We start from the raw sequence: 115,343 nt of genomic DNA on the forward strand, positions 1-115,343 counted from the left end.
GATTCCAGTGTTCTTCTCGAAACAGCCGCTTGGCGGTGTTACACGGACAGCCGCAGACTAAAAAGGCGCCCTCGGGGCGCCTCTCCAGTACTCGAAAGCTTAGCGCAGAAAATCAGTGGTGATGGCCACCTTCGCCATGGACGTGGCCATGAGCGATTTCTTCCTGGCTGGCGTCACGGATGTCAATGATCTTGACCTGGAAATTCAGGCGCTGACCAGCCAACGGGTGGTTACCGTCAACGGTAACGTCGTCGCCGTCCAGATCACGAATGGTCACGATTTGCATCTGGCCGTCCGGAGCGGAAGCGTGGAACTGCATGCCCACTTCCAGCTCGTCAACGCCTTCGAACATGCTGCGGCTCAGGGTGCTGACCAGTTCGGCAGCGTACTCGCCGTAAGCATCTTCAGGTTCAACGGCTACGGTCAGCTCGTCGCCGACAGCTTTGCCTTCCAGCGCCTTTTCCAGGCCCGGGATGATGTTGCCTGCGCCTTGCAGGTAGACCAGCGGCGCGCCGCCGGCGGAGCTGTCGATGACCTCACCAGCGTCGTTGGTCAGGGTATAGTCGATGGAGACAGCCTTATTGGCGGCGATCAGCATGGGGCGAGACCTTTTGCATAAGAATATTGAAAGACCCAGTTTAGCGAAGCAATCGCCTGAAAGCGAACACAACCCGGACAAACGGGATTCGACCATAACCGGGTTTCATCAGGATGAGGACGGCCATTGGGTGGCCGAGCTTTCCTGCGGCCACACCCAGCACCTGCGCCACCAGCCGCCGTGGCAATCACGGGCGTGGGTCATGGACCCGGTGCAACGCCTTGAAAAAATAGGCCAGCCCTTTGCTTGCGGTTGGTGCGCACAGGGCTCGGTTAGCGATAACCTTGGCGACTGAATTTCGGTAGATCGTCAGACATAGATGATCACCTTTGCCATGCTCCTCCAGAGAATCCGCATGCAAACTTTTTTTATCGCGCCCACCGATTTTGGAGTGGGTCTGACCTCCATCAGCCTCGGGCTGGTGCGTACCCTTGAGCGCGCCGGGCTCAAGGTCGGCTTTTTCAAACCGATTGCCCAGCCGCACCCGGGCGACACGGGACCTGAACGCTCCACCGAACTGGTGGCCCGCACCCACGGTTTGAAGCCGCCTCAGCCGTTGGGCCTGGCCCACGTCGAGCGCATGCTCGGCGACGGTCAGCTCGATGAGCTGCTCGAAGAAATCATCACCCTTTATCAGCAGGCCGCTATCGGCAAGGACGTGCTGATCGTCGAAGGCATGGTCCCGACCCGCAGCGCCAGTTACGCCGCGCGGGTCAACCTGCATTTGGCCAAGAGCCTCGACGCTGAAGTGATCCTGGTCTCGGCACCGGAAAACGAAGTGCTGACCGAACTCTCCGGCCGTGTTGAGTTGCAGGCGCAATTGTTTGGCGGCCCGAAAGACCCGAAAGTCCTTGGCGTGATCCTCAACAAGGTCAAGACCGACGAAAGCATGGAGGCCTTCGCCTCACGCCTGAAGGAACATTCACCGCTGTTGCGCAGCGGCGATTTCCGCCTGCTGGGCTGTATCCCGTTTCAGCCGGAGCTGAACGCGCCGCGCACCCGTGACGTTGCTGATCTGATGGGCGCCCAAGTGCTCAACGCCGGCGACTACGAAACACGGCGCATGACCAAAATCATCATCTGCGCCCGCACCATGCGCAACACGGTGGAATTGCTCAAGCCCGGCGTGCTCGTGGTGACGCCAGGCGATCGCGACGACATCATCCTCGCTGTCAGCCTCGCGGCCATGAATGGCGTGCCGCTGGCCGGCCTGTTGCTGACCAGCGATACCCTGCCCGACCCGCGCATCATGGACTTGTGCCGGGGCGCGTTGCAGGCGGGCTTGCCGGTGTTGTCGGTGAGTACCGGTTCCTACGACACCGCCAACCAGTTGAACGGGCTGAACAAGGAAATCCCGATCGACGACCGCGAGCGCGCCGAAATCATCACCGATTTCGTTGCCAGCCATCTGGATGCCAAATGGCTGCACCAGCGCTGCGGCACGCCCCGGGAAATGCGCTTGTCGCCGGCGGTGTTCCGTTATCAGCTGATCCAGCGTGCGCAGAGCGCTAACAAGCGCATCGTGTTGCCCGAAGGCAGTGAACCGTTGACCGTGCAAGCGGCCGCGATCTGCCAGGCCCGAGGCATCGCCCGTTGCGTGTTGCTGGCCAAGCCCGAAGACGTGCAGGCCGTTGCCCGCGCCCAAGGGATCGAGTTGCCGCCGGGGCTGGAAATTCTTGATCCGGACCTGATCCGCGAACGCTACGTCGAGCCGATGGTTTCGCTGCGCAAGAGCAAAAGCCTCAACGCGCCGATGGCCGAGCAGCAACTGGAAGACACCGTGGTGATCGGCACCATGATGCTGGCGCTGGATGAGGTCGATGGGCTGGTTTCGGGTGTGATTCACTCCACCGCCAATACCATTCGCCCGGCCCTTCAACTGATTAAAACCGCGCCGGGTTGCACACTGGTGTCCTCGGTGTTCTTCATGCTGTTTCCAGAGGAAGTGCTGGTCTACGGCGACTGCGTGATGAACCCGCACCCGAGCGCCAGCGAGCTGGCCGAGATTGCGCTGCAAAGTGCGGATTCGGCAGCGGCGTTCGGCATCACTCCGCGCGTGGCGATGATCAGCTACTCCAGCGGTGAATCGGCCAGCGGCGAAGAAGTCGAGAAGGTCCGTGAAGCCACCCTGCTCGCCCACGAACAGCAACATTCATTGCTGATCGACGGCCCGTTGCAGTACGACGCCGCCGCCAACGAAACCGTGGCCCGGCAATTGGCGCCGAACAGTCAGGTGGCCGGTCGCGCCACCGTGTTCGTGTTCCCCGACCTCAACACTGGCAACACCACTCACAAAGCGGTGCAACGCAGCGCCGACTGCGTCAGCCTCGGGCCGATGCTGCAAGGCCTGCGCAAACCGGTGAATGATTTGCCGCGAGGCGCGCAAGTCGACGACATCGTCTACACCATCGCGTTGACCGCGATCCAGGCAGCCAACCGACCTATGGATGTTTAAATGCTGGATTTCCTACCTGCTCCGCTGCGGGGCGTGATTGCCGCACTGTTGTTGGCGTTGAACACAATTCTGCTCTGCTCGTTTCTGTTCTGCGTAGCGCTCGTCAAGGCCTTGCCGTTTGCCCTCACTCAGCGTCTCGCGGGCTGGCTGATGAGCCACACCCACGAAGCCTGGATCAGCCTAAACAAGGGCTGGATGAACCTGGTGCGCCGCACACGCTGGCACATCAGCGGCCTGCAAGGCCTCGACTATCAGCACTCGTACCTGATCACCAGCAACCACCAGAGCTGGGTCGACATTCTGGTACTGCAATACGTGCTCAACCGTCGTATCCAGCCGCTGAAGTTTTTCCTCAAACAGGAACTGATCTGGGTGCCGGTGATCGGGCTGGCATGGTGGGCGCTGGGCTTTCCGTTCATGAAGCGTTACTCCAAGGCGTACCTGGAAAAACACCCGGAGAAGAAAGGCAAAGATCTGGAAACCACCCGCAAGACCTGCGCCAAATTTCGCAATAACCCAGTGGGCATTTTCAATTTCGTCGAGGGCACGCGCTTCACCGAGGGCAAGCACAAGCAACAGCAATCGCCGTTTCGTTATTTGCTAAAACCCAAGGCTGGCGGTATTGCGTTCGTGCTGGATGCGATGGGTGAACAACTGGAGTCGATCGTCAACGTGACCATCCACTACCCGGCCGGCCGCCCGGGCTTCTGGGACTTGCTGTGCGGGAATGTGGCGGACGTGGTGGTGCACTTTGAAGAGCTGAAGATTCCGCCGCAGTTCATCGGCAAGAACTATGACCAGGACGGTGAATACCGCCTGCAATTCCAGGGCTGGATCAATCAGTTGTGGCTGGACAAGGATGCGTTGCTGGAACAGCTGCACCGCGAGTATCCAAAGCAGTAAATTCAAAAGATCGCAGCCTTCGGCAGCTCCTACGTTGGTTCGGCGTTCATCCCGTAGGAGCTGCCGAAGGCTGCGATCTTTTGACGATCTGATAGAAACAAAAAAACCCGCCGGATGATCACTCATCGGCGGGTTTTTCATTAACGGCTAAGCCTTAGATCGCGCCACGCTTGCGCAGCAGATCCAGCACTTGCTTGACGCCTTCTTCCAGCGTAACGGCCTGGGTGTCGATCACCAGATCGGCATCGAGCGGCACGTCGTACGGGAAGGACTCGCCCGGGATGTTATCCCCGGCTGCCGCGTACAGGCCTTGTGGATCACGCTCGGCGCAGACAGTCGGCGAGGCCTGGACGTAAACCGTCAGCAGACGCTCCTTGCCGATCAGGTCCTTGGCCTGTTCACGACCTTCAGCACTCGGCGCAACGAACGCTGCCAGAGTCAGCAGACCCGCTTCGTTGAACTGACGCGCAACGTGCGCCGCACGACGCCAGTTCTCGGTACGTCCGGCGCGATCCTGTGGCAGACCTTTGTTCAGGTCGTGACGCAGGTTCTGGCCATCGAGTACAAACACGGCACGACCCAGGTCGAACAACTTGCGCTCAACCGCGTACGCCAGCGTACTTTTGCCAGCGCCCGACAAGCCGCTGAACAACACGGTGGCCGGCTGCTGGCCGAAGCGCTGGGCGCGTTCTTCGGTGGCAACGTGGGCCAGTTTGCCATGGTGGGTGCTGGTGCCATGGGCCAACGGCTGGGCGACGATCATGCCGGCGCCAACGGTGCCGTTGGTCAGGCGGTCGATGATGATGAACGCGCCGGTGGTGCGGTTGCTGTCGTAACCGTCGAGGGCAATCGGCGCATCGAGCGCGATCTTGACCTTGCCGATTTCGTTCAGCTGCAACGCGCTGGCCGGGCCTTCTTCAAGCGTGTTGACGTCGACCTTGTTGACGATGCTGGCGATGGAGCCCGGCACGTAACTGGTGGCGCGCTTGATGTCGTATTTCTTGCCCGGCAGCATCGGCTCTTCAGCCATCCACACCAGCATCGCTTCGAAGCTGTCGGTCACCGGTGGCACGTTGTCGGCATGCACCAACAGGTCGCCACGGGAGATGTCGATCTCGTCTTCCATGGTCAGCGTGACAGCCTGACCAGGACCGGCGTGCTCCAGCTCACCTTCGAAGGTGACGATGGATTTCACACGGCTGCTCTTGCCCGACGGCAGGACCACAACCTCGTCGCCTTTCTTGACGATGCCGCTGGCCAAAGTGCCGGCGAAACCACGGAAGTTCAGGTTCGGACGGTTGACGTACTGCACCGGGAACCGCAAGTCGGTGAAGTTGCGATCGCCCGCCACTTCCACGGTCTCGAGAATTTCCATCAGCGACTGCCCGGTGTACCACGGCGAGCGCTCGGACTTGTTCACCACGTTGTCGCCTTTCAGGGCAGACATCGGCACGAAGTGCATGCTGGTCGGCTTCAACTTCAAGCCTTCGGCGAACTTCAGGTAGTCGGCCTTGATCGACTCGAACACGCCCTGGTCAAAGTCCTTGAGGTCCATCTTGTTGATGGCGACGACGATGTGCTTGATGCCCAGCAACGAGGCGATGAAGCTGTGGCGACGGGTCTGGGTCTGCACGCCGTAACGGGCGTCGACCAGGATGATCGCCAGGTCACAGGTGGAGGCACCGGTGGCCATGTTGCGGGTGTACTGCTCATGGCCGGGGGTATCGGCGATGATGAATTTACGCTTGGCGGTAGAGAAATAGCGGTACGCGACATCGATGGTGATGCCTTGTTCACGCTCGGCCTGCAAGCCATCAACCAGCAACGCCAGGTCGATGTCTTCACCGGTGGTGCCGACTTTTTTCGAGTCGCGGGTAATCGCTTCCAGGTGATCTTCGTAGATCATCTTGGAGTCGTGCAGCAGGCGCCCGATCAGGGTGCTCTTGCCGTCATCGACGTTACCGCAGGTCAAAAAGCGCAGCAGTTCTTTACGTTCGTGCTGGCCCAGATAGGCGAGGATGTCCTCGCTGATCAAATCAGATTGGTGCGACATGACAACCCCTTAGAAATAACCCTGACGTTTTTTGTCTTCCATGGAGCCGGCGCCATCGTGGTCGATGACACGGCCCTGGCGCTCGGAAGTTCGCGTCAGGAGCATTTCCTGAATGATGTCCGTTAGGCTTTCGGCCTCGGACTCCACCGCGCCCGTCAACGGGTAGCAGCCAAGGGTACGGAAACGCACTTTCTTTTTGACGATGCGGGCTTTGTCTTCATCGCTCAGGTGTTCGAGGATGCGCTCGTCGTCGATCATGATCAGCGTGCCGTTTTTCTCGATGACTTCACGCTCGGCGGCGAAGTACAGCGGGACGATCGGGATGCCTTCCAGATAGATGTACTGCCAGATGTCCAGTTCGGTCCAGTTCGACAGCGGGAACACACGAATGGATTCGCCTTTGTTGACCTTGCCGTTGTAGACGTTCCACAGTTCAGGACGCTGGTTTTTCGGGTCCCAGCGGTGCTTGCTGTCGCGGAACGAGTACACGCGCTCTTTGGCGCGGGATTTCTCTTCATCGCGACGGGCGCCGCCGAATGCTGCGTCGAAACCATGCTTGTCGAGTGCCTGCTTCAGGCCTTCGGTTTTCATGATGTCGGTGTGCTTGGCGCTGCCGTGGGTGAACGGGTTGATGTTCTGCGCCACGCCGTCCGGGTTAATGTGGGTGATCAGGTCCAGGCCCAGCTCGGCAACCATCTTGTCGCGGAAGCTGTACATCTCCTGGAATTTCCAGCGCGTGTCGACGTGCATCACCGGGAATGGCAGTTTGCCGGGGAAAAATGCCTTGCGTGCCAGGTGCAGCATCACGGCGGAGTCTTTACCGATGGAGTACAGCATCACCGGGTTATCGAACTCGGCGGCCACCTCGCGGATGATGTGGATGCTTTCCGCCTCCAGCTGTTTCAGATGCGTCAGTTTGTCGACCATGGCTACTCACGAAATCTTTCTTATGAACGGCCAGCGGGCCGTGTTCGAGCGGGGAATCCTAGCACAGCGACCTCTTCTAATCAGGACGCCAACTAGATCGAAAGAGCATATGAATATGCCCGCTCGTTTGGGCTGCCCACCCTGCGTAGGAGCTGCCGAAGGCTGCGATCTTTTGACGTTGATTATTCAAGATCAAAAGATCGCAGCCTTCGGCAGCTCCTACGGAAGCGATCACATTGCGGGCGGAGTCAGATCGGGTTCGGGCAATCGATGAAGATGTGCTCAAGGGCAAACCGCTTCGCCAGGTAATCGCCCAGTGCCTGAACGCCATAGCGCTCGGTCGCGTGGTGACCGGCGGCGATGAAGCTGATGTCGTTTTCCCGGGCGCTGTGGAAGGTTTGCTCCGACGCTTCACCGCTGAGGTACAGGTCGACACCCGCCAACACCGCTTGATCGATATAGCCCTGGCCACCGCCGGTGCACCAGCCCACGCGGCGGATCATGTTGCTGCCTTCAATCAGCAGCGGTTCACGCCCCATGACTTCCTGCACACGGCGGGCAAAGTCGCGAGGGGTCACCGGTTCGTTCAGCGAGCCAACCAGGCCGACGATTTTCAGGTTGTCGGGGTCCAGCGGGCCTTCGACAGTAATGTCGAGCTGACGCGCCAACTGCACGTTGTTGCCGACGTCCGGGTGCAGGTCCAGCGGCAAGTGATAAGACAACAGACTGATGTCGTGCTTGAGCAAGGTCTTCAAGCGCCGTTGTTTCATGCCGGTGATGCAAGGGTTTTCGCCCTTCCAGAAGTAACCGTGATGCACCAGCACCAGATCGGCATTGGCCTCGACGGCGGCATCGAGCAAGGCCTGACTGGCCGTGACCCCACTGACGATGCGCATCACCTGCGGCCGGCCCTCGACCTGCAAACCATTGGGGCAATAATCGGCAATTTTCGAACTGCCAAGGTAACGGTCGGCTTCTTCGACCAGGGTGCTCAGGGCGACGGCCATAAAAGACTCCTAAATATCCCGTTCAGAGGCACGCGCGGCCTCGTATAATGCGCGTCATTATGAGCGGTATCATTCCGCCTGCAACTCTCTCAGGACGTGCTTAATGCTCAAGGCGCTGCGTTTTTCCGGCTGGCCGCTGTTGGCCGGCGTGCTTGTCGCACTGTTAATCATCCAGCGTTACCCGCAGTGGGTCGGGCTTCCAAGCCTCGACGTCAACCTGCAACAAGCGCCGCAAACCACCAGCATGAAGGAAGGTCCGGTCTCCTACTCCGACGCGGTCACCACTGCCGCGCCATCGGTGGTGAACCTGTACACCACCAAAGTCATCAACAAACCCAGCCATCCGCTGTTCGAGGATCCGCAGTTCCGCCGTTTCTTCGGCGACAACTCGCCCAAGCAGAAACGCATGGAATCGAGCCTCGGTTCCGGCGTGATCATGAGCCCGGAAGGTTACATCCTGACCAACAACCACGTGACCAGCGGCGCCGACCAGATCGTGGTGGCGCTCAAGGACGGTCGTGAAACCCTGGCCCGCGTGATCGGCAGCGACCCGGAAACCGACCTCGCGGTGCTGAAAATCGATTTGAAGAACCTGCCGTCGATCACCGTGGGCCGTTCCGACAACATCCGCATCGGCGACGTCGCGCTGGCCATCGGCAACCCGTTCGGCGTCGGCCAGACCGTGACCATGGGCATCATCAGTGCCACCGGGCGCAATCAACTGGGCCTGAACAACTACGAAGACTTCATCCAGACCGATGCCGCGATCAACCCCGGCAACTCCGGCGGTGCGCTGGTGGACGCCACCGGCAATCTGACCGGCATCAACACGGCGATTTTCTCCAAGTCCGGCGGCTCCCAGGGCATCGGTTTTGCGATCCCGGTAAAGCTGGCGATGGAAGTGATGAAGTCGATCATCGAGCACGGCCAGGTGATTCGTGGCTGGTTGGGCATCGAAGTGCAGCCGTTGACCCAGGAACTGGCGGAATCCTTCGGGCTGTCGGGGCGTCCAGGCATCGTTGTGGCCGGGATTTTCCGTGACGGCCCGGCACAGAAGGCCGGCCTGCAACTGGGCGACGTGATACTCGCCATCGACGGCGAACCGGCCGGTGACGGGCGGCGCTCGATGAACCAGGTCGCGCGGATCAAACCGACCGACAAGGTCACGATTCAGGTCATGCGCAACGGCAAAGAGATCAAGCTCACGGCGGAAATCGGGCTCCGTCCACCGCCAGCGCCGGTCAAGGAAAAAGAAGAAGACTGACTGTAGGGGCTGCCGCAGGCTGCGATCTTTTAGCGGCATCGGCAGCTTCTCAAAACTAAAATCGTTAACAGCAGACATTCTCATTAGGCATGTTATATTGTTTCAATTCTAGCAATTGGAACAACATAACATGTCGTCTCGAATAAAGGCCTCCGTGGCAAGTCTTGCCCTTGGGTTGTTGGGCGAACCGGCCATTGCCGAAGAATCCCAAGCGCTGCAACTGGACGCCATCAGCGTCACTTCCGATTACGAATCCCCCACCGGCCCGGTCGATGGCTACCGCGCTACCCGCTCCGCCAGCGCGACCAAAACCGACACTGCCATTCGTGACATCCCGCAATCGATCAGCGTGATCCCCGTCAGCGTGCTCAACGATCTGGGGAGCACCAGCGTCGAGCGTGCGCTGGACTTTGCCGGCGGCGTTTCGAAACAGAACAACTTCGGTGGCCTGACGCTTTACGAATACAGCGTGCGTGGCTTCACCACTTCGGAATTCTACAAGGACGGTTTCAGCGCCAACCGTGGTTACCCGAGCACGCCGGACGTGTCGAACATCGAGCGAATCGAAGTCCTCAAAGGCCCCGCCGCCAGCCTTTATGGCCGAGGTGATCCGGGCGGCACGGTGAACATCGTCACCAAGAAGCCGCAGCCAGAAGCCTTCGCGACCTTGCAGACCAGTGCGGGCAGTTGGGATCGCTACCGCACCGCGCTGGACGTCAACACACCGCTGGATGACGACGGCAACGTGCTGTCGCGGGTCAACCTCGCCGTCGAGGACAACCACAGCTTCCGCGATCACGTCGACAGCCAGCGAGTCTTCGTTGCGCCCTCCTTCAGCTGGCAACTGAACCCGGACACCAGCCTGCTGGTGGAAAGCGAGTTCGTTCGCCACAGCTCGACGTTCGATCGCGGCATCGTCGCCCCCAATAACACCTGGAGCGGCGTCTCCCGTTCGACGTTCCTCGGCGAACCTGACGATGGCGACATCGACAACCACAACAATATGCTGCAAGCCGCGCTTGAACATCAGCTCAACGACACCTGGAAAGTGCGCCTGGCCAGCCATTACAAGGAAGGCAAATTGTGGGGATTCGCTTCCGAGTCACGCCCGCTGAATGCCGATGGCCATACCGTCAACCGTCGTTACCGCGAGCGTGACAACGATTGGCACGACAGCATTACCCAACTCGAACTGCGAGGCTTTTTCGACACTGGCACCTGGCAACACGAACTGCTGGTTGGCAGCGAATACGAGAACTACCGCAAGAACGAACGGGTCACGACCATTGCCGGCAGCCCCTACCCCATCGACATATACCAACCGGTCTACGGCCAGCCAAAACCCAACGGCGCGCGCTCCGGTACGGACTTCTTTGAACATGTTGAAAGCCATGCGCTGAATCTGCAGGACCAGATCATCTTCACCGACAAGCTGCGGGGCATGCTCGGTGTCCGCTTCGAACACTTCGAGCAACACATCGATGATCACACCCGCGACGCCACCGCTCGCCAGCGTCACGACGCCCTGACCCAGCGCGCCGGTTTGCTGTATCAACTGACGCCGCAAGTCGGCGTGTTCGCCAATGCCTCGACCTCGTTCAAACCGAACAATGGCCTGGACGCGGCCGGTAAATCCTTCGACCCGGAAGAAGGCGTTGGCTATGAAATCGGGATCAAGAGCGAACTGTTTGATGATCGCTTGAGCAGCACCCTCGCCGCTTTCCATATCGAAAAGGAAAACGTCCTCGCCCTCGACCCGGGTACCGACACCAGCCGCGCCATGGGCAAGGCGCGCAGCCAGGGTTTCGATCTGCAAGTCACCGGGCAAGTCACCGACGCGGTTCGCGTGATCGGCGCCTTCGCCTATATCGACGCCGAAGTGACACAAGGCGACAAGGTCATTCCCACCGGCAGCCGCATTCTCGGCGTGGCCAAACGCAGTGGCAGCCTGCTGGGGGTTTATGAATTTCAGGACGGCCGACTGCGCGGCTCGGACGTGGGCGCCGCGTTCACCTATGTCGGTGATCGCTCAGGCGAATCCGGCAGTGACTTTGAGTTATCCGCGTACCACACCGTCGATTTGCTGGCCCATTACAAGGCCAGCGACAACGTCACCGTGGGCCTGAACCTGAACAACCTTTTCGACGAGAAATACTTCGAGCGCTCCTACAGCAACTACTGGGTCAACCCCGGCGAGCCGCGAAACTTCACAGTCAGCCTGACACTCACTCTGTAAAAGGACGTCCCCATGCACCCTCTCAAACCCCTGGCATTGCTCGGCTTGCTGTTTGCCACCGAGGTCTCGGCCCATGGCCTGTGGACCGAGCAACGACGCGGCAACATCGAAGTGATCTATGGCCACGGTGCCGAAGACAACGCGTTCAAGGCACAAAAAATCAGCGGCGCCTGGGCCTATGACGCCAACGGCAAAATGATCCCGGTCACGGTGCAGCGCCTGGCTGATCACGCGCGCCTGAAACCGTTGAAGTCGCCTGCGGTGCTCGCGGTCGCTCTGGACAACGGCATGTGGTCGCAGACTGCCGACAAGAAGTGGATCAACGAAGGACGCAGCAAGGTGCCGGGTGCCATCGAGGCGACCCAGACCTTCAAATACAGCCTGGCGATTTACCAGCCGGGCGCAAAGTTGCCCAAGCTGGATCAAATAAAGTTGCTGATTCTACCGGAGGTCGATCCGCTGACCGTAGGGCCGGGCGAGTCGCTACCCGTCCAGGTGTTGCTCGATGGCAAACCGGCGGCGGGCGTGAAGCTGGTGGGTGACTATCGGAATGCACCGAATACCCTGAGCACCGAAACCGATGCCAATGGCCGCGCAAAAGTGCTGGTGCGCAATGAAGGGTTGAATGTGATTTCGGCGCAGGTGGAAGTGCCGGTGGAGGACAGCGCTGATGTAAACAGTCGCGGGTTGTTCAGCTCGCTGACATTCCTCGGCGAGCCGCATCACGAGTAAGCCACGCCACAAAACACTGTAGGAGCCGGCTTGCCGGCGCCTACAGTGTCAGCGGTGGTTTAGAGATCGCCGAGGCCGTCGATCAGCGCCTGATTCTGCTCTGGCGTGCCGATGGAAATCCTCAGGAACTGCGCAATTCGCTCCTGCTTGAAGTGCCGAACGATCACGCCTTGTTCACGCAACTTCGCCGCCAGGCCCGCCGCATCGTGCCGGGGGTGACGGGCAAAAATGAAGTTCGCCGCCGATGGCAGCACTTCAAAACCCTTCTCTTGCAGCTGTGCAACGACCTTCTCACGATTGTCGATCACCAGGCGGCAAGTCTTGTCGAAATACTCACGATCCTCGAACGCCGCAGCAGCGCCGGCATTCGCCATGCGATCCAGCGGATAGGAGTTGAAGCTGTTCTTGATCCGCTCCAGCGCCTCGATCAGGTCCGGATGGCCCACCGCAAAGCCAACCCGCAGGCCCGCCAGGGAACGCGACTTGGACAGGGTCTGGGTCACCAGCAGGTTTGGATAACGGTCCACCAGCGCAATTGCGGTTTCACCGCCGAAGTCGATGTAAGCCTCGTCGACCACCACCACCGAATTCGGGTTCGCCTTGAGAATCTGCTCGACCGCTTCCAGTGCCAGCAGGCAACCAGTCGGTGCGTTCGGGTTAGGGAAGATGATCCCGCCGTTCGGCTTGGCGTAGTCCGCCGGGTTGATCTGGAACTGCTCGTCCAGCGGCACCGCGTCGAACTTGATGCCGTACAACCCACAGTAGACCGGGTAGAAGCTGTAGCTGATGTCCGGGAACAGCAGCGGCTGATCGTGTTGCAGCAAACCGTGGAAGATGTGCGCCAGCACTTCATCCGAACCGTTGCCGAGGAACACCTGGTTGCTCTGCACGCCGAAGTACTTGGCGACCGCGTTCTTCAGCAAATCGCTGTTCGGATCGGGGTACAGGCGCAGGTTGTCATTGAGTTCGGCCTGCATCGCAGCCAAGGCTTTTGGCGATGGACCGTACGGGTTTTCGTTGGTGTTGAGCTTCACCAGTTTTGCCAGTTTCGGCTGTTCGCCCGGTACGTAAGGCACCAGATTCTTGACGAACGGGCTCCAGAATTTACTCATGTTCAGTTTCCCTTTTGTTCGTCGACGATACGGTATTCAGCGCTGCGAGCGTGAGCGGTCAGCGACTCGCCACGGGCCAGCACGGAAGCGGTCTTGCCCAGCACGGACGCCCCCTGTTCGGAACAGAAAATGATCGACGAGCGTTTCTGGAAGTCGTACACACCCAACGGCGAAGAGAAACGCGCGGTGCCGGAAGTCGGCAACACGTGGTTCGGGCCGGCGCAGTAGTCGCCCAGCGCTTCGGACGTGTGACGGCCCATGAAAATTGCACCGGCGTGGCGGATCTGCGGCAGCCACGCTTGCGGATCGGCAACCGACAACTCCAGGTGCTCCGGCGCGATGCGGTTGGCCACTTCGATGGCTTGGTCCATGTCGCGCACCTTGATCAACGCGCCACGGCCATTGATCGAGGTTTCGATGATCGCGGCGCGTTCCATGGTCGGCATCAGCTTGGCGATGCTGGCGGCTACCTTGTCGAGGAATTCGGCGTCCGGGCTGACCAGAATCGCCTGGGCATCTTCGTCGTGTTCGGCTTGGGAGAACAGGTCCATGGCGATCCAGTCCGGATCGGTCTGGCCGTCGCACACCACGAGAATTTCCGATGGACCGGCAATCATGTCGATACCCACCTGGCCAAACACGTGGCGCTTGGCGGTGGCGACATAGATGTTGCCCGGGCCGACGACTTTATCGACCTTGGGTACGCTTTCGGTACCGTAGGCCAGCGCCGCAACGGCCTGAGCACCACCGATGGTGAACACGCGGTCGACGCCGGCGATGCAGGCAGCGGCCAACACCAGTTCGTTGATTTCACCGCGCGGGGTCGGCACCACCATGACCACTTCGGTCACGCCGGCCACCTTGGCCGGAATCGCGTTCATCAGCACCGAGGACGGATACGACGCCTTGCCGCCCGGTACGTACAGGCCGGCACGGTCCAGCGGCGTAACTTTCTGGCCCAGCACGGTGCCGTCGGCCTCGGTGTAGCTCCAGGAATCCTGCTTCTGTTTTTCGTGGTAGCTGCGCACTCGGGCAGCGGCGACTTCCAGCGCTTCACGTTGCGCAACGGAAATGCGGGTCAGCGCCAGTTCCAGACGTTCGCGTGGCAGGATCAGGTCGGCCATGGACTTCACGTCCAGTCCGTCGAACTGGCGGGTGAAATCCACCAGCGCCGCGTCGCCACGCTCACGTACAGCCTTGATGATGTCCAGCACCCGCTGATTGACCGAGTCGTCAGACACACTTTCCCAGCTCAGCAGATGATCCAGATGATGCGCGAAATCCGGGTCAGCAGCGTTGAGTCGGCGAATTGCAGTCGGTGCGGTCATAGCGAGAGCCTCATAGGATTGGCAAAAAACTCAGGCGCCCTAACTTAGCAGTCGTTTCCGCTTGGGCACCTGAGAATTCTGGCTATGAGGCGGATAGACGGGCGCGCCTTATGGGCGCGCAGGTGAATCAGCCGCGGTGTCGAGACTCCACTGCCTTGCGCAGGGTGTCGATCAACGCCTGGATACGGGCGTGCTGCATTTTCATCGAAGCTTTGTTGACGATCAGCCGGGAGCTGATGGCAGCAATGAAATCCTGTGGCTCCAGGCCGTTGGCCCGCAGCGTGTTGCCGGTGTCGACCACGTCGATGATTTTGTCGGCCAGACCGATCAGCGGTGCCAGCTCCATCGAGCCGTACAGCTTGATGATGTCGACCTGACGACCTTGTTCGGCGTAGTAACGCTTGGCAACGTTGACGAATTTGGTGGCGATGCGCAGGCGGCCCTTGGGCTCGACCGCGCCGACTTTGCCAGCGGTCATCAGCTTGCACTGGGCAATTTGCAGGTCCAGCGGCTCGTACAAGCCCTGGCCGCCGTATTCCATCAGCACGTCTTTACCGGCGACACCGAGGTCGGCGGCACCATGCTCGACATAGGTCGGCACGTCGGTGGCACGCACGATCAGCAGGCGTACATCTTCCTGGGTCGTGGGAATGATCAGCTTGCGGCTCTTGTCCGGATTCTCGGTCGGCACGATGCCCGCTTCAGCCAGAAGCGGCAGGGTGTCGTCAAGGATGCGGCCCTTGGACAGTGCGATGGTCAACATGGGAAACGTCAGTCCTTATCAAGGTACTCATGCCCGGTCGCAAATGGCGCCGGACACACATCGAGCCGGAAACCGGCTCGACTTCAACAATTCAACGGGCATGTCCTTATGCCCATGCAGCAGACACTAGCCCGGAACGCGACGGATCTTGGCGCCCAGCATCTGCAACTTCTCTTCGATGCACTCGTAACCACGGTCGATGTGGTAGATGCGGTCGATGAGGGTGTCGCCTTCGGCGATCAATGCCGAAATGACCAGGCTGGCCGAAGCACGCAAGTCGGTCGCCATGACTGGCGCGCCCTTGAGTTTTTCGGTGCCGGTGACGATGGCGGTGTTGCCTTCGACCTGGATCTTGGCACCCATGCGGTGCAGTTCGTAAACGTGCATGAAGCGGTTTTCGAAGATCGTCTCGATCACGGCGCCCGTGCCTTCGGCAATGGCGTTGAGGGAGATGAACTGCGCCTGCATGTCAGTCGGGAACGCCGGGTACGGAGCGGTGCGCACGTTGACGGCTTTTGGCCGTTTGCCGTGCATGTTCAGCTCGATCCAGTCGTCGCCGCAGGTGATTTCAGCACCGGCTTCACGAAGCTTTTCCAACACGGCTTCGAGGATGGTCGGATCAGTGTCCTTGACCTTCACACGTCCGCCGGTCACGGCAGCGGCCACCAGATAGGTACCGGTTTCGATACGGTCCGGCATCACCTTGTAAGTGGTGGTGTGCAGACGCTCGACGCCATCGATGGTGATGGTGTCGGTACCCGCGCCGGAAACCTTGGCGCCCATGGCGTTCAGGAAGTTCGCCAGGTCGACCACTTCAGGTTCGCGAGCGGCGTTGGCCAGAACGCTGCGGCCCTTGGCCAGGGCAGCGGCCATCATGATGTTCTCGGTACCGGTTACGCTGACAGTATCGAAGAAGAAGTGCGCACCGCGCAGGCCGCCTTCAGGCGCCTTGGCCTTGATGTAGCCGCCTTCAACGTCGATGACCGCGCCCATGGCTTCCAGGCCACGGATGTGCAGGTCAACCGGACGCGAGCCGATGGCGCAACCGCCAGGCAGGGCAACTTCGGCTTCACCGAAGCGGGCAACCATTGGGCCCAGTACCAGGATCGACGCACGCATGGTCTTGACCAGTTCGTACGGAGCGATCAGGGTCTTGATGGTGCGCGGGTCGATTTCAACGGCCAACTTCTCGTCGATCACCGGCTCGATGCCCATGCGACCGAACAGCTCGATCATGGTGGTGATGTCGTGCAGGTGCGGCAGGTTGGCAACGGTGACCGGGCCATCGCACAGCAGCGTGGCTGCCAGGATCGGCAAGGCAGAGTTCTTTGCCCCGGAGATGCGGATTTCGCCATCAAGACGAGCACCGCCAGTAATAATCAATTTATCCATAAGAATCTCGACGCCCTTGGGCTCAGGTGCGCTCGGCCCAGGCCGCGCTGCTGAAAAATTTCATAGTGACCGCATGGATGCTGCCATCGGTGATCCATGGGTTCAAATGGGCATAGATCTGCTGCTGACGCTTCACCGGGCTCAACGCCGCCAGTTCATCGCTAATCACGTTCAGCTGGAAATTGCAGCCTTCGCCCTCAACTTCTACCAACGTTCCGGGCAGCTTTCCTTCTAGGAAGCTCTTCACTTCTACGGCCTGCATGCTCAACCTCAATCGGCGCCCTGTGCGCGCGGGTCGGACATCATACAAAAAAGCCCCGCGCCTGCGAACCCCGCGGAGCAGGACTCTGACGGGGGGCTTCTTTATAGATGCGAGTTAGGGATGCGCCAACAACTCGGTCAGCTCACTGACCTGAGCGATTTCACGCATGTCTTCCGGCATTGCGCGGATGCTCAGCGCCTTGCCGGCGGCTTGTGCATCGCGCATGAAGCACAGCAGCAACGACAAACCGACGCTGCTGGACTTCTCTACCGCCGAACAATCGACGACCACGGCCGCCGCCTTGCTGGCGTTGATCAGCGCCTGACCCTGCTTGCGCAGGCCAGGGCCGGTGCGGTAGTCCAGCACGCCGCTGAGCCGCAGCTCGCCGGTTTCGTCCATCCGGACTGCCGTCTCACTCATTGAGCTTGCTTCTCAGGAGATTGCTCAGCGGTTTCCTTGGCCTTGGCGACTTCCCCGGCCCAACCATTGATGGTCTTGTCCAGGTCGTTGCCATTGCGCTGCATTGCATCAGCGAACTGATCACGGAACAGCTTGCCGATGTTGATACCGTTGATGATGACGTTGCGTAGTTTCCACTCACCATTGATCTTTTCAAGCGTGTAGGACACAGGATAGATCGCGCCACTGCTGCCCTTGACGGTCATGCCGACGCTGGTGCGGTCGCCCGACTCGTCCTTGGCCGGCTCAACGGTAATGCCCTGGTTGTTGTATTCGAGCAAGGCGTTGCCATAGAACTGGAACAGACCCCTCTTGAAGTTCTCTTCAAAGGTTTTCATCTGCGCCGGGGTGGCTTTGCGCGAGTACTTGACCGTCATGATGCTCTTGGAGATGCCCTCGGCATCAACGACCGGCCCGACGATGCTATTCAGCGCGGCATAAAAGTCAGCCGGGTCTTGTTTGTACTTTTCTTTATTGGCTGCCAGATCGGCCAGCATCCGGTTGGTGGTGTCCTGTACCAGTTCGTGCGCGGAAGTAGGCGCCGCCACGGCGTTAGCCATCAACGGCAAGGCCGCGAGTAATACCAACAGGCCACGTCGCAAGGTAGAGATCATTTACAAATTCCTCATTTGGCGTCTTTGCTAACGGTGTTGAGTAGGAACTTACCGATCAGGTCCTCGAGCACCAGCGACGACTGGGTGTCATGGATGGTCCCGCCATCCTTGAGCAGGGCTTCTTCCCCGCCCACGCTGATACCGATGTACTTCTCGCCCAACAGGCCAGCAGTCAGGATAGATGCAGTGGAGTCAGCCGGCAGGTTATCTACGCGCTTTTCCAGCTGCATGGTCACTCGACCGGTGAAACTGTCGCGGTCCAGATCAATCGCTGTGACCTTGCCGATGGTCACACCGGCCATGGTCACTTTAGCTCTGACCGTCAAACCGGCGATATTGTCGAAATACGCATAAAGTTTATAGGTGTCGGTGCTCGGGCTCGGGGACAGGCCACTGACCCGCAGTGCCAGCAGCAACAAAGCCAGGATGCCAGCCAGCAAGAAAAGGCCGACACCGATTTCCAGGGTGCGGTTTTGCATCAGAAATCTCCAAACATCAAGGCGGTCAGAATAAAGTCCAGGCCGAGCACTGCCAAAGAGGCATACACCACGGTCTTGGTAGTGGCACGACTGATCCCCTCGGAAGTGGGCTCGCAGTCATAGCCTTGGAATACGGCGATCCAGGTCACAACGAAGGCAAAGACGATGCTTTTGATGATGCCGTTGAGCACATCGTCGGCGAAGGTCACGCTGTTTTGCATGTTCGACCAGTAGGAGCCTTCATAGACCCCGAGCCAGTCGACAGCCACCCACGAACCGCCCCAGATACCGACCACGCTGAAAATCATCGCCAGCACTGGCAGGGAAATGAAGCCGGCCCAAAGGCGCGGGGCAATGATGTATTTGAGCGGGTCGACACCAATCATTTCCAGGCTGGAAAGCTGTTCGGTGGACTTCATGTTGCCGATTTCGGCGGTCAGCGCCGAACCGGCACGTCCGGCAAACAGCAATGCCGTCACCACAGGACCCAGTTCACGCAACAGTGTCAGCGCGACCATCTGCCCGACCGCCTGCTCCGAGCCGTAGCTGGACAGGATGTTGAAGCCTTGCAGCGCCAGCACCATACCGATGAATACCCCGGAGACCACAATGATCACCAGGGACATCACGCCCACCGAATGCAGCTGCTTGACCAGCAAACCGAAGCCACCGCCGATACCGCCGCGGCCCAACAATGCGTGAAACAGGAACAGCGTCGAACGCCCGAACACCGCCAGCACATCGATGCCGGCGTGGCCGAACCGGCGCACTCGTTCTAATAGTGAAATCTTGCGCATCAGCGCTTCCCCAGAAGATCTGCGCGGTAATCCGTCGCTGGAAAGTGGTACGCGACCGGGCCATCGGGTTCGCCGGTCATGAATTGACGGATGCGCGGCTCGTCCGAGTTCATCAGCTCGTCCGGCGTGCCCTGCCCCAACACCTGCCCGTCGCCCACCACATAGATGTAGTCGGCAATGCTCGCGGTTTCGGCCAGGTCGTGGGACACCACGATACTGGTGATCCCCAAGGCATCGTTGAGCAGGCGGATCAGGCGCACCAATACGCCCATGGCGATCGGGTCCTGGCCCACGAAGGGCTCGTCATACATGAGAATTTGCGGATCAAGCGCAATCGCCCGCGCCAGCGCGACACGACGCTTCATGCCACCGGACAGTTCGTCGGGCATCAGGTCGATGGCGCCGCGCAAACCCACGGCCTGTAATTTGAGCAGGACGATATCCCGGATCATTTCTTCCGGCAGCTCGGTGTGAACGCGCAGTGGAAAAGCCACGTTCTCGAACACGTCGAGATCGGTAAACAGTGCGCCACTCTGGAACAGCACGCCCATGTGCTTGCGGGCATCGAACAGATCGCTGCGCGACAGCTTCGGCAGGTTCTGCCCGTTGACCCAGACTTCGCCGCTGGAAGGCCGCAACTGGGCGCCCATCAATCGCAACAGCGTAGTCTTGCCACACCCGGAAGGTCCCATGATGCCGGTGACCTTGCCGCGGGGAATACGGATATCGACGTTATTGAAAATGCTGCGCGCACCGCGCTTGAAGGTCAGTCCCTTCAGCTCGACCGCGTAGGCGTTATCGGCACTCATCTAAACTCCTTGCGATGCAGCCTCTCACTCGGACGCCTGACTTCCTGACGAAAGCACATGCCTCCCGGGCGGGCCGAACTGGCGGCGAACTATATCACTGCATTGGCCACGCGCCCAAGGCCAATGCCGGGCCATATTCGGTCACATGCCGGCCATAAAGCGTCATTTGGAGGGATTAAGTAACAAGGAATGACAATGCGCGACGAACTTGCGTGAGGGTTTCGATCATAACCGCTATAATCGCCGCCTTTTCATCAGGCTAAACGATTTCTGACATGAGCCAATCCAGCGACCTGATTCAATCCGCCCAACGCACCATCCGCCTCGAAGTGGAAGCCGTACAAGGCTTGCTGCCACAAATCGACGCGGATTTCGTACGCGCCTGCGAGATGATTCTGGCCAGCAAGGGCCGCGTAGTCGTGGTCGGCATGGGCAAGTCGGGGCACATCGGCAACAAGATCGCCGCCACCCTGGCCAGCACCGGCACCACGGCATTTTTCGTCCACCCCGCTGAAGCCAGCCACGGCGACATGGGCATGATCACCCGCGACGACATCATCCTGGCGCTGTCGAACTCCGGCTCCACCAATGAAATCGTCACCCTGCTACCCCTGATCAAGCGCCTGGGTATCCAGTTGATCAGCGTGACCGGCAACCCTGACTCGCCGCTGGCCAAGGCCGCCGAGGTCAACCTGAACGTTCACGTTGAACACGAAGCCTGCCCATTGAACCTGGCGCCAACGTCGTCGACGACCGCCGCACTGGTCATGGGTGATGCCCTGGCCGTCGCACTGCTGGAAGCCCGCGGTTTTACCGCTGAAGATTTCGCGTTTTCCCACCCGGGCGGCGCCCTGGGCCGACGCTTGCTGCTGAAAGTGGAAAACGTCATGCACGCCGGGCAGGAACTGCCGCAGGTTCAGCGCGGCACCCTGCTCAAGGATGCGCTGATGGAAATGACCCGCAAGGGCCTGGGCATGACGGTGGTGCTCGAAACCGATGGCAAACTCGCCGGGATCTTTACCGACGGTGATTTGCGTCGCACCCTGGACCGCAGCATCGACATCCACAGCGTCACGATCGACCAGGTCATGACCGCCCACGGCAAGACAGCCCGCGCCGAGATGCTCGCGGCCGAGGCCCTGAAAATCATGGAAGATCACAAGATCAACGCATTGGTCGTGGTCGACAGCGAAGACCGCCCGGTCGGCGCCTTGAACATGCACGACCTGTTGCGTGCGGGGGTAATGTAATGAGCAATGACCTGCTGGAACGCGGCAAAGCAATCAAACTGGCGGTGTTCGACGTCGACGGCGTCCTCACCGACGGTCGCCTGTATTTCCTTGAAGACGGCAGCGAATTCAAGACATTCAACACCCTCGACGGTCAGGGCATCAAAATGCTGATGAACGCAGGCGTCCAGACTGCCATTATCAGCGGTCGCAAGACCCCGGTGGTCGAGCGTCGGGCGAAAAACCTCGGCATCCCTCACCTGTTTCAAGGGCGCGAAGACAAATTGGTGGTTCTCGACGGTCTTCTGGAGCAACTAGGCTTAAGCTATGACCAGGTCGCCTACCTCGGTGACGACCTGCCGGACCTGCCGGTGATTCGCCGCGTAGGGCTGGGCATGGCGGTGGCCAATGCCGCCAGTTTTGTACGCGAACACGCCCACGGCATCACCCAGGCCCGTGGTGGCGAAGGTGCCGCCCGCGAATTCTGCGAACTGATCCTGCGCGCCCAGGGCCGCCTCGATGCAGCCAACGCTGCGTACCTGTGAGCCAAACATGCTAAGCAAAAAGATTCGCAACATACTGCTGTTCGGTTGCATCGCAGCGATTTTCGCGGCGGTCGGCTACTGGAACATCAGCCCGGAACGCTTCCTCGACAAGCCGGTTGTGCAGGTCGACAACAGCGCGATCGACTACTACGCGATCAACGCCCACAGCGTGCAGTACCTGCCCGACGGCAAGTTGCAGTATGAAATGACCTCGGACAAGGTCGAGCACCTGAAAGCCACCGAAGTGACGCTGCTGACCAACCCCGACCTGAACATGTTCCGTGGGACCGAGTTTCCGTGGCACGTCCAGAGCGAAAAGGGCGAAGTCAATCCTGACGGCACCCAGGTCGAACTGATCGATTCGGTGCGCATTACCCGTTTCGACGAGAAAAACCGCAGAACCCTGATCACCACTACTCGCATGACAGTGTTCCCCCAGCAGCAATATGCGCAGACCGAGCAACCCGTTAGAATCGACGGCGCTGGCGGTGTATCGACTGGCAAGGGAATGAAAGCGTATTTGAAAGAAAGCAGGATACACCTGCTATCGAACGTAAGAGGACAGTATGAGGCTCGTTAAAACCCTCCCTATTTTGCTCGGTCTGGGCGCAGCACTGGGAAGCGTGAGCGCCTGGGCTCTGCCGACCGATCAGCAGCAGCCTATCCGCATTCAGGCCGACGACGCCCAACTGGACGACAAGAACGGTATTGCCACCTACACGGGCGACGTGATCATCACCCAAGGGTCGATGAAAGTGACCGGCAACAAAGTCACCATGACCCGCGCGCCGAATGGCGATATCGACGTGGTGACTTCGGTAGGCAACCTGGCTTACTTCGAGCAGCTGCAAACCGCAGGCGATACAAAGCCGGTGCAGGGCTACGGCGTCACCATCCAGTACCACGCCACGCAAGACCGCGTCGTGCTGATCGACCGCGCCAAGGTCATCGACAAGGACGGCAACGTGACCCAGGGCGAGAAAATCGTCTATGACACCAACAAGAAGCTCGCCAGCGCCGGCCGCGCGACAGGCACCAACGTGACCGAGTCGCGTCCGCGCATCGACATGGTGATCCAGCCGAAAAAGAAAACCGACGAGCAAAAGGCCCAGTAATGGCAACTCTGAAAGCTCAGCATCTGGCCAAGAGCTACAAGAGCCGCCAGGTCGTGCGCGACGTCAGCCTGTCCATCGACAGCGGTCAGATCGTTGGCCTGCTCGGCCCCAACGGCGCCGGCAAGACCACCTGCTTCTACATGATCGTCGGGCTGGTACAGGCTGATCAGGGTCGCGTATTGATCGACGACCTCGACGTCAGCCACCAGCCAATGCACGGTCGCGCGAAGGCCGGCATCGGCTATCTTCCGCAAGAAGCGTCGATCTTCCGCAAACTTTCGGTAGCCGATAACATCATGGCGATCCTCGAGACCCGCAAGGAACTCGACAAGGCCGGTCGCCGCAAAGAGCTGGAAAGCCTGCTGCAGGAATTCCACATCAGCCACATCCGCGACAACCTCGGCATGAGCCTGTCCGGCGGTGAGCGCCGTCGGGTAGAAATCGCCCGTGCGCTGGCCACCAACCCGAAATTCATCCTCCTCGACGAACCATTCGCCGGTGTGGACCCGATTTCGGTGGGCGACATCAAGCAGATCATCCATCACCTCAAGGCCAAGGGCATTGGCGTGCTGATCACCGACCACAACGTCCGTGAAACGCTGGATATCTGTGAAACCGCTTACATCGTCAACGATGGCCAGCTGATCGCCGAAGGCGACTCCGAGACCATCCTGGCCAACGATCTGGTCAAGGAAGTGTATCTGGGCCATGAGTTCCGCCTGTAAGCGCTGAAGTCGTACGGGTGGCACGGTTCGCGACAAACCGTAAAAATCAACAGGTTTTTATTGTTACAGCGGTCTAGGCAAACACTTCAGTTTCAGGCATATAATTTGCTTATGTTTGGCGCTTCGGCGCCCTGTAGTGGATGGCGCATGTGCGCCGGCGAATAAGGTGTTAAGCCCCTGCCATGAAACCATCGCTAGTCTTGAGAATGGGCCAGCAGCTGACGATGACACCGCAGCTGCAACAGGCCATCCGCCTGCTCCAATTGTCGACCCTGGACCTGCAACAGGAAATCCAGGAGGCCCTGGAGTCCAATCCGATGCTCGAACGCCAGGAAGAAGGCGAGGATTTCGACAATTCCGACCCTCTGGCCGACAACGCCGAACAAAAACCCAACGTAGAGATCCAGGAACCCTCTTACCAGGAAAGCGCCCCGACGGTAGATAACCTCGAGGAAGGCGACTGGAACGAGCGTATCCCCAATGAACTGCCGGTCGATACCGCGTGGGAAGACGTCTACCAGACCAGCGCCAGCAGCCTGCCAAGCAACGATGACGACGAGTGGGATTTCACCACCCGCACATCGGCCGGCGAGAGCCTGCAAAGCCACCTGCTGTGGCAATTGAACCTGGCGCCGATGTCCGACACCGATCGCCTGATCGCCGTGACCCTGATCGACTGCATCAACAATCAGGGTTACCTGGACGAGACGCTCGAGGAAATCCTTGAGGCGTTCGATCCGGAACTGGACATCGAACTGGACGAAATCGAAGCCGTCCTGCACCGCATCCAGCAATTCGAACCCGCCGGCATCGGCGCTCGCAACCTGGGCGAATGCCTGCTGCTCCAGTTGCGCCAGCTGCCTGCCAAGACCCCTTGGCTGGCCGAAGCCAAGCGCCTGGTCACCGACTACATCGACATGCTCGGCAGCCGCGACTACAGCCAGCTGATGCGCCGGATGAAGCTCAAGGAAGACGAACTGCGTCAGGTCATCGAACTGGTCCAGAGCCTCAACCCGCGTCCGGGTTCGCAAATCGAATCCACCGAAGCCGAGTACGTCGTACCTGACGTCATCGTGCGCAAGGACAACGAGCGCTGGCTGGTAGAGCTCAATCAGGAATCGGTGCCACGGTTGCGCGTCAACGCCCAGTACGCCGGTTTTGTGCGGCGTGCCGACACCAGTGCCGACAACACCTTCATGCGCAATCAGTTGCAGGAAGCCCGCTGGTTCATCAAGAGCCTGCAGAGCCGCAATGAAACACTGATGAAAGTAGCCACCCAGATCGTCGAGCATCAGCGCGGCTTTCTGGAGTACGGCGACGAAGCCATGAAACCCCTGGTGTTGCATGACATTGCCGAAGCGGTCGGCATGCACGAGTCGACCATCTCCCGGGTGACCACGCAAAAATTCATGCATACCCCTCGGGGCATATATGAGTTGAAATACTTTTTCTCCAGCCACGTCAGCACCTCCGAAGGCGGCGAATGCTCGTCTACGGCGATCCGCGCGATCATCAAAAAACTGGTTGCCGCTGAAAATCAGAAAAAGCCGTTGAGTGACAGCAAGATCGCTGGTTTACTGGAGGCACAAGGCATTCAGGTGGCTCGCCGCACCGTCGCCAAGTACCGCGAATCCCTAGGGATCGCGCCTTCGAGCGAACGCAAGCGGTTGATGTAGAGCCACGCCACAGCGTTCCAGTGGCAGATCATCTGATCTGCCGCTTTATGCACTGGCAACGAAGGAGAAGCTGTATGCAAGTCAACATCAGTGGACACCAACTGGAAGTGACCGAACCTCTTCGCACCTACATCGGCGAAAAACTCGAACGATTAGAGAGGCATTTCGACAAGATCACCAACGTGCAGGTCACGATGACGGTCGAAAAGCTCAAGCAGAAAATCGAAGCCACGCTGCATATTCCCGGCAATGAAGTGGTCGCCAACGCGGAACATACCGATATGTACGCGGCGATTGACGCCTTGACCGACAAGCTGGATAAACAACTCAAAAAGCATAAGGAAAAGACCCAGAGCCTCCTCCAGGGCGCTACCGGTCGTTAACACTCCCTACCCATGATCCGACTTGAAAGCATCCTGACCCCCGGCCGTTCCCTGGTGAACGTGCCGGGCGGCAGTAAAAAGAAAGCCCTCGAGCAAATTGCCAACCTCATCCATCGCGAAGTGCCGGATCTGGCCATGCAGGATGTCTTCGAGAGCCTGGTCGCCCGTGAAAAACTCGGTTCAACCGGTTTTGGCAACGGTATCGCCATTCCCCACTGCCGCCTCAAGGGCTGTGTTTCGCCCATCAGTGCCTTGATGCACCTTGACGCACCTATCGATTTCGATGCCATCGACGGCGCACCGGTTGACCTGCTGTTCGTTCTACTGGTCCCGGAAGCGGCTACCGATGCGCACCTTGAACTGTTACGCCAGATCGCCAGCATGCTCGACCGCAAGGAAGTGCGTGAAAAACTGCGCAGCGCGCCGAGTAACGAAGCCTTGTATCAGGTTGTCCTGGACGAGCAAAACGGTCATTAACCATGCGCTTGATCATCGTCAGCGGTCGCTCCGGCTCGGGTAAAAGTACTGCCCTCGATGTACTTGAGGACAACGGTTATTACTGCATCGACAACCTGCCTGCCGGGTTGCTTCCAGAGCTGGCCGAACGCGCATTGATCCACACCGAACTGGCACAACCGCTGGTTGCCGTGTCCATCGATGCGCGTAACCTGCCGAGTCACCTGTCGCGGTTTCCGGAGCTGCTTGAAGAGGTTCGCAGCCGGCATATCCAGTGTGATGTCTTGTATCTGGACGCCGACGAAGAAACCCTGCTCAAACGCTTTTCGGAAACCCGCCGCCGTCACCCATTGAGCAGCGCCAATCGCTCGCTGGCTGAGGCGATCAACGATGAGTCCAGCCTGCTCGGACCGATTGCCGACCTTGCCGATCTCAAAGTTAACACCACCAATCTGAACCTGTATCAGCTGCGCGATACGATCAAATTGCGCCTGTTGAACCAGCCGGAACCCGGCACTGCATTCCTGGTGGAGTCTTTCGGTTTCAAGCGTGGGATGCCGGTGGACGCCGATCTGGTGTTCGACGTGCGATGCCTGCCTAACCCTTATTGGAAGCCGGAACTGCGCGAGCAGTCCGGTCTTGATCAACCGGTGGCCGAGTACCTGGCGGCACAACCGGATGTCGAGGAGATGTTCCAGGACATTTCCACGTACCTGCTCAAATGGTTACCTCGCTTTGCCGCCAGTAACCGCGCTTACGTCACAATTGCCATCGGTTGCACCGGCGGGCATCACCGCTCCGTCTACCTGACCGAACGCTTGGGCAAGACCCTGCAGCAATCCCTGAAGAACGTCCAGGTTCGCCACCGCGACCTCAGCTAAAGGATTCACATCGCGATGCCTGCTCTGGAAATCGAAATCATCAACAAGCTGGGCCTGCACGCCCGGGCTTCGGCAAAATTCGTTGGCGTTGCCGGACAGTTCAAGGACTGCACGATCAGGGTAGGTCGCACACCGGAAACCACCGTCGACGGCAAAAGCATCATGGCCATGATGATGCTCGCAGCCGGCAAGGGCACCAAGATCCATCTGAGCACCGAAGGCGAGCAGGAACAGGAAGCGCTGAACGCACTGGTCGCACTGATCAACAACTTCTTCGACGAAGGCGAGTAATCCCGCAGCCCTGTAGCAGCTGGCGCAGCCTGCGGCTACAAAATTCTGCGAATCAGCCTAGGGCGGTATCCATCACCATCATCAAACAGAACCCGATCAGCAACCCAAGGCTGGCGAGTTTCTCGTGACCGTGACGACGTGATTCGGGAATGACTTCGTGGGTGACCACCAGCAACATCGCCCCTGCCGCCAAGGCCAGCCCCAGTGGCAAAAGCAATTCAGCCAGGCTCACCAGCCACGCGCACAGCAGCGCGAACACCGGTTCGACCAATCCTGACGCCGCACCGATCAGGAATGCCTTGAACCGCGACATCCCTGCCCCGGCCAGTACCAACGCAATCACCAACCCTTCAGGCACATCCTGCAAGGCAATGCCCATCGCCAGACTGTCGGCATCCGGCATGCCCCCGCCCGCAGACACACCGACTGCCATGCCTTCGGGAATGTTATGGGCAATGATCGCAAACACGAACAGCCAGATCCGTGGCGGGATGACCGGGTGCTCAGCGGTGCCCACAAGCATTTCCGGCGAAGCCCCGGAAACCTTGCGATCGACCAGGAACAACCCGAACGCCCCGAGCATGATGCCAAAACATATCAGGCCGCTGGCCGCCCACGGGGTCATGCCAAGGTTTTCTGCCGCCGCAATGCCCGGCACGATCAGCGAAAACGCTGTCGCGGCGAGCATCACGCCAGCACCAAAGCCCAGCAAGGAATCACTGAGTGCCTGGGGCATGCGCCGGATTACCAGCACCGGCACCGCCCCAAGCGCTGTGCCGAGGGCGCAAATCGCGCCGCCCTGCAATGCCCGTGACAGTTTCGGTTCCAGGTTCAGCCATTCCAGCCCATGTGCAACCAGCAAGCTCATGCCCGCCAGCAGTAGCAGCGATCCCACCGCGTAACGAAACATTCGTCCACTTCCGATCGCCAGTGTTTCAGTGCCCATAGTCAGCCTTGGATTGTTTTTTTAGAAGACTTAAACCAGTGCGGCTTGGTAGCGCGCAGCGACTTCCGGCCAATTGATCACGTTATAGAACGCACTGATGTATTCCGGGCGGCGGTTCTGATACTGCAGGTAGTAGGCGTGTTCCCAGACGTCCAGCCCCAGAATCGGCGTGTTGCCATTCATCAACGGGCTGTCCTGATTACCGCTGCTTTCCACCACCAGCGTCTTCTGCGGGGTCACGCTCAACCATGCCCAACCACTGCCAAACCGGGTCAGCGCAGCTTTGGTGAACGCCTCTTTGAAACTGTCCAGGCCGCCGAGTTGCTCCTCGATTGCCTTGGCCAGTGGGCCTTCGGGTTTGCCGCCACCCTGGGGCGCCATGACTTCCCAGAATAGTGAATGATTGGCATGACCGCCGCCCTGGTTGATCACCGCAGCCCGCAGTTTCTCAGGCAACTCCTTCACGGCGGCCACCAGTTTCTCCACCGGCCATTCGGCGAACTCGGTGCCTTCGACAGCTGCGTTCAAGTTGTTGATATAGGTCTGGTGATGCTTGGTGTAGTGGATCTCCATGGTCTTCGCGTCAATGTGCGGTTCCAGGGCGTCGTAGGCATACGGCAAGGCAGGCAGGGTAAAAGCCATTTCAGTGGACTCCATGATGGTGAGGCGCAAAGGGCTGCGACGGCGTGGCAGCATCGATGTGCAGCAATCGATGGGTGCGAGGGTATTCGCCGTGCTCGCTGATGAAATTCAGCAATTCGACATAGGTTTTGCTGCTCTGGCGCAGCGCGGCTTCACGCAGGGCCGGCGACAGTCGCGGGTCCTGCATGGTCTGCAACAGCCGTTGGTGAATGGCGCACAGGTATTCGGCGCTCTCCTCCGGCTGATTCAGGCGTAAGTGCAGGTCCGCCAGGTTGTGATGGGAAATCACGCAAGCCGCCACCGCTTCATCGGGATCCGCCCAGCGCTCGAACAACACCTGTGCGAGCGCCAATGCCTGTAAATAAGCCTCACGAGCATCGACCAGTTCGCCCAACATGAAACAGCGATTGGCTCTTTCGATCGTGCGTTTCCAGTGCTCCATGGTGAGCCTCCAAAGCGGTAGCGGTGTGTTACACGCCGCCCGCGGTCAGTTTTTCCGGGTTGAGCAGCTCTTCCAGCTGGCTGCGCGACAGGTCGGTGTGTTCCAGCGCGACGTCAATCACCGGACGCCCTTGTTGATAAGCCTTCTTGGCGATCTCGGCGGCTTTCTGGTAGCCAATGATCGGATTGAGCGCGGTGACCAGAATCGGGTTGCGGGACAGGGCTTGCTTGATGCGGTCTTCGTTGACCTTGAAGCTGGCGATGGCCTTTTCACCCAGCAGACGGCTGGAATTGGCCAGCAATTCGATGCTGCTCAGCAGGTTCTGGGCGATGATCGGCAGCATCACGTTCAATTCGAAATTGCCCGACTGACCGGCGATGGTAATCACCGTGTCGTTGCCGATGACTTGCGCGGCGACCATCGCGGTGGCTTCCGGGATCACCGGATTGACCTTGCCAGGCATGATCGAAGAACCCGGTTGCAAGGCTTCAAGCTCGATCTCACCCAGGCCTGCCAGCGGACCGGAGTTCATCCAGCGCAGGTCGTTGGCGATTTTCATCAGCGACACGGCGGTGGCCTTGAGCTGACCGGAGACGGCAACGGCGGTGTCCTGTGAGCCGATCAGCGCAAACAGATCGACACCTGGCGTGAACTGCACCTGCGTCAGCTTGCTCAACTGCTGGCTGAAACGTGCGGCGAACTCGGGATGCGCGTTGATTCCAGTGCCGACTGCCGTGCCGCCTTGGGCCAACGATTGCAGGCTTGGCTGCAAGCCCTGCAAAAGGGTGATGTTGGCCTTGAGCTGTTGCGCCCAACCGTTGAGGACCTGGCTCATGCGCACCGGCATGGCGTCCATCAAGTGGGTGCGGCCGGTTTTGACGTGGTGATGCACTTCCCCGGCCTTGAGCTCGATCACTTGCACCAGCCCGCTCAGCGCCGGGAGCAACTGCTCGTGCAAAGCCAGCGCCGCACTGACGTGGATGGTGGTCGGAATGATGTCGTTGCTGCTTTGCCCGCAGTTGACGTGATCGTTCGGGTTCACCGGCTCTCCGAGCAGGCGGCTGGCCAGAGTGGCGATCACTTCGTTAGCGTTCATGTTGGAACTGGTGCCCGAGCCGGTCTGGAAGACATCCACCGGGAAGTGCTGCATGAAATTGCCTTCGAGCAGGCCTTGAGCCGCGTCGACGATGGCTTTGCCCTGGGCTTCGCTGATCTGCTTGAGTTCGATGTTGGCCCGGGCCGCTGCGGCCTTGGCCAGGATCAGCGCGCGGATGAACTGCTCGGGCATCGGTTTGCCGCTGATGGGGAAATTGTCCACCGCACGTTGCGTCTGTGCGCCGTAGAGGGCGTCTTCCGGGACCTGAAGTTCGCCCATGCTGTCGCGCTCAATACGTGTCTTGGTCATCTGTAAATCCTTGCACCAGTTCAGTTAGGGGAATCGAAGGCTGCAATTCGCAGGTCGCCAGTTGCCAGGTGTAGCTCTGCCAGCGCTTGAGGCGGCATTTGCACAAAGACAGGCGTTCGAGCTCGCGCAGAGGGCGCCATGCCTGGTCCAGGCAGTAGGTGCGCCAGTGCCAGGGCAGCGCGACATCGGCGGCGGTGTCGAGCAACAGGCGCAAAGAAGTTTCGGCCACGGTCCAGGGTGAGGTGGCCGTGCAACACGCCAGATATCGGCCTTCAGCCAGGTAGTGATCGATCAGGCGCGGTTCGTCGGGATTTATCGCGCAACGGATCTGGCGACTCATCCAGCGCCAGCTTTCGAGGTACGGCTGCTCGTGCAAGGCAGAACTCATGATCCGGGGCTCATTCGCTAATGAGATTTATTATTAGATGATAATGAGAACCAAAACAAGATCAAAAGATCGCAGCCTTCGGCAGCTCCAACATCGAACTCCCAATGGCTGCGATCTTTTGACCTTCAAAAAAAAACGCGCCACCCGATGGGTGGCGCGCCTTTTTTGTAGAGCCGTCGGGATTTAGCTGCCCGCCACCGTCATTCGCTCGATCAACACGGAACCGGTTCGAATGTTGCTGCGCAGCTCAAGGTCATTACCCACGGCCACGATCTGCTTGAACATGTCGCGCATGTTGCCGGCGATGGTCACTTCCTGCACCGCGAACTGGATTTCACCGTTCTCGACCCAGTAACCCGCCGCACCGCGTGAGTAATCGCCAGTCACCATGTTCAGGCCGTGGCCCATCAGCTCAGTGACCAACAAACCACGGCCCATACGCCGCAGCAAAGCCGCCTGATCTTCGTCGCCATGGGTAACGAACAGGTTATGCACGCCACCGGCATTCGCAGTGCTCGGCATACCCAGTTTGCGGCCGGAATAAGTGCCGAGGATGTAGGAGACCAGCTCGCCTTTTTCCACGAACGGCTTGGCGTAGGTTGCCAGACCATCGCCATCGAACGCTGCACTGCCCATGGCGCGCATCAAGTGCGGACGCTCATCGATGGTCAGCCATTCCGGAAACAGCTTCTGCCCCAGGGTGCCTTCGAGGAACGACGATTTGCGATACAGACTGCCGCCGGAAATAGCCGACAGGAAACTGCCGAACAGGCCGCCCGCCAACTCTGCGGAAAACAGTACCGGCACTTCGCAGGTCGGCACCGGACGCGCACCCAGACGGCTGGCCGCCCGTTGCGCAGCTTTTTGACCGATGCTCACCGGATCCGCCAGCAAATTGCCCTGGCGGTTCACGTCGTACCAGTAATCGCGCTGCATCTGGCCATCGGCCTCGGCGATCATCACGCAGCTCAGGCTGTGCCGAGTCGAAGCATAACCGCCGACAAAACCGTGGCTGTTGCCATACACACGGCAACCCTGATGCGTGCTCAGTGTGGTGCCGTCCGCGTTCTTGATTCGGCTGTCGGCTGCGAATGCTGCTGCTTCACAGGCCAGGGCCTGCTCGATCGCTTGTTCCGGGGTGATATCCCATTGGTGAAACAGGTCGAAATCCTGCACGTCACGCGCCATCAGCGCAGCATCCGCCAGGCCTGAGGCTTCGTCTTCCGAAGTGTGCTTGGCAATGGCCAATGCGGCCGCGACCGTTTCGCGAATCGCATCCGGACCGCTGGCGGAGGTGCTGGCCGAGCCCTTGCGCTGGCCGACATACAAGGTGATGCCAAAACCCTGATCACGATTGAATTCGACGGTTTCGACTTCACGCTGGCGAACCGTGGTCGACAGGCCCTGCTCCAGGGACACCGCCACCTCACAGGCACTGGCGCCCTGGCGCTTGGCTTCAGCGATGATCTGCTCGACTTGTTCCTGCAGTGCCGGCAACGCTTGTGGACCGACGCTTTCAACTGCACTCATGCTGTTCTCCACTCAAATTCTGCTTTCGGTAACGGTCATCGAGCGACCGGGCCGGACAAGCGGCCCCCGACTGGTTATCATGGCGGCGTTTCTTTGCGGACGGCCACCATGGTTGATTCTTACGACGACTCCCTCGATACGGGAGAAAAAAGCAAATCCCAGGTTAAACGCGAGCTGCATGCTCTGGTTGACCTTGGCGAGCGCCTTACAACACTCAAGCCTGACTTGCTGGCAAAACTGCCCTTGACCGACGCCTTGCGCCGGGCTTTGGCCGATGCGCCCAAGCACACCGCGAACATCGCGCGTAAACGGCACCTTCAGTTCATCGGCAAACTGATGCGCGATCAGGACACTGACGCGATTCTGGTTCTGCTCGATCAACTCGATGCCTCCACTCGCCAGTACAACGAACGCTTCCATAACCTGGAGCGCTGGCGCGATCGCCTGATCGCCGGCGACGATGCCGTCCTGGAAAAATTCGTCGTCGACTACCCGGACGCGGACCGCCAGCAATTGCGCTCCCTGATCCGTCAGGCCCAGCACGAGGTTGCACAAAACAAGCCTCCTGCTTCCAGCCGTAAAATCTTCAAGTACATCCGTGAGCTGGACGAGACTCAACGCGGTCTGCGTTAAGCCATCGCAACTCCTGTAGGAGCTGCCGCAGGCTGCGATCTTTTGATCTTCTAAAAAGCAAAAGATCGCAGCCTTCGGCAGCTCCTACAGGGGATGTATCAATCCCTATGCGCCCGTGCCACCCACGGTGATCGCATCAATCTTCAGCGTTGGCTGGCCGACACCGACCGGCACCGACTGCCCATCCTTGCCACACGTCCCCACACCGCTGTCCAGCGCCAGATCGTTGCCGACCATCGACACTTTGCTCATGGCTTCCGGACCGTTGCCGATCAGGGTCGCGCCTTTGACCGGCGCAGTGATTTTGCCGTCCTCGATCAGATACGCCTCGCTGGTGGAAAACACGAACTTGCCACTGGTGATATCCACCTGGCCACCGCCGAGGTTGGCGCAGTAGATGCCGCGTTTGACCGAGGCGATGATTTCTTCCGGATCGCTTTCACCGGCGAGCATGTAGGTGTTGGTCATGCGCGGCATCGGCAGGTGCGCGTAGGATTCGCGACGACCGTTACCCGTGCGGGCCACGCCCATCAGGCGCGCGTTGAGCTTGTCCTGCATGTAGCCTTTGAGTACGCCGTTTTCGATCAGCGTGGTGCACTCGGTCGGCGTGCCTTCGTCGTCGACGCTCAACGAACCGCGACGACCCGACAGCGTGCCGTCATCGACGATGGTGCACAGCTTGGAGGCAACCATCTCACCCATGCGCCCGCTGTAAGCCGAACTGCCCTTACGGTTGAAGTCGCCTTCCAGACCGTGGCCGACCGCTTCGTGCAACAGCACGCCGGACCAGCCGGAACCCAGCACCACCGGCAACGTACCGGCCGGCGCAGGGATCGCTTCAAGATTGACCAGCGCCTGACGCAATGCTTCACGGGCATAGCCCATGGCACGGTCTTCAGCGAGGAAATAACGGTAATCGGTGCGGCCGCCACCGCCATGACCGCCGCGCTCACGGCGACCGTTCTGCTCGACGATCACACTGACATTGAAACGCACCAGCGGCCGCACATCCGCCGCCAGGCCACCATCGGTGGAGGCCACCAGAATCCGCTCCCAGACCCCGGCCATGCTCACGGTGACCTGCTGGATACGCGGATCAAGCGCACGAGTCGCCGCATCGATGCGCTTGAGCAGATCGACTTTCTCGGCACGGCTCAGCACTTCCAGCGGATTGTCCGGCGCGTAGAGTTGCGCGACATCTTGCGAAGTGAACGCCTGCACGGTGCCGTTCTGCCCGGCGCGGGAGATCGACCGGGCGGCGCGGGCCGCTGCGCCCAAGGCCTCCAGAGTGATCGCGTTGCTGTAGGCGAAACCGGTTTTCTCACCCGATTGCGCACGCACGCCCACACCTTGGTCGAGGTTGAAGCTGCCTTCCTTGACGATGCCGTCTTCCAGCGCCCAGGACTCGGAAATCTGCCCCTGGAAATACAGGTCGGCGGCATCGATGCCCGGGCCGGCCAGGTCGCCGAGCACGCCTTGCAGGCTCTCGATCGTTACGCCGCCAGGCGCCAGGAGGTGTTCACTGACTGAGGACAACAACTCGCTCATATGCTTTACGCCTTAAATTCATCGTTCTGAGGCAGGTCGCTGGGCGCCCTGCGAGAAAAAGCGCCGGTGACTGGACACCGGCATCCGCGCCCGGATGGACGCCTGTTCGCTGCTATCGCGTTCGGCCAGCAGCACGGCCTCGCCTTGATCCTGTTGCGCCAGCACCCTGCCCCACGGATCGATGATGGCCGCATGCCCGAATGTTTCCCGCGGCCCCGGATGCGTCCCACCCTGGGCGGCCGCGAGCACATAACATTGCGTCTCGATGGCCCGTGCGCGAATCAGCACGTCCCAATGCGCCGCGCCGGTCACCGCGGTGAACGCCGAGGGGGCGGTAATCAGTTCCGCACCGGCTGCGCGCAATTCGCTGTACAGCTCCGGGAAACGCAAGTCGTAACAGACCGTCAGGCCAACACGGCCAACCGGTGTGTCCGCCACCACGACGCCACTGCCATAAGCATAGTCATCGGATTCGCGATAACGGCCACGATTGTCGGCCACGTCGACGTCGAACAGGTGCAGTTTGTCGTAGCGCGCCACTGTTTCGCCTTGATCATTCACCAACAGCGAGCAGGCATGCACCTTGGCCGCCGGTTGATCCACCGGCGGCAACGGCAAGGTGCCGGCCACTATCCATAACTTGAGGTCGCGTGCGGTCTGTTTCAACCACGGCAGGATCGGGCCTTCGCCCAGGGCTTCGGCACGACCGATGTCGGCAATGTCGCGCCGCCCCATGGCAGCGAAGTTTTCCGGCAGCACGGCAAGCTTCGCCCCGCCGGCTGCGGCCTGCTCCAGCAGGCGTCGGGCCTGGGACAGATTGGCCAGCACATCGCTCTGGCTGACCATTTGAATCACCGCTACAGACATGACCTTTCCTTACTTGAGAAGCGGGCGCCTATCTGTAGCAGCTGCCGCAGGCTGCGTCCGGCTGCGAAGCGGTCGTAAATACAAATACCGCAACCCTTCAGGCAAATCGTGTACTCCGAGCTTGCGACTGCTTCGCAGCCGGACGCAGCCTTCGGCAGCTGCTACGAGGGGATCTGCGCCGTGCCATAAAATCCGTACAACCATGCTACTCCATAGGTTTGGAGATTGGCTTCTCAAAAAGCCTTGTCGAAGGCGATTTTAGGTTCTTTCCACGGCCCCTTGACGGTGTACTTCACACTGGCAAAGCGGGCCACGCGGTCACCGATCAACTTGTCGATCAAAAACAACGCACCACCGATGGCTGGCGCACCGACGATCAGCGCGGCGATCGGCAGGTTGTTGGTCACCGGCAGGGTCACCAGCAGCTTCGCATCGATCTGATCAGCCACCATGTTCAGGGTGCCGTCGAGTTCGATGGTGCTCGACGGGCCGGTCAGGCGGATCGGTTCCTTGGTGACGTACACACCATTGGTCGCCACCAGAAGACCTTTGACCCGGTCATAGCTCAGGCCTTTGCCGAATAGATCGGAGAAGTCCAGGCGCAGGCGGCGGCCAATGGAGTTGAAGTTGAGCAGGCCAAACACGCGCAATGCCTGGGCACTGCCTTCGACTTCGACGAACTGGCCTTCGTTGAGCGAGGCATCCAGGGTGCCCGAGAAACGTTTGGTGGCCAGCCACGCTGGCGATCCCGGCCAACGCCCGTCGACATCCATATGGAAGTCCTTACTGGTGACGCTCGGCGCAAAACCCCAGCCCTTGAGCACGTCCGCGAGGTTCTTACCGCTGGCCCGGCCCTTGAAAAAGCTTGTGCTGGCGCCGGGCACGCCTTCCCAGCCACCGCTGCCCTGCAAAAGGATGCCCTTGAGGCCCATGTCCAGCGAATTGAAGGCAATGCCTTTGGCCGTCGGACGAATCTTCAATGACCAGCCGCCGACCAGGTCGTTGCCCTGGAACACTTGGTTGATGGTGATATCCAGCGCCGGAATTTTCGTCGGGTCCACTGAGGCCAATGGGTCCGGCGAATTCTCGTCAGCCAGGACCGTCGGGTCGGGCGCCGGCAAACGCACGTATTGCAGATTGATCACCAACGGCGCGGCTTTCGCATCGGGGATACTGGCGCTGCCCTTGACCTGCTGACTGTCGAGTTGCAACGCCCAGGCAGACGGTTTGCGGTTCAGTTGTACCGAGGCTTGATCCAGCGTCGTGCCGAGCGCGCTGAGCTTGCCGACCTTGAAGTCGGCGCTGCTGAGTAACTGTTTGGCACTACCGCCCGGATCTTGCCCGGCATACTTGCTCACCAGATCCTGCCATGGGCCTACGTCCAGCTCCGACAGCACGCCACGAATACGCAAGCCTTTAGCACCGGGCAATACTGCGTCGCCGTTGCCAAGGAATAACTCGCCACGGCCCTCGGCAAAGTTGCCCGTCGGTGCGGCAAAGGTGAAATTCGCCAGCTCGCCATAGTTCACCCAGTAGCGTCGCTCCGCGCCTTGCAGGGTCATGCGGAACGTCGTGTCACGCCCCACATCCGCCGTGATGCCGAACGGTGCAGGCAGATCGATGGCGACCCCTTTGAGACTGGAATTGACCATCAACTGACTGTCAGCACCATCCAGAGTCAGTTGCAGTTGATACGGGATCACGCCACTGACCGGTAATGGCTGGGTCACGCTCAGCCAGTCGGTAAGCTTCTTCACTTCAACCTGCCCCGAGGCCACGACCCGGGTATTGAGCTTGCCTTCACGGCCATCGGCAAAAATCTGCGCGTTCACAGGCTTATCGAAGGCCCGCGCAGTGATGTTCTGCCCGCTCAGCCCCTTGGTGCTGTCAAAACGAAAATCACCCTTGAGCTGAGTCAGCTCCAGAGGCGGCTCGGGAAGTTTCAGGCGCGATTTGGCGGTCTTGAAGTCCACCAGGATTTTCGGTTCTTCACCCTTGGCCAGCGGAATATCCAGTTTCAGCTTGCCTTGCAGGTCACCCTCGCCTTCCCAGCCGGCAAAGGTTTCGGCGGTACCGATGGGCGCTTGCTGAAGTATTTTCAAGCCATCGCCAAGACCACCGGCAAACCCGCCGTCGAGAAACAGGTGCGAGTTCTGGCCTTGGGGCACGTGGGGAATGTTGACGTAGATGTCACTGACCTGGGTGTCGAGCAATTGTCCCTTGCTGGCCAGGATGCGCACGCCGCTGTCTTCAACAAACACGTCACCGGTGACCTTGCTGACGTGCGGCCAACCCGGCTGGAACGCCAGTTCGGCATCGTGAACCTTGAAAAACAGGCTGATGCTGCGGTCGGTCTCGGCGGCGCCGTGATTCAGCGAACCTTGATACTGGAAGAAACCTTGATCCACCGCCCCTTTGAGAATCGCCGTGCGCAGCCATTCGTCCAGCGCCGGGCTGAGGACCGTTGGCAGGTACTTGGCGGTGTAACGACCGTCGCCGTCCACCATACCCACCCGAAGGTCCATGTAGTCTTCCCGGGTGTCATCGAAGTACAGGCGAATCAGGAAGTCGCCGGCAATCTTGCCCTCCTCGCCCAGGACCTTCAGGTACGGCGCAATGAGGGTGAAACTGTCTTTGTCGAGTTTCCAGGTCAGGCGCGCGTTGGCCTGGATGTATTGCCATGGCTTGGCGAAAATCGGGTCCAGATGCAGCATGAAATCCTTGCTGTCCATGCGCAATTCGCCATGCCCCAGGTCACCGCTGATGCTGCCCGTGACATTGCGTGCCGCCGGAGCGCCGTGATAAGCGTCGAAGCCCACCTGATCAAGATTGGCGGCGAAGCTGAACCGGCTGTCGTCCGTGGCATTGGGTTTGATGTCGAGCAGTACATTGCGCAGCCCGCCTGTGACTTTGAGCCGGTCGACCACCGTGGCAACGCCTTCCGGCAAAGGTGCCAGGGCATTGAGCAACGGGGTGAGCGGGGTCAGGTCGAGGCGGTCGGCTTGCAGGTGCCAGAGCTCTTCCGACTTGTCCGAGGCCGCGGTTTGCTTAAGCTGTAGATGCGTCTCCCAACGACTTTCGCCCAGGTTCATGGCCAGCGAGTCCAGCGTGACCAGCACGCCGTCGGCGTTGCGCTGGAAGTAGCCGTTGAGTGCCAGATTGCTGATCTTGACCGGTTTGCGTTCGGCGTAGGCGCCGTTGAGTTGCGGCGCATTCAGGCGCACCGCCGCACTCTGCAGGGTGCCCTGCCCCCAGGTAACCCACACCTCACCACCGGCCTTGATCTCGGAAAAATTCCATTGCTGCGTCAGGCGTTCCGGCAGCCATTTCGACCAATCGCTCTGCGGCAGGCTCACGTAAGCCTCGGCTTCGCCATTCTTCCACTCACTGGCACGGATGCGGGTGCGTAGGCTCATGGCCACTGGCTGCCCGTCCGGCAGGGTCAGGCGGGCATCCAGCCGCTGACGAACGGCACCGGTTTTCAGACTCAGGCCGACATATGTCAGGGTTAGCGGCGACTCGCCAAACGCCTGCAAGGTGACCTGGCTGTCGAGCACCGCCAAGCGCTGGATCATCTGCATGCGATTGAGCAATTGCTCCGGGTCAAGCGGCTGATCATCCTTGACCGGCAAGCCTTCCAGCGCCCACTGGCCGTCCTCGCCTTCCTTGAGGCTGATCTTCAGGCCATTGAGTTCCAGATGGGCGATGCGCACGTCGCGGGCCAGCAGACTGGCCCACAAGTCCGGGACCACGCGCACTTTTTCCAGGTGCAGGGCGTTGGCGCCGTCACCGACCGTCACATCGTGGGCCGACAGAATCGGCGCGAAGCCACTCCAGCTACCTTGCAGCTCGCCAACTTGCAGCGGCATGCCCAAAGCCTCGCTGGCTTTGGTTTCGACTTCGGCGCGGTATTCGGCCACCAGCGGCGTCAGTTCCCGGCCAAGACTGACGTACAACGCCATCAACACCAAAACCAACGCGCACAGGCCCAGACCCCAGCGGGTCAATGCGGCCAATATGCGTGTCAGACGCTCCATGTCAGTTGGCTCCCATGGCAAAAGTTTTGCAAAAAGCTGAGGCCAGCCATTGTGGAAAAATCAAGACGCAGCGACTCAGAGCAGCACCACGTCGTATTGTTCCTGGGAATACATGGTTTCCACCTGAAAACGAATGGTGCGCCCGATGAAGCCTTCGAGCTCGGCGACGTTCCCCGACTCTTCGTCGAGCAGACGGTCGACGACTTTCTGGTTCGCCAATACACGATAGCCTTCCGCCTGATAGGCGCGAGCCTCACGGAGAATTTCGCGGAAGATTTCGTAGCAAACGGTTTCCGGCGTCTTCAACTTGCCGCGCCCCTGGCAACTGGTGCACGGTTCGCAGAGCACTTGTTCGAGGCTTTCACGGGTGCGCTTGCGGGTCATCTGCACCAGGCCCAGCTCGGTGATGCCGATGATGTTGGTCTTGGCGTGATCACGCTCGAGCTGTTTCTCCAGCGTGCGCAGCACTTGGCGCTGGTGCTCTTCATCTTCCATGTCGATGAAGTCGATGATGATGATCCCGCCCAGGTTACGCAGGCGCAGCTGACGAGCAATGGCGGTCGCGGCTTCGAGGTTGGTCTTGAAAATGGTTTCTTCGAGATTGCGATGCCCGACGAACGCGCCCGTGTTGACGTCGATGGTGCTCATGGCTTCAGCCGGGTCGACCACCAGGTAGCCACCGGATTTGAGCGGCACTTTGCGCTCCAGGGCTTTCTGGATTTCGTCTTCGACGCCATACAAATCGAAAATCGGCCGTTCGCCCGGGTAGTGCTCCAGACGATCGGCGATCTCGGGCATCAATTCGGCGACGAACTGTGTGGTTTTCTGGAAAGTTTCCCGGGAGTCGATACGGATTTTCTCGATCTTCGGGCTCACCAGGTCACGCAGGGTGCGCAGCGCCAGGCCGAGATCTTCGTAGATCACGCTCGGTGCGCTGATGGTTTTGATCTGCTCGCTGATCTGATCCCACAGCCTGCGCAGGTAACGGATGTCCATGAGGATTTCGTCAGCCCCGGCCCCTTCGGCCGCGGTACGCAGGATGAACCCGCCCGCTTCCTTGATGCCTTCTTTGGCGACGCAATCGGTGACCACTTGTTTGAGGCGCTCGCGCTCGGCTTCGTCTTCGATTTTCAGCGAAATGCCGACATGCGCGGTGCGTGGCATGTACACCAGATAGCGCGAAGGGATCGACAATTGCGTCGTTAATCTTGCGCCTTTGGAGCCGATCGGATCTTTGGTCACCTGGACCACCAGGCTCTGGCCCTCATGCACCAGCGCGCTGATGCTCTCGACCGCCGGGCCTTCGCGCAGGGAAATTTCCGATGCATGGATGAAGGCCGCGCGATCCAGGCCGATGTCGACAAATGCCGCCTGCATGCCGGGCAATACCCGCACAACTTTGCCTTTATAGATGTTGCCGACGATCCCGCGCTTTTGCGTGCGCTCGACATGGACCTCTTGCAGGACACCGTTTTCGACCACCGCCACGCGCGATTCCATCGGCGTGATGTTGATCAGGATCTCTTCACTCATGGCAGGGTCTCGTTCAGGCATGTTCACGATAATGGCCGCATCGGGTCAGTACGACGCTTAACGCGCGTTATGGGTTTGCCAACAGGGTATGCCGAAATGGCCGAGCAGTTCTGCGGTTTCGCACAGCGGCAGTCCAACCACCGCCGAGTAACTTCCAGCGAGCCCGGCGACAAACACCGCGCCCAGCCCTTGTATACCGTAGCCGCCGGCCTTGTCCTTCGGTTCGCCGCTGGCCCAATAGGCTGCGGCTTCGTCGCGACCGATCTGGCGAAAACGAACCTGGCTGGTGATCACCCGCGACTCGCAACGCTCGCCGTCGAGCACGGCAATTGCGGTCAGCACCTGATGCTCGTTGCCGGACAACATCATCAGCATGGCGCACCCGTCAGCTTCATCAACCGGTTTGCCAAGAATTTTTCCGTCGAGCACTACGGCGGTATCGGCGCCGAGCACGCAGAACGACTCTTCAGACACGACCGAACGACGCCCGGCCTCGGCCTTGCCGCGCGCGAGGCGCTCGACATAGGCCGACGGGGTTTCGTGAGTCAAAGGGGTTTCATCGATGTCCGCGCTGATGGCGCTGAACGGTACGCCGATCTGCGTGAGCAGTTCACGCCGACGCGGCGAGCCAGAGGCGAGGTACAACCGTTTCATCAAGACCTCTCCCTGTCTAATGCTTGAGCGAATTAATTGATTTTGTAACGTCGACGCAGTCCGCGCAAACCGAAGCTGATCCAGGGCCACAGCAAGGCACTGACCAATGCCGGTAGCACCAGCGCCAGCGTTGGCTGACGGTTACCGGTCAGAGCGCTGAGCCACAACTGAACAAGTTGCGCGAGGCCGAAGATCACCAGGATCACCAAGCTTTGCTGCCACATCGGGAACATCCGCAGACGCTGCTGCAGCGCCAGTACCAGGTACGTGATGAGGGTCAGGATCAAAGCATTCTGGCCCAGCAATGTGCCGTAAAGCACGTCTTCGGCCAGGCCCAGGCACCACGCAGTGACCATTCCGACTTTTTGCGGCAGGGCTAACGCCCAGAACGCCAGCAGCAAGGCCAGCCACAGCGGACGCAGGATTTCCATGAATTGCGGCAACGGCGAAACGCTGAGCAGCAAGCCGATGGCGAAGGTCAGCCAGACGATCCAGCCATTTCGGGAGGCAGTGACACCGACCATTATTCTCGTCCCCCAGTGGTAGCCGGCGCGGAGACAGGCGGTTTGGCAGCAGGCTTCACGACGGCAGGTTGAGCTGCCGGTGGTTTGGCGGGTGCAGCAGGTGTCGCTGCCGGCGGTTTAGTGGCGACCGGGTGCGTGGCCGTTGGCTTGACCGGCGTAGAAGCAGCCGGCGCTGCCGCCGGGACTGCTGGCGCGGCCGGTGCTGCGGGAGCCGCGACGGCTGCCGGCACCAGCGCCGGTTTCGGCACAGTCGCCGGAATGATCGGCCCACCGCCCTGCGCATCCAGAGACTCCTGCGCCTGGGCGGCGTCATTGGCACGCTCTTCCGGGGTGCGGGTGTCGCTGAACACCAGCAACAGGTAGCGGCTGCGGTTCAACGCAGCGGTCGGTACGGCACGCACGATGGCGAATGGCTGGCCGGAATCGTGAATCACTTCCTTGACCGTCGCCACCGGATAACCTGCCGGGAAACGCTGGCCCAAGCCAGAGCTGACCAGCAGATCGCCTTCCTTGATGTCGGCGGTGTCAGCCACATGACGCAGCTCCAGGCGTTCCGGATTACCGGTACCGCTGGCAATCGCCCGCAGACCATTGCGATTCACCTGCACGGGAATGCTGTGGGTGGTGTCGGTGAGCAACAGGACGCGGGAGGTGTACGGCATCAACTCGACCACCTGGCCCATCAGGCCACGGGCATCGAGTACCGGCTGACCGAGGACCACACCGTCGCGCTCACCTTTATTGATGATGATGCGATGGGTAAACGGATTGGGGTCCATGCCGATCAACTCGGCCACTTCGACCTTCTCGTTGACCAGTGCCGAGGAGTTGAGCAACTCGCGCAGCCGAACGTTCTGCTCGGTCAGGGCCGCCAGCTTCTGCATGCGCCCCTGCAATAGCAGGTTTTCAGTCTTGAGTTTTTCGTTTTCGGCGACGAGTTCGGTCCGGCTGCCAAACTGGCTGGCCACACCTTGCCATAGCCGCTGCGGCAGGTCGGTGATCCAGTAAGACTGCATCAACACCAGCGACATTTGGCTACGCACTGGCTTGAGCAGTGTGAAGCGGGCATCGACCACCATCAGCGCGACCGAAAGCACGACCAGCACCAACAAGCGCACGCCCAGTGAGGGACCCTTGGTGAAAAGCGGTTTAATAAGCCGCTCCTCCCAGGCAAATATTCTCTTTATTCATACGGCAGCAAACCGGCCTGGATGCAGAGTGACAGAAGATAAACGCGAACAGGCAGCACTGCAAAGTGCCGCCTGCGCGCTCAACAGCATAGAGGCGATCCGGCGACTTACTCGCTGGAAAGCAGGTCCATGGTGTGTTTATCCATCATTTCCAATGCACGGCCACCGCCACGAGCTACGCAGGTCAGCGGATCTTCGGCAACGATCACCGGCAGACCGGTTTCCTGGGCCAGCAACTTGTCGAGGTCACGCAGCAAGGCGCCACCACCGGTCAGTACCAGACCACGCTCGGCGATGTCGGAAGCCAGTTCCGGAGGCGATTGCTCCAGGGCGCTTTTCACAGCCTGAACGATAGTGGCCAGGGACTCTTGCAGAGCTTCCAGCACTTCGTTGGAGTTCAGGGTGAATGCACGTGGAACGCCTTCGGCCAGGTTACGGCCACGAACGTCGACTTCACGCACTTCACCGCCCGGGTAGGCAGTGCCGATTTCCTGCTTGATGCGCTCTGCGGTGGATTCACCGATCAGGCTGCCGTAGTTGCGACGTACATAAGTGATGATCGCTTCGTCGAAGCGGTCGCCACCCACACGTACGGATTCGGCGTAAACCACACCGTTCAGGGAGATCAATGCGATTTCAGTGGTACCACCACCAATATCCACGACCATCGAACCGCGAGCTTCTTCTACCGGCAGGCCGGCACCGATCGCAGCAGCCATTGGCTCTTCGATCAGGAACACTTCACGGGCACCGGCACCGAGGGCCGATTCACGGATGGCACGACGCTCAACCTGGGTGGATTTGCATGGAACGCAGATCAGCACACGAGGGCTAGGCTGCAGGAAGCTGTTTTCGTGCACCTTGTTGATGAAGTACTGCAGCATCTTTTCGCAGACGCTGAAGTCGGCGATCACGCCGTCCTTCATCGGACGAATGGCAGCAATGTTGCCCGGCGTACGACCCAGCATGCGCTTGGCTTCGGTGCCGACAGCAACGACACTTTTCTGGTTACCGTGTGTCCGAATGGCCACAACCGATGGCTCATTCAGGACGATACCGCGCTCGCGCACGTAAATAAGGGTGTTGGCAGTGCCCAGGTCAATGGAAAGATCGCTGGAAAACATGCCACGCAGTTTCTTGAACATGGGAAAGGGACCCTAGGCAACGCGTGGGTAAAAAAGTGCGGCAAACTCTAACAACGACAGGGATTTTGGGCAAGGCGCCAATATGTTAAATTGGCCGCTTTTCTGTGCACCAAGCCCCACAATCGCGGCCTTATGACCGTAGAAGTGCGGTAGTGTTCCGACAATCTAACACACGGACGCCGTCCGTTTTGTTTTCCACTGGAGAATCCCAATGGCGCTAGAACGCTCCGACGTGGAAAAAATCGCTCATCTGGCCTGTCTTGGCCTCAATGATGCCGATCTTCCACACATCACTTCGGCCCTCAACAGCATTCTCGGGCTGGTCGACGAAATGCAGGCGGTCAATACCGACGGTATCGAACCGCTGGCCCACCCACTGGAAGCCAGCCAGCGCCTGCGCGCAGACGTCGTGACCGAGACCAATAACCGCGAGGCCTACCAGTCCATCGCACCAGCGGTCGAAAACGGCCTGTACCTGGTTCCGAAAGTCATCGACTAAAGGGAAAGAGCCTGCAATGCATCAATTGACTCTGGCCGAGATCGCCCGCGGACTCGCCGATAAAAAGTTTTCCTCCGAAGAGCTGACCAAAGTCCTGCTGGCGCGCATCGCGCAGCTCGATCCGCAGCTCAACAGCTTCATTAGCCTCACCGAAGACCTGGCCCTGACGCAGGCGAAAGCCGCTGACGCCCGCCGCGCTAATGGTGAGAGCGGCGCCCTGCTCGGCGCGCCGATCGCCCACAAAGACCTGTTCTGCACCCAGGGCATTCGCACCAGCTGCGGCTCGAAGATGCTCGACAACTTTAAAGCACCGTACGACGCCACCGTCGTCGCCAAGCTGGCCGCTGCCGGGGCCGTGACCCTGGGCAAGACCAACATGGACGAATTCGCCATGGGGTCGGCCAACGAGTCGAGCTATTACGGCGCAGTGAAAAACCCGTGGAACCTGGAACACGTACCGGGCGGTTCGTCGGGTGGCTCTGCCGCCGCCGTCGCCGCTCGTCTGCTGCCAGCAGCCACCGGCACCGACACGGGCGGCTCCATTCGTCAGCCCGCTGCCTTGACCAACCTCACTGGCCTGAAACCGACGTACGGTCGTGTTTCGCGCTGGGGCATGATCGCCTACGCGTCCAGCCTCGATCAGGGTGGCCCGATGGCGCGCACTGCCGAAGACTGCGCAATTATGTTGCAAGGCATGGCCGGCTTCGATCCAAACGACTCCACCAGCATCGATGAGCCCGTGCCGGACTACAGCGCCAGCCTCAATGGTTCGCTGCAAGGCCTGCGCATCGGCGTGCCGAAAGAGTATTTCAGCGCCGGTCTCGACCCGCGCATCGCCGAGCTGATCCACAACAGTGTCAAGGAACTGGAAAAGCTTGGCGCCGTGATCAAGGAAATTAGCCTGCCAAACATGCAGCACGCGATTCCTGCGTACTACGTGATCGCCCCGGCGGAAGCTTCGTCGAACCTGTCGCGTTTTGACGGCGTGCGCTTCGGCTATCGCTGCGAAGATCCGAAAAACCTCGAAGACCTGTACAAGCGCTCCCGTGGCGAAGGTTTCGGGCCGGAAGTGCAACGTCGGATCATGGTGGGTGCTTACGCACTGTCTGCCGGTTACTACGACGCTTACTACCTCAAGGCACAGAAGATCCGTCGCCTGATCAAGAACGACTTCATGGCGGCCTTCAATGAGGTCGACATCATCCTCGGCCCAACCACGCCGAACCCGGCCTGGAAGCTCGGCGCCAAGAACAGCGACCCGGTCGCTGCGTACCTGGAAGACGTCTACACCATCACCGCCAACCTCGCAGGCCTGCCAGGCCTGTCGATGCCGGCCGGTTTTGTCGACGGTCTGCCGGTTGGCGTGCAATTGCTCGCCCCGTATTTCCAGGAAGGCCGCTTGCTCAACGTTGCGCACCAGTATCAGTTGAACACTGACTGGCACACCCGCACCCCAACCGGCTTCTGAGGAGACACACATGCAATGGGAAGTCGTGATCGGGCTGGAGATTCACACCCAGCTCACCACCCGGTCGAAAATCTTTTCCGGTAGTTCCACCACGTTCGGCTCCGAGCCGAACACCCAGGCCAGCCTCGTTGACCTGGGCATGCCCGGCGTGCTGCCGGTGCTGAATCAGGAAGCGGTGCGCATGGCGGTGATGTTCGGTCTGGCGATTGACGCCGAGATCGGCCAGCACAACGTGTTCGCCCGTAAAAACTACTTCTACCCGGATTTGCCGAAGGGCTACCAGATCAGCCAGATGGAATTGCCGATCGTCGGCAAGGGCCACCTGGACATCGCGCTGGAGGACGGCACGGTCAAACGTGTCGGCATCACCCGCGCGCACCTGGAAGAAGACGCCGGCAAGAGCCTGCACGAAGAATTCAGCGGCGCCAGCGGCATCGACCTGAACCGTGCCGGCACGCCGTTGCTGGAAATCGTTTCCGAGCCGGACATGCGAAGTGCCAAGGAAGCCGTGGCCTACGTCAAGGCGATCCACGCACTGGTGCGCTACCTGGGCATCTGCGACGGCAACATGGCCGAAGGCTCGTTGCGTTGCGACTGCAACGTGTCGATCCGTCCGAAAGGCCAGATCGAGTTCGGCACTCGCTGCGAGATCAAGAACGTCAACTCGTTCCGTTTCATCGAGAAGGCGATCAACAGCGAAATCCAGCGTCAGATCGAATTGATCGAAGACGGCGGCAAAGTGATCCAGCAGACCCGCCTGTACGATCCGAACAAGGACGAAACCCGTCCGATGCGCAGCAAAGAGGAAGCCAACGACTACCGTTACTTCCCCGATCCGGACCTGCTACCGGTGGTCATCGAGAACTCGTTCCTCGACGACGTACGCGCCACCCTGCCGGAATTGCCACCGCAAAAACGTGAGCGCTTCCAGGCGCAATTCGGTCTGTCGGTCTACGACGCCAGCGTTCTGGCCACCAGCCGCGAGCAAGCCGATTACTTCGAGAAAGTCGCGAGCATCGGCGGCGACGCCAAGCTGGCGGCGAACTGGGTAATGGTCGAGTTGGGCAGCCTGCTCAACAAGCAAGGCCTGGACATCGAGCAGTCGCCGGTTTCCGCCGAGCAACTGGGCGGCATGCTGTTGCGCATCAAGGACAACACTATCTCCGGCAAAATCGCCAAGGTGGTGTTTGAAGCGATGGCCAACGGCGAAGGCAGCGCGGACGAGATCATCGACAAGCGCGGCCTCAAGCAAGTGACCGACACCGGCGCCATTTCGGCGGTGCTGGACGAAATGCTTGCAGCCAACGCCGAGCAGGTCGAGCAATACCGTGCGGCAGACGAAGCCAAGCGCGGCAAGATGTTCGGCTTCTTCGTTGGCCAGGCCATGAAAGCCTCCAAAGGCAAGGCCAACCCGCAACAGGTGAACGAATTGCTGAGAAGCAAACTCGAAGGCTGATGCAAATGGAGCCAGCCTTTAAATCTGGCTCCACTCCTTGTGGGAGCCAGCCTGCTGGCGATAGCGGTCTGACATTCAACCTATCCGTGTCTGACACTCCGCAATCGCCAGCAGGCTGGCTCCCACATTTGTTTTCGGGAACCCTTCAATGAAGCGTCTGCTCAGCCTTTTCGCCCTGCTCTCCTTATTGGCCGGTTGCGCCAGCAACGACATCGTCGACCCGCACGGCTACGACAAAACCGGCGTTGCCTCCTATTACGGCGCCAAACACCAAGGCAAACGCACCGCCAGTGGCGAGCGTTTCGACAAGAATTCCATGACCGCCGCACACCGCCAGTTGCCGTTCGGCACGCGGGTGAAGGTCACCAATCTGAATAACGACAAGTCCTGCGTGGTGCGCATCAATGACCGCGGGCCGCATACTCGTGGGCGCTTGATTGACTTGTCCCATGAAGCTGCCGAGCGCCTGGGCATGATCAGGAGCGGCACTGCGCGGGTACGCGTACAAGCCCTCGACGACTGACACTTGGAGCCCTGGCCATTTTCGGACTAGCCGACTTACCCCTGATCAACGTGATCGAACTGCTCAGCGGGCTGGTGCTGCTGATTGCCGGCGCCGAATTGATGGTGCGCGCCGCAGTGCGCCTTGCCGCGCGGCTGCACGTTCGGCCGCTGATCATCGGCTTGACCATCGTCGCCCTCGGCAGCAGCGCGCCACAGATGGCCGTCAGCCTGCAAGCCACGTTGGCGCATAACGCCGACATCGCCGTCGGCAGCGTGATCGGCAGCAGCATCTTCAACATTCTCGTCACCCTTGGGCTCTCAGCGCTGGTTATTCCGCTGCGGGTTTCAAGGCAATTCGTACGCTTGGACATTCCGCTGATGATCGGAGCCAGCCTGCTGGTGTTCGTACTGGCGTGGAATGAAGAACTGACACGCGCCGATGGTGTGATCCTGTTGGCGGCATTGCTCCTGTATCTGGCCTTGCTGCTGCGCCAGTCGCGGCATTCGGTGCGCCCGGTATCGACCCACGGCCACACCGGGGAGGCGCCATGGTTCACCAGCCTGCTGATGATCGTCGCCGGGCTGGGGATGCTGGTGTATGCCGGGCATTTGTTGCTGGGCGCGGCGGTGGCGGTGGCCACCGACCTGGGCTTGTCGGAGCGGATCATCGGCTTGACCATCGTCGCAGTCAGCACCTCCCTGCCTGAACTCGCGACTTCGTTGATTGCCGCGTTGCGCGGTGAACGAGAGATCGCCGTGGGCAACGTGATCGGCAGCAATCTGTTCAATCTTCTGGGGGTGCTCGGGGTGACGGCACTGATTGCACCATCACCGTTGTCGGTCTCACCCAATGCCCTGGAATTCGACCTGCCCGTAATGCTTGGCGTTGCCGTGCTGTGCCTGCCAGTGTTCTATTCCGGCTACCGGGTGACCCGCGCCGAAGGCCTGCTGTTTTTGGGCTTGTACCTGGCTTACGGGCTGCATGTGGTGTCATTCACCACTGGCATGCCGCTGGCGGGCAAGCTTGAACGCCTGATGCTGTTTTTCATCCTGCCGGCGCTGGTGGCGTTCTTGCTGTTTACGTCGCTGCGCGCCTGGCGGCGCCAACACCACAAGAAGGAATTGCCATGACCGAGCATAAAAAACCCGGCGTTGAAGTACGTCGCCAAGTGATGGGCGACGCTTTTGTCGACCGTGCACTGGGCAACGCCAATGAGTTCACCCAGCCGCTGCAGGATTTCGTCAACGAACACGCTTGGGGTGCGGTGTGGAACCGTGAAGGTTTGCCGCTGAAAACCCGCAGCCTGATCACCCTCGCTGCGCTGACAGCGCTGAAGTGCCCGCAGGAATTGAAAGGCCACGTACGCGGTGCGCTGAACAACGGCTGCACCGTGGATGAGATTCGCGAAGCGCTGCTGCATTGCGCCGTGTATGCCGGTGTGCCGGCAGCGATTGATGCGTTTCGGGCGGCGCAGGAAGTGATTGATACCTACCAGAAGCCTGAATAGTTTCGTTGTCTTGAAAAGATCGCCGCCTGCGGCAGCGCCTACAGTGGAATACGCTCAACTGTAGGCGCTGGCAGCGATCTTTTGATTTTCAGATCCACCCGCCCCACTGCAACAAAAAGATCCCGATATTGGTGGTCACCGCCGCCATCAACGTGGTGATCACGATGATCGCCGCCGCCAGTTCATGATTGCCATCCGCCGCCCGGGCCATGACGAAACTGGCGGCGGCAGTCGGGCTGCCGAAGTACAAAAACAGAATCCCCAGCTCCGCCCCACGAAAGCCCCAGAGCCACGCACCGAGTGTCGCCAGAATCGGCAGGCCGAGCATTTTCACCAGGCTTGAACTGAGCGCCATCGAGCCACTTTTGCGCATCGCCGCCAGCGACAGCGTGCCGCCAATGCAAATCAACGCCAGGGGCAAGGTGGTTTGCGCCAGATACTGGCCGGACGTCTCCAGCCATCCCGGCAAGCTGATTTTGAAGTAGGCAAACGGGGCGGCCGCGAACACGCTGATGATCAACGGATTGACCATGACGCTTTTGCAAATACTCCACGGATCAGACTTGATCACCGGGCTGTAGACCGCCAGCACGATGGTCGAGAGCGTGTTGTAGAACAGGATCACCAGCGCCGCGAGAATCGCCCCGAGGGAAATCCCGTAGTCACCGTACATGCTCGCCGCCAGCGCCAGGCCGATCACGCCGTTGTTACCGCGAAAGGCGCCCTGGGTGTAGATCCCGCGGTCTTCGCGCGGGCACTTGAAAATCGCCCAGCCCCAGGCAATGGCAAAGCACACCAGGGTCGCCAGGGAGAAGTAGATCAGCAGCGCCGGTTGCAGCGCGGCGTGAAGGTCGGCATGCAGGATGCCCAGGAACAGCAACGCCGGCATGGTGACGTTGAACACCAGGGACGACGCAGTGTGGATGAAGTTGTCGTTGATCCAGTCGATGCGTTTGAGCAACACCCCGAGAAACAGCATGGCGAACACCGGTGCGGTGATGTTCAGGGTTTCGAGGAAAATTGCCAGCATGCCGGGAGGACCTTGGGGTGGGCGTCGGTAGGTGGCTAATGATAAGCCACCAAGGACATCGGCGTCTGGTAGACCGTCATCGCCAGCAGGCTGGCTCCCACAGGAGGGCTTCTGTGTTGCACAAACCGTGTGAACACCGAAGATCCCTGTGGGAGCCAGCCTGCTGGCGATGAACGATAACGCGGTCTCAGGTAATCGGCGCCGGGTTGAACAAGGTGATGTCGTTATGCAGCTTGTGCTTTTCCGCCCACGTCTGTTGCTTGCCGCTGGCCACGTCCAGGTAGTAGTGGAACAACTCCCAACCGAGGTCTTCGATGGAAGCGCGCCCGGTAGCGATACGCCCGGCATCAATGTCGATCAAATCCGGCCAGCGTTGCGCCAGTTCGGTACGCGTCGAGACCTTCACCACAGGCGCCATGGCCAAACCATACGGCGTACCACGACCGGTAGTGAACACGTGCAGGTTCATCCCCGCCGCCAACTGCAACGTCCCGCAGACAAAGTCACTGGCCGGGGTCGCGCAGAAGATCAGTCCTTTTTCCTTGAAGCGCTCGCCAGGGCCGAGCACGCCGCTGATCGCGCTGCTACCGGATTTGACGATCGAACCCAACGACTTCTCGACAATGTTCGACAACCCGCCCTTCTTGTTGCCCGGCGTGGTATTGGCGCTGCGGTCCGCTTCACCCTTGGCCAGGTAACGGTCGTACCAATCCATTTCCCGCACCAGCTCCTGCGCGACTTCCTTGGTTTGCGCCCGGGAGGTCAGCAGGTAGATCGCGTCGCGCACTTCGGTGACTTCGGAAAACATCACCGTCGCGCCCGCCCGCAGCAACAAGTCCGAGGCATAGCCCAGCGCCGGGTTGGCGGTGATGCCGGAGAACGCATCACTGCCGCCGCACTGCATGCCAAGGATTAGCTCGGACGCCGGCACGGTTTCCCGACGGCGTTGATCGAGCTTCTTCAAACGGGTTTCCGCCAGCTCCATGATCTGTTCGATCATCTCGGTGAAACCGTGACTGGAATCCTGCAAGCGATACAACCACGGCTCGCTCAAATCCACGGAGCTGTCGTTCTCGTGCATCACCTGCCCGGCCTGCAATTTCTCGCAGCCCAGGCTGATCACCAGAGCCTCGCCGCCCAGGTTCGGGTTGCGCGCCAGGTTGCGCACGGTGCGAATCGGGATGTACGCATCAGTCGCGGTGATCGCCACGCCGCAGCCGTAGCTGTGAGTCAGCGCCACCACGTCATCGACGTGCGGGTACTTGGGCAGCAACTCTTTCTTGATGCGGTTGACCGCGTGATCGAGCACCCCGGTCACGCACTGCACGGTGGTGGTGATGCCGAGAATGTTGCGCGTGCCGACGGTGCCGTCGGCATTGCGATAACCCTCGAAAGTGAAGCCTTCCAGCGGAGCGGGCGCGGCCGGCACTTCGGTGGACAGCGGCAGGCTGTCCAGCGGTGGCGCGGTCGGCATGCGCAGTTGATCTTCCTTGACCCAACTGCCGCGAGGAATCGGCTGCAAGGCATAGCCAATAACCTGGCCGTAACGAATCACCTGACCACCCTCGGGAATGTTCTCCAGGGTGACCTTGTGGCTCTGTGGCACGAAGTCCACGGTCACCAGGCCATCGGCAAACTCGGTGCCCGCCGGGACGCCCTGGTCGTTGACCACGATCACTACGTTGTCCCGCTCGTGCAGGCGGATGTAGCGCGGCGAGTCGGAATGTTCAATCAACTGCATGACGCCGCTCCTCAGGAATGCGCTTGAGACAATTTGTTATGGGTTTCAGGACCGCTGACCGGTGGCTCTTTGAGCACCACACGCTTGATCGGACCGACGATCACCAGATAGCTGAACACCGCGACCAGTGCGTTGCAACCGACGAAGACCAACGCCCATTTGAACGAACCGGTGGAGCTGATGATGTAGCCAATCACGATCGGGGTGGTGATCGATGCGATGTTACCGAAGGTGTTGAACAGGCCACCGCTCAGACCGGCGATCTGTTTCGGTGAAGTGTCGGACACCACGGCCCAGCCCAGTGCGCCCACGCCTTTGCCGAAGAAGGCCAGGGCCATGAAGCCGACGACCATCCATTCAACATCGACATAGTTGCAGGCCACGATGCTGCTGGAAACCAGCAAGCCGGCAATGATCGGCGCCTTGCGGGCGAAGGTCAGCGAATGGCCTTTGCGCAGCAGGTAATCGGAAATCACCCCGCCGAGCACACCACCGATGAAGCCGCAGATGGCCGGTAACGAGGCGATGAAACCGGCCTTGAGGATGGTCATGCCGCGCTCTTGTACCAGGTACACCGGGAACCAGGTCAGGAAGAAGTAGGTGATGCCGTTGATGCAATATTGGCCCAGATACACGCCTAGCATCATGCGGTTGGTCAGCAGTTGGCGGATGTAGTCCCACTTCGGACCGTCGACTTTTTTGCCTTTGCCTTTGTCCTGGTCCATGTCGACCATACCGCCGTTGTCGGCGATGTGCTTGAACTCGGCGTCGTTGATCATCGGGTGTTGGCGCGGACTGTAGATCACTTTCAGCCAGATGCCAGAGAAGATGATGCCGATCACACCCATGACGATGAACACGTGCTGCCAGCCGAAGCTGTAGACGATCCAGCCCATCAACGGTGCGAACAACACGGTGGCAAAGTACTGCGCCGAGTTGAAGATCGCCGAGGCGGTGCCGCGTTCAGCGGTCGGGAACCAGGCTGCCACGATACGTGCGTTGCCGGGGAAGGATGGCGCTTCGGCCAGGCCCACCAAAAAGCGCAGCATGAACAGCGCAACCACGGCGGTGGACATGCCGAACTCGCCGACATAGCCCTGCAGGACGGTGAACAGCGACCAGGTGAAGATGCTCAGTGCGTAGATTTTTTTCGAACCGAAACGGTCCAGCAGCCAGCCACCAGGAATTTGCCCGGCCACGTAGGCCCAACCGAATGCGGAGAAGATATAGCCGAGGGTAACGGCGTCAATGCCGAGGTCTTTTTGCAGGCTGGAGCCAGCGATTGCGATGGTAGCCCGGTCGGCGTAGTTGATCGTGGTCACCAGAAACAGCATGAGCAGGATCAAATAGCGGACGTGAGTCGGCTTGGTCGATTGCATGTAGATGTACTCCCACAAATTATTTTTATGCGCGGGTGAATCTGTTGTTGCTCTCTGTAGGAGCTGCCGAGTGAAACGAGGCTGCGATCTTTTGATCTTTAAAAGCAAAGATCGCAGCCTTCGGCAGCTCCTACAGAGCTATCGCGTTTACGAACCGATGTAGCTGGTCTTCACGACCGTGTAGAACTCTTGCGCATAGCGACCTTGCTCACGTGATCCATAGGATGAACCTTTACGGCCACCGAACGGAACGTGGTAATCGACGCCGGCGGTCGGCAGGTTGACCATCACCATTCCGGCCTGGGAGTGGCGTTTGAAGTGATTGGCGTACTTCAGCGACGTGGTGGCGATGCCCGCCGACAGACCGAACTCGGTGTCGTTGGCCATGGCCAGGGCAGCTTCGTAATCGGCCACGCGGACGATGTTGGCCACTGGGCCAAAGATCTCTTCCTGGCTGATACGCATCGACGCTTCGCTGTCGGCAAACAGCGTTGGCGCGAGGAAGTAGCCCTCGGTATCGCAAGTCACCAGACCACCGCCGCTGACCAGACGCGCACCTTCGGACTGGCCGATATCGATGTACTTCATGTCCTGTTCAAGCTGCGCCTGGGACACCACTGGACCGATGTCGGTACCGGCCTTCAAGGCGTGGCCGACTTTGATCGACTTCATACGCTCGGCCATGGCTTCTACGAACTTGTCGTGGATGCCAGCAGTGACGATGAAGCGGCTCGACGCGGTGCAGCGCTGGCCGGTGGAGTAGAACGCGCTCTGTACCGACAGCTCGACCGCTTGCTTGAGGTCAGCGTCGTCGAGAATGACCTGCGGGTTCTTGCCGCCCATTTCCAACTGGACTTTGGCCTGACGCGACACGCAGCTGACGGCGATCTGACGACCAACGCCAACGGAACCGGTGAAGCTGATACCGTCGACTTTCGGGCTGTGCACCAGTGCATCGCCCACCACACGACCGCTGCCCATCACCAGGTTGAACACACCGGCCGGGAAGCCCGCGCGGGAGATGATTTCGGCCAACGCCCAGGCACAGCCCGGCACCAGATCAGCAGGCTTGAGCACGACGCAGTTGCCGTAGGCCAGGGCCGGGGCGATTTTCCACGACGGGATCGCAATCGGGAAATTCCACGGAGTGATCAAGCCGACCACGCCCAAAGCTTCGCGAGTCACTTCGACGTTAACGCCCGGACGCACCGACGGCAGGTAGTCGCCGGACAGACGCAGGCATTCACCGGCGAAAAACTTAAAGATGTTACCGGCGCGAGTCACTTCGCCGATGGCTTCGGGCAGGGTCTTGCCCTCTTCCCGGGCCAGCAGGGTGCCGAGCTCTTCGCGACGGGCGAGGATTTCAGTGCCGACTTTATCAAGGGAATCGTGACGCGCCTGAATGCCGGAAGTGGACCACGCCGGGAAGGCGGCACGGGCGGCATCGATGGCGGCATTGACCTGAGCCAGGTCAGCCTTGGCGTAATCGCCAATGGTGTCGCTCAGCTCAGACGGGTTGATGTTGGCCGAGTAATCGCCACCGGCGACCCATTCACCGTTGATGTAGTTATCGAAACGCTTTGCATCTGCCACTTTAAGATCTCCTCACGCAAAAGGCCGCTGATCGCTCAGCGGCCTTACTTAATCGGTTGTGTTACTGCGCACCCTGCTTGTCGATCAGCGCGGCGAGCATTTCGTACTCTTCGCCAGTCAGATCGGTCAGCGGTGCCCGCACAGGGCCTGCGTCATAGCCGGCAATTTTTGCCCCGGCCTTGACGATGCTCACGGCATAGCCAGCCTTGCGGTTGCGGATGTCCAGGTACGGCAGGAAGAAGTCGTCAATGATCTTGCCGACGGTGGCGTGATCTTCACGAGCGATCGCGTGGTAGAAGTCCATCGCGGTTTTCGGGATGAAGTTGAACACCGCCGAGGAGTAAACCGGTACGCCCAGCGCCTTGTAGGCAGCGGCGTAGACTTCAGCGGTCGGCAAACCGCCCAGGTAGCTGAAACGATCACCGAGACGGCGACGGATCGACACCATCAACTCGATATCGCCCAGGCCATCCTTGTAGCCGATCAGGTTCGGGCAGCGCTCGGCCAGACGTTCCAGCAGCGGTGCGTTCAGGCGGCAGACGTTGCGGTTGTAGACCACGACGCCGATGTTGACCGATTTGCACACGGCTTCAACGTGGGCGGCAACGCCGTCCTGGCTAGCTTCGGTCAGGTAGTGCGGCAGCAGCAACAGGCCTTTGGCGCCCAGACGTTCGGCTTCCTGTGCGTACTCAATAGCTTGACGGGTCGAACCGCCCACGCCGGCCAGGATTGGCACGCTGGTGGCGCAAGTGTCGACGGCAGTCTTGATGATTTCCGAATATTCGCTGGCCGCCAGAGAGAAGAACTCACCGGTGCCGCCTGCGGCGAACAGAGCCGAGGCGCCGTATGGGGCCAGCCATTCGAGACGCTTGATGTAGCCAGCGCGGTTGAAATCGCCCTGTGCATTGAAATCGGTAACCGGGAAAGACAGCAGACCGGAAGAGAGGATGGACTTCAGTTCTTGTGGATTCATTATTCGAACACCCTGGATTGCGACGTTGTGTGAGAAAACCTTTCAGCCTGCGCTGAAGTTGTAGGTCATCGTACAACTTAAAATACAACCGTCAACTGCATTTCATCGCGGAGGGCGAAAATTGTTCGACAAGAAAGATCGAGATGTAGATTTTTAGCGGGTTTCAGGGCAGGTATGCAGAATCGAAGCGCTCGGATGAATCAGCGCTTTGGAGATAAGTTGTCGGAAGATTGAGGACAACCACAGGTTTTGTTTCATGGCTGACGGCCCTATCGCGAGCAGGCTCACTCCTACAGGAATCTTCAGTGTGGCGAGATCCACTGTAGCAGCGAGCCTGCTCGCGATAGCGGTAGTTCGGACGATAGATGACGCAGGGCGGATTGCTTATCCGCGCTGCGCCTCAGCCTCTTCATGCGCATGACGCAACCGCTCGCGGCTGTTGGTCAGGTGCAAACGCATGGCCGCTCGCGCCGCATCGGAATCCTGACGCGCGATGGCATCGTAGATTTCTTCGTGCTCACGGCTCAGGCGATTCATGTAGTGCTGCTGATCGTCATGGGCCAGCCGCGCGGAGTTGAGACGGGTGCGTGGAATGATGCTGGTGCCCAGGTGCGTCATGATGTCGGTGAAGTAGCGGTTGCCGGTCGACAGTGCAATCTGCAAGTGGAACTGGAAGTCCGAGGCCACGGCATCGCTGGCGTGTGACACGCTTTCGTTCAGCGCATCGAGTGCCGCACGCATCAACGCCAACTGCTCGGGGCTGCGGCGTTGCGCTGCCAGCCCGGCGGACTCCACTTCGAGACTGATGCGCAACTCCAGAATGGCCAGCACGTCACGCAAGGTGACCACGGTTGCCGGATCAATGCGAAAACCGCTCGGGCTCGGGGTGTCGAGCACGAAGGTGCCGATACCGTGGCGGGTTTCCACCTGCCCTGCCGCCTGCAAACGGGAAATCGCTTCGCGCACCACCGTGCGGCTGACGCCATGGGCATCCATGATCGCCGACTCGGTGGGCAACTTGTCGCCACGTTTGAGGTGGCCATCGCGGATCTGCTCGGACAGCACCGTCACCAGTTCCTGAGCGAGGCTGCGGCGCTTGCGAGGTAGGCGTGGTGCGTCGTTCGGGTTTTCCATGGTGAACATCTGTCTCGAAAAGTTCGGCTGCTGAAAGCGCATCATAGCGCAACGCGGTTGTACGATCACCACCACCCCTGTAGGAGCTGCCGCAGGCTGCGATCTTTTGACTTTGATTATTCAAGATCAAAAGATCGCAGCCTGCGGCAGCTCCTACAGAGGCATGGGATTTATGCGGTCACCGCCTGATCCACCAGATGGCCGTTCTCGATACGCACATGCCGCGGATGGAAGCGCTTGAGACTGCTGCGATGGCCGACGCTGACAATGCTCAGCCCCGGCAACTCATCGATCAGCGCCTGGTACAGCGACGCTTCATCTTCTTCATCCATCGCCGAAGTCGCTTCGTCCATGTACAGCCATTGCGGTGCATAAAGCAGCGCACGGGCAAAGGCCAGGCGTTGCTGCTCACCCGGCGACAGCATGCGCTGCCAGTGATTGGCTTCATCCAGACGCGCCACCAGATGCGGCAAGCGACAGGTTTCCAGTACGTGCGCGTAACGCTCGTTTGAATACGTATCGCCAGACTGTGGATAACTCAACGCCTCACGCAGCGTGCCGATTGGCAAATACGGTTTTTGCGGCAGGAACAGGTAGCGCGCAGACGGCAAGCGAATACTGCCATGCCCTGCCGGCCACAGGTGCCCCATCGCCCGCAGCAGCGTCGACTTGCCACTGCCGGAACGACCGCTGAGCATCACCCGCTCGCCCTCCTGCACCGTCATGTCGGCATTGGTCAGCAAGTGACGGCCGTCAGCGAGATCCAGGCCAAGGTTGTGCATCTTCAAGGACGAACCGGTGTTCTGCACGTCAATGGCTGGTGCGCGCCCCTCATTGTCGGTCATGGCCTGACGGAAGCTGAGCAGACGATCGCAAGTAGCGCGCCATGAAGCGAGGCTTTGGTAGGCACTGATGAACCAGCTGAAGCTTTCCTGCACGTTGCCAAACGCCGAGCTGATTTGCATCAGTTCGCCGAGTTCGATCTTGCCGGAGAGGTAACGCGGCGCAGCCACGATGAACGGGAAAATAATCGCCGCCTGGCTGTAACCGGCAGTGAAGAACGTCAGGCGTTTGGACACCTTCATGATGTCCCAGAAGTTATGCCAGACCATCCCGAAGCGGCCGCTCAAGCGACGATTTTCGTTCGCCTCGCCGTTGTACAACGCGATGCTTTCAGCATTCTCGCGAATCCGCACCATGGAGAAACGCAGGTCGGCTTCGAAGCGTTGTTGTTGGTTGTTCAGGCCGATCAAGCGACGACCGATCAAATGCGTCAGCCAGCTGCCGACCACCGCGTACACCAGCACGCACCAGAACATGTAGCCGGGAATGGTGATCCCGAACACTTCAATGCTGCCCGACACGCCCCACAGAATGATCGAGAACGACACCAGGCTTACGATATTTCGCAGCAGCCCGATCCCCAGTTCCAGAGTGTTGGAGGTGAAGTTGTTGAGGTCTTCGGAAATCCGCTGGTCCGGGTTATCGGTGTAACCGCCCTGCTCCAGCTTGTAGTAATTCTTGTCACTGAGCCAACGCGAAAAATGCTTTTCGGTGAGCCAGGCCCGCCAGCGGATCGTCAGCATCTGGGTGAGGTAGAGGCGGTAAACCGCGCCGACAATCGCCACCGCCGCAATCGCGCAGAAGTACAGAATCAACCGCCAGAACGCCGCTTCGTCCTTCTGTTGCAGCGCGTTGTAGAAATCCTTGTACCAGGTGTTGAACCACACCGAGATCCCCACGCTGATCAGTGACAACGCGATCACCGCAATCAACAGTGTCCAGGCTTTAGCCTTCTCTTCACTCTGCCAATAAGGCGTGATCATCGCCCAGACTTTGCGGAAAAATTGCCCGCGCACAGCGTCGTTGACCGCGGAATATTCAGCGTTCTGATTCATGGATAAGGCTCGATAGAGAAAAGTACACGCACGAACCGATCATAGATGATCGGTTCGGTTTGTCGCGAGGAGCGGCCAGCATTCGTTCAGCGCAGGTTCAGCGGCGAACCGGGCGCTTCTGCAGTTTGCGCTGCAGCGTGCGGCGGTGCATGCCCAGGGCGCGGGCCGTGGCGGAGATGTTGCCTTCGTGCTCGGTCAACACACGCTGAATGTGTTCCCACTGCAAGCGGTCCACCGACATCGGGTTTTCCGGTACCAGGCTGTCGAGGTCGGCGTGTTCGGACAGCAACGCCGCCAGCACATCGTCGGCGTCGGCCGGTTTGCACAGGTAGTTGCAGGCGCCGCGCTTGATCGCTTCGACCGCGGTGGCAATGCTCGAATAACCGGTGAGGATCACCACGCGCATTTCCGGGTCCATTTCCAGCAACTTGGGCAGCAGCACCAGGCCGGAATCGCCGTCCATTTTCAGGTCCAGTGCGGCGTAGTCCGGCAGATCAGCCTGAGCCAGCGCCAGGCCTTCTTCGGCGGAACCGGCCGTGCTCACACGGAAACCCCGGCGGGCCATGGCGCGGGCCATGACGCGGGTGAAGGTCGCGTCGTCATCGACCAGCAGCAGATGCGGCAGTTCTTCGCCTTCGACTTGGATTTCGTCACTCATGTTCGTCTCCTCGGGCGCCAAGGGGCAGGCGCAGCTCGGTGAGCGTGCCGCCTTCCTCATGACTGTAGAGTTTCACTGAGCCGCCAGCGCGTGTCACGCTGGCTTTGCTCAAAAACAGGCCCAGGCCGAAACCTTTGCCCTTGGTGGTAAAAAACGGCTTGCCGATCTGTTCGGCGATAGCCAGCGGCACACCCGCGCCGTGGTCGCGAATGCTGATAGTGAGGTTTTCGGCGTCCCAATCCAGCGTCACTTGCAAGCCTTCAGGGCAGGCATCGGCTGCATTGTTCAGCAAATTCAGCAGCGCCTGGGTGAGGTCCGGCGGGGGCGCCATGCGCGGCACCGTGCCCTGGCCCAGGCGCTGGAAGCGGTAACTGGCCTCCGGACGCATCAGGTGCCAGCGATTGAGCGCTTCATCGAGCCAATCGGTAACGTCCTGCATCTCTACCGCCAGACGCCGATTGGCCTCGGCGGCGCGTACCAGTTGCTGCAAGGTCTCTTTGCACAGCTTGACCTGATCCTGCAGCACGCTGAGGTCATCTTGCAACATCGGGTCGTGATGATCCTGGCGCATTTCCTTGAGCAGTACGCTCATGGTCGCCAACGGCGTGCCCAGCTCATGGGCGGCGCCCGCCGCCTGGGTAGCGACAGCCAGCAATTGCTGATCGCGCAGGCCTTCTTCACGACGGATGGCGCGCAGCTCTTCCTGACGGCGCAGTTCTTCGGCCATGCGCGCGGCGAAGAACGTGATCACAGCCGCCGCGAGGGCGAAACTCAACCACATCCCGTACACCTGCAGGTTTTCCTGAGCGATCGGAAAGGTTTGCAGAGGATAGAACCGCGCCAGCAGCAAGGTGTACATCGTCAGCGCGATACCCGACAGAATCACCGAGTAACGCCACGGCAATGTCACAGCGGCGATGGTCAGCGGCACCAGGTAATAAGAGACGAAGGGGTTCGTCGAGCCACCGGAGAAGTACAGCAAGGCGCTGTGGATAAACAGGTCGCAGGCCAGTTGCACGGCGTATTCGAGCTCGGTGACCGGCCACGAGGTGCGCAGGCGAATGGCCGTGAAGGCACACAGCAGCATTGAGCAGCCCAGGGTCGCGGCCAGTTGAAACCAGGGCAGCGGCAACAATTCGAGCCAGTAGGCCAAGCCTACGGAACCGGCTTGGGCGGCCAGCACCAAAGTACGGATGAACGTCAGGCGCCAGAGATTCTGGCGAGTGGCGGAAGTGATTTGAACGGGGGCGAGCATGAGCTCTCCTGATGAGCGCTCCAGGCGGATCACCGGGAGTATAACCAAGCGCGGAGGCTGGCAGGCAAAAGTGCGGCAAACAGCCACAGCCCACATACATTCCGTGTAGCAGCTACCGCTGGCGATGATCTGTATAGAAGTTGTAACTGTGCGAACCGAGTCAATAAAGCTAGAGTCTGATGGTTTCACGCAGGCCCGGACTATCCCCTGCGCCTCATTTCAGGAGCTTTCATGCACACATTCCGCCGCAGCGCCGCCCTCCTTGCCCTGAGTATTGGCACCGTCGCCAGCCTCCCGGCCTTGGCGACCGACGAGCTTCATTACAATCAGATTTCCCTGCGCGCCGAAGTCAGCCAGGAAGTGGCTCGCGACCTGATGATCGTGACCCTCTACACCGAAGAACAGAACACCGACCCGGCCAAACTCGCCGCCGATGTCAGCACCACCATGAACAAGGCGCTGGCCCAGGCCAAGCAGGTCAAGGACATCACCCTGCGCCAGGGCAGCCGCAACAGCTACCCGATCTACGACACCAAGGGCCAGAAGATCACCGGCTGGCGTGAACGCGCCGAGCTGCGCCTGGAAAGCACTGATTTCGCCGCGCTGTCGAAGCTGACCGGCGAGCTGCTCACCGACCTGAAGATGGGCGGCATGGACTTCGCCATTGCCACGCCAACGCGCAAGGCCAGTGAAGACACCCTGCTCAAGGAAGCGGTCACCGCCTTCAAGGCACGCGCCCAACTGGCCACCGACGCGCTGGGTGGCAAAGGCTACAAAATCGTCAACCTGAACCTCAACAGCAACGGCTACCCGCAACCGTACATGCGCGCACCGATGATGATGAAAGCCGCCAGCATGGATGGCGCGGCTCCGGTGACACCTGAAGTCGAGGCCGGTACCAGCCAGGTCAGCATGACGGCCGATGGTTCGATTGAAGTGCTGATGCCTTAATCGATATCCCGCAGGCGAAAAAAGGCGATCACCCAGTGATCGCCTTTTTTTTCATCGTAGGAGCTGCCGCAGGCTGCGATCTCTTGATCTTGATCTATGCTCACAAAACCCTGTGATGGCCCGAAAGATCGCAGCCTTCGGAAGCGCCTACAGGGGTAGTTGCACTTGGTACAACTCGACCACTACCAGTGCAACGATAACCACTCTCACTAACCCCCACACACCCCTTGAGGACGGGGTATAAATAGGTAACACCCCCGCCCCACGCACGGGCAACCGAGCGCGCTAGCGCACCAAAAAAGTGCGCGAATTGCACTGCAAAAACGCCGCGCAAACGGTCAAATGCGTCAAATTTTATACATATGCGACATTAAGGTACGTTCGTGCCACCGTTTAAGACCTGTAGACGCTCAAGATCTTGCATTGGGTATGCCCCCTGCATAAGTATCCGCAGGCACGACTCACGAGGTCGTCCTCAAAATTAAAAAATGACAACAAATCATGAGGCCACCATGCTTAAACAAGCGGTCATTCCGTTTTTAGTCGGCGCTAGCTTGTTAGCCGCCGCACCGTTCGCTCAAGCTGCGACCAATCTGGTGTTCTGCTCCGAAGGGAGCCCGGCCGGTTTCGATCCAGGTCAATACACCACCGGAACCGACTTCGACGCCTCTGCAGAAACCATGTTCAACCGCCTGACCCAGTTCGAGCGCGGCGGCACCGCCGTTATTCCTGGCCTGGCAACCAGCTGGGACGTCTCCGATGACGGCCTGACGTACACCTTCCACCTGCGTGAAGGCGTCAAGTTCCACACCACGCCGTACTTCAAGCCGACTCGTGAGTTCAACGCCGACGACGTGCTGTTCACCTTTAATCGCATGATTAACAAGGATGACCCGTTCCGCAAAGCGTACCCGACTGAATTCCCGTACTTCACCGACATGGGGATGGATACCAACATCACCAAGATCGATAAGGTCGACGACAAAACCGTCAAGTTCACCCTGAAAGATGTGGACGCCGCGTTCATCCAGAACATGGCCATGAGCTTCGCCTCGATCCAGTCCGCCGAGTACGCTGCCCAGCTGCTCAAGGAAGGCAAGGCTGCCGACATCAACCAGAAGCCGGTTGGCACTGGTCCGTTTGTGTTCAAGAGCTACCAGAAAGACTCCAACATCCGTTACACCGGAAACAAGGATTACTGGAAGCCTGATGACGTGAAGATCGATAACCTGATCTTCGCCATCACCACCGACCCGTCGGTTCGTATCCAGAAGCTGAAGAAGAACGAATGCCAGGTCACCCTGTTCCCTCGTCCGGCCGACCTCAAAGCCCTGCGTGAAGACAAAACCCTGAAGCTGCCTGACCAGGCTGGTTTCAACCTCGGTTACATCGCCTACAACGTGATGGACAAGGTCAAGGGCAGCAACGAGCCAAACCCGCTGGCGCAACTGAAAGTGCGTCAGGCAATGGACATGGCCGTCAACAAGCAGCAGATCATCGACTCCGTGTACCAGGGCGCCGGCCAACTGGCTGTCAACGCCATGCCACCGACCCAATGGTCCTACGACACCACCATCAAGGATGCACCGTACAACCCTGAGAAAGCCAAAGAGCTGCTCAAGGAAGCCGGCGTGAAAGAGGGCACCGAAATCGTCCTCTGGGCGATGCCGGTACAGCGTCCTTACAACCCGAACGCCAAGCTGATGGCAGAAATGCTGCAGTCCGACTGGTCCAAGATCGGCCTCAAGGTCAAGATCCAGAGCTACGAGTGGGGCGAGTACATCAAGCGCTCCAAAGGTGGCGAGAACCAGGCGATGCTGATTGGCTGGAGCGGTGACAATGGTGATCCGGATAACTGGCTGAACGTGCTGTTCGGCTGCGACTCGCTGGAAGGCAACAACTTCTCCAAGTGGTGCGACAAGAAGTTTGACGACATCGTCAAACAAGCCAAGCGCACTTCGGATCAAGGCAAACGCACCGAACTCTACAAGCAAGCGCAACACGTCCTCAAAGACGCTGTTCCAATGACACCTATCGCTCACTCGACGGTGTTCCAACCCATGCGCGCCAATGTGCAGGACTTCAAGATCAGCCCGTTTGGCTTGAACTCCTTCTACGGCGTCAGCGTCAGCAAATAAGATCGGGTAACGGCGACGTTTTTCACGTCGCCGTTACTTCATCGACCGAGAAAGCAGGAATTCGCCTACATCCCAATCGTCTGCTAACTACAGCAGTCCGTTAGGACCTGTCGTCTTTTCCTACGAGTCTATAAGGCTCTTCGCATGTACTGCCGAACCCACGGCTTATACCGTCGGGATTCGACCAGCTTATGCGTGGGCCATCGGTTTGCTGTACGTCATGGTTTGAGATCAGTGAAGCCCCCCACGTCTACGGACGGGAATCCAGGCTCACTGCCATAACACTGAACAAGAGGGAGCGTCATGCGCCATACCTTGGTTTTATCTGCATTGCTGGGCACCGGCCTGTTGGCCGCCACCTCCATGAGCCACGCTGCCAATAACAGCCTGGTGTTCTGCTCCGAGGGCAGCCCCGCCGGTTTCGATACGGCGCAGTACACGACGGCGACTGACAACGACGCCGCCGAGCCGCTGTACAACCGTCTGGCAGAGTTTGAAAAAGGCTCGACCAACGTCGTGCCGGGTCTGGCCACGAGCTGGGATATTTCCGAGGACGGCCTCAAGTACACCTTTCACCTGCGTCCCGGAGTGAAATTCCACACCACCAAATACTTCACCCCGAGCCGCGACTTCAATGCCGATGACGTGCTGTTCACGTTCAACCGCATGCTCGATCCGCAACAGCCTTTCCGTAAGGCGTACCCGACGGAGTTCCCCTACTTCAACGGCATGAGCCTGAACAAGAACATCGCCAAGGTCGAAAAGACCGGGCCGCTGACCGTGGTCATGACGCTCAACAGCGTGGACGCCGCGTTCATCCAGAACCTCGCCATGAGCTTCGCCGCCATCCTCTCCGCCGAGTACGCCGACAAGCTGCTGGCCGAAGGCAAGCCTAGCGATATCAACCAGAAGCCGATCGGCACTGGGCCGTTCGTGTTCAAGAGCTACCAGAAAGACTCGAACATCCGTTACACCGGCAACAAGCAATACTGGGCGCCGGAGCGGGTCAAACTCGACAATCTGATTTTCGCCATCAACACCGACGCTTCGGTGCGCGTGCAGAAACTCAAGGCCGATGAGTGCCAGATCACCCTGCACCCGCGCCCGGCCGATGTCACCGCGCTGAAGAACGACCCGAAACTGCAACTGATCGAGAAGCCCGGTTTCAACCTCGGTTACATCGCCTACAACGTGCGCCACAAGCCGTTCGACCAACTCGAAGTGCGCCAGGCGCTGGACATGGCGGTGAACAAGCAAGGCATTCTCAACGCCGTCTACCAGGGCGCGGGGCAATTGGCGGTCAACGCTATGCCGCCGACCCAATGGTCCTACGACGACACGATCAAGGACGCCGCCTACAACCCGGAAAAAGCCAAGGAATTGCTCAAGGCTGCCGGCGTCAAGGAAGGCACCGAGATCACCTTGTGGGCCATGCCCGTTCAGCGTCCGTACAACCCCAACGCCAAGTTGATGGCCGAAATGCTCCAGGCTGACTGGGCGAAGATCGGCCTCAAGGTCAAGATCGTCAGCTACGAATGGGGCGAGTACATCAAGCGCACCAAGAATGGCGAACATGACGTCAGCCTGATCGGCTGGACCGGTGACAATGGTGACCCGGACAACTGGCTCGGCACCCTCTACAGCTGCGACGCCATTGGCGGCAACAACTACTCCATGTGGTGTGATCCGGCTTACGACAAGCTGATCAAGCAGGCCAAGGTCGTGACCGACCGCGACCAGCGCACCGTGCTCTACAAACAGGCGCAGCAGTACCTCAAACAGCAGGTGCCGATCACGCCAGTCGCCCACTCGACGGTCAACCAGCCGTTGAGCGCCAAAATCGAAGGGTTCAAGGTCAGCCCATTCGGTCGTAACGTCTTCTCGGGTGTCAGCATCGAAAAATAAAACCGTGTAGCTAAAACGCTGGGGGCGCATTGCGCCCTCACGCAAGCGTATTGCCGTAATTCGCCCATATGGCTGGCAGCAAACGTTTGCGATGCGTGAATGAGTTCCAAACCATAGCCGGATCACCCAAAAAAGACCGGCATAAAAAAAAAGAAAGTAAGGAGCTTTACCCATGAAACTGAGCAGCACCGCAATATTGGCCTTGGCCATCAGCAGCGTAACCGCCACGGCTTACGCTGAAACCCAGAGCCAGGCGTTCACCCCGGTTACTGTGAAAGAGAAAGCGGCACAAAGCGAAGCCACTGGCTTTGTCGACGGCCAATCGCTGACCGGGACAACGCGCAACTGGTACGCCAACGAACAGCTGAAACGTGGCGGCAAGTTCCGTTACAGCAAAGACGGCGCGTTGCCGGAAACGGATCGTCGTATCAACTGGGTACAAGGCACGATCCTCAAGTACAACTCGGGCTTCACCGAAGGCACTGTCGGCTTCAGCACTGAAGTCGCCGCCTACAACGCCATTGCGCTGGAGCGTGATCGCGAGAACCTGGCCGCCGGCAACGGTGGCGCTCCGAAGACCGGGGCTTTCTCGGGCAACAACCGTACCCTGACCGAAAAAGGCGGTGACGCCGTAGGTCAGTGGAGCAAACTGGGTCTGGCCAACGTCAAGGCACGTGTTTCCAACTCCACCCTGACTGCCGGTCGCCAGAGCTACAGCAGCCCGCAAGTCGACACCATCGGCAACCGTGCCCTGCCTTCGAGCTTCCAGGGCGTGAGCTTGAATGTCGCTGAGCTGGAAAACCTGACCTTCGATTTCGCGACCTTTGACCGCGTGTCCCCGCGTATGGAACAAAGCGAGCAAAAATTCCGTGCCGAGTACGCCAACGGCCGTGTAGAAACCGATCACATCTACACCGGTGGCATCACCTACACCCCATTCGCCAGCCTGACCACCAGCCTTTGGGCGACCCAGGCTGAAGACATCTGGAACCAATACTACTTCGGCGCCACCCACGTACTGGGTGACAGCCAGGTCCTGAGCCTGACCACCGGCCTGAACTACTACAAAACACAGGAAGACGGCAAAGCGCTGATCGGCGACATCGACAACGATACGTACTCCCTGTCGTTCGGCCTGACCCACCAGGCCCACAGCCTGACCTTCTCGTACCAGGAAGTGAACGGTAACGAGTACTTCGACTACCTGCACGAAACCAACGGCATCTACCTGGCCAACTCCCTGCTGTCGGACTTCAACGGCCCGAACGAGAAATCCTTCCAGGTGGCCTACGGCCTGAACATGGCCGAGTACGGCGTGCCAGGCCTGAAGTTCAACATCTACCAGGCTCGCGGCTGGGGCATCGACGGTACTCACTACACCGGCAACAAAGGTGTGGTCGACAAGGGCTACGACGGTATCCAGACGCAAGACGGTGAACATCATTACGAATACGGTATCGGTGCGACATACGCCGTACAAAGCGGCCCGCTCAAAGCCACCACTATTCGTGGAACCTACACCGCTCACCGCGCCAGCGATAACCAGTCTGATGGCAGCATCAACGAGTTCCGTCTCGTGACCACCATCCCGTTCAATATTCTGTAATGCAGTGGGCCGAACGGTGCGTTCAGTGATGAATTGCCGTTCGGCTTTTGTCCTTTAACCGATTGCAGAGGGTTCTTGATGAAAATGCTTCCCCTACGCGCGGCCATCGCGGCCGCCTTGCTGAGTGTCGCGGTGGGTGTCTCGGCCAAGCCGCTGGTGGTCTGTACCGAAAACAGCCCCGAAGGCTTCGACATGGTCCAGTACACGACTGCAGTCACCGCCGATGCCGTGGCTGAAACCATCTTCAATCGATTGGCGGACTTCAAGCCCGGCACCACCGATGTGATTCCGGCACTGGCCGAATCGTGGGACATCAGCGAAGACGGTTTGAGCTACACGTTCCACCTGCGCAAAGGCGTCAAGTTCCACACCACCGAATATTTCAAGCCGACCCGCGACCTGAATGCCGACGACGTGGTCTGGAGCTTCCAGCGCCAGCTGGACCCGAATCATCCGTGGCACAAACTGTCGAGCGTGGGCTTCCCGTACTTTGAAAGCATGGGCTTCAAGGAACTGCTGAAAAGCGTCGAGAAAGTCGACGACAACACGGTCAAGTTCACCCTGACCCGCCGTGAAGCGCCGTTCCTGGCTGACATTGCCATGGCGTTCTCGTCGATCTACTCCGCCGAGTACGCCGACCAGTTGCTCAAGGCCAACAAGACCGGCGACCTGAACAACAAGCCGGTCGGCACCGGCCCGTTCGTCTTCCAGCGCTACAACAAGGACGCTCAGGTTCGCTTCAAGGCCAACCCGGACTACTTCCGTGGCAAGCCACCGGCCGAAGCGCTGATCCTGGCCATCGCCACCGACAACAACGTGCGCCTGCAAAAGCTCAAGGCGAACGAGTGCCAGGTCGCGCTGTATCCGAAGCCGGACGACATCCCGAGCATCAAGAAAGACCCGAATCTGAAAGTCGATGAACTGAACGCGATGACCGTGTCGTACGTCGCCATGAACACCACCCACAAGTACATGAGCGACGTGCGGGTACGCAAAGCCATCGACATCGCGTTCGACAAGGAAGCCTACGTCAACGCCCTGTTTGGCAAAGGCAACGCCACCGTGGCGGTCAACCCGTTCCCGGACACCCTGCTGGGCTACAACCACAGCCTGAAAAACCCGGTCCGTGATCTGGACAAAGCCCGCGCGCTGCTCAAGGAAGCCGGTGTTCCAGAAGGGACCACCTTCACCCTGTTCACCCGCAACGGCGGCGGCCCGACCAACCCCAACCCGATGCTCGGTGCGCAGATGATGCAAGCCGACCTGGCCAAGGTCGGGATCAAGATCGATATACGCGTGATGGAATGGGGCGAAATGCTCAAACGCGCGAAAAACGGCGAGCACGACATGGTTTCCGCCGGATGGGCGGGCGATAACGGCGACCCGGATAACTTCCTGACGCCTATGCTCAGTTGCGAAGCGGCGAAGAACGGCGAAAACTACGCGCGCTGGTGCAATGACAAGTTCCAGGCACTGATCGACCAGGCTCGCGAAAAAACCGACCCGGCCGAGCGTGCTGCACTGTACGAACAGGCTCAGGTTATTTTTAACCAGGACCAGCCATGGATCAGCATGGCACACACTAGAATGTTCACCGCAATGCGTAACAACGTAGAGGGTTATCACATTAGCCCCCTCACCACGAATAACTTCGCCACCACCCAGGTGAAGTAAATAAGAAAACTCCCGGCAGGCCTGACCCAGGCAAGCCGGGCACGCCTAACCGGCTGATGAGGTACACCACACGATGTTTAGTTTTATTGCCCGCCGACTGGGGTTACTGATCCCCACGTTCTTCGGCATCACCTTGCTGACTTTCGCGTTGATTCGCATGATCCCTGGCGACCCCGTGGAAGTCATGATGGGAGAACGTAGGGTCGACCCCGAAATGCACGCTCAGGCAATGGAACGCCTAGGTCTGAACAAACCCCTGTATGCCCAGTACCTGGATTACATCGGCAAACTGGCCCACGGCGATCTCGGGGAATCCTTGCGGACCCGTGAGAGCGTCTGGACCGAGTTCACTTCTCTCTTCCCCGCGACCCTGGAACTGTCCATGGCCGCCCTGCTGTTCGCCGGCATCCTGGGCCTTCTGGCCGGGGTGATTGCGGCACTCAAGCGAGGATCACTGTTCGACCACGGGGTGATGGGGGTCTCCCTCGCGGGATACTCGATGCCGATCTTCTGGTGGGGCCTGATCCTGATCATGTTCTTCTCGGTGTCCCTGGGCTGGACCCCGGTGTCGGGGCGGATCGACCTGCTCTACGACATCGAGCCGCGTACCGGTTTCATGCTGATCGATACACTGCTGGCCGATGATGTCAGTGCGTTCTTCGATGCGCTGCACCACCTGATCCTGCCGGCCATCGTGCTCGGCACCATCCCGCTGGCGGTGATTGCGCGGATGACCCGCTCGTCGATGCTCGAAGTACTGCGCGAAGACTACATCCGTACCGCCCGCGCCAAAGGCCTGTCGCCGTCGCGCGTGGTGTTCGTGCACGGCCTGCGTAACGCGCTGATTCCGGTACTGACCGTGGTCGGCCTGCAAGTCGGTACCCTGCTGGCCGGTGCGGTCCTGACCGAAACCATCTTCTCCTGGCCGGGCATCGGCAAATGGCTGATCGAAGCCATTGGCGCCCGGGACTACCCGGTTGTGCAAAACGGCATCCTGTTAATCGCCTGCCTGGTGATTCTGGTCAACTTCGTAGTGGACATCCTCTACGGCTTTGCCAACCCACGCATCCGTCATCAGCGCTGAGGTCAATACCCATGAGCACTCCAACATCCTCAGTAGCCACCGCTGCCTCCGCCGTGGATCAAAGCCTGCTGTATCCGTCGCCGTACAAAGAATTCTGGCAAGCGTTCTCCAAGAACAAAGGCGCCGTCGCCGGCCTGATGTTCATGCTGCTGGTGATTTTCTGCGCCATCTTCGCCCCGTGGGTTGCCCCCCACGACCCGAGCGAGCAATACCGTGACTTCCTGCTGACCCCGCCAGCCTGGCTGGAAGGTGGGCAAATCCAGTTCCTGCTCGGCACCGATGAACTGGGTCGCGACCTGCTGTCGCGCCTGATCCAGGGTTCGCGCCTGTCGCTGCTCATTGGTCTGTCGTCGGTGGTGATGTCGCTGATCCCGGGGATCCTGCTGGGTCTGTTCGCCGGTTTCTTCCCGAAAGCGGTTGGCCCGACCATCATGCGTCTGATGGACATCATGCTGGCCCTGCCGTCCCTGCTGCTGGCCGTGGCGATTGTCGCCATCCTCGGCCCTGGCCTGATCAACACCGTGATCGCCATCGCCGTGGTGTCCCTGCCGTCCTACGTTCGTCTGACCCGCGCTGCGGTGATGGGCGAGCTGAACCGTGACTACGTGACCGCCGCGCGCCTGGCCGGTGCCGGCCTGCCACGCCTGATGTTCGTGACGGTGCTGCCTAACTGCATGGCGCCACTGATCGTTCAGGCCACCTTGAGCTTCTCCTCGGCGATTCTCGATGCCGCCGCGCTGGGCTTCCTCGGCCTTGGCGTACAACCGCCAACCCCTGAGTGGGGCACCATGCTTGCCTCGGCCCGCGACTACATCGAACGCGCCTGGTGGGTGGTGAGCCTGCCTGGTTTGACCATTTTGCTCAGCGTGCTGGCAATCAACTTGATGGGTGACGGCCTGCGCGACGCGCTGGACCCGAAACTCAAGAACGCCGCCTGAGGAGATTCCAAATGTCACTGTTAGAAATCAAGAATCTCAACGTTCGTTTCGGCGACAAGAACGCTACGCCTGTGGTCGATGGCCTCGACCTGAAAGTGGACAAAGGTGAAGTGCTGGCCATCGTTGGCGAGTCGGGTTCGGGTAAATCCGTGACCATGATGGCGCTGATGGGCCTGATCGAGCATCCCGGCATCGTCACCGCTGACTCGCTCAGTTTCGACGGCAAAGACATGCTCAAGTTGAGCAACCGTCAGCGTCGGCAAATCGTCGGCAAAGACCTGTCGATGGTTTTCCAGGACCCGATGACCGCACTGAACCCGAGCTACACCGTCGGTTTCCAGATCGAAGAAGTGCTGCGTCTGCACCTGAAAATGTCTGGCAAGGCGGCGCGCAAGCGTGCCATCGAACTGCTGGAAAAAGTTGAGATCCCGGGCGCGGCCAGCCGCATGGACGCCTACCCGCATCAACTGTCCGGCGGTATGAGCCAGCGTGTCGCGATCGCCATGGCGATTGCCGGCGAGCCGAAACTGCTGATCGCCGACGAACCGACCACGGCACTGGACGTAACGATCCAGGCGCAGATCATGGACCTGCTCCTGGCGTTGCAGAAAGAGCAGAACATGGGCCTGGTGCTGATCACCCACGACCTCGCGGTCGTGGCTGAAACCGCCCAGCGCGTGTGCGTGATGTACGCCGGTCAAGCCGTTGAAGTCGGCCAGGTGCCGCAACTGTTCGACATCCCGGCGCACCCGTACAGCGAAGCGCTGCTCAAGGCGATTCCGGAACACAGCCTGGGCGCCGAGCGTCTGTCGACCCTGCCGGGCATCGTGCCCGGTCGTTACGACCGTCCGCAGGGTTGCCTGCTGTCGCCGCGCTGCCCGTACGTGCAGGACAACTGCCGCACGCAGCGTCCGGCCCTTGACCCGAAAAGCAACAGCCTCGCCCGCTGCTTCTACCCGCTGAACCAGGAGGTGGCGTAATGGCCGTCGTACTTACCGCCCGCGACCTGACCCGTCACTACGAAGTGTCCCGTGGCATGTTCAAGGGTCACGCTACCGTACGCGCCCTAAACGGTGTGTCGTTTGAGCTGGAAGCCGGCAAGACCCTCGCCGTTGTGGGCGAATCGGGTTGCGGCAAATCAACCCTGGCCCGCGCCCTGACCCTGATCGAAGAGCCGTCTTCGGGCTCCTTGAAAATCGCCGGCCAGGAAGTCGCCGGCGCCGACAAGGCCCAGCGCAAGCAATTGCGCAAAGACGTGCAGATGGTGTTCCAGAGCCCGTACGCGTCGTTGAACCCGCGGCAGAAAATCGGTGATCAACTGGCCGAACCGCTGCTGATCAACACCAACCTGTCGGCCACTGAACGTCGCGAGAAAGTCCAGGCGATGATGAAGCAGGTCGGCTTGCGTCCTGAGCACTACCAGCGTTATCCGCACATGTTCTCCGGCGGTCAGCGCCAGCGGATCGCTCTGGCCCGCGCCATGATGCTGCAACCGAAAGTGCTGGTGGCGGACGAACCGACGTCAGCGCTGGACGTGTCGATTCAGGCGCAGGTGTTGAACCTGTTCATGGATCTGCAGCAGGAGTTCAACACCGCGTATGTGTTCATCTCGCACAACCTGGCAGTGGTGCGACACGTGGCAGACCACGTGATGGTGATGTACCTCGGCCGTCCGGTGGAAATGGGCCCGAAGGAGGACATCTATACCCGTCCTCTGCACCCTTACACCCAGGCGCTGTTGTCGGCGACGCCGACCATCCACCCGGATCCGGACAAGCCGAAAATCAAGATCGTCGGTGAACTGCCCAACCCGCTGAACCCGCCACCGGGCTGCGCTTTCCACAAGCGCTGCCCGTACGCCACCGAGCGTTGCAGCACTGAAGAGCCGGCCCTGCGCCTGCTCGACAGCCGCCAAGTGGCTTGCCACTACGCCGAGCAGTTCGTGCACGGCGCGGCGTAAAAACTGAGGGAGCCAGCCTGCTGGCGATAGCGGTATACCGGTCAACATTTCTGTTTACCGGCACACCGCAATCGCCAGCAGGCTAGCTCCCACAGGGGTTGTGTTGATCGAACCCCTTCCACTTCAAGTGGAAGGGGTTTTATTTTGTCTGCTATTTACGTCTGGCTGTCGCCTTCGTCGGCGTCATCGGAGTCCGGATCATCGGTGATCGAGTCATCGTCACCCTCAGCCCCTCCCTGCCCTTTATCACCCGGCTCCGATTCGGACCTGGCGATCATTAATTCCCCGTGCGCCCCCTGCCCACTCGAAGCCTGAGTCTCATGATCCTCACACTCAGCCCAGACCGCCGAGCTGCCGAGGGCCAGCATCATTAATACTTTCATCATCAATAAAATACGGAGCAATCTGTTCATGGCCGAATCCATCCTTCGTAGAGTGCCTGTCTGGCGCTTAGTGAAATCTAGTTCCGATTAACCGGGTTCTCCAGATAGGACGCTTTCGAATGCGGGAAAATGCCAACGCCTGGCAGATTGGTTTTGAATAATGGTTATGCCGAAAAGATCAAAAGATCGCAGCCTTCGGCAGCTCCTACATTGAACACCTGTAGGAGCTGCCGAAGGCTGCGATCTTTTGATCCTCAATAAAAAACCCCGAGGCTTTCGCAACGGGGCTTTTGACTTTGCAGCTCAACGCTTAGTGATGCTCACGCGTCGCACGGAATTTCACGTCCGGCCAGCGCTCTTCCATCAGCGCCAGGTTGACCCGCGTCGGTGCGAGGTAGGTCAGGTGACCACCGCCGTCCAGTGCCAGGTTTTCCACAGCCTTGTTGGAGAATTCCTCAAGCTTCTTCTTGTCGCTGCATTCGATCCAGCGCGCGGAATAAACGGTGATCGGCTCGTAGGAGCACTCGACCTTGTATTCCTCTTTCAGGCGGCTGGCGACCACATCGAACTGCAGCACACCGACGGCGCCGAGGATGATGTCGTTGCTGCGCTCCGGGAAGAACACCTGGGTCGCGCCTTCTTCGGCCAGCTGCTGCAGACCTTGACGCAGTTGCTTGGATTTCAGCGGATCTTTCAGGCGTACGCGGCGGAACAGTTCCGGAGCGAAGTGCGGGATACCAGTGAAGCCCAGGACTTCGCCTTCACTGAAGGTGTCGCCGATCTGGATGGTGCCGTGGTTGTGCAGGCCGATGATGTCGCCGGCAAACGCTTCTTCCAACTGCTCACGCTCGGAAGAGAAGAAGGTCAGCGCATCGCCGATCCGCACGTCCTTGCCGGTGCGCACGTGGCGCATCTTCATGCCTTTTTCGTACTTGCCGGAGCAGATACGCATGAAGGCGATACGGTCGCGGTGTTTCGGGTCCATGTTCGCCTGGATCTTGAAGATGAAGCCCGAGAACTTCTCTTCGACCGGCTCCACGGTGCGCTCGTTGGCCACGCGTGCCAGAGGACGCGGCGCCCAGTCGACAACGGCGTCGAGCACATGGTCAACACCGAAGTTGCCCAATGCCGTACCGAAGAACACCGGGGTCAGTTGACCGTCGAGGAATTCCTGCTGGTTGAACTCGTGGCAGGCACCCTGCACCAGTTCCAGCTGTTCGAGGAAGCGCTCGTATTCGTCGCCCAGATGCGCGCGCGCCTCGTCGGAATCGAGTTTCTCGATGATTTTGGTTTCGGTGCGTTCGTGTCCGTGACCGGCGGTGTAGACGATGATGTAGTCGTCGGCCAGGTGATACACGCCTTTGAAGTCGCGGTAGCAACCGATCGGCCAGGTAATCGGCGCTGCCTTGATCTTCAGGACCGCTTCGATTTCGTCGAGCAGTTCGATCGGGTCGCGGATGTCACGGTCGAGTTTGTTGATGAAGCTGACGATCGGCGTGTCACGCAGACGGCAAACGTCCATCAGGGCGATGGTCCGTGGCTCTACACCCTTACCGCCGTCGAGAACCATCAATGCCGAGTCGACCGCCGTCAGGGTGCGGTAGGTGTCTTCGGAGAAGTCTTCGTGGCCCGGGGTGTCGAGCAGGTTGATCATGTGCTCGCGATACGGGAACTGCATGACCGACGTGGTAATGGAAATACCACGCTGCTTTTCCATTTCCATCCAGTCGGAGGTGGCATGGCGGTCGGACTTACGAGATTTCACCGTGCCGGCTACCGCAATCGCCTTGCCCATCAGCAAGAGTTTTTCGGTGATGGTGGTTTTACCGGCATCGGGGTGGGAAATAATGGCGAAAGTGCGGCGTTTCGCGACTTCGGCGGCCTGTTTGGTCATGGGAAATCGCCTGGCAGGTGATTCAAAAAAGGGCGGCGAGTATAGCGCAAACCACCCTCCATGGACCACCGTTCACCCTGTAGCCGCTGCCGAGCCCGCGAGGCTCGGCAGCGGCTACGCGAGGATACAGGGTGGCCAAATAGTGTCGAACGTGGGAACCTTTTAAAGCACGGAGACGTCCATTCCCCCGTAACGACCACTCGTCGGGGGCCTGAAACACCTGCAATTCGGCCTGACGAGGCTGTGCTCATGGCTCGATTTCATGTCGTTTTACCGACATTGATAGAGCTGCTTCTCGCGAATGTCTTACCCGGCAGCCAGGAATGGCATGCCACACGGGACTGCGTTCGCCGACTGAAAAAAGGAGTCCGCCTGTGGCTATCCACTATGGCAAAGGGCTGATAGGAGGCGCGTTGGTAATCGCCCTTCTGGCCCTGCTGATCCACTGGATCGGCATCAATACGATCGAGCATTACCGCGACGATTTGTTGTTTTACCTGCAAGCTCATCTGATTCTCGTCCTCGCATCCATGTTGGCCGCCCTTGTCGTGGGCATCCCAGCCGGCATCCTCCTCAGCCGCCCGAGCATGATCGGCCGCGCCGAGCGCTTCATGCAGTTCTTCAATATCGGCAACACCGTTCCGCCGCTCGCCGTTCTCGCCATCGCCCTCGGCATCCTGGGCATCGGCAGTGGCCCGGCCATCTTCGCCCTCTTTCTTGCCTCCTTGCTGCCCATCGTGCGCAACACCTACGAAGGCCTGAAAAATGTTCAGGGCTCGCTCAAGGAAGCCGCCGTCGGTATCGGCATGACACCCGCTCAAGTGTTGTGGCGCGTCGAGTTGCCCAACGCCGTGCCCATCATCATCGGTGGCGTGCGCGTGGCATTGGCGATCAACGTCGGGACGGCGCCACTGGCGTTCCTGATCGGCGCCAACAGTCTTGGCAGCCTGATTTTCCCCGGCATCGCCCTGAACAATCAGCCGCAATTGCTGCTCGGCGCCGCGTGTACCGCGCTGCTGGCCTTGTTGCTCGATGGCCTGGTGACCCTCGCCAGCCGTCTCTGGCTCGAACGCGGCTTGCGCCCGTCTTAAGCCTCGGCAAAGGAATCGTCATGAAAACATCAAGCTTTTTACTAGGCTGCGTCCTGCTGTTCGCAGGATTTGCCCAAGCTGCGGAAAAACCCGTCATCCGCATCGGCGCCCGGGTGTTCACCGAACAGACCCTGCTGGCGGAGATCACCTCGCAGTACCTGCGCACCAAAGGTTACGAAGTGCAAGTGACCGGCGGCCTGGGCAGCAACCTGGCCCGCAGCGCCCATGAAAGCGGCCAGTTGGACATGCTCTGGGAATACACCGGCGTTTCGCTGGTGGCCTACAACCATGTCACTGAAAAACTCGACAGCGAACAGTCCTACGCACGAGTCAAAGAACTCGACGCGAAAAAAGGCCTGGTCTGGCTCACCCCGTCGAAATTCAGCAACACCTACGCCCTCGCCCTGCCGAAAAACGTTGCCGACGAATACCCGCAGATCAACACCATCAGTGAACTGAACACGGTGCTGCGCAAGGAAGCCAAGACCAACAATCTGGTGGCGCTGGATACCGAGTTCGCCAACCGTTCGGACGGTCTGGATGGCATGGTCAAGCTCTACGACATGAACCTGACCCGCAAGAATATCCGCCAGATGGATGCGGGCCTGGTGTACACCGCGCTGCGTAACGGCCAAGTGTTTGCCGGCCTGGTCTACACCACCGACGGTCGCCTGAATGCCTTCAAGCTGAAGCTGCTGGAAGACGACAAGCATTACTTCCCCGACTACACCGCCGCCCCGGTGGTGCGTCAGGCGTACCTCGATGCGCACCCGCAATTGGCCGCACAACTCAAGCCGCTGGCGGAACTGTTCGACGACAACACCATGCGCGAACTCAACGCGCGGGTCGACGTCGAGCACCAGAGTCCTTCAGCCGTTGCCGCCGATTTCCTGCGCCAGCACCCGATTAATTAAGGAGGAAAAGTCATGGAATTCCTGAACGCCTTTTCCCATCTCGACTGGCCATTGGTCTTACACCTGACGTGGCAACACATCACCCTGGTCGGCATCGCCGTGACCCTGGCGATTCTGGTCGGCGTGCCGCTTGGCATTCTGATGACCCGCTTCCCGAGTCTCGCCGGCCCCCTGCAGGCCAGTGCCACGGTGCTGCTGACCGTGCCGTCGATTGCCCTGTTCGGCCTGCTGCTGCCTTTCTATTCCAAGTTCGGCCAGGGCCTCGGGCCGATGCCGGCGATCACCGCCGTGTTCCTGTATTCACTGTTGCCGATCATGCGCAACACCTACCTGGCGCTGAGCGGTGTAGAACCGGGCATTCGTGAAGCCGCGCGCGGTATTGGCATGACCTTCGGCCAGCGCCTGCGCATGGTTGAACTGCCGATTGCGGTGCCGGTGATCCTCGCCGGTGTGCGCACCGCCGTGGTGATGAACATCGGTGTCATGACCATCGCCGCCACCATCGGCGCCGGTGGCCTGGGCGTACTCATCCTCGCTTCCATCAGCCGCAGCGACATGTCGATGCTGATCGTCGGCGCCGTGCTGGTCAGCTTGCTGGCCATCTTCGCCGACCTGCTTCTGCAATGGCTGCAACGTTCGCTGACTCCAAAAGGATTACTCAAATGATCGAACTTCAAAACCTCAGCAAGACCTTCCAAAGCAACGGCAAAGATGTCAAAGCCGTGGATTCGGTAAGCCTGACCGTCAATGAAGGCGAAATCTGCGTGTTCCTCGGGCCATCGGGTTGCGGCAAAAGCACCACGCTGAAGATGATCAACCGTCTGATCAAGCCGACCTCGGGCAAGATCCTGATCAACGGCGAAGACACCACCGGCCTCGACGAAGTGACCCTGCGTCGCAATATTGGCTACGTGATCCAGCAGATCGGTTTGTTCCCGAACATGACCATCGAAGAAAACATTGTGGTGGTGCCGAAGCTGCTCGGCTGGGACAAACAGAAATGCCACGACCGCGCCCGCGAGTTGATGAGCATGATCAAGCTCGAACCCAAGCAATACCTGCATCGTTACCCACGGGAATTGTCCGGTGGGCAGCAACAGCGGATAGGCGTGATTCGAGCACTGGCCGCCGATGCGCCACTGTTGTTGATGGATGAACCGTTCGGTGCGGTCGACCCGATCAACCGCGAGATGATCCAGAACGAGTTCTTCGAAATGCAGCGGGCGCTGAACAAGACCGTGATCATGGTCAGCCATGACATCGATGAGGCGATCAAGCTCGGCGACAAGATTGCGATCTTCCGCGCCGGCAAGTTGTTGCAGATCGATCACCCGGACACGCTGCTCGCGCACCCGGCCGATGAGTTTGTGAGCAACTTCGTCGGTCAGGACAGCACCCTCAAACGCCTGTTGTTGGTGAAAGCCGAAGACGCGGCGGACAACGCGCCCTCCGTCAGCCCGGAAACGACGGTGGCCGAAGCGCTGGAGTTGATGGACGAACACGACCGCCGTTACGTGGTGGTGACCTGCACCGAGAACAAAGCCCTGGGCTACGTGCGACGTCGTGACCTGCACCGCCAGGAGGGTACTTGTGGCCAGTACCTGCGCGAATTCAACGCCACCGCCGCGTACGACGAACATTTGCGCATCCTGTTGTCGCGCATGTACGAGTTCAATCGAGCGTGGTTGCCGGTAATGGATGCCGAGCGGGTGTTTTTGGGCGAGGTGACGCAGGAGTCGATTGCGGCTTATTTGAGCTCGGGGCGTTCGCGAGGGATGAAGACCAGCATCGTGTCACCGGCCGAATCAGTGGTCGCCTGACACCTCAAAGTCCCCGGTAAAAATGCAAAAACCTGTGGGAGCTAGCCTGCTGGCGATAGGGAAATGCCAGTCAATACTGTTTTGATGATGAAATTGTCATCGCCAGCAGGCTGGCTCTCACAGGTTCGGAGCAAAATTCGGAGACTTCGCAGGCCGGAAAAAAATATCAACAGTGTCGCCGACAAAAGCCTCCCAAAGATCACTCCTGTAATCAGCCAAACCTCATCTCAGCTCGCGTTCTCGCCCCCAACGTCGCCGAAGTTGACGCCATCGCACTTCCTAGCGACTTAGCGCACAAAAGCGTCGAACGTGCAGGTATTCTTAACACTTCGCAATTCCTCGGGAACATCCGACTGTCATCTGAGTCGGTTACAAAGAGTGATGCCCGTAACGCGCGTCAGAAGAGTGCAAAAACGCGACATTTTTTGTTGATCTCAAGCCCCTCACGCCCTAAAGTTCGCGCCGAACGTCCATGCTGGAAACGATCCATCCGGCTCAAGTACTGACGACGAGACAGCAAGGCCAAGGGAAAGCTGCACTTCCCATGGCCTTTTTGCTTTCGGCGACATGCCTTGGGAAGTAGGCGAACCAAAGTGGGGATACGGAGGACGTTCATTTGCACCCATTGATTAACGACGTTTGCCACTAGGAGTCCCAAGTATGTCGATCCAGGTCGAAGACTATTTCGCGCGTGAAACCTTTCAGAAAATGAAGGCGTTCGCCGACAAACAGGAAACCCCGTTCGTGGTGATCGACACCGCGATGATCAGCCAGGCCTATGACGACCTGCGTGCCGGTTTCGAATTCGCCAAGGTCTACTACGCGGTCAAGGCCAACCCGGCCGTGGAAATCATCGACCTGCTCAAAGAGAAAGGCTCGAGTTTCGACATCGCCTCGATCTACGAGCTGGACAAAGTGCTGAGCCGCGGCGTCAGCGCCGACCAGATCAGCTACGGCAACACCATCAAGAAATCCAAGGACATCCGCTACTTCTACGAGAAGGGCGTGCGCCTGTTCGCCACAGACTCCGAAGCCGACCTGCGCAACATCGCCAAGGCTGCACCGGGTTCGAAAGTCTACGTACGCATCCTGACCGAAGGCTCGACCACCGCCGACTGGCCTTTGTCGCGCAAATTCGGCTGCCAGACCGACATGGCCATGGACCTGCTGATCCTCGCCCGTGACCTGGGCCTGGTGCCTTACGGCATCTCGTTCCACGTCGGTTCGCAGCAGCGCGACATCAGCGTCTGGGACGCAGCGATCGCCAAGGTCAAAGTGATCTTCGAGCGCCTGAAAGAAGAAGACGGCATTCACCTGAAGCTGATCAACATGGGCGGCGGCTTCCCGGCCAACTACATCACCCGCACCAACAGCCTGGAAACCTACGCTGAAGAAATCATCCGTTTCCTCAAGGAAGACTTCGGTGACGATCTGCCCGAAATCATTCTGGAGCCGGGCCGTTCGCTGATCGCCAACGCCGGTATCCTGGTCAGCGAAGTGGTGCTGGTCGCGCGTAAATCCCGTACCGCCGTCGAGCGTTGGGTGTACACGGATGTGGGCAAATTCTCCGGCCTGATCGAAACCATGGACGAAGCCATCAAGTTCCCGATCTGGACCGAGAAGAAAGGCGAGATGGAAGAAGTCGTGATCGCCGGCCCAACCTGCGACAGCGCCGACATCATGTACGAAAACTACAAGTACGGCCTGCCGCTGAACCTGGCCATTGGTGATCGCCTGTACTGGCTGTCGACCGGTGCGTACACCACCAGCTACAGCGCAGTTGAGTTCAATGGCTTCCCGCCGCTGAAGTCGTTCTACGTGTAATCGCTACACGCTGAACGCAAAAAGCCCATGACATTTCATGGGCTTTTTTGTGCCTGCTGACTCGACCCTGTAGGAGCTGCCGCAGGCTGCGATCTTTTGATTTTGATTTGCAGAAGCAAGACCAAAAGATCGCAGCCTGCGGCAGCTCCTACAGTTCAGCGCACCGTTTGGCGTAGTCGTCTGCCATCGCCTGAATACGTGGATCAGTTGCTCCCGTAAGAGCCTGACTCGCCACCCGCAGGAAATTCAGATTGCCACCGGCCAGCGCCTTACGCAGCCAGATCAATGCACCCTCAATGTTCCCGTCGTCAGCCAGCATCGCCGCAAAGCTGAACTGACCGCGAAAATCCCCGCCCTCGGCCGAACGTCGATACCAGTCACGGGCCGCTGTCGGATCCGCCGGACAGACGCGCCCCTCTTCCAGATATCGACCCAACAGATTCATCGATTTCGCATGACCGAGTTCGGCAGCCTGGCGATACAAACTCAGTGCGCGTTGCTGATCCTCAACCACCCCGCGCCCCGTCGCCAGCAGGTTGGCATAGTTGTACATCGCCCAGTCCAGCCCGGCTTCCGCCGCCATCTGATAATGCCGTGCGGCCAACGAAGCATCCGCCTCGCAGCCCCAACCATGCTCATGACAACGGCCGAGCATATTGCGCGCCATCAAATGCCCGCGACGGGCGGCGATGTCGAACCAGCGCACGGCGAGCGGCTGATCCTGAGCGATGCCCTGCCCGTCCAGCAGAATCTGGCCGAGTAACGCCTGGGCATCGAGGATGTCTGCGCGCGCCGCCATCAGAATTGCCTGGGCGGCACGGGCCGGGCTTTCGTCAAGCATGGATTTGAGCGCGTCACCGTCGAGGATTTCTTCGCGGCGCAAATGAAAACTCATACCTCGACCCAACGGCGCAACAGGTTGTGATAGGTGCCGGTCAGGCGGATTAGCGAAGGGTGATCGGGGACATCCTGGGTCAGCTGCCGGATCGCCCCGTCCATCTCGAACAGCAGCGCCCGCTGACTGTCTTCGCGCACCAGGCTTTGCGTCCAGAAGAACGAAGCGTAGCGCGTGCCACGGGTGACGGCATTGACCTTGTGCAAACTGGTGCCGGGGTAGAGCACCATATCGCCGGCCGGCAGCTTTACGCGCTGGGTGCCGTAGGTGTCCTGGATTTCCAGTTCGCCGCCGTCGTAGTCCTCGGGCTCACTGAAGAACAGCGTGGCCGAGAGGTCGGTACGCACCCGCTCGATGCTGCCCTTGGGCTGGCGCACGGCATTATCGATGTGGAAGTCGAAACTGCCCCCCGCCGTGTAACAGTTCAGTAACGGAGGAAAGACCTTGTGCGGCAAGGCTGCCGACATGAATTGCGGATTGTTCCACAACCGCTCCAGCATGGCGGCGCCGATCTCCTTGGCCAGCGGATGACCTTCCGGCAACTGCAAATTGTGCTTGGCCTTGGCCGACTGGTAACCGGCGGTGATCTTGCCATCGGCCCAATCAGCCTGCTCCAGAGCCCCACGGATGCGCTGCACTTCTTCTTTTTCGAACAGGCCGGGAATGTGCAGCAGCATGGCGAAAACACCTGAGAAGAAAAGGGTGCCAATGGTATTGATTCTTATTGCCCGTGTAAAACCCGCTAGACGAACGAAGCAGCAAAAACCGTAAGGCTAAATTGTAAAGAATGTAAATTCAGTGCGAATAGTAATGTTTCGCAATTGATACGAATACGTGTTTACCCTATATTCCGCGACCTCAAATCCTTGGGGAGGGGAATTAAAATGTCACGTCAACAACAGTCACCGGTCAGCTCACCACGTTTGCTCGCTTCTGCAATTGGCGTGGCGATCACTGCCGGCTCCGCTGGTCCCATGGTGTTCGCGGCTGAAAAAACCGACGACAAAGCACCGGGCAACACGATTTCCCTCGGTGCCACAGCCATTACCGGTGAAGCCCAGGACGAGACGACCTACAACGTCGAAAAAGCCTCCTCTCCCAAGTACACCGCGCCGCTGGTAGACACCCCGCGCTCGGTCACGGTCATCCCGCAACAAGTCCTCAAGGACACTGGCGCCCTGAACATGCAGGACGCGCTGCGCACCGTTCCAGGCATCACCTTCGGTGCTGGTGAAGGTGGCAACCCGCAAGGCGACCGTCCGTTCATTCGCGGTTTCGATGCCCAAGGTGATACCTACCTCGACGGCGTACGCGACACCGGTTCGCAGAGCCGCGAGATCTTCGCCGTAGAATCGATCGAAGTCAGCAAAGGCCCGAACTCGGCCATCGGTGGCCGTGGCGCTGCCGGCGGCAGCATCAACCTGGTGAGCAAGAAGGCGCACCTGGGCAACTCGCTCGACGGTGGTTTCACTTGGGGCTCGGACCAGACTCAGCGCTACACCTTCGACGGTAACTACCAGTTCACCGACACCGCCGCCGGCCGTCTGAACCTGATGAGCCACGAGAGCAACGTCGCCGGTCGTGACAGCGTCGATTACGATCGCTGGGGTATCGCACCGTCGCTGGTCTTCGGCCTGGGCACTGACACTCGGGTCAATCTCGACTACTACCACCTCGAAAGCAACGACACCCCGGATTCGGGCATTCCGTACTCGATTCCAGTCGCTGGTTCCGCTGCCCGCACCAAATCCAACCCGGACAAACCGGAAGACGGCGGCGACAGCAGCAACTTCTATGGCCTCGATGGCCGTGATTTCCGCAAGGGCCGCACCGATACCGCGACCTTCGCCATCGAGCACGACCTGAACGACGCGCTCACCATCAAGAACACCCTGCGTCACGGCACCAGCATGCAGGACTACATCCTGACCCAGCCGGATGACAGCAAGGGCAACGTCAACAATGGCAGCGTGTGGCGCCGGGCCAACACCCGTGTCAGCAACACTGAAACAACCACCAACCAGACCGACCTGTTTGGTGACGTGTACATCGCGGGCTTCAAGAACAGCTTCGCCACCGGTATCGAGTTGAGCCGCGAGGAAAGTAAAAAATCCTCGTACAACGTCAACACCGACACCACGCCGGGGACTCCAACTACAACAGCGGATCCAGGCACCCAATGCACCCCGGCAAGGATCGGTGCTCCTAGCGGCTACAACTGCACCTCGCTGTCCAACCCGAACCCGAGCGACCCATGGAACGGTGCCATCTCGCGTAACTACGCCGGCACCGACACCACCGGTAAAACCTACGCGCTCTACGTGTTCGACACCCTGACGCTGTCAGACCAGTGGCTGGTGAACATGGGCCTGCGCTACGACCATTTCGACACCGACTACAAAACCTACAACGCTGCCGGCACCACCACCGCCAAGGGCGATGATGTCAGCGAGTTCGTGACCGGTCAGTTCGGCGTGGTCTACAAGCCGGCAGAAAACGGCAGCATCTATGCGTCCTACGCAACCTCGGCAACACCACCGGGCGCGACCCTTGGCGAAGGCCAGGACGGCAACCCGCTGGGCGGCACCCCGGATCGCAGCGGCAACTTGTTGAGCAGCGACCTGGAGCCGGAAACCACCAAGAACTACGAAATCGGCACCAAGTGGGATCTGTTGAATGATCGTCTGTCGCTGACGGCAGACATCTTCCGCACCGAGAAAGACAACGCTCGTGTGCAAACCAACACCACTACTTACGAGAACGTCGGTAAAACCCGCGTTCAAGGTTTCGAACTGTCGGCCACCGGCAAGCTCACCGACAAATGGCAGGTGTTCGCCGGTTACGCCTACATGGACAGCGAGCAAGTGGATGGCGGCGACTTGCCGGCAAACAAAGCCAACAATGGCAACGAACTGCCGAACACACCGAAGAACAGCGCCAGCCTGTGGACGACTTACCAAGTCACGCCGAAGCTGACCATCGGTGGCGGCGCGTTCTATGTCGACGACGTATTCGGTAGCGCAGCCAACACCACCATGGTCGATTCCTACGTTCGCTACGATGCGATGGCCGCCTACAAGCTGACCAAAAACGTCGACCTGCAATTGAACGTGCAGAACCTGACCGACGAAACCTACTACGACAAAGCGTTCTCGACCCACTTCGCCAACCAGGCGGCGGGCCGTACTGCCTTGCTGAGCACCAACTTCCACTTCTGATCGTAGGAGCTGCCGCAGGCTGCGATCTTTTGATCCTGATGTTTGGCGAAGCTGAAATCGTCACAAATCAAAAGATCGCAGGCTTCGCCAGCTCCTACTTTGGGCAAGGCCCCGCTCATCCAGGTGAGCGGGGTTTTTGCGTGTAAAAAGAATGTTTCTCGAAAACCCACGGCATCATAATGCGCGCCGTGATGACCACTTTTGAACGAACAAGGCGAGCGACGTGTTGAAGAAAACCCTGTTCCAGTTGCACTGGTTTTTTGGCATCAGCGCCGGTCTGGTCCTGGCCCTGATGGGCATCACCGGGGCGACGGTGTCGTTTCAGGATGAGATCCTGTACGCGTTGAACCCGTCTGTGTTGCAGGTGCAAAAACAGGTCGCCGGTGTGCTGCCGCCCGCTGAACTGGTGGAAAAAGTCGAAGCCGCCACGGGCCTGAAAATCGCCATGCTCTCGGTCGACATCGACAGCGACATCGCGGCAAAAGCCTTCTTCACCCCGGCACCGGGTGAGCGTCGCGGCCCCATGCGTTTCTTCGACCCCTACACCGGCGAACTGCTGGGTGACGCTAGCGGCCAGCAGTTCTTCGGCCTGATGCTGCAACTGCACCGCTTCCTCGCTATGGGCGATACCGGTCGACAAATCACCGGCGCCTGCACCTTGATCCTGGTGTTCTTCTGCCTGTCCGGCCTGTACCTGCGCTGGCCGCGCCAGTGGAAAAGCTGGCGTGCCTGGCTGACCCTCGACTGGAAGAAAAAAGGTCGCAGCTTCAACTGGGACCTGCATTCGGTCGCCGGAACCTGGTGCCTGGTGTTTTACCTCCTGTCGGCGCTGACCGGGTTATCCTGGTCCTACGAGTGGTACAACAAGGGACTGAATCAATTGCTCTCCGACTCACCGCAGAACGAACGCGTGCGCGGCGGTCGCGGCCCGGCGCCGAAAGGTCCGGCACCGTCGGCGGACTATTCGGCGATGTGGAGCAGCATCTACAGCGCGGCCGGTCCCGGTCTGAGTTTCTATAACACCCGCATGCCACCGGTGGCCGGACAACCGGCGACCGTTTTCTACCTGCTCAAAGACTCGCCCCACGACCGTGCGCTGAACCAGATCACCCTCGATCCGGTCACCGGTGTGATCAAGCGTCACGACCGCTACAGCGACAAGAGCTTCAAGGCCCAGTTGCTGACCAGCATCTACGCGCTGCACGTCGGCAGTTACTTTGGCATCGGCGGGCGAATCATCCTGACGATCACCGCGCTGACCATGCCGCTGTTTTTCATTACGGGCTGGCTGTTGTACCTCGATCGTCGACGCAAGAAACGCCAGATCAAGGACGCCCGCAAAGGTCTTGCGCAACCGGGCAGCGACGCTTCGGCATGGCTGATCGGTTTCGCCAGCCAGAGCGGTTTCGCCGAGCAACTGGCGTGGCAAACCGCCGGCCAATTGCAGGCTGCCGGCCTGCCGGTCAAGGTCCAGCCGCTGGCAGATGTGAGCGAACAGGACTTGCGTGATTCGAGCAACGCGCTGTTCGTGGTCAGCACCTTCGGCGACGGCGAAGCGCCGGACAGCGCCCGTGGTTTTGAACGCAAGGTACTGGGCCGCAGCTTGAGCCTGGAAAGCCTCAACTATGCCGTCCTCGGTCTCGGTGATCGCCAGTATCAACATTTCTGCGGCTTCGCCCGACGCCTGCACAACTGGCTCGGCGAGCACGGCGGCAAGACCCTGTTCGCCCCTGTGGAAGTCGACAGCGGCGACCCTTACGCCTTGCGTCACTGGCAGCAGCAACTGGGCCTGTTGACCGGTCAGGCGCCGGCAGACACCTGGCATGCGCCGAGCTACGACAACTGGACCCTGACCCGCCGCGATCTGCTCAACCCGGACAGCAGCGGTTCGCCTGTCTATTTGCTCGGCCTGACCGCGCCCACCACCAGCAGTTGGCTGGCCGGCGACCTGGTGGAAGTGCTGCCGCGCAACTGCCCTTGGGCGATCGAGCATTTCCTCGATGGCCTGGGGATCGATGGTCGCGCCACGATTGAACTCGATGGTCTGTCGCAGCCGCTGGAGCAAGCCCTCGCCAGCCGCCAACTGCCCGAGAATCGCAGCCACTTGGTCGGCCTGCACGCGCAAGCGTTGGTAGCGGCCCTCGTGCCGCTGGCCATGCGCGAATACTCGATTGCTTCGATTGCCGCCGACGGCATTCTGGAATTGATCGTGCGCCAGGAGCTGCATGCCGATGGCAACCTAGGCGTCGGTTCCGGTTGGCTGACAGAACATGCGCCGGTGGGCGGCAGCATCAGCCTGCGGGTCCGTCGCAACAGCGGCTTCCATCTGCCGAACGAACCGGTGCCAATGATTCTGCTCGGCAACGGCACCGGCCTGGCCGGACTGCGCAGTCTGCTCAAAGCGCGGATTGCCGATGGTCAGCAACGTCAGTGGCTGCTGTTTGGCGAGCGCAATCGCGAACACGATTACCTGTGCCGCGATGAGCTGGAGGAGTGGTTGATTTCCGGTGACCTGCAGCGTCTGGACCTGGCGTTCTCGCGCGATCAGGCCGATAAAATCTACGTGCAGGATCGCCTGCGCGAATCGGCCGCTGAACTGAAGAAATGGCTGGCGGACGGTGCGGTGATCTACATCTGCGGCAGCTTGAAGGGCATGGCCAGTGGCGTGGATCAAGTACTCAACGACGTACTTGGCAGCGCCGAAGTCGAACGCCTGATCGAGCAAGGTCGTTACCGCCGCGACGTTTACTGACAACACCACCCTCCCCCGTAGGAGCTGCCGCAGGCTGCGATCTTTTGATCTTGATCCAATAAACAAAATCAAAAGATCGCAGCCTGCAGCAGCTCCCACAGGAGGTCGGTACTGTTACACCGGCTGCAGTTTTTGCTCAAACATAGAAACCCCATCCAGATCGCGCAACACCACACTCAACTCCCCGCTCTGCCCTTCGATGTTCACCTCACCAAAAAACTGAAAACCGGCAAACGGCGATGTGTTCTGCGCGGGTGGTGCTTTCTGGAATACCACTTCAGGGCCGAAGGTTTTATCCAGCGGATTAGGCCCGTAGCTGCCGGCATTCAGCGGCCCGGCGACGAACTCCCAAAACGGTTCGAAATCCTGAAACGCGGCCCGATCCGGGTGGTAATGATGGACGGCGCAATAATGCACATCCGCCGTCAGCCAGACGAAATTGCGCACCTGTTGCGCCCGCAAAAATCCCAGCAACTCGGCTATCTCAAGCTCGCGACCCTGAGCCGGTCCCGGATCGCCGTTGGCCACCGCCTCCCAGCGCGCCACGCCGGGGCTGACTTCGCCATCAGGGACGCCGAGGCCAATGGGCATGTCGGCGGCAATGATTTTCCACTGGGCCCTGGAGGCTTTTAGCGATGCTTTCAGCCAGTCCAGTTGCTCTCGCCCAAGGAACGGTTTGGCGTCACCGAGGTTGTCATCGTTGGCTTCGCGGTAGCTGCGCATGTCGAGCACGAACACATCGAGCAGCGGCCCGTAACTGAGCTGCCGATAAATCCGCCCGCCGCCATCGGCACTCTGCAAACGCATCGGTGCGTATTCGAGCCAGGCCTGACGCGCGCGGTCCACCAGGCTGTGGATATCTTTGCTCTTGTAGCGCTCATCCAGTTGCTTGCCCGGCGACCAGTTGTTCACCACTTCATGGTCGTCCCACTGCCAGATCTGCGGCACCTCGGCGTTGAAGCGCCGGATGTTTTCGTCCATCAGGTTGTAGCGGTAATTGCCGCGATAATCGTCCAGCGTTTCGGCGACTTTGCTCTTGGCTTCGGTGGTGATATTGCGCCACACGCGACCGCTTTCGGTGGTGAGCTGGGCGGGCACGGGGCCGTCGGCGTAGATGGTGTCACCGCTGTGGATAAAAAAATCCGGCAGACGCAAACGCATGGCTTCGTAGATGCGCATGCCGCCGATATCAGGGTTGATGCCGAAGCCCTGGCCGACGGTGTCACCGCTCCAGACAAACCGGATGTCGCGGCGGGTTTGCGGCACGCTGCGCAAGTGGCCGAACCACGGTTCGCTGGCGACCCCGCTTTGAGCATCCTCAAATTGCACACGGTAGAAAATCGCCTGATCGGCGGGCAACCCGGTCAGCTCGACACGAGCGGTGAAATCAGTGCGGGCATCGGCAAGGGGCGAGACGAATCGCCGAGGGTTGGGAAACAGGCTGCGGGTGTCCCACTCCACCACCATCCGCGCCGGGCGGTCGCTGCGGCTCCAGATGATTGCCCGGTCACCGAGCAAGTCGCCGGACTGCACGCCGTCGGTGAGTTGGGGGCGATCCTTCACCGAAGCGATGACCGCGGGCGCCAGCCCCGGCAATAGCAATCCGGCGCCGACCGCTTGCATCACACGACGGCGGCCGAGGTTGAAATCGCTCATGGTGTTCTCCCTGGAAAAGGAAAAACTTAAGCATGGCCGGATGAATCGATTGTGACAGAAAAGATCGCAGCCTTCGGCAGCGCCTACATTGGCCTGGTGTGAACCAATCCTGTAGGAGCTGCAGCTGGCTGCAATCTTTTGATCTACGCCTTTACCGGCTCCAGCGCCAACTCAACGGTTTCAGGCCGTTTCACCAACGCATACACCACTGCCGTCAACAAACTCCCGGCAACAATCGCCAGCAAATACAGCAACGCATGATTGATCGCATTCGGGATCAGCAGCACGAACAAACCACCGTGGGGCGCCATCAGCTTGCAGCCGAAATACATCGACAATGCACCGGTCAGCGCACCACCGGCAATGCTCGCCGGAATCACTCGCAGCGGATCTTTCGCAGCAAACGGAATCGCCCCTTCGGAGATGAAGCACAACCCCAGCACCAACGCTGCTTTACCCGCCTCGCGTTCGGTCTGGGCGAACTTGCGCCGGGCGATAAACGTAGCGATCCCCAAGCCAATCGGCGGCACCATGCCGGCCGCCATGGTCGCGGCCATCGGTGCATAGCTCTGCGAGGCCAGTAGCCCCACCGAGAACGCATACGCGGCTTTGTTGATCGGCCCTCCGAGGTCGACGCACATCATCCCGCCCAGCAGCACACCGAGCAGAATCGCGTTGGTGGTGCCCATGCTGTCGAGGAAATGCGTGAGCCCGGCGAGCATTCCCGCCACCGGTTTGCCGACCACGTAGATCATCACCAACCCGGTGAACAAACTGGCCAGCAATGGAATGATCAGGATCGGTTTCAACGCTTCAAGGCTTTGCGGCAAACGCGCATAACGGTTGATCGCCTGCGCCGCGTAACCGGCAATGAAACCGGCGATGATCCCGCCGATAAAACCGGCGCCCAGGGTACTCGCCAACAGACCGCCAATCATCCCCGGCGCCAGGCCAGGGCGGTCGGCAATCGAGTAGGCGATGTAACCCGCCAGCAACGGCACCATCAACTTGAACGCCGTGTCACCGCCAATCTGCATCAGCGCCGCCGCCAGAGTGCCTTCTTCCTTGAACGCGGTGATGCCGAACACGAACGACAGCGCGATCATCAGACCGCCCGCCACCACCATCGGCAACATGAACGATACGCCGGTCAGCAGGTGTTTATAGACGCCGGTTTTCTCCTGTTTGGCCGGGCCTTTGGCGCCGCTCGCTGCGCTTTCCTGCGTGCCTTCGGCGAGGGCTTTGTTCAGTGTGGCTTCGGCCTGCTTGAGGGCGATGCCGGTGCCGCAACGGTAGATTTTCTTGCCGGCAAAACGCTCGGTGGCGACTTCGATGTCTGCCGCCAGCAACACCACATCGGCCTCGGCAATGGCTTGGGCACTCAGCGGATTGCGAGCGCCGACCGAGCCTTGGGTTTCCACTTGCAGCTCATAGCCCAAACGCTTGGCCGCTTGCTGCAATGCTTCGGCGGCCATGAACGTGTGCGCGACGCCGGTCGGGCACGCGGTGACGGCCACCAGGCGCGGCGCATTTTTTGCGGCCACCGCCGGTTCGGCGACAACGTCCGGCGCGCGATAAATCTGCGCCTCTTCGGCACCGCGACGCAGCACAGATTCGACATCTTGCAGGGCCTGGGCCGGGGTGCTCTGGAAGACGCGTTTGCCAATGAATCGCGTCATGTCCACCGGGGCGCTGGTAACCAGCAGGACCCACTCGGCAGCCTCAATCGTGGCCGCCGACAATTGCCGTTCGGGGTGCGCCGCATCGCTGATTTCGACGCTGGTGCTCCAACCCTGGCGCTGAGCTGCCGCATCCAGCAAACGGGCGCACAGCACACTGGTGACCATGCCGTTCGGGCAGGCAGTAACAATGGCTAACTTCATGACCAACCCTCTTATTGTTCTGTCAGGGGACGCACGCGCACACCCTGTTCGAGCTGCGCCAATTGCGCCGCATCGCTGATGCCGAAGCCGATCTGGGTCACGGCCAATGCGGCAATCGCCGTGGCCGTGCGCAAGGTTTGCTCGGGGGTGTCGGCACTGACCAAACCGTGCAGCATGCCGGCCAGCAGCGAGTCTCCCGCGCCCACCGTACTGGCAACACTGACCTTGGGCGGCGTGGCGTGCAGTGCCGAGCCGACACTGAACCAGTTCACACCTTCGGCACCGTGGGAAATCACCACATGCTCGATGCCCTGCGCGTGCAAACGGCTCGCCGCTTCAGCTTGCGCCACCAACGAAACCGCCTCGCCACCGAGCACTTCGGCCAACTCTTCACTGTTGGGTTTGATCAGCCACGGACCGGCCTTGAGCGCCGCGCGCAAGGCCGGTCCGCTGGTGTCGAGGGCGACCTTCAGACCGAGGTTTTTCAAGCGTTCGATCAGCGCTTGCAGCCACTGCGGGCTAACGCCTTGCGGCAGGCTGCCCGCCACGACGACAGCGTCATGCCCCGGCGCAATCTGATCGAGGCGATCAAGCAACGCCTGTTGTGCCTCGGCGCTTACCTGCGGCCCCGGACCATTGAGATCTGTGATACGCCCGTCGCTTTCCGCCAGTTTGATATTGCTGCGGGTCTCGCCGGGGACACGGATGAACGCATCGACAAAACCCCGTTTGGCGAACAAGGTTTCGAACGCTTGCAGATTGTCTTCACCGAGAAAGCCACTGACCGTCAGCTGATGCCCGAGGTCCGCCAGCACTTGCGCCACGTTCACACCCTTGCCGGCGGCGTGGGTGTGCATGGTTTCGCTGCGGTTGACCTGACCGGGCTCCAGCCGCGACAACTCGATGGTAAGGTCGAGCGCCGGGTTGAGGGTCAGAGTAAGAATCCGGGCCATTACAGCGCCTCCACTAATGCGCGCACTTCATTGGCGCTGCCCACGGCGAGTGCCTGTTGGGCAAGAACTTGAGTCTGGCTGAGGCTGAGTTCGCGAATCCGTGCCTTGACCTCGGCAATACTGCGGCCGCCCACACTGAGCTCATCCACACCGAGGCCGACCAACACCGGCACGGCCAGCGGATCCGCCGCCAGTTCGCCGCACACGCCCACCCACTTGCCGTGGGCATGGGCCGCACGCACGGTGATGTCGATCAGTTGCAGCACCGCCGGGTGCAAGCCATCGGCCTGAGCGGAAAGCGTTGGATGACCACGGTCGATGGCCAGGGTGTATTGCGTGAGGTCGTTGGTGCCGACGCTGAAAAAGTCGACCTCTTTAGCCAGCACAGGCGCCAGCAATGCCGCCGACGGTACTTCGATCATGATCCCCAGTTGCAGGTCCGCAACCGGGATTTCCAGGCGAAGGCGCTCAGTCATGTCCCGTGCCTGACGCCACTCATCGACGCTGCCGACCATGGGGAACATGATGCGCAACGGACGGTTGTCGGCAGCGCGCAGCAAGGCGCGCAATTGCGCTTCCATGATCTGCGGCCGTTGCAGGGTCAGGCGAATGCCACGCACGCCAAGGAACGGGTTTTCTTCCTTGGCGATGGGCCAATACGGCAGCGGTTTGTCGCCGCCGACATCGAGGGTGCGCACCACCAGCGGCCGCCCGGCGAGTCCATCGAGGACGCGGCGGTATTCAGCTTCCTGGGTCGCCTCGTCCGGCGCTTGCGAGTGGGCCATGAAAATCAGCTCGGTGCGCAACAGACCGATGCCCTCGGCGCCCTGCTCCACCGCGCCGATTACGCCAGCGCTCTCACCGATGTTGGCAAATACTTCTACCGCATGACCGTCGGTGGTGAGCGCCGGTTGATGACGTTGTTCAGCGGCGGCCTTCAAACGTTGTTCGCGGGTGTCCCGCTCTTCGGTGGCGCGCTGCAACGTTGTCGCATCGGCATCCACGTGCAGGCGACCGCGTTGGCCATCCAGCAACAACGGCGTGCCCGGCGCCAGCAGCAACACCGCAGGCCCGGCACCCACCAGTGCCGGAATGCCCAGCGCACGGGCGACAATGGCGCTGTGGGCCGTGGCGCCGCCACGGGCAGTAAGAATGCCGGCCACGCGGGTCGGATCGAGCCGCGCCACATCCGACGGGCCGACTTCATCCATCACCAGAATGTACGGTTGATCCGGCTCGCTCGGGGTTTCGATACCGCAAAGTTGCGCCAGCACGCGGCGGCCGATATCACGCAAATCGGCGGCGCGCTCGGCAAGCAAGGCATCCTGCAAGGATTCCTGCTGTTTGGCCGCGGCTTCGATCACCGACATCCATGCCGCTTCGGCGCTTTCACCTTGCTTGAGACGGGTGTCGACTTCATCGGTCAACTCCGGGTCGTCGAGCATCTCCTGATGGGTGATGAAAATCTCACGAATGGCCTTGGCCTTGCTGCGCTCGATCAGGCCCTGAATGTCGCTGCGCACTGACGCCAGCGCTTGTTTGAGGCGCTCGCGCTCGACGGCGGCGGACTCACCGCGCAGTGGGTATTCGATGGCTTGCAGGACTTGAATATGCGCCGGGCCAATGGCAATACCCGGCGCGGCGGCGATGGCCTGCACCAGACTCCCGGAAGCCGGCGCCAGCAACACTTCGGCGACCTCGACAATGTCTTCGCGAGGCTGACTCACGGGCGGCAGCGGCTCCACCTCTTCGCCCAGGCCTTCTTCGATGGCGGCCAACAACGCTGGCAAGGCATCGGCGGCAATGCTCGGTTCGGCGATGATTTCCAGCACCTGACCGCGACGGGCACCGAGGCTGAGCAGTTTGCTCAAGCTCTTTACCGACACGGCGCTGTCCTGGCTATCGACGATGCGAATGCGGATCTCGCCTTCAAAACTTTTCGCCAGTTGCGCGAGGATCTTCGCCGGGCGCGCATGCAATCCGTGGGCGTTGGCCAGTGCAATGCGTGCGCTCGGCCAATCGGCCGGCAACTCACCGCCGAGCACTTCCAGCACTGCGCGGCAACTGGTGGCGCGACCCAACTCATGACCGCGACCTTCGATCAGCAACGCGCACAAGCGTTCGAGCAAGGCTTGATGGGCCTCTCCCAAACTGGCCAGGCAGAACAATCCATTAAGTGGCTGGCCGAGGTAACGCAACGGTCTGTCCGGCGTAACGAAGGCCAGCCCCGGGCGTTTCACCGTTTGCTCGCTGTGCAGCCACCACAGACCATCGCCCAGTGGCAGCGCTTCGACCTGTTGCAGCACCGCAGAGAAACCGTTGCTCACGCAATCGGCCTGACGCAGCAAGCGTGCACCACGCCAGACCAGCTCTTCGAAATCTTCGGCGGCAACGCCCAGGCCAATCATCTGCGCATCCAGCGCCAGCTCTTGCGGCGCGCCTTGCAACAGTTTGAGCAAGGCTTCGGCAGTGCTGGCGCGGCGCAGGGCCTGCCCCAAGTCGGTTTCGCCGAGGGCACGGGTCAGCAGTTGCAACAGGCGCAGGTGTTCGTCGGATTTGGCGGCGATGCCGATGGCCAGGTAGACAGTCTGCCCGTCGCCCCAATCAACGCCTTCGGGGAACTGCATCAACCGCACGCCGGTGGTAAATACCTGATCGCGGGTTTGCGGTGTACCGTGGGGGATCGCAATACCTTGACCGAGAAAGGTCGAGCCCTGGGCTTCACGGGCTTGCAGCCCGGCCAGATAACCCTCGGCCACCAGGCCATCGGCGACCAGATGCCCGGCCAGTAACTGCAACGCTGCGGACTTATCCACAGCCGACTGGCCCATGGAAATCTGCTCTATGGTGAGCTCGAGCATGCTTTCTCCTTTTTGGCACCGTGTTGGGGCCAGGTATTGTTTTGAATGATTCAGCTTAGGCTTTTGTCATGAAACAATCTTTGGCGGTTTCGCGGCAGAACCGGCCAAAGCGCATTTAACCTAGAAAATACGCTTGCTGAAACGTTTAATCTAGAATGATTGGCACGTTACTCGATAATGTTCCATCGTTGAAGCCCAACTTGTCGGATGCGTTGTGACCATGGTCGACTGCCCGAATCGGGTAGGATTGGTGAAAATGTCGAGGCAAGCTCGAAAAAACAAGGAATTGCGGGTTGAAACTCAGTGATATAGCCCAGTTGGCCGGTGTGTCCGTTACCACCGCCAGCTACGTCATCAATGGCAAGGCCGAACAGCAACGCATCAGCAGCGCCACCGTCGAGCGCGTACGCGCAGTGGTCGAGTTGCACGGTTTTACGCCCAATCCCCAGGCCGCCGGCCTGCGTAGCCGGCATACCCGCACACTGGGTTTTATTCTGCCGGACCTGGAAAACCCCAGTTACGCGCGAATCGCCAAACTGCTGGAACAAGGCGCGCGGGCACGCGGCTATCAGTTGCTGATTGCCAGCTCCGACGATGCGCCGGACAGCGAACGGCAATTGCTCAAACTGTTCAGCGCCCGTCGCTGCGATGCGCTGATCGTTGCCAGTTGCCTGCCGCCCGGTGATGACAGTTACCGGCAATTGCAGGCCAAGGGCCTGCCGATCATCGCCATTGACCGGGTGATGGAGCCCGAGCATTTCTGTTCGGTGATCAGTGACGACCGCGAAGCCAGCCTGCACCTGACCCAAAGCCTGCTCGACCCGCTGCCCAGGCAGATCGCCTTGATTGGCGCTCGTCCCGAACTGAGCATCAGCCAGGAGCGTGCTGCCGGTTTCAAGGAGGCGTTGGCCGGGTACAACGGCGAAGTACTGATCGAACACGGCGAGTCGTTCAGCCGTGAGTGCGGCAAACTGTTGATGGAAGAAATGCTTCAACGCGTGGGGCATCTTCCCGAAGCGTTGGTCACCACTTCCTACGTTCTGCTTCAAGGCGTGTTCGATGCCTTGCACGACTTCCCGCTGAAAAACCGCCCATTGCGCCTCGGCACATTCGGCGACACTCAGTTGCTGGACTTCCTGCCGCTGCCGGTCAATGCCATGGCGCAGCAACACCAACTGATTGCCGACAAAGCCCTGGCGCTGGCCCTGGCAGCCATCGAGCAATCTGATTACCAACCGGGCGTGCAGGCCATTGCGCGGACGTTCAAACAACGTATTCGTCAGGACTAAGCCATGGACCTGATCGACACCCACACTCACCTGGACTTTCCCGATTTCGATGCGGATCGTCAGGCGTTAATGACCGAAAGCCGTGCCCTCGGGGTCCGGCAAATGGTGGTATTGGGGGTCTATCAGGGCAATTGGCAGCGGGTCTGGGAGTTGGTGCAAGCCGATCCCGATCTGCATGCCGCCTTCGGTTTGCATCCGGTGTACCTGGACGCTCATCGCCCCGAGCACCTGACGGAACTCGGCGACTGGCTGACGCGACTCGCCGGCCATCGTCAACTGTGCGCAGTGGGCGAAATCGGCCTCGACTACTTCATCGAAACCCTCGACCGCGAACGTCAACAAGCGTTGTTCGACGCACAACTGCAACTGGCGGTGGACTTCAATCTGCCAGCGCTGATTCATGTGCGACGCAGCCACGCGGCGGTGATCGCCACGCTAAAACGCTTCAAGTTGAAACGTACCGGGATCATCCACGCCTTCGCCGGCAGCAAGGAAGAGGCGCGCGAATACATCAAGCTGGGTTTCAAACTGGGTCTTGGCGGCGCCGCGACCTGGCCCCAGGCACTGCGCATGCACCGAGTACTCGCCGAGCTGCCGCTCGACTCGGTGGTGTTGGAAACCGACTCCCCGGACATGGCGCCCGCTATGTTCCCCGGCCAACGCAACAGCCCGGCGCACTTGCCGGCGATCTGTGCGGCGTTGGCTGAAATTATGGCCATCACACCCGAACAGCTGGCGACCGCGAGTACGGCCAATGCATGCGCGCTATTCAACTGGCCCTGACTGACCACAGAAAATACTTGTGGGAGCGAGCCTGCTCGCGATAGCGGTGTAACAGTCAACGTGGATGTTGAATGTGAAATCGCATCGCGAGCAGGCTCGCTCCTACAGGGTTACGGCGCGTCAGTTAAACCCGGAACGCGCTGATCAGCTGTTTCAGCTCCACCACCTGCGCCGACAACGCGCGGCTGGCGTCCTCGGTCTGGTGCGCGCCCTCGGCGGTACGCTCGCCGGCGCGGTTGATCTCGACGATGTTCTGATCGATGTCATGCGCCACGGCAGTCTGTTGCTCAACGGCGGCGGCGATTTGCTGGTTCTGGTCGACGATCATGCCGACCGCGCCGAGGATATTTTCCAGTGCAAGCTGGACCTTTTCCGACTGCCCCACGGTGCCATTCGCCATCTCATGGCTGACACCCATCGCCTTGACCGCCGCGCCGACACCACCGTGCAACTTGGCGATCATCTGCTCGATTTCCTCGGTCGATTGCTGCGTGCGTTTGGCCAGGGTCCGGACTTCGTCCGCCACGACGGCAAACCCGCGTCCCTGTTCACCGGCCCGGGCCGCTTCGATCGCAGCGTTCAGCGCCAGCAGGTTGGTCTGCTCGGCAATGCTCTTGATCACTTCCAGTACGCGACTGATGGATTGGCTGTCACTGGCCAACTGATTGATCACCAGCACCGACTGATCGATCTCGCTGGCCAACGCTGCAATGCTGCCTTGCTGGGACTGCACCAATCCGCGTCCGCTGATGGTTTCATCGTTGACGCTGTGGGCGCTGCTGACCGCCGCAGCGGCACTGCGCGCCACTTCCAGGGATGTCGCCGACATCTGGTTCATCGCCGTCGCGACCTGCTCAATTTGTGTACGTTGTCCGGCCACAGCCTGGTTGCTTTGCGCCGAAACATTTTCCACTTGCCCGGCCTGACGCTCGACCTCACTGACGGTCTGCCCGACGCGCTCGATCAGGTCATGGATTTTCTTCACCGTACTGTTGAACACTTCGCCTAGCTCGCCCAGCTCATCGCGGCTGTTGGCACTGAAGGTCACCGTCATGTCGCCCGCCGCGACTTTGTCCATGACCCCACCCAGACGCTTGAGAGTGGTGCGGGTGGATGCGTAGAAACCGCCGTAGAGATAGAAGATCAAGATAAACACCACCGACAACGCTACGGCCTGCAAGATCATGTGCGTGCGGTTCTGGTCCAGGCGTTGCTGCAACTGGGTGCCCAGGAACTTCAGGGTGTCTTCGTTGAGTTGGTAGGTCTTGTCCATCAGGCCGGTGACCTGATCGTAAAAAGCCTGCCACGGCGCATCCAGCGTGTCAGCCATGACCACCTGTTCTTCGAACAGCTCACTGGCCTTCTTCAACGACGCTCGGCTGCTGTCTGCCTGGGTGGCCAGGGTTTGCGCCGCCGCTTTGCTGGAGCCCGTTGCGTCCTGCAATTTCAAGCCGTATTCGGCCTGAAGTTTTTCGATCTGCCCCAGCAGCTCATCAAAGCGATTGCTCGACGCCGAATTGAGAAAGCCTTGCCCCAGCGAAGACGCGCCAGTGGCCCGACCTTCACCCAGAATCTGGGTGATGCGCGGCGTGACGTTGGTCACCAGTTCAGTGAGTTGACGCATGTCGCTTTGATTGTCGCGGCTCAAACCGGCCTGACTGGCGATGAGCTGGCTGAAAATCTGCGCATTGCCGACCAGTTTGCCGGTCAGCGCACTTTTGCTTTGCAGGGATTTTTCCGTTTGCTGCGCCTTGAACGCGGCGATCATTTCATCGCGTTTGCCATCGAACACCGCGATTTGCTCGGGATCGGTGCTCATCGCCGTCAGCCCTTGCAGTCGAGACAGCACGCTTTGTTCCAGGCTACTGATCTGCGACTCGACATTGGCGGCCTTGCCCGACTGGCCGAGAGCAACGTTGATCTGCACCAGATTGTTCAGGGTTTCCAGGTCACGACGCAGCGTCAGGCTGCTGCCCAACAAGTCGAGGCTTTGCAGTTCAATCCGGGTGCCCTGGAATTCGCGATAGGAATCACGCACCAGATAGAAATTGGTCACCAGCATCGGTACCAGGAACAGAACACTGATCAGGCTGAACTTCATGCCGAAGCTCAGGCGATTCATTAGCGCGACGGCGGGATAGAGCAAGCTCTTCACTGGAAGTCTCCCTTGGATTTCTTATTTTTATTGGCAGGCGCAGCGAGGCAGCAGATAGCCACTATCCAGCGCTATCTCTGTATAGCTTAAATCGGCAGGTGGTTTTGTAACTTAAGGTTAACGGGGGTTGTATTCGTTTTGACGGTAAATCAAAAGATCGCAGCCTGCGGAAGCTCCTACGGATGTACGCGATCCCTGTAGGAGTTGCCGCAGGCTGCGAACTTTTAGCTCTTCAAGAAGAACTCAGGGGAGAACGGTCCACAATGCGAAACCGGCATACCAGAGCACCGCCGCCCGCAGCAGCAGTTCCCAGAGCCGGTCCAGATTATTGATGCCGTCAGGGCCGGCGACCGGCGCAGGGATTTCAGCGGCCACCCTTCCGGCCTTCTCGATCAACTGAGCGGCGCTGATGTTCCAGTTCAGCAGTTCATGCAACATCATCCGGCTGACGGCAACGAAGTTGCCAACCAAGGCGAAACTCGCTGCCAGCAAGCGCACCGGCACCCAGTCAAAGGCGTGGCGCAGCTGCCCCGCACGCTCGACCACCGCCGGGTTTGTCCCGTGTTCTTCCGCCAAGGCCAACAAGCGGTAGCTCAAGGCTGCGACCGGCCCCAACAGGAAATACCAGAAAATCACCGCGAAGAAGCTCTGATAAGCCTCCCACACTAAATGCGCTTCTACCCGCTCCAGCAGTTGTTCGCCGCTGTCGGCGCAGATGTCCAGATCGCGCTTGGCGACATGGGCCGCCGCTTGCAGATCTTCCCGGCGCCAGGCGTCGCGAAACGGCCCCAGACCGGCGAGCAGATCACCGCGCCCCAGGCTGTAAATCACCACCAACAGGTGCACCGGCAAAGCCAACAAACCGTAAGCCACCGGCTCAATCACCACCAACAGCAAGCCCAGCAGCGCGACAGGAAACAGCACCAATACCGCGAGAACCAGCCACGGGCGCTTGGCCAGGCGCGGGCTGACCTCAAGCTTGTGCAGCTCGCGAACCCAGCCCCCGTCGCGTTGAACCCGATGGCGCAGGGCCGAAAACTTCTCGATCCACACCGCCAACAGCAACACCAAAAAACTCATTGTCCTTCCTCTTTAACCAGGGCTGCGCGATAGCGAGCCCAGTCGAACGCCGGCCCCGGGTCCGTTTTGCGTCCGGGGGCGATGTCGCTATGTCCACAAATCCGTTGTGCGGTGATCGCCGGAAATTCCTTTTGCAGCTGCCGGGTCAGTCCGGTCAACGCTTCATACTGAGCATCGGTGAAAGGCAGATCATCCGTGCCTTCCAGTTCAATGCCCACGGAAAAATCGTTACAGGTTTCCCGCCCCTCAAAGCACGAAACACCAGCGTGCCAGGCGCGCTCAAGGCAAGAGACAAATTGCGTGACGGCCCCGTCACGCTCGATCAGAAAATGTGCGGACACCCGCAGGTCGGCAATCCCCTCAAAGTAGGGGTGCTCCGTGACATCCAGACGATTCTGGAAAAACTCCTGCACTTTGCCCGTGGCAAATTGTGCCGGCGGCAGGCTGATGTTGTGGATCACCAGCAGGGAGATTTCGCCCTCGGGGCGCGCATTGAAGTTGGGCGAGGGGCACAAACGCACGCCCTGACACCAACCGCTCGCGGGGTCCAACTGCATATCAATTCCTTCAACGACGACCGTGTTGGCTCCAGTATGCCGCGATAGACCCTCGGGACGCGATCACTTGCCGCGATCAAGGCGTCGCAGGCTGCCAATCACCGACTCCAGCGCCCGATCAAACAGCAAGGTGTCATCGAGCGTTCGCACCGCACCGCTACGAAATTCCAGTGCCAGGCCTGTACGACTGCGTTCCAGCACCTTCATCCCCGTGCGGTTGACGAAAATGTATTGGCCCGTCGCCTCAATGATCGCCGTCAGCTTGCAGCGCAATGTGTTATCCGGGTCTTCCTGGAATTCAACCCAGCCGCCCAGGCGCAACTGATCGACCTGCCGCAGCCCGATATCGTCCGGCAACAAAGACTGTGGCGTCGCTGGTGGCAACCCCTCATCGACTGACGGCAACGCAATCGCCTCGACTACCTCGACCCATTCCGTCGACCCGTGCTGCGCCTCTTCAAACATCTGCACGTGCAAGCCTTCCAGCTCGCTGAAAAACTCACTGGTGGCGAACGGATCAAACGACGAAACACTCAAGCCGTCACGCAACGCCTTGAGCAAGCCCGGCACCAGCGCCAGCAAGCGCGAGCGCGCATCAGCTTCCTCGTGGCGCTGCACGCTCCAGATCAACTGCGCCAGGGTCTGCACCGCCGCGTGCCACTGCGTCGACTGCTCGCCATGCTTGAGGCAGGTCAACAGCAACACCTTGCTCCAGGCGCCCTGAACAAACACCACCACGCCTCGCGGCAATTTTTTGCCCAGCAGAGCCTGATTCAAGGCCTGCTCGACATGCTGACGGGCCAGCGCGGTTTTCGCGCGCCCCTCTTCGGCGTCGCGGGTACGCTGTTCCAGCAGCTCGCTGCGGCGACGCTCCTCGCTGGTGAACGTCAGGAAGTCAGCCAGCAGCTCGGAAAAAATCGCCGGGTCATCGACAAAATCGTTCAACAGGCGCTTCACCACCTGCTCGATGCGCAGGTACAGGCTATCGCGCTGATAATCGTCACAGCGGCTCCAACCCAGCGCGGCACCGGCTATTTCATTGAGCAGACGCCGGGCGGGGTGAAGGCTGCGACTGAAAAAGCTCTTGTCGAGTATCGCCACCTTGACCATCGGGATTTGTAGCTGGCCCACCAACGCCTTGAGGCTATCCGGCAACGTACGATCATTGAGGATGCACTCGAACAGCATGGCGATCAGGTTGATCACATCCTCGTCCGCCACCCCCATCACGCGCGACTTGCCACTTTTGACACTGACCCGCGTCAGCAGCAGTTCCAGTTGATTGCGCAAGTCGAAATCATCCTGGGCTGCAGGCGTCGGTACGTACTGCTGTAAGTATGAAAGCAGGCGTAACAGGTCACGGGTGGAAATCGGCTGAGCCGGGGCATTCGTTTCAAGGATTGGCCCCAGGTTACCCCGCACGCCGGACAACAGTTCCTGCAATGCCAGGAACATCGGTGGCAAGCTGGCGTCGAGTGTTGGTGCTGGCGGCTTGGCCACGACCGGGGTGTCGGCGAGCGCCACAGGTGGATGCGCCAAGGCCGGCTTGAGATCGGGCAGTACACCCATGGCCATCAGCAACTGATTGGCTTCGCCATAGAGTTGGTGAGCCGCGCTGAGCACATAGTGCACGAATAGCTGAAGGATGATCAACTTGACCTTGATCTCCACCCCGAGATTACGCCCGGCCCGCAGGAAAAATTCACACAGCAGCGTCGGCCCCAAGGGGTTGTGCTGTTCGATCAGCGCCTTGCCCAATAAAGTACTCAGGCGAGCGGTTAGCTGGTCGAGCGCCACCCCGTCGCGGTCCAGCACTTTGTTGACCATGGCTTGCACCGCCACATTGCGCTCCACCTCGTCAGCGGGCAGCGCAACCGAGGCGGCAGGCGACGCCCGAGGCGCGCTCACCTGCGCCACGTCGTACCGGGATAAGCGGGCGAATGCTTCGAAGATCTGTTCGAAAAACAACCGCTCGATGCTTTTGCGCTTGAGGCGCAAATCGCGCATGGCCTGGAAGTAAGTGTTCTGCTCGACGCTATCGCGAGCCCGATCCGTCATTTCGAAAAGGGTGTCGTCGGCGTTATCGAACAACGCCTGCAAGCCGTGCCGGAGCTGCAACACCGCCTTGTCACGCACCTGAAGCAGAATCACCGGCAGGCGGGTGAGCGGCGAAGGAATCGCCTGATCGGTAGTTGCCCTGCGCATAGGCACTACATTCCCGTCGTTGTGCATCCAGCCTCCTGAAGCGGTAACTCTCGACTCGTCAAAGTCATGGCGTCAAATACAAGGCGTAATTATCGAGCAAAAGACAACCCTTGTACCAGCGACCCGTGAATCGCTTGTGGATATAGAGACCCGCCCCGACGGCATTTGCTTGCAGGAATCGACCAAATGCACGTTTCAGAGCGCCGGCAATTCTTCGCATGCCTTGGGTTGCCCCGCGCCATGGCCCTATAATCGGGCCACTTTGTTTGTGGAGTCCGTTATGCCGAATCTACGTCTCGCCGATCTGACCGCCGAAATCGAAGCCAACGTACGCCGTGCGTTGCGCGAAGACATCGGCAGCGGCGACATCACCGCGCAGCTGATCCCGGCCGAACGCCTGGCCAAAGCCACCATCATTACCCGCGACGCTGCCGTCATTGCAGGCACTGCCTGGGTCGATGTGGTTTTCCGGCAACTGGACCCACGGGTGGCGGTGCATTGGCAAGTCGCCGATGGTGAACGGGTCAAGCCCAATCAGGTGCTGTTCCATCTCGAAGGTCCGGCGCGTTCGTTGCTGACCGGTGAACGTAGCGCGCTGAACTTTCTGCAAATGCTGTCCGGCGTGGCCACCCGCGCGCAGTACCTGGCCGACTTCGTTGCCAATACCCAGGTGAAACTGCTCGACACCCGCAAGACCCTGCCGGGGCTGCGTCTGGCGCAGAAGTACGCCGTGACCTGCGGTGGCTGCCACAACCATCGGATCGGTCTGTACGACGCGTTCCTGATCAAGGAAAACCATATCGCCGCCTGCGGAGGCATCCCGCAAGCCATCGCCGCCGCGCACAAGATCGCGCCGGGCAAACCGGTAGAGATCGAAGTCGAAAGCCTGGATGAGTTGAAAGAGGCCCTGGAGGCCGGGGCCGACATCATCATGCTCGATGAGTTGAGCCTGGATGACATGCGCGAAGCCGTGCGCCTGAACGGCGGCAAGGCAAAACTGGAGGCCAGCGGCGGGATCAACGAAAGCACGTTGCTGCCGATCGCCGAAACCGGTGTGGATTACATCTCGATTGGCGCAATGACCAAGGATGTGCAAGCGGTCGACCTGTCGATGCGCCTGAGTATCTGACTTGTAGAACCAAGGCTGCCGGCGATGGCGATCTCAAGGTCGCTATCGCCGGCAAGCCGGGCTCCTACAAAGTCGTCGCCATCAGACCACTAGATTGTTCATCTCACAGTACTCTTCCCACTCGACACCCAATACCTCAGCCGCTTCCTTGTGCAGCACAAGGCGCGCAGCCTCGAACTCTTCAGGGGTTGAGGTGTACTTGAGTGTCAGCTCCCACGGCTGCAAGCCCTGTGCTTCGGCTTCATCCTCGAATGCCCACTGAATCTGGTCTTTCTGATCGTCGGCAGGCAAGTCCTTGATCTCTTCAGCTAGCTGGGGCGATTCCAGCACGTACTTCTTCAGCGCTTCTTCGTGACGGGCTTCTTGGGTCAATTCTTTAACGGTCATGGCGTTCTCGCTGATCTGGGGAATGGAAGATGGATCTGGATCATCAAGGATCTCTCTGACGCAAAAAACCGTATGAAGCGCGGTTGTCTGGCCTTCAGAACCATTCGGGATCATCTGAAAACAGAGTGTCACTGGTGCCCGAGACAGGAATCGAACCTGCGACCTTCGCGTTACGAGTGCGCTGCTCTACCGGCTGAGCTACACGGGCGGTGGGCTAAACCTAGCACTGACTTTGGGGTCAGGCAACTTCCAAGTCGTCTCATTTTCCTGCAGACAAAAAAATGCCCCGCAGCTTTCACTGCGGGGCATTTTTTACAACGTTGGAGCTGTCAGGCTTGAGGGCTGATTAAACGCCCGAAGCCTTGGCTGCTGCCACGTCTTTGATGGACAGCTTGATACGGCCGCGGTTGTCCACGTCCAGTACCAGTACTTCCACTTCCTGACCTTCTTTCAGGATGTCGGTCACTTTCTCAACGCGAGCGTCGCTCAGCATGGAGATGTGAACCAGGCCGTCCTTGCCAGGCAGGATGTTGACGAATGCGCCGAAGTCGACGATGCGCTCAACCTTACCGACGTAGATCTTGCCGATCTCGGCTTCAGCGGTGATGCCCAGAACGCGCTGACGTGCAGCTTCAGCCGCTTCCTTGGTTTCGCCGAAGATCTTGATCGAACCGTCGTCTTCGATGTCGATCGAAGCCTTGGTTTCTTCACAGATCGCACGAATGGTCGCGCCGCCTTTACCGATGACATCACGGATTTTGTCGGTGTCGATTTTCATCGCGATCATGGTCGGAGCGTTGGCCGACAGTTCGGTACGCGACTGGCCAATGATCTGGTTCATCTGGCCGAGGATGTTCAGGCGCGCTTCCAGGGCTTGGCCCAGAGCGATTTCCATGATCTCTTCGGTGATGCCTTTGATCTTGATGTCCATCTGCAGCGCGGTGACGCCTTTGGCGGTACCGGCTACTTTGAAGTCCATGTCGCCCAGGTGGTCTTCGTCACCCAGGATGTCGGTCAGGACGGCGAACTTCTCGCCTTCTTTAACCAGACCCATGGCGATACCGGCAACCGGTGCCTTCATCGGCACACCAGCGTCCATCAGGGCCAGGGAAGCGCCGCAAACGGAAGCCATCGAGCTCGAACCGTTGGATTCGGTGATTTCCGAAACCACGCGGATGGTGTACGGGAACACGTCAGCGGCTGGCAGCATGGCCGAAACCGAACGACGGGCCAGACGGCCGTGACCGATTTCACGACGACCAGCACCACCCATGCGACCACACTCGCCTACCGAGAACGGAGGGAAGTTGTAGTGCAGCATGAACGGGTCTTTTTTCTCGCCTTCCAGGGTGTCCAGCAGCTGTGCGTCACGGGCGGTGCCCAGAGTTGCAACGACCAGAGCCTGGGTTTCGCCACGGGTGAACAGAGCCGAACCGTGGGTCTTAGGCAGAACACCGACTTCGATGTTCAACGGACGTACGGTCTTGGTGTCGCGACCGTCGATACGTGGCTTGCCGTTAACGATGTTTTCGCGAACGGTGCGGTATTCGATTTCACCGAAAGCCGCTTTCACTTCGCTGGAAGAAGGCTGGCCTTCTTCACCGGACAGCTTGGCAACAACCTGATCCTTCAACTCGCCCAGGCGAGCGTAACGGTCGGCCTTGACGGTGATGGTGTAGGCCTGGGAGATCGCTTCGCCGAACTCGGCACGGATAGCGCCCAGCAGTTCGGTGGCTTCTGGTGCAGGAGCCCAGGTCCAGGTTGGCTTGGCAGCTTCGGCAGCCAGTTCTTTGACAGCGTTGATCACAACCTGGAACTCGTCGTGAGCAAACAGTACCGCGCCCAGCATCTGGTCTTCGGTCAGCTCTTTGGCTTCCGATTCAACCATCAGCACAGCGTCCGACGTACCGGCAACGACCATGTCCAGGCTCGAAGCAGCTTGTTGCTCGTAAGTCGGGTTCAGCAGGTAGCCGGTGCTTTCGTGGAAAGCAACGCGGGCAGCGCCGATCGGACCATCGAAAGGAATGCCGGAGATCGCCAGCGCAGCCGAGGTACCGATCATCGCAGCGATGTCCGGATCGGTCTTCTTGCTGGTGGAAACGACGGTGCAGACAACCTGCACTTCGTTCATGAAACCTTCAGGGAACAGCGGACGGATCGGACGGTCGATCAGTCGGGAAGTCAGGGTTTCTTTTTCGGAAGGACGGCCTTCACGCTTGAAGAAACCGCCAGGGATCTTACCGGCAGCGTAAGTTTTTTCCTGGTAGTGAACAGACAGAGGGAAGAAGCCCTTGCCTGGATCGGCTTGTTTTGCACCGACTACGGTCACCAATACGCTGACGTCGTCGTCAACGGTGACCAATACTGCGCCGGAGGCCTGACGGGCGATACGGCCAGTCTCGAGGGTAACGGTCGACTGACCGAACTGGAATTTTTTGATTACCGGGTTCACGGTGTCCTACCTTCTTTTGTGGCTCTTGGGGAAACGGGTTTCTTGCGAAATTCTTGGGCAACGCCGGGAATCGGCCCGACACATTTGTCCAGGTGCTACTCAGGTAAAGCAGGTATCCAGATAAAACTTGAGGCTGGGAGCCTGCCATGCGCCGGCGGGAAACCCACTGGTGCACGACAGACAACCAACCTCTAGCGCAATCGCTTATTAGCGACGCAGACCCAGGCGAGCGATCAGAGCGCTGTAACGGCTCACGTCCTTGCCTTTCAGGTAGTCCAGCAGCTTACGACGCTGGTTTACCATGCGGATCAGACCACGACGGGAGTGGTGATCTTTACCGTTGGCCTTGAAGTGACCTTGCAGTTTGTTGATGTTGGCGGTCAGCAGTGCAACTTGCACTTCTGGCGAACCAGTGTCACCAACAGCTTGCTGGTAGTCAGCAACGATTTGAGCTTTTTCTTGAACGTCGAGAGCCATGAGGCAATCCTTTTATCAGGAAACTGTTTCAGAAAAACAGTTTCAACAGGCCAGGGACAAATCCCTGTATCTATAAATGAGTAGTGACCGTGCCTGTTAACAGCCACCCTCGCCAGCCTGCTGTTATGCAGACTGGTTTCGGTCATTCCGACCGAATCAAACGACGCGGCGCGATGCGCCCGTCTTCGCTCACTTCACCGATACCGATGAAGCGACCATTGTGATCCTGTACCCGTACCATGCCGAACTTCGGAGCATCCGGAGCGCGTACCGGCTGGCCATTGAGCCAGTAGAACGAGCTGTGCTCCGAAAACTGCAACAGTGGCCAGTCAAGCAAGCCGCTGTCCGATGGCATCAGGAAGCGATCGACCGCTTCGTTGCCGCCTTCGGCATGTACCGCTTCCAACTCTTCGAGGGTGACCGTCTGAGCCAGCGTGAAAGGCCCGGCCTGGGTACGTCGCAGTTCTGCAACGTAAGCGCCACAACCGAGTTGTTCACCAATATCCTCCACGAGGGTGCGGATATAGGTGCCTTTGCTGCAATCCACTGCCAGTCTTGCAGTATCACCTTCGAAGGCCAGCAATTCCAAGCGCGCAATAGTAACAGAACGCGGTTCGCGCTCCACTACTTCGCCTGCACGGGCCAGCTTGTATAGCGGCTGGCCATCACGCTTGAGGGCCGAGTACATCGGCGGTATCTGACTGATTTGCCCACGAAAATGCGGCAGAGCAGCTTCGATATCGGCGCGACCAACGGTCACCGGGCGTTCCTGCAAAACTTCACCCTCGGCGTCCGCCGTGGTGGTGGTTTTGCCCAGTTGCGCCAAAGTCTCGTAACCCTTGTCGGAATCGAGCAGGTATTGCGAGAACTTGGTGGCTTCACCGAAGCACAACGGCAGCACGCCGGTGGCCAGCGGATCGAGGCTGCCGGTGTGACCGGCCTTCTCGGCGTTGAGCAACCAGCGGACCTTCTGCAAGGCCGCGTTGGAGGTGAACCCCAGCGGCTTGTCGAGCAGGATGATGCCGCTGACGTTACGACGGATACGTTTGACCTGAGCCACCGATTACTCCTTGGTGTCTTCGGCTTCTGCCGCAACCGGATGCTGATTGTCTTCAGCCACAGCGCGCTCGATCAATGCCGACAGATGCGCACCGCGCACGACGCTTTCGTCGTAGTGGAAGTGCAACTGTGGAACGCTGCGCAGCTTCATTTCGCGAGCCAGCTGCATGCGCAGGAAACCCGCGGCGGAGTTCAGCACCTTGATGCTTTGAGCGATGTCTTCCGCACTGTCCTGGCCCATCACGGTGATGAAAATCTTGGCGTGACCGACGTCACGGCTGACTTCCACTGCGGTAATGGTGACCAGGCCGACGCGCGGGTCTTTGACTTCGCGACGGATCAGCTGTGCCAGCTCGCGCTGCATCTGATCGCCGATACGTTGGGTACGGCTATATTCTTTTGCCATGTCTTGTTACCTGTAACTGCCCCACGGTGAAACCCGTGTGGTCTGAAAGCGGCAAACGCCCGGCCTGACAGAAGCCAGACCGGGCGTTGCGTTTAGAGTCCGGGTGATGCGCCGCACAATACAGTGCGGCCGACCATCACGGCTCCTGAAGTGCGCGAGTTAGAGGCTGCGAGCAACCTGAACCTTCTCGAAGACTTCGATCTTGTCACCGACTTTGACGTCGTTGTAGCTCTTAACGCCGATACCGCATTCCATGCCGGCACGTACTTCGGAAGCGTCATCCTTGAAGCGGCGCAGGGATTCCAGCTCGCCTTCGAAGATAACGATGTCTTCACGCAGTACACGGATTGGACGGTTACGGTGAACAACACCTTCGATAACCATGCAACCGGCGATCGCGCCAAACTTCGGCGAACGGAACACGTCACGCACTTCGGCGATACCCAGGATGTTCTCGCGAACATCGCTGCCGAGCATACCGGTCAGGGCTTTCTTGACGTCTTCGATGATGTCGTAGATCACGTTGTAGTAACGCATATCCAGACCTTCCTGCTCGACGATCTTGCGAGCGCCGGCATCGGCACGCACGTTAAAGCCGAACAGTACAGCGTTGGAAGCCAGTGCCAGGTTGGCGTCGGATTCGGTGATACCACCAACACCGCCACCCACTACACGCACTTGCACTTCGTCGTTGCCCAGGCCATTCAAGGCACCGTTCAACGCTTCCAACGAACCACGGACGTCGGATTTGAGGACGATGTTGAGCGTCTTCTTCTCTTCCTGACCCATGTTTTCGAAGATGTTTTCCAGCTTGCCGGCGTGAGCGCGAGCCAGTTTGACTTCGCGGAACTTGCCTTGACGGAACAGAGCCACTTCACGGGCTTTCTTCTCGTCGGCAACCACGCTCATCTCGTCGCCAGCGTCCGGGGTACCGTCCAGGCCGAGAATCTCGACAGGGATGGCCGGACCGGCTTCCTTGATTGGCTTGCCGTTCTCGTCGAGCATGGCACGTACACGGCCATAGTTCGAACCGACCAGGACCATGTCGCCTTGGCGCAGGGTACCGTCTTGAACCAGAACGGTAGCCACCGGGCCGCGGCCCTTGTCCAGACGGGACTCAACCACCACACCACGGCCAGGAGCCGATGGGGTTGCAGTCAGCTCCAGAACTTCGGCTTGCAGCAATACGGCTTCGAGCAGTTCGTCGACGCCTGTACCCATCTTCGCCGAGACCGGTACGAATGGAGTGTCACCACCCCACTCTTCCGACGTCACGCCGTGAACCGACAGTTCGCTACGGATACGATCGAGGTCAGCACCTGGCTTGTCGATCTTGTTCACTGCAACAACCAGTGGAACGCCTGCAGCTACTGCGTGCTGGACAGCTTCAATGGTCTGCGGCATCACGCCGTCGTCCGCTGCAACCACCAGGATCACGATGTCGGTCGCCTTGGCACCACGGGCACGCATTGCGGTAAACGCAGCGTGACCAGGGGTGTCGAGGAACGTCACCATGCCACGGTCGGTTTCAACGTGGTATGCACCGATGTGCTGGGTGATACCACCGGCTTCGCCAGCAGCAACCTTGGCACGACGGATGTAGTCGAGCAGGGAAGTTTTACCGTGGTCAACGTGGCCCATTACGGTCACGACTGGCGCACGGGAAACAGCCTCACCTTCAAACTTCAGGGACTCGGCCAGGGAATCTTCCAGGGCGGTGTCGCTGACCAGGGTCACTTTGTGGCCCAGTTCTTCAGCAACCAGTTGGGCAGTTTCCTGATCCAGTACCTGGTTGATGGTCGCTGGAGTACCCAGTTTGAACATGAACTTGATGATTTCAGCAGCCTTGACCGACATCTGCTGAGCGAGATCGCCAACAGTGATGGTCTCGCCGATCTTCACTTCGCGCACAACAGGGCCGGTAGGGCTCTGGAAACCGTGTGCGTTGCGTTTCTTCAGCTTGGCCTTGCCGCGACCACCGCGACGGAAGCCATCGCTTTCTTCGTCGGTAGTACGTGGGGCAACGCGTGGCGCAGGCGCCTTTTCTTTAACCGAAGCACGATGCGGAGCGTTTTTGCGCTCGCCATCGCCACCACCACCGCGACGATTGTTATCGTCAGCACGTGGTTTGTCCGGACGGCGCGGTTCGTCACGCTTGCGAGCGTCGGCAGCCGGTGCAGCAGCTACAACCGGAGCGCTTTCACGCACAGGTTCGGCCACTGGAGCCGGTGCGGCAACAGGTTCCGCTGGAGCGGTCGGCGCAGCAGCAGGCTGGCGACGCGCTTCTTCTTCGGCGCGGCGCTTGGCTTCTTCTTCAGCCTTCTGACGAGCAGCATTTTCTACTGCGCGACGTTCATCCATTTCACGCTTGCGCTCGGCTTCGATTTCTTCCGGGCTGCGCTGTACGAAGACTTTCTTTTTGCGTACTTCTACGCTGATGCTTTTGCTGCCAGCAACACGCAGGGTGCTGGTGGTTTTACGCTGCAGCGTAATCTTGCGTGGTTCTTCCACTTTCGCCTTGTGGCTGCTTTTCAAGTGAGTCAGCAACGATTGCTTCTCACTGTCAGTCACACTTTCTTCGGCGGCGGTGTGCGGCAGACCTGCCTCACGCATCTGCTGCAACAGGCGCTCTACCGGTGTTTTGACCTCATCGGCCAGTTGTTTCACCGTGACTTGCGTCATGCACTTCTCTCCTCAGGCCGCGCCTAATTACTCGAACCAGTGGGCTCGGGCGGCCATGATCAACTTGCCGGCACGATCATCGTCAATGCCGTCGATGTCGAGCAGGTCGTCAATAGACTGCTCGGCCAGGTCTTCGCGGGTAATTACGCCGCGCACCGCCAGTTCCATCGCCAAATCCTTGTCCATACCCTCAAGCGAGAGCAGGTCTTCGGCCGGATGGGCGTCTGCCAGCTTTTCCTCAGTAGCGATGGCTTTGGTCAACAAACGATCCTTGGCACGAGCGCGAAGCTCGTTGACGGTGTCTTCGTCAAAGCCGTCGATGTTGAGCATTTCTTCCAACGGTACGTAGGCAATCTCTTCCAGGCTGGTGAAGCCTTCATCTACCAGCACCTGAGCCAAATCTTCGTCGACTTCCAGCTCGTCGATGAAGTTGCGCAGGATGTCGCCGGTTTCTGCTTGCTGCTTAGCCTGGATGTCCGATTCGGTCATCACGTTCAGGGTCCAGCCAGTCAACTGGCTAGCCAGACGCACGTTCTGACCACCGCGACCGATGGCCTGAGCCAGATTGTCTGCGCCAACGGCGATGTCCATTGCGTGGGCATCTTCGTCAACGATAATTGCCGCAACCTCAGCCGGGGACATGGCGTTGATTACGAACTGAGCCGGGTTGTCGTCCCACAGGACGATGTCCACACGCTCACCGCCCAACTCGCCCGACACTGCCTGGACGCGCGAACCGCGCATACCAATGCAAGCGCCCTGCGGGTCGATGCGTTTGTCCTTGGAGCGGACGGCGATCTTGGCGCGCGAACCCGGATCACGGGACGCAGCCATCACTTCGATCAGGCCTTCTGCAATTTCCGGCACTTCGATGCGGAACAGCTCGATCAGCATTTCCGGCGCGGTACGCGACAGGATCAGCTGCGGGCCGCGGTTCTCGGTGCGGATTTCCTTGAGCAGCGCACGCAAGCGCACGCCAACCCGGAAGGTTTCGCGAGAAATGATGTCTTCACGGGCCAGCAACGCTTCTGCGTTGTTACCCAGATCGACGATCACGTTGTCGCGGGTCACTTTCTTCACGGTGCCGGAGATGATTTCACCCAGGCGTTCGCGGTAAGCGTCAACAACCTGAGCGCGCTCGGCTTCGCGAACCTTCTGCACGATGACTTGCTTGGCAGTCTGTGCAGCGATACGACCGAATTCGATAGACTCGATTTTTTCTTCGACGACGTCACCGACCTTGGCGCCAGGATGCGTTTCAGCAACCTTGCTCGGCCAGGTTTCGATGGCCGGATCGTCCAGGTCAGCTTCTTCGACGACCGTCCAGCGACGGAAAGTCTCATAAGCACCGGTGTGGCGATTGATTTCCACACGCAGATCAACTTCGTCCTCAAAACGCTTTTTGGTAGCAGTGGCCAGAGCCAGCTCCAGCGCTTCAAAAATAACGTTTGCCGGTACACCCTTTTCGTTGGATACCGACTCAACAACCAGCAGTACTTCTTTGCTCATCGTACGCCTCGCCTTTCGCAAGCCATTGGATCCGCGGGATCCGCGTCTCAGTCAAAACTGGGAATAATGTTGGCCTTGTCGATCATATCGATCGGCAACAGGAATTCATGGTCTTCAACCTGCACCACGACATCCTGTTCTTCTACACCGCGCAGAAGGCCCTGAAAGTTGCGTCGACCTTCAAAAGGCGAGCGCAGCTTGATCTTCACTTGTTCACCGGCAAATTTTGCAAACTGCTCAAGAGTGAACAGTGGGCGTTCCATGCCAGGCGAGGAAACTTCAAGGGTGTATTCAACGGAAATTGGATCTTCAACATCCAGCACACCGCTGATCTGACGGCTGACAATGGCGCAATCGTCCACCAGCACGCCACCCTCTTTATCGATATAAACGCGCAACATCGAGTGACGACCCTGAGCCGAGAACTCGATACCCCAGCATTCATAGCCTAGGGCCACGACCACCGGGGCCAGCAAGGCCTGCAACTCTTCTAGCTTGCTCGACACCTGAACCCCCTAGTGCATGTATGTGCATGCTATGCAAAATAAAAAAATGGGCGAAACGCCCATCCTTGAAACGCCGTCGAACAGCGGCGTTGAAAGTGTCCAGCTAACAAAAAGCCCCTTAAAAGGGGCTCCTTAAACTGGTTGCGGGGGCCGGATTTGAACCGACGACCTTCGGGTTATGAGCCCGACGAGCTAC

At 59.6% G+C, this 115,343-nt stretch carries 99 protein-coding genes and 2 tRNA genes (1 of these 101 running past the window's edge); 42 read left to right on the forward strand and 59 right to left on the reverse strand.

All coding sequences use genetic code 11. From position 1 onward, the window contains the following. Nucleotides 1-112 precede the first annotated feature (112 nt). Nucleotides 113-598, reverse strand: a complete 486-nt coding sequence (locus tag KVG88_RS09690) for an FKBP-type peptidyl-prolyl cis-trans isomerase (RefSeq protein WP_007901600.1) — start codon at nucleotides 596-598, stop codon at nucleotides 113-115. Between KVG88_RS09690 and KVG88_RS09695 the strand changes: the two genes are divergently transcribed. From KVG88_RS09695 to yihG, 3 genes are read left to right on the forward strand one after another with little or no spacing between them, the layout of a single operon-like run. Beyond that, complete coding sequence (locus KVG88_RS09695) at nucleotides 567-893, forward strand: DUF3565 domain-containing protein (protein ID WP_150703652.1); 327 nt, start codon at nucleotides 567-569, stop codon at nucleotides 891-893. The two genes, KVG88_RS09690 and KVG88_RS09695, sit on opposite strands and share 32 nt — an antisense overlap. A gap of 60 nt (nucleotides 894-953) precedes the next feature. Beyond that, nucleotides 954-3,053 (forward strand): phosphate acetyltransferase, encoded by a 2,100-nt coding sequence (gene pta, locus KVG88_RS09700; RefSeq protein ID WP_150703651.1) that lies wholly within the window; start codon nucleotides 954-956, stop codon nucleotides 3,051-3,053. Further along, a complete protein-coding gene (yihG, locus tag KVG88_RS09705; protein ID WP_150703650.1) occupies nucleotides 3,054-3,956 on the forward strand; it encodes a 1-acylglycerol-3-phosphate O-acyltransferase, YihG family in 903 nt (300 codons plus the stop codon). It begins immediately after the preceding gene. A 154-nt stretch (nucleotides 3,957-4,110) separates the two neighbouring features. Here yihG and cysN read toward each other — a convergent pair whose 3' ends face one another. The 3 genes from cysN to KVG88_RS09720 all read right to left on the reverse strand — a co-directional run bounded on the left by cysN (nucleotide 4,111) and on the right by KVG88_RS09720 (nucleotide 7,943). Continuing rightward, a complete protein-coding gene (gene cysN / locus KVG88_RS09710; RefSeq protein ID WP_217871209.1) occupies nucleotides 4,111-6,009 on the reverse strand; it encodes a sulfate adenylyltransferase subunit CysN in 1,899 nt (632 codons plus the stop codon). 9 nt (nucleotides 6,010-6,018) lie between these two features. Further along, nucleotides 6,019-6,936, reverse strand: a complete 918-nt coding sequence (cysD, locus tag KVG88_RS09715) for a sulfate adenylyltransferase subunit CysD (RefSeq protein ID WP_150703648.1) — start codon at nucleotides 6,934-6,936, stop codon at nucleotides 6,019-6,021. A 248-nt stretch (nucleotides 6,937-7,184) separates the two neighbouring features. Beyond that, complete coding sequence (locus KVG88_RS09720) at nucleotides 7,185-7,943, reverse strand: Nif3-like dinuclear metal center hexameric protein (protein WP_217871210.1); 759 nt, start codon at nucleotides 7,941-7,943, stop codon at nucleotides 7,185-7,187. A 103-nt stretch (nucleotides 7,944-8,046) separates the two neighbouring features. Here KVG88_RS09720 and algW point away from each other — a divergent pair, with 103 nt between their 5' ends. The 3 genes from algW (at nucleotide 8,047) to KVG88_RS09735 (ending at nucleotide 12,175) form a co-directional block, all read left to right on the forward strand. After that, nucleotides 8,047-9,207, forward strand: coding sequence for a Do family serine endopeptidase AlgW (gene algW / locus KVG88_RS09725; RefSeq protein WP_150703646.1), 1,161 nt, complete (start codon nucleotides 8,047-8,049; stop codon nucleotides 9,205-9,207). Nucleotides 9,208-9,337: 130 nt separating this feature from the next. Then, entirely contained in the window at nucleotides 9,338-11,443 is a 2,106-nt protein-coding gene (locus tag KVG88_RS09730; RefSeq protein ID WP_217871211.1) for a TonB-dependent siderophore receptor, read from the forward strand. A 12-nt stretch (nucleotides 11,444-11,455) separates the two neighbouring features. Further along, complete coding sequence (locus tag KVG88_RS09735) at nucleotides 11,456-12,175, forward strand: DUF4198 domain-containing protein (RefSeq protein ID WP_217871212.1); 720 nt, start codon at nucleotides 11,456-11,458, stop codon at nucleotides 12,173-12,175. Between the two features lie 59 nt (nucleotides 12,176-12,234). On the opposite strand, the gene hisC is transcribed toward KVG88_RS09735, so the two are convergent. The 10 genes from hisC to KVG88_RS09785 form a co-directional block, all read right to left on the reverse strand. Further along, nucleotides 12,235-13,287: a histidinol-phosphate transaminase gene (gene hisC, locus KVG88_RS09740; RefSeq protein ID WP_217871213.1), complete on the reverse strand. Its 1,053-nt coding sequence runs from the start codon at nucleotides 13,285-13,287 to the stop codon at nucleotides 12,235-12,237. Nucleotides 13,288-13,289: 2 nt separating this feature from the next. Then, nucleotides 13,290-14,615, reverse strand: coding sequence for a histidinol dehydrogenase (gene hisD, locus KVG88_RS09745; protein WP_217871214.1), 1,326 nt, complete (start codon nucleotides 14,613-14,615; stop codon nucleotides 13,290-13,292). 127 nt (nucleotides 14,616-14,742) lie between these two features. After that, entirely contained in the window at nucleotides 14,743-15,378 is a 636-nt protein-coding gene (hisG, locus tag KVG88_RS09750; RefSeq protein WP_008018703.1) for an ATP phosphoribosyltransferase, read from the reverse strand. Nucleotides 15,379-15,504: 126 nt separating this feature from the next. Further along, nucleotides 15,505-16,770 (reverse strand): UDP-N-acetylglucosamine 1-carboxyvinyltransferase, encoded by a 1,266-nt coding sequence (gene murA / locus KVG88_RS09755; RefSeq protein WP_150703641.1) that lies wholly within the window; start codon nucleotides 16,768-16,770, stop codon nucleotides 15,505-15,507. Nucleotides 16,771-16,792: 22 nt separating this feature from the next. Beyond that, nucleotides 16,793-17,032, reverse strand: coding sequence for a BolA family protein (locus KVG88_RS09760; RefSeq protein WP_007912386.1), 240 nt, complete (start codon nucleotides 17,030-17,032; stop codon nucleotides 16,793-16,795). A 114-nt stretch (nucleotides 17,033-17,146) separates the two neighbouring features. Beyond that, entirely contained in the window at nucleotides 17,147-17,452 is a 306-nt protein-coding gene (locus tag KVG88_RS09765) for an STAS domain-containing protein (protein WP_217871215.1), read from the reverse strand. Further along, nucleotides 17,449-18,105 carry an MlaC/ttg2D family ABC transporter substrate-binding protein gene (locus KVG88_RS09770; protein ID WP_150703639.1) on the reverse strand — a complete coding sequence of 219 codons (657 nt, stop codon included), beginning with the start codon at nucleotides 18,103-18,105 and terminating at the stop codon, nucleotides 17,449-17,451. Before KVG88_RS09770 ends, KVG88_RS09765 begins: the two co-directional genes overlap by 4 nt. An 11-nt stretch (nucleotides 18,106-18,116) precedes the next feature. Next, nucleotides 18,117-18,584: an outer membrane lipid asymmetry maintenance protein MlaD gene (mlaD, locus tag KVG88_RS09775; RefSeq protein ID WP_046026814.1), complete on the reverse strand. Its 468-nt coding sequence runs from the start codon at nucleotides 18,582-18,584 to the stop codon at nucleotides 18,117-18,119. Continuing rightward, nucleotides 18,584-19,381 (reverse strand): lipid asymmetry maintenance ABC transporter permease subunit MlaE, encoded by a 798-nt coding sequence (mlaE, locus tag KVG88_RS09780; protein WP_150703638.1) that lies wholly within the window; start codon nucleotides 19,379-19,381, stop codon nucleotides 18,584-18,586. Before mlaE ends, mlaD begins: the two co-directional genes overlap by 1 nt. Beyond that, a complete protein-coding gene (locus KVG88_RS09785) occupies nucleotides 19,381-20,190 on the reverse strand; it encodes an ATP-binding cassette domain-containing protein (protein ID WP_150703637.1) in 810 nt (269 codons plus the stop codon). The genes mlaE and KVG88_RS09785 overlap by 1 nt, the downstream gene beginning before the upstream one ends. Nucleotides 20,191-20,465: 275 nt before the next feature. On the opposite strand from KVG88_RS09785, the gene KVG88_RS09790 reads away from it, so the two are divergent. The 10 genes from KVG88_RS09790 to KVG88_RS09835 all read left to right on the forward strand — a co-directional run bounded on the left by KVG88_RS09790 (nucleotide 20,466) and on the right by KVG88_RS09835 (nucleotide 27,491). Continuing rightward, the gene (locus KVG88_RS09790; protein WP_150703636.1) at nucleotides 20,466-21,440 is read left to right on the forward strand and encodes a KpsF/GutQ family sugar-phosphate isomerase; all 975 of its coding nucleotides are present in this window, start codon (nucleotides 20,466-20,468) and stop codon (nucleotides 21,438-21,440) included. After that, nucleotides 21,440-21,964, forward strand: coding sequence for a KdsC family phosphatase (locus KVG88_RS09795; protein ID WP_217871216.1), 525 nt, complete (start codon nucleotides 21,440-21,442; stop codon nucleotides 21,962-21,964). The genes KVG88_RS09790 and KVG88_RS09795 overlap by 1 nt, the downstream gene beginning before the upstream one ends. Before the next feature lie 7 nt (nucleotides 21,965-21,971). After that, entirely contained in the window at nucleotides 21,972-22,544 is a 573-nt protein-coding gene (lptC, locus tag KVG88_RS09800; protein WP_150703634.1) for an LPS export ABC transporter periplasmic protein LptC, read from the forward strand. Continuing rightward, nucleotides 22,531-23,079, forward strand: a complete 549-nt coding sequence (gene lptA / locus KVG88_RS09805; protein ID WP_150703633.1) for a lipopolysaccharide transport periplasmic protein LptA — start codon at nucleotides 22,531-22,533, stop codon at nucleotides 23,077-23,079. The genes lptC and lptA overlap by 14 nt, the downstream gene beginning before the upstream one ends. Further along, the gene (gene lptB, locus KVG88_RS09810) at nucleotides 23,079-23,804 is read left to right on the forward strand and encodes an LPS export ABC transporter ATP-binding protein (protein WP_150703632.1); all 726 of its coding nucleotides are present in this window, start codon (nucleotides 23,079-23,081) and stop codon (nucleotides 23,802-23,804) included. Before lptA ends, lptB begins: the two co-directional genes overlap by 1 nt. Nucleotides 23,805-23,986: 182 nt before the next feature. Then, nucleotides 23,987-25,480 (forward strand): RNA polymerase factor sigma-54, encoded by a 1,494-nt coding sequence (locus tag KVG88_RS09815; protein ID WP_150703631.1) that lies wholly within the window; start codon nucleotides 23,987-23,989, stop codon nucleotides 25,478-25,480. A 74-nt stretch (nucleotides 25,481-25,554) separates the two neighbouring features. Further along, entirely contained in the window at nucleotides 25,555-25,863 is a 309-nt protein-coding gene (gene hpf / locus KVG88_RS09820; RefSeq protein WP_007941242.1) for a ribosome hibernation-promoting factor, HPF/YfiA family, read from the forward strand. A gap of 12 nt (nucleotides 25,864-25,875) precedes the next feature. Beyond that, the gene (ptsN, locus tag KVG88_RS09825; protein WP_150703630.1) at nucleotides 25,876-26,340 is read left to right on the forward strand and encodes a PTS IIA-like nitrogen regulatory protein PtsN; all 465 of its coding nucleotides are present in this window, start codon (nucleotides 25,876-25,878) and stop codon (nucleotides 26,338-26,340) included. Nucleotides 26,341-26,342: 2 nt separating this feature from the next. After that, nucleotides 26,343-27,200, forward strand: a complete 858-nt coding sequence (gene rapZ / locus KVG88_RS09830) for an RNase adapter RapZ (RefSeq protein ID WP_150703629.1) — start codon at nucleotides 26,343-26,345, stop codon at nucleotides 27,198-27,200. A 15-nt stretch (nucleotides 27,201-27,215) separates the two neighbouring features. Beyond that, nucleotides 27,216-27,491, forward strand: coding sequence for an HPr family phosphocarrier protein (locus KVG88_RS09835; RefSeq protein ID WP_217871217.1), 276 nt, complete (start codon nucleotides 27,216-27,218; stop codon nucleotides 27,489-27,491). A 52-nt stretch (nucleotides 27,492-27,543) separates the two neighbouring features. On the opposite strand, the gene KVG88_RS09840 is transcribed toward KVG88_RS09835, so the two are convergent. The 6 genes from KVG88_RS09840 to pmbA form a co-directional block, all read right to left on the reverse strand. Further along, nucleotides 27,544-28,437 (reverse strand): ZIP family metal transporter, encoded by an 894-nt coding sequence (locus KVG88_RS09840; RefSeq protein WP_217871218.1) that lies wholly within the window; start codon nucleotides 28,435-28,437, stop codon nucleotides 27,544-27,546. A 30-nt stretch (nucleotides 28,438-28,467) separates the two neighbouring features. Beyond that, complete coding sequence (locus KVG88_RS09845; protein ID WP_217871219.1) at nucleotides 28,468-29,079, reverse strand: superoxide dismutase; 612 nt, start codon at nucleotides 29,077-29,079, stop codon at nucleotides 28,468-28,470. A gap of 1 nt (nucleotide 29,080) precedes the next feature. Further along, nucleotides 29,081-29,521 carry a DUF2753 family protein gene (locus KVG88_RS09850; protein ID WP_150703625.1) on the reverse strand — a complete coding sequence of 147 codons (441 nt, stop codon included), beginning with the start codon at nucleotides 29,519-29,521 and terminating at the stop codon, nucleotides 29,081-29,083. Nucleotides 29,522-29,549: 28 nt separating this feature from the next. Beyond that, nucleotides 29,550-30,926, reverse strand: coding sequence for a class II fumarate hydratase (locus KVG88_RS09855; protein ID WP_217871220.1), 1,377 nt, complete (start codon nucleotides 30,924-30,926; stop codon nucleotides 29,550-29,552). Next, nucleotides 30,907-31,314, reverse strand: a complete 408-nt coding sequence (locus KVG88_RS09860; protein WP_150703623.1) for a FagA protein — start codon at nucleotides 31,312-31,314, stop codon at nucleotides 30,907-30,909. Before KVG88_RS09860 ends, KVG88_RS09855 begins: the two co-directional genes overlap by 20 nt. A 183-nt stretch (nucleotides 31,315-31,497) precedes the next feature. Further along, nucleotides 31,498-32,844 carry a metalloprotease PmbA gene (pmbA, locus tag KVG88_RS09865; RefSeq protein ID WP_217871221.1) on the reverse strand — a complete coding sequence of 449 codons (1,347 nt, stop codon included), beginning with the start codon at nucleotides 32,842-32,844 and terminating at the stop codon, nucleotides 31,498-31,500. A 108-nt stretch (nucleotides 32,845-32,952) separates the two neighbouring features. Between pmbA and yjgA the strand changes: the two genes are divergently transcribed. Continuing rightward, nucleotides 32,953-33,477 (forward strand): ribosome biogenesis factor YjgA, encoded by a 525-nt coding sequence (gene yjgA, locus KVG88_RS09870; RefSeq protein WP_008054354.1) that lies wholly within the window; start codon nucleotides 32,953-32,955, stop codon nucleotides 33,475-33,477. Nucleotides 33,478-33,582: 105 nt separating this feature from the next. Here the strand turns inward: yjgA and tldD are convergent, their stop codons facing one another. From tldD to mreB, 8 genes are all read right to left on the reverse strand, one after another. Next, on the reverse strand, nucleotides 33,583-35,025 hold the full coding sequence (tldD, locus tag KVG88_RS09875) for a metalloprotease TldD (RefSeq protein WP_150703621.1): 1,443 nt from the start codon (nucleotides 35,023-35,025) through the stop codon (nucleotides 33,583-33,585). A gap of 18 nt (nucleotides 35,026-35,043) precedes the next feature. Continuing rightward, nucleotides 35,044-35,892 (reverse strand): carbon-nitrogen hydrolase family protein, encoded by an 849-nt coding sequence (locus tag KVG88_RS09880; RefSeq protein WP_217871222.1) that lies wholly within the window; start codon nucleotides 35,890-35,892, stop codon nucleotides 35,044-35,046. Nucleotides 35,893-36,125: 233 nt separating this feature from the next. Next, nucleotides 36,126-39,929 carry a YhdP family protein gene (locus KVG88_RS09885; RefSeq protein WP_217871223.1) on the reverse strand — a complete coding sequence of 1,268 codons (3,804 nt, stop codon included), beginning with the start codon at nucleotides 39,927-39,929 and terminating at the stop codon, nucleotides 36,126-36,128. Between the two features lie 75 nt (nucleotides 39,930-40,004). Next, the gene (rng, locus tag KVG88_RS09890) at nucleotides 40,005-41,462 is read right to left on the reverse strand and encodes a ribonuclease G (RefSeq protein WP_150703618.1); all 1,458 of its coding nucleotides are present in this window, start codon (nucleotides 41,460-41,462) and stop codon (nucleotides 40,005-40,007) included. A 57-nt stretch (nucleotides 41,463-41,519) separates the two neighbouring features. Then, entirely contained in the window at nucleotides 41,520-42,116 is a 597-nt protein-coding gene (locus KVG88_RS09895; protein WP_217871224.1) for a Maf family protein, read from the reverse strand. 32 nt (nucleotides 42,117-42,148) lie between these two features. Further along, on the reverse strand, nucleotides 42,149-42,640 hold the full coding sequence (gene mreD / locus KVG88_RS09900; RefSeq protein WP_056855017.1) for a rod shape-determining protein MreD: 492 nt from the start codon (nucleotides 42,638-42,640) through the stop codon (nucleotides 42,149-42,151). Then, nucleotides 42,640-43,794: a rod shape-determining protein MreC gene (gene mreC / locus KVG88_RS09905; RefSeq protein ID WP_217871321.1), complete on the reverse strand. Its 1,155-nt coding sequence runs from the start codon at nucleotides 43,792-43,794 to the stop codon at nucleotides 42,640-42,642. Before mreC ends, mreD begins: the two co-directional genes overlap by 1 nt. Before the next feature lie 143 nt (nucleotides 43,795-43,937). Continuing rightward, the gene (mreB, locus tag KVG88_RS09910) at nucleotides 43,938-44,975 is read right to left on the reverse strand and encodes a rod shape-determining protein MreB (protein ID WP_002555108.1); all 1,038 of its coding nucleotides are present in this window, start codon (nucleotides 44,973-44,975) and stop codon (nucleotides 43,938-43,940) included. Nucleotides 44,976-45,186: 211 nt separating this feature from the next. On the opposite strand from mreB, the gene gatC reads away from it, so the two are divergent. The 6 genes from gatC to KVG88_RS09940 all read left to right on the forward strand — a co-directional run bounded on the left by gatC (nucleotide 45,187) and on the right by KVG88_RS09940 (nucleotide 50,410). Continuing rightward, complete coding sequence (gene gatC, locus KVG88_RS09915; RefSeq protein WP_007976465.1) at nucleotides 45,187-45,474, forward strand: Asp-tRNA(Asn)/Glu-tRNA(Gln) amidotransferase subunit GatC; 288 nt, start codon at nucleotides 45,187-45,189, stop codon at nucleotides 45,472-45,474. Nucleotides 45,475-45,490: 16 nt separating this feature from the next. Continuing rightward, nucleotides 45,491-46,942, forward strand: coding sequence for an Asp-tRNA(Asn)/Glu-tRNA(Gln) amidotransferase subunit GatA (gene gatA, locus KVG88_RS09920; protein WP_150703615.1), 1,452 nt, complete (start codon nucleotides 45,491-45,493; stop codon nucleotides 46,940-46,942). A gap of 10 nt (nucleotides 46,943-46,952) precedes the next feature. Beyond that, nucleotides 46,953-48,398, forward strand: coding sequence for an Asp-tRNA(Asn)/Glu-tRNA(Gln) amidotransferase subunit GatB (gene gatB / locus KVG88_RS09925; RefSeq protein WP_217871225.1), 1,446 nt, complete (start codon nucleotides 46,953-46,955; stop codon nucleotides 48,396-48,398). Between the two features lie 148 nt (nucleotides 48,399-48,546). Continuing rightward, entirely contained in the window at nucleotides 48,547-48,921 is a 375-nt protein-coding gene (locus KVG88_RS09930; RefSeq protein ID WP_217871226.1) for a septal ring lytic transglycosylase RlpA family protein, read from the forward strand. Nucleotides 48,922-48,971: 50 nt separating this feature from the next. Further along, nucleotides 48,972-50,033, forward strand: a complete 1,062-nt coding sequence (locus tag KVG88_RS09935; protein ID WP_217871227.1) for a calcium/sodium antiporter — start codon at nucleotides 48,972-48,974, stop codon at nucleotides 50,031-50,033. After that, complete coding sequence (locus KVG88_RS09940) at nucleotides 50,030-50,410, forward strand: carboxymuconolactone decarboxylase family protein (protein ID WP_217871228.1); 381 nt, start codon at nucleotides 50,030-50,032, stop codon at nucleotides 50,408-50,410. The genes KVG88_RS09935 and KVG88_RS09940 overlap by 4 nt, the downstream gene beginning before the upstream one ends. A gap of 88 nt (nucleotides 50,411-50,498) precedes the next feature. Here the strand turns inward: KVG88_RS09940 and KVG88_RS09945 are convergent, their stop codons facing one another. The 9 genes from KVG88_RS09945 to KVG88_RS09985 form a co-directional block, all read right to left on the reverse strand. Next, nucleotides 50,499-51,440, reverse strand: coding sequence for an AEC family transporter (locus KVG88_RS09945; RefSeq protein ID WP_217871229.1), 942 nt, complete (start codon nucleotides 51,438-51,440; stop codon nucleotides 50,499-50,501). Between the two features lie 187 nt (nucleotides 51,441-51,627). After that, a complete protein-coding gene (gene garD, locus KVG88_RS09950) occupies nucleotides 51,628-53,181 on the reverse strand; it encodes a galactarate dehydratase (RefSeq protein WP_217871230.1) in 1,554 nt (517 codons plus the stop codon). A gap of 11 nt (nucleotides 53,182-53,192) precedes the next feature. Further along, nucleotides 53,193-54,560: an MFS transporter gene (locus KVG88_RS09955; RefSeq protein WP_150703609.1), complete on the reverse strand. Its 1,368-nt coding sequence runs from the start codon at nucleotides 54,558-54,560 to the stop codon at nucleotides 53,193-53,195. Nucleotides 54,561-54,707: 147 nt separating this feature from the next. Continuing rightward, complete coding sequence (locus tag KVG88_RS09960; protein WP_150703608.1) at nucleotides 54,708-56,153, reverse strand: aldehyde dehydrogenase family protein; 1,446 nt, start codon at nucleotides 56,151-56,153, stop codon at nucleotides 54,708-54,710. A gap of 61 nt (nucleotides 56,154-56,214) precedes the next feature. Then, nucleotides 56,215-57,126, reverse strand: a complete 912-nt coding sequence (gene kdgD, locus KVG88_RS09965) for a 5-dehydro-4-deoxyglucarate dehydratase (RefSeq protein ID WP_020796617.1) — start codon at nucleotides 57,124-57,126, stop codon at nucleotides 56,215-56,217. A gap of 384 nt (nucleotides 57,127-57,510) precedes the next feature. Continuing rightward, nucleotides 57,511-58,260, reverse strand: coding sequence for a FadR/GntR family transcriptional regulator (locus tag KVG88_RS09970; protein WP_175581354.1), 750 nt, complete (start codon nucleotides 58,258-58,260; stop codon nucleotides 57,511-57,513). A 170-nt stretch (nucleotides 58,261-58,430) separates the two neighbouring features. Continuing rightward, a complete protein-coding gene (locus KVG88_RS09975) occupies nucleotides 58,431-60,158 on the reverse strand; it encodes an ABC transporter ATP-binding protein/permease (protein ID WP_217871231.1) in 1,728 nt (575 codons plus the stop codon). Nucleotides 60,159-60,255: 97 nt separating this feature from the next. Further along, nucleotides 60,256-60,816: a response regulator transcription factor gene (locus KVG88_RS09980; protein WP_150703605.1), complete on the reverse strand. Its 561-nt coding sequence runs from the start codon at nucleotides 60,814-60,816 to the stop codon at nucleotides 60,256-60,258. Continuing rightward, the gene (locus tag KVG88_RS09985) at nucleotides 60,809-62,071 is read right to left on the reverse strand and encodes an ATP-binding protein (RefSeq protein ID WP_150703604.1); all 1,263 of its coding nucleotides are present in this window, start codon (nucleotides 62,069-62,071) and stop codon (nucleotides 60,809-60,811) included. Before KVG88_RS09985 ends, KVG88_RS09980 begins: the two co-directional genes overlap by 8 nt. A 231-nt stretch (nucleotides 62,072-62,302) precedes the next feature. On the opposite strand from KVG88_RS09985, the gene KVG88_RS09990 reads away from it, so the two are divergent. The 9 genes from KVG88_RS09990 to KVG88_RS10030 all read left to right on the forward strand — a co-directional run bounded on the left by KVG88_RS09990 (nucleotide 62,303) and on the right by KVG88_RS10030 (nucleotide 74,327). Continuing rightward, complete coding sequence (locus tag KVG88_RS09990; protein ID WP_217871232.1) at nucleotides 62,303-63,022, forward strand: SIMPL domain-containing protein; 720 nt, start codon at nucleotides 62,303-62,305, stop codon at nucleotides 63,020-63,022. 512 nt (nucleotides 63,023-63,534) lie between these two features. After that, nucleotides 63,535-65,160 (forward strand): ABC transporter substrate-binding protein, encoded by a 1,626-nt coding sequence (locus tag KVG88_RS09995; protein WP_150703602.1) that lies wholly within the window; start codon nucleotides 63,535-63,537, stop codon nucleotides 65,158-65,160. A gap of 303 nt (nucleotides 65,161-65,463) precedes the next feature. Continuing rightward, a complete protein-coding gene (locus KVG88_RS10000; RefSeq protein ID WP_150703601.1) occupies nucleotides 65,464-67,065 on the forward strand; it encodes an ABC transporter substrate-binding protein in 1,602 nt (533 codons plus the stop codon). A gap of 172 nt (nucleotides 67,066-67,237) precedes the next feature. Next, the gene (locus KVG88_RS10005) at nucleotides 67,238-68,671 is read left to right on the forward strand and encodes an OprD family porin (protein WP_150703600.1); all 1,434 of its coding nucleotides are present in this window, start codon (nucleotides 67,238-67,240) and stop codon (nucleotides 68,669-68,671) included. Between the two features lie 78 nt (nucleotides 68,672-68,749). Continuing rightward, entirely contained in the window at nucleotides 68,750-70,345 is a 1,596-nt protein-coding gene (locus tag KVG88_RS10010) for an ABC transporter substrate-binding protein (RefSeq protein ID WP_217871233.1), read from the forward strand. Nucleotides 70,346-70,418: 73 nt separating this feature from the next. Next, nucleotides 70,419-71,429, forward strand: a complete 1,011-nt coding sequence (locus KVG88_RS10015) for an ABC transporter permease subunit (protein ID WP_090316025.1) — start codon at nucleotides 70,419-70,421, stop codon at nucleotides 71,427-71,429. Nucleotides 71,430-71,440: 11 nt separating this feature from the next. Next, nucleotides 71,441-72,367, forward strand: a complete 927-nt coding sequence (locus KVG88_RS10020; protein ID WP_150703598.1) for an ABC transporter permease subunit — start codon at nucleotides 71,441-71,443, stop codon at nucleotides 72,365-72,367. 11 nt (nucleotides 72,368-72,378) lie between these two features. Beyond that, nucleotides 72,379-73,347, forward strand: a complete 969-nt coding sequence (locus KVG88_RS10025) for an ABC transporter ATP-binding protein (protein ID WP_150703597.1) — start codon at nucleotides 72,379-72,381, stop codon at nucleotides 73,345-73,347. Next, entirely contained in the window at nucleotides 73,347-74,327 is a 981-nt protein-coding gene (locus KVG88_RS10030) for a peptide ABC transporter ATP-binding protein (RefSeq protein ID WP_075947653.1), read from the forward strand. The genes KVG88_RS10025 and KVG88_RS10030 overlap by 1 nt, the downstream gene beginning before the upstream one ends. Before the next feature lie 155 nt (nucleotides 74,328-74,482). Here the strand turns inward: KVG88_RS10030 and KVG88_RS10035 are convergent, their stop codons facing one another. Next, on the reverse strand, nucleotides 74,483-74,740 hold the full coding sequence (locus KVG88_RS10035) for a hypothetical protein (RefSeq protein WP_217871234.1): 258 nt from the start codon (nucleotides 74,738-74,740) through the stop codon (nucleotides 74,483-74,485). 280 nt (nucleotides 74,741-75,020) lie between these two features. Then, nucleotides 75,021-76,604, reverse strand: coding sequence for a peptide chain release factor 3 (locus KVG88_RS10040; RefSeq protein WP_007973058.1), 1,584 nt, complete (start codon nucleotides 76,602-76,604; stop codon nucleotides 75,021-75,023). Nucleotides 76,605-76,978: 374 nt separating this feature from the next. On the opposite strand from KVG88_RS10040, the gene KVG88_RS10045 reads away from it, so the two are divergent. From KVG88_RS10045 to KVG88_RS10065, 5 genes are all read left to right on the forward strand, one after another. Further along, entirely contained in the window at nucleotides 76,979-77,695 is a 717-nt protein-coding gene (locus tag KVG88_RS10045; RefSeq protein WP_150705521.1) for an ABC transporter permease, read from the forward strand. 20 nt (nucleotides 77,696-77,715) lie between these two features. After that, nucleotides 77,716-78,609, forward strand: coding sequence for a glycine betaine ABC transporter substrate-binding protein (locus tag KVG88_RS10050; protein WP_217871235.1), 894 nt, complete (start codon nucleotides 77,716-77,718; stop codon nucleotides 78,607-78,609). Between the two features lie 12 nt (nucleotides 78,610-78,621). Then, entirely contained in the window at nucleotides 78,622-79,275 is a 654-nt protein-coding gene (locus KVG88_RS10055) for an ABC transporter permease (protein ID WP_150705523.1), read from the forward strand. Then, nucleotides 79,272-80,429 carry an osmoprotectant ABC transporter ATP-binding protein OsmV gene (locus tag KVG88_RS10060; RefSeq protein ID WP_217871236.1) on the forward strand — a complete coding sequence of 386 codons (1,158 nt, stop codon included), beginning with the start codon at nucleotides 79,272-79,274 and terminating at the stop codon, nucleotides 80,427-80,429. The genes KVG88_RS10055 and KVG88_RS10060 overlap by 4 nt, the downstream gene beginning before the upstream one ends. 660 nt (nucleotides 80,430-81,089) lie before the next feature. Then, entirely contained in the window at nucleotides 81,090-82,253 is a 1,164-nt protein-coding gene (locus tag KVG88_RS10065) for a type III PLP-dependent enzyme (protein ID WP_150705525.1), read from the forward strand. Between the two features lie 148 nt (nucleotides 82,254-82,401). On the opposite strand, the gene KVG88_RS10070 is transcribed toward KVG88_RS10065, so the two are convergent. Together KVG88_RS10070 and KVG88_RS10075 are read right to left on the reverse strand one after the other, a co-directional pair. Then, complete coding sequence (locus tag KVG88_RS10070) at nucleotides 82,402-83,148, reverse strand: tetratricopeptide repeat protein (RefSeq protein ID WP_217871237.1); 747 nt, start codon at nucleotides 83,146-83,148, stop codon at nucleotides 82,402-82,404. Next, the gene (locus KVG88_RS10075; RefSeq protein ID WP_150703956.1) at nucleotides 83,145-83,825 is read right to left on the reverse strand and encodes a Fe2+-dependent dioxygenase; all 681 of its coding nucleotides are present in this window, start codon (nucleotides 83,823-83,825) and stop codon (nucleotides 83,145-83,147) included. The genes KVG88_RS10070 and KVG88_RS10075 overlap by 4 nt, the downstream gene beginning before the upstream one ends. 207 nt (nucleotides 83,826-84,032) lie before the next feature. On the opposite strand from KVG88_RS10075, the gene KVG88_RS10080 reads away from it, so the two are divergent. Together KVG88_RS10080 and KVG88_RS10085 are read left to right on the forward strand one after the other, a co-directional pair. After that, nucleotides 84,033-86,366, forward strand: coding sequence for a TonB-dependent receptor (locus KVG88_RS10080; RefSeq protein WP_217871238.1), 2,334 nt, complete (start codon nucleotides 84,033-84,035; stop codon nucleotides 86,364-86,366). A gap of 223 nt (nucleotides 86,367-86,589) precedes the next feature. Then, nucleotides 86,590-89,118, forward strand: coding sequence for a PepSY domain-containing protein (locus tag KVG88_RS10085; RefSeq protein WP_217871239.1), 2,529 nt, complete (start codon nucleotides 86,590-86,592; stop codon nucleotides 89,116-89,118). A gap of 114 nt (nucleotides 89,119-89,232) precedes the next feature. On the opposite strand, the gene KVG88_RS10090 is transcribed toward KVG88_RS10085, so the two are convergent. From KVG88_RS10090 to ptsP, 4 genes are all read right to left on the reverse strand, one after another. Continuing rightward, a complete protein-coding gene (locus KVG88_RS10090; RefSeq protein ID WP_217871240.1) occupies nucleotides 89,233-90,774 on the reverse strand; it encodes an alkaline phosphatase D family protein in 1,542 nt (513 codons plus the stop codon). Nucleotides 90,775-90,917: 143 nt separating this feature from the next. Beyond that, nucleotides 90,918-92,657: a PTS fructose-like transporter subunit IIB gene (locus tag KVG88_RS10095; protein ID WP_217871241.1), complete on the reverse strand. Its 1,740-nt coding sequence runs from the start codon at nucleotides 92,655-92,657 to the stop codon at nucleotides 90,918-90,920. A gap of 11 nt (nucleotides 92,658-92,668) precedes the next feature. Beyond that, complete coding sequence (gene pfkB, locus KVG88_RS10100; RefSeq protein WP_217871242.1) at nucleotides 92,669-93,610, reverse strand: 1-phosphofructokinase; 942 nt, start codon at nucleotides 93,608-93,610, stop codon at nucleotides 92,669-92,671. Next, nucleotides 93,610-96,471 carry a phosphoenolpyruvate--protein phosphotransferase gene (gene ptsP / locus KVG88_RS10105; protein ID WP_217871243.1) on the reverse strand — a complete coding sequence of 954 codons (2,862 nt, stop codon included), beginning with the start codon at nucleotides 96,469-96,471 and terminating at the stop codon, nucleotides 93,610-93,612. Before ptsP ends, pfkB begins: the two co-directional genes overlap by 1 nt. A gap of 293 nt (nucleotides 96,472-96,764) precedes the next feature. On the opposite strand from ptsP, the gene cra reads away from it, so the two are divergent. Both cra and KVG88_RS10115 read left to right on the forward strand, forming a co-directional pair. After that, the gene (gene cra, locus KVG88_RS10110; RefSeq protein ID WP_217871244.1) at nucleotides 96,765-97,760 is read left to right on the forward strand and encodes a catabolite repressor/activator; all 996 of its coding nucleotides are present in this window, start codon (nucleotides 96,765-96,767) and stop codon (nucleotides 97,758-97,760) included. Between the two features lie 3 nt (nucleotides 97,761-97,763). After that, nucleotides 97,764-98,543, forward strand: a complete 780-nt coding sequence (locus KVG88_RS10115; protein WP_217871245.1) for a TatD family hydrolase — start codon at nucleotides 97,764-97,766, stop codon at nucleotides 98,541-98,543. Between the two features lie 124 nt (nucleotides 98,544-98,667). On the opposite strand, the gene KVG88_RS10120 is transcribed toward KVG88_RS10115, so the two are convergent. The 4 genes from KVG88_RS10120 to KVG88_RS10135 form a co-directional block, all read right to left on the reverse strand. Further along, nucleotides 98,668-100,698, reverse strand: a complete 2,031-nt coding sequence (locus tag KVG88_RS10120; protein WP_217871246.1) for a methyl-accepting chemotaxis protein — start codon at nucleotides 100,696-100,698, stop codon at nucleotides 98,668-98,670. A gap of 243 nt (nucleotides 100,699-100,941) precedes the next feature. Continuing rightward, a complete protein-coding gene (ampE, locus tag KVG88_RS10125; protein WP_217871247.1) occupies nucleotides 100,942-101,778 on the reverse strand; it encodes a regulatory signaling modulator protein AmpE in 837 nt (278 codons plus the stop codon). Then, complete coding sequence (ampD, locus tag KVG88_RS10130) at nucleotides 101,775-102,335, reverse strand: 1,6-anhydro-N-acetylmuramyl-L-alanine amidase AmpD (RefSeq protein ID WP_217871248.1); 561 nt, start codon at nucleotides 102,333-102,335, stop codon at nucleotides 101,775-101,777. The genes ampE and ampD overlap by 4 nt, the downstream gene beginning before the upstream one ends. A gap of 63 nt (nucleotides 102,336-102,398) precedes the next feature. Beyond that, nucleotides 102,399-104,567 carry a DUF1631 domain-containing protein gene (locus KVG88_RS10135; protein ID WP_217871249.1) on the reverse strand — a complete coding sequence of 723 codons (2,169 nt, stop codon included), beginning with the start codon at nucleotides 104,565-104,567 and terminating at the stop codon, nucleotides 102,399-102,401. A gap of 253 nt (nucleotides 104,568-104,820) precedes the next feature. On the opposite strand from KVG88_RS10135, the gene nadC reads away from it, so the two are divergent. Beyond that, nucleotides 104,821-105,669 carry a carboxylating nicotinate-nucleotide diphosphorylase gene (gene nadC / locus KVG88_RS10140; protein ID WP_217871250.1) on the forward strand — a complete coding sequence of 283 codons (849 nt, stop codon included), beginning with the start codon at nucleotides 104,821-104,823 and terminating at the stop codon, nucleotides 105,667-105,669. An 81-nt stretch (nucleotides 105,670-105,750) separates the two neighbouring features. On the opposite strand, the gene KVG88_RS10145 is transcribed toward nadC, so the two are convergent. The 10 genes from KVG88_RS10145 to KVG88_RS10190 form a co-directional block, all read right to left on the reverse strand. Then, the gene (locus KVG88_RS10145; RefSeq protein WP_192417421.1) at nucleotides 105,751-106,056 is read right to left on the reverse strand and encodes a DUF6388 family protein; all 306 of its coding nucleotides are present in this window, start codon (nucleotides 106,054-106,056) and stop codon (nucleotides 105,751-105,753) included. A 132-nt stretch (nucleotides 106,057-106,188) separates the two neighbouring features. Continuing rightward, a tRNA-Thr gene (locus tag KVG88_RS10150) sits at nucleotides 106,189-106,264 on the reverse strand. A gap of 138 nt (nucleotides 106,265-106,402) precedes the next feature. Then, entirely contained in the window at nucleotides 106,403-108,508 is a 2,106-nt protein-coding gene (gene pnp / locus KVG88_RS10155) for a polyribonucleotide nucleotidyltransferase (RefSeq protein WP_007915263.1), read from the reverse strand. 207 nt (nucleotides 108,509-108,715) lie between these two features. Continuing rightward, nucleotides 108,716-108,985, reverse strand: coding sequence for a 30S ribosomal protein S15 (gene rpsO / locus KVG88_RS10160; protein WP_011332409.1), 270 nt, complete (start codon nucleotides 108,983-108,985; stop codon nucleotides 108,716-108,718). 142 nt (nucleotides 108,986-109,127) lie between these two features. Then, on the reverse strand, nucleotides 109,128-110,045 hold the full coding sequence (gene truB / locus KVG88_RS10165) for a tRNA pseudouridine(55) synthase TruB (RefSeq protein ID WP_150703941.1): 918 nt from the start codon (nucleotides 110,043-110,045) through the stop codon (nucleotides 109,128-109,130). A 3-nt stretch (nucleotides 110,046-110,048) separates the two neighbouring features. Beyond that, the gene (gene rbfA, locus KVG88_RS10170) at nucleotides 110,049-110,450 is read right to left on the reverse strand and encodes a 30S ribosome-binding factor RbfA (RefSeq protein WP_034148332.1); all 402 of its coding nucleotides are present in this window, start codon (nucleotides 110,448-110,450) and stop codon (nucleotides 110,049-110,051) included. 159 nt (nucleotides 110,451-110,609) lie between these two features. Next, complete coding sequence (gene infB / locus KVG88_RS10175) at nucleotides 110,610-113,132, reverse strand: translation initiation factor IF-2 (protein WP_150703940.1); 2,523 nt, start codon at nucleotides 113,130-113,132, stop codon at nucleotides 110,610-110,612. A 27-nt stretch (nucleotides 113,133-113,159) separates the two neighbouring features. After that, a complete protein-coding gene (gene nusA / locus KVG88_RS10180) occupies nucleotides 113,160-114,641 on the reverse strand; it encodes a transcription termination factor NusA (protein WP_008057419.1) in 1,482 nt (493 codons plus the stop codon). 47 nt (nucleotides 114,642-114,688) lie between these two features. Continuing rightward, entirely contained in the window at nucleotides 114,689-115,147 is a 459-nt protein-coding gene (gene rimP / locus KVG88_RS10185; RefSeq protein ID WP_007973115.1) for a ribosome maturation factor RimP, read from the reverse strand. 138 nt (nucleotides 115,148-115,285) lie between these two features. Further along, nucleotides 115,286-115,343: transfer RNA gene (locus KVG88_RS10190), tRNA-Met, on the reverse strand (it continues 19 nt past the right edge of the window).

Origin of the sequence: Pseudomonas azerbaijanoccidentalis, from assembly GCF_019145495.1 — a bacterium.
Taxonomy (GTDB): domain Bacteria; phylum Pseudomonadota; class Gammaproteobacteria; order Pseudomonadales; family Pseudomonadaceae; genus Aquipseudomonas; species Aquipseudomonas azerbaijanoccidentalis.

Coding starts and splice junctions, on each gene's coding strand:
- hisD (WP_217871214.1), bottom strand. CDS start 14,615: ATGACCGCACCGACTGCAATTCGCCGACTCAACGCTGCTGACCCGGAT.
- KVG88_RS09845 (WP_217871219.1), bottom strand. CDS start 29,079: ATGGCTTTTACCCTGCCTGCCTTGCCGTATGCCTACGACGCCCTGGAA.
- lptC (WP_150703634.1), top strand. CDS start 21,972: ATGCTAAGCAAAAAGATTCGCAACATACTGCTGTTCGGTTGCATCGCA.
- KVG88_RS09785 (WP_150703637.1), bottom strand. CDS start 20,190: ATGAGTGCCGATAACGCCTACGCGGTCGAGCTGAAGGGACTGACCTTC.
- gatA (WP_150703615.1), top strand. CDS start 45,491: ATGCATCAATTGACTCTGGCCGAGATCGCCCGCGGACTCGCCGATAAA.
- pfkB (WP_217871242.1), bottom strand. CDS start 93,610: ATGGCCCGGATTCTTACTCTGACCCTCAACCCGGCGCTCGACCTTACC.
- rbfA (WP_034148332.1), bottom strand. CDS start 110,450: ATGGCAAAAGAATATAGCCGTACCCAACGTATCGGCGATCAGATGCAG.
- KVG88_RS09835 (WP_217871217.1), top strand. CDS start 27,216: ATGCCTGCTCTGGAAATCGAAATCATCAACAAGCTGGGCCTGCACGCC.
- KVG88_RS10145 (WP_192417421.1), bottom strand. CDS start 106,056: ATGACCGTTAAAGAATTGACCCAAGAAGCCCGTCACGAAGAAGCGCTG.
- mlaE (WP_150703638.1), bottom strand. CDS start 19,381: ATGCGCAAGATTTCACTATTAGAACGAGTGCGCCGGTTCGGCCACGCC.
- KVG88_RS09980 (WP_150703605.1), bottom strand. CDS start 60,816: ATGAGTGACGAAATCCAAGTCGAAGGCGAAGAACTGCCGCATCTGCTG.
- KVG88_RS10090 (WP_217871240.1), bottom strand. CDS start 90,774: ATGAGCGATTTCAACCTCGGCCGCCGTCGTGTGATGCAAGCGGTCGGC.
- KVG88_RS09860 (WP_150703623.1), bottom strand. CDS start 31,314: ATGAGTTCTGCCTTGCACGAGCAGCCGTACCTCGAAAGCTGGCGCTGG.
- algW (WP_150703646.1), top strand. CDS start 8,047: ATGCTCAAGGCGCTGCGTTTTTCCGGCTGGCCGCTGTTGGCCGGCGTG.
- KVG88_RS09735 (WP_217871212.1), top strand. CDS start 11,456: ATGCACCCTCTCAAACCCCTGGCATTGCTCGGCTTGCTGTTTGCCACC.
- KVG88_RS10025 (WP_150703597.1), top strand. CDS start 72,379: ATGTCACTGTTAGAAATCAAGAATCTCAACGTTCGTTTCGGCGACAAG.
- KVG88_RS09895 (WP_217871224.1), bottom strand. CDS start 42,116: ATGAAACGGTTGTACCTCGCCTCTGGCTCGCCGCGTCGGCGTGAACTG.
- lptB (WP_150703632.1), top strand. CDS start 23,079: ATGGCAACTCTGAAAGCTCAGCATCTGGCCAAGAGCTACAAGAGCCGC.
- KVG88_RS10035 (WP_217871234.1), bottom strand. CDS start 74,740: ATGAACAGATTGCTCCGTATTTTATTGATGATGAAAGTATTAATGATG.
- KVG88_RS10060 (WP_217871236.1), top strand. CDS start 79,272: ATGATCGAACTTCAAAACCTCAGCAAGACCTTCCAAAGCAACGGCAAA.
- gatB (WP_217871225.1), top strand. CDS start 46,953: ATGCAATGGGAAGTCGTGATCGGGCTGGAGATTCACACCCAGCTCACC.
- KVG88_RS10030 (WP_075947653.1), top strand. CDS start 73,347: ATGGCCGTCGTACTTACCGCCCGCGACCTGACCCGTCACTACGAAGTG.
- KVG88_RS09770 (WP_150703639.1), bottom strand. CDS start 18,105: ATGATCTCTACCTTGCGACGTGGCCTGTTGGTATTACTCGCGGCCTTG.
- nadC (WP_217871250.1), top strand. CDS start 104,821: ATGCCGAATCTACGTCTCGCCGATCTGACCGCCGAAATCGAAGCCAAC.
- hisG (WP_008018703.1), bottom strand. CDS start 15,378: ATGTTGACCATCGCACTGTCCAAGGGCCGCATCCTTGACGACACCCTG.
- KVG88_RS09760 (WP_007912386.1), bottom strand. CDS start 17,032: ATGCAGGCCGTAGAAGTGAAGAGCTTCCTAGAAGGAAAGCTGCCCGGA.
- infB (WP_150703940.1), bottom strand. CDS start 113,132: ATGACGCAAGTCACGGTGAAACAACTGGCCGATGAGGTCAAAACACCG.
- KVG88_RS09990 (WP_217871232.1), top strand. CDS start 62,303: ATGCACACATTCCGCCGCAGCGCCGCCCTCCTTGCCCTGAGTATTGGC.
- mreD (WP_056855017.1), bottom strand. CDS start 42,640: ATGGTCGGTGTCACTGCCTCCCGAAATGGCTGGATCGTCTGGCTGACC.
- KVG88_RS09850 (WP_150703625.1), bottom strand. CDS start 29,521: ATGGAGCACTGGAAACGCACGATCGAAAGAGCCAATCGCTGTTTCATG.
- KVG88_RS09690 (WP_007901600.1), bottom strand. CDS start 598: ATGCTGATCGCCGCCAATAAGGCTGTCTCCATCGACTATACCCTGACC.
- tldD (WP_150703621.1), bottom strand. CDS start 35,025: ATGAGCGAGTTGTTGTCCTCAGTCAGTGAACACCTCCTGGCGCCTGGC.
- KVG88_RS09970 (WP_175581354.1), bottom strand. CDS start 58,260: ATGGAAAACCCGAACGACGCACCACGCCTACCTCGCAAGCGCCGCAGC.
- KVG88_RS09885 (WP_217871223.1), bottom strand. CDS start 39,929: ATGGAGCGTCTGACACGCATATTGGCCGCATTGACCCGCTGGGGTCTG.
- rapZ (WP_150703629.1), top strand. CDS start 26,343: ATGCGCTTGATCATCGTCAGCGGTCGCTCCGGCTCGGGTAAAAGTACT.
- garD (WP_217871230.1), bottom strand. CDS start 53,181: ATGCAGTTGATTGAACATTCCGACTCGCCGCGCTACATCCGCCTGCAC.
- KVG88_RS09945 (WP_217871229.1), bottom strand. CDS start 51,440: ATGCTGGCAATTTTCCTCGAAACCCTGAACATCACCGCACCGGTGTTC.
- gatC (WP_007976465.1), top strand. CDS start 45,187: ATGGCGCTAGAACGCTCCGACGTGGAAAAAATCGCTCATCTGGCCTGT.
- KVG88_RS09795 (WP_217871216.1), top strand. CDS start 21,440: ATGAGCAATGACCTGCTGGAACGCGGCAAAGCAATCAAACTGGCGGTG.
- hisC (WP_217871213.1), bottom strand. CDS start 13,287: ATGAGTAAATTCTGGAGCCCGTTCGTCAAGAATCTGGTGCCTTACGTA.
- KVG88_RS09995 (WP_150703602.1), top strand. CDS start 63,535: ATGCTTAAACAAGCGGTCATTCCGTTTTTAGTCGGCGCTAGCTTGTTA.
- KVG88_RS09975 (WP_217871231.1), bottom strand. CDS start 60,158: ATGAATCAGAACGCTGAATATTCCGCGGTCAACGACGCTGTGCGCGGG.
- cysN (WP_217871209.1), bottom strand. CDS start 6,009: ATGTCGCACCAATCTGATTTGATCAGCGAGGACATCCTCGCCTATCTG.
- KVG88_RS10000 (WP_150703601.1), top strand. CDS start 65,464: ATGCGCCATACCTTGGTTTTATCTGCATTGCTGGGCACCGGCCTGTTG.
- ptsP (WP_217871243.1), bottom strand. CDS start 96,471: ATGCTCGAGCTCACCATAGAGCAGATTTCCATGGGCCAGTCGGCTGTG.
- KVG88_RS10040 (WP_007973058.1), bottom strand. CDS start 76,604: ATGACCAAACAGGCCGCCGAAGTCGCGAAACGCCGCACTTTCGCCATT.
- pmbA (WP_217871221.1), bottom strand. CDS start 32,844: ATGAGTGCAGTTGAAAGCGTCGGTCCACAAGCGTTGCCGGCACTGCAG.
- KVG88_RS09985 (WP_150703604.1), bottom strand. CDS start 62,071: ATGCTCGCCCCCGTTCAAATCACTTCCGCCACTCGCCAGAATCTCTGG.
- mreB (WP_002555108.1), bottom strand. CDS start 44,975: ATGTTCAAGAAACTGCGTGGCATGTTTTCCAGCGATCTTTCCATTGAC.
- KVG88_RS09720 (WP_217871210.1), bottom strand. CDS start 7,943: ATGGCCGTCGCCCTGAGCACCCTGGTCGAAGAAGCCGACCGTTACCTT.
- mlaD (WP_046026814.1), bottom strand. CDS start 18,584: ATGCAAAACCGCACCCTGGAAATCGGTGTCGGCCTTTTCTTGCTGGCT.
- KVG88_RS10135 (WP_217871249.1), bottom strand. CDS start 104,567: ATGCACAACGACGGGAATGTAGTGCCTATGCGCAGGGCAACTACCGAT.
- KVG88_RS10070 (WP_217871237.1), bottom strand. CDS start 83,148: ATGAGTTTTCATTTGCGCCGCGAAGAAATCCTCGACGGTGACGCGCTC.
- KVG88_RS09790 (WP_150703636.1), top strand. CDS start 20,466: ATGAGCCAATCCAGCGACCTGATTCAATCCGCCCAACGCACCATCCGC.
- lptA (WP_150703633.1), top strand. CDS start 22,531: ATGAGGCTCGTTAAAACCCTCCCTATTTTGCTCGGTCTGGGCGCAGCA.
- KVG88_RS09940 (WP_217871228.1), top strand. CDS start 50,030: ATGACCGAGCATAAAAAACCCGGCGTTGAAGTACGTCGCCAAGTGATG.
- KVG88_RS10005 (WP_150703600.1), top strand. CDS start 67,238: ATGAAACTGAGCAGCACCGCAATATTGGCCTTGGCCATCAGCAGCGTA.
- KVG88_RS10020 (WP_150703598.1), top strand. CDS start 71,441: ATGAGCACTCCAACATCCTCAGTAGCCACCGCTGCCTCCGCCGTGGAT.
- KVG88_RS10075 (WP_150703956.1), bottom strand. CDS start 83,825: ATGCTGCTGCACATTCCCGGCCTGTTCGAAAAAGAAGAAGTGCAGCGC.
- hpf (WP_007941242.1), top strand. CDS start 25,555: ATGCAAGTCAACATCAGTGGACACCAACTGGAAGTGACCGAACCTCTT.
- kdgD (WP_020796617.1), bottom strand. CDS start 57,126: ATGAATCCACAAGAACTGAAGTCCATCCTCTCTTCCGGTCTGCTGTCT.
- KVG88_RS10080 (WP_217871238.1), top strand. CDS start 84,033: ATGTCACGTCAACAACAGTCACCGGTCAGCTCACCACGTTTGCTCGCT.
- yihG (WP_150703650.1), top strand. CDS start 3,054: ATGCTGGATTTCCTACCTGCTCCGCTGCGGGGCGTGATTGCCGCACTG.
- nusA (WP_008057419.1), bottom strand. CDS start 114,641: ATGAGCAAAGAAGTACTGCTGGTTGTTGAGTCGGTATCCAACGAAAAG.
- murA (WP_150703641.1), bottom strand. CDS start 16,770: ATGGATAAATTGATTATTACTGGCGGTGCTCGTCTTGATGGCGAAATC.
- KVG88_RS09730 (WP_217871211.1), top strand. CDS start 9,338: ATGTCGTCTCGAATAAAGGCCTCCGTGGCAAGTCTTGCCCTTGGGTTG.
- KVG88_RS09955 (WP_150703609.1), bottom strand. CDS start 54,560: ATGCAATCGACCAAGCCGACTCACGTCCGCTATTTGATCCTGCTCATG.
- KVG88_RS09765 (WP_217871215.1), bottom strand. CDS start 17,452: ATGAGTGAGACGGCAGTCCGGATGGACGAAACCGGCGAGCTGCGGCTC.
- KVG88_RS10065 (WP_150705525.1), top strand. CDS start 81,090: ATGTCGATCCAGGTCGAAGACTATTTCGCGCGTGAAACCTTTCAGAAA.
- KVG88_RS10115 (WP_217871245.1), top strand. CDS start 97,764: ATGGACCTGATCGACACCCACACTCACCTGGACTTTCCCGATTTCGAT.
- KVG88_RS09815 (WP_150703631.1), top strand. CDS start 23,987: ATGAAACCATCGCTAGTCTTGAGAATGGGCCAGCAGCTGACGATGACA.
- ampE (WP_217871247.1), bottom strand. CDS start 101,778: ATGAGTTTTTTGGTGTTGCTGTTGGCGGTGTGGATCGAGAAGTTTTCG.
- ampD (WP_217871248.1), bottom strand. CDS start 102,335: ATGCAGTTGGACCCCGCGAGCGGTTGGTGTCAGGGCGTGCGTTTGTGC.
- KVG88_RS09930 (WP_217871226.1), top strand. CDS start 48,547: ATGAAGCGTCTGCTCAGCCTTTTCGCCCTGCTCTCCTTATTGGCCGGT.
- KVG88_RS10055 (WP_150705523.1), top strand. CDS start 78,622: ATGGAATTCCTGAACGCCTTTTCCCATCTCGACTGGCCATTGGTCTTA.
- cysD (WP_150703648.1), bottom strand. CDS start 6,936: ATGGTCGACAAACTGACGCATCTGAAACAGCTGGAGGCGGAAAGCATC.
- ptsN (WP_150703630.1), top strand. CDS start 25,876: ATGATCCGACTTGAAAGCATCCTGACCCCCGGCCGTTCCCTGGTGAAC.
- KVG88_RS10010 (WP_217871233.1), top strand. CDS start 68,750: ATGAAAATGCTTCCCCTACGCGCGGCCATCGCGGCCGCCTTGCTGAGT.
- KVG88_RS09695 (WP_150703652.1), top strand. CDS start 567: ATGGAGACAGCCTTATTGGCGGCGATCAGCATGGGGCGAGACCTTTTG.
- KVG88_RS10095 (WP_217871241.1), bottom strand. CDS start 92,657: ATGAAGTTAGCCATTGTTACTGCCTGCCCGAACGGCATGGTCACCAGT.
- rpsO (WP_011332409.1), bottom strand. CDS start 108,985: ATGGCTCTCGACGTTCAAGAAAAAGCTCAAATCGTTGCTGACTACCAG.
- pta (WP_150703651.1), top strand. CDS start 954: ATGCAAACTTTTTTTATCGCGCCCACCGATTTTGGAGTGGGTCTGACC.
- KVG88_RS09855 (WP_217871220.1), bottom strand. CDS start 30,926: ATGACCAAGACACGTATTGAGCGCGACAGCATGGGCGAACTTCAGGTC.
- KVG88_RS09880 (WP_217871222.1), bottom strand. CDS start 35,892: ATGTCTGTAGCGGTGATTCAAATGGTCAGCCAGAGCGATGTGCTGGCC.
- KVG88_RS10015 (WP_090316025.1), top strand. CDS start 70,419: ATGTTTAGTTTTATTGCCCGCCGACTGGGGTTACTGATCCCCACGTTC.
- yjgA (WP_008054354.1), top strand. CDS start 32,953: ATGGTTGATTCTTACGACGACTCCCTCGATACGGGAGAAAAAAGCAAA.
- rng (WP_150703618.1), bottom strand. CDS start 41,462: ATGAGTGAAGAGATCCTGATCAACATCACGCCGATGGAATCGCGCGTG.
- KVG88_RS09840 (WP_217871218.1), bottom strand. CDS start 28,437: ATGGGCACTGAAACACTGGCGATCGGAAGTGGACGAATGTTTCGTTAC.
- KVG88_RS10050 (WP_217871235.1), top strand. CDS start 77,716: ATGAAAACATCAAGCTTTTTACTAGGCTGCGTCCTGCTGTTCGCAGGA.